Origin of the sequence: Paenibacillus tuaregi (genome assembly GCF_900086655.1) — a bacterium.
GTDB classification, from domain to species: Bacteria; Bacillota; Bacilli; order Paenibacillales; family Paenibacillaceae; genus Fontibacillus; species Fontibacillus tuaregi.
The window spans coordinates 4593290-4707765 of record NZ_LT575476.1 but is presented as its reverse complement, the minus strand read 5'-3'; the positions used below and the strand labels follow the sequence as shown (position 1 = coordinate 4707765).

Annotated in this window: 115 protein-coding genes, 1 pseudogene and 1 riboswitch (1 of these 117 cut by a window edge); of the genes and pseudogenes, 85 read left to right on the top strand and 31 right to left on the bottom strand. The window is 50.0% G+C overall.

What is annotated here, in order from left to right; translation table 11 throughout:
* The first annotated feature begins 8 nt into the window (after positions 1–8).
* Positions 9–1637 (top strand): GMC family oxidoreductase, encoded by a 1629-nt coding sequence (locus BN6628_RS21185; RefSeq protein ID WP_068620291.1) that lies wholly within the window; start codon positions 9–11, stop codon positions 1635–1637.
* Between the two features lie 116 nt (positions 1638–1753).
* Here the strand turns inward: BN6628_RS21185 and BN6628_RS21180 are convergent, their stop codons facing one another.
* The gene (locus BN6628_RS21180) at positions 1754–2158 is read right to left on the bottom strand and encodes a VOC family protein (protein ID WP_068620290.1); all 405 of its coding nucleotides are present in this window, start codon (positions 2156–2158) and stop codon (positions 1754–1756) included.
* A 179-nt stretch (positions 2159–2337) separates the two neighbouring features.
* Here BN6628_RS21180 and BN6628_RS21175 point away from each other — a divergent pair, with 179 nt between their 5' ends.
* The 9 genes and pseudogenes from BN6628_RS21175 to BN6628_RS21140 all read left to right on the top strand — a co-directional run bounded on the left by BN6628_RS21175 (position 2338) and on the right by BN6628_RS21140 (position 10878).
* On the top strand, positions 2338–3615 hold the full coding sequence (locus tag BN6628_RS21175; RefSeq protein WP_068620289.1) for a bifunctional DedA family/phosphatase PAP2 family protein: 1278 nt from the start codon (positions 2338–2340) through the stop codon (positions 3613–3615).
* A 201-nt stretch (positions 3616–3816) separates the two neighbouring features.
* Entirely contained in the window at positions 3817–4575 is a 759-nt protein-coding gene (locus tag BN6628_RS21170) for an alpha/beta fold hydrolase (protein ID WP_068620288.1), read from the top strand.
* Positions 4576–4578: 3 nt separating this feature from the next.
* Positions 4579–5178, top strand: coding sequence for a TetR/AcrR family transcriptional regulator (locus BN6628_RS21165; protein ID WP_068620287.1), 600 nt, complete (start codon positions 4579–4581; stop codon positions 5176–5178).
* 20 nt (positions 5179–5198) lie between these two features.
* Positions 5199–5903, top strand: coding sequence for an alpha/beta fold hydrolase (locus tag BN6628_RS21160; protein ID WP_187386182.1), 705 nt, complete (start codon positions 5199–5201; stop codon positions 5901–5903).
* 393 nt (positions 5904–6296) lie between these two features.
* Positions 6297–6449: pseudogene (locus tag BN6628_RS26730) on the top strand (AraC family transcriptional regulator); the annotation flags it as partial.
* Between the two features lie 159 nt (positions 6450–6608).
* Entirely contained in the window at positions 6609–6947 is a 339-nt protein-coding gene (locus BN6628_RS21155) for a DUF1801 domain-containing protein (protein WP_068620285.1), read from the top strand.
* Positions 6948–6972: 25 nt separating this feature from the next.
* Positions 6973–7290 (top strand): ArsR/SmtB family transcription factor, encoded by a 318-nt coding sequence (locus tag BN6628_RS21150; protein ID WP_068620284.1) that lies wholly within the window; start codon positions 6973–6975, stop codon positions 7288–7290.
* A 33-nt stretch (positions 7291–7323) separates the two neighbouring features.
* Positions 7324–7833 (top strand): SRPBCC family protein, encoded by a 510-nt coding sequence (locus tag BN6628_RS21145; RefSeq protein ID WP_068620283.1) that lies wholly within the window; start codon positions 7324–7326, stop codon positions 7831–7833.
* Positions 7834–8124: 291 nt separating this feature from the next.
* On the top strand, positions 8125–10878 hold the full coding sequence (locus BN6628_RS21140) for an endo-beta-N-acetylglucosaminidase (protein ID WP_068620282.1): 2754 nt from the start codon (positions 8125–8127) through the stop codon (positions 10876–10878).
* 127 nt (positions 10879–11005) lie between these two features.
* On the opposite strand, the gene BN6628_RS21135 is transcribed toward BN6628_RS21140, so the two are convergent.
* Complete coding sequence (locus BN6628_RS21135) at positions 11006–12565, bottom strand: histidine kinase N-terminal 7TM domain-containing diguanylate cyclase (protein ID WP_068620281.1); 1560 nt, start codon at positions 12563–12565, stop codon at positions 11006–11008.
* 164 nt (positions 12566–12729) lie between these two features.
* On the opposite strand from BN6628_RS21135, the gene BN6628_RS21130 reads away from it, so the two are divergent.
* Together BN6628_RS21130 and BN6628_RS21125 are read left to right on the top strand one after the other, a co-directional pair.
* Positions 12730–13494, top strand: coding sequence for an SDR family oxidoreductase (locus BN6628_RS21130; RefSeq protein WP_068620280.1), 765 nt, complete (start codon positions 12730–12732; stop codon positions 13492–13494).
* A 231-nt stretch (positions 13495–13725) separates the two neighbouring features.
* Positions 13726–14412 (top strand): DUF4097 domain-containing protein, encoded by a 687-nt coding sequence (locus BN6628_RS21125; protein ID WP_148449302.1) that lies wholly within the window; start codon positions 13726–13728, stop codon positions 14410–14412.
* A gap of 147 nt (positions 14413–14559) precedes the next feature.
* Here BN6628_RS21125 and BN6628_RS21120 read toward each other — a convergent pair whose 3' ends face one another.
* Positions 14560–15933, bottom strand: coding sequence for an alkaline phosphatase (locus BN6628_RS21120; RefSeq protein ID WP_068622530.1), 1374 nt, complete (start codon positions 15931–15933; stop codon positions 14560–14562).
* Positions 15934–16187: 254 nt separating this feature from the next.
* On the opposite strand from BN6628_RS21120, the gene BN6628_RS21115 reads away from it, so the two are divergent.
* The 6 genes from BN6628_RS21115 (at position 16188) to BN6628_RS21090 (ending at position 22821) form a co-directional block, all read left to right on the top strand.
* Positions 16188–16388: a copper ion binding protein gene (locus BN6628_RS21115; protein ID WP_068620278.1), complete on the top strand. Its 201-nt coding sequence runs from the start codon at positions 16188–16190 to the stop codon at positions 16386–16388.
* 27 nt (positions 16389–16415) lie between these two features.
* A complete protein-coding gene (locus tag BN6628_RS21110; RefSeq protein ID WP_068620277.1) occupies positions 16416–18848 on the top strand; it encodes a heavy metal translocating P-type ATPase in 2433 nt (810 codons plus the stop codon).
* Between the two features lie 87 nt (positions 18849–18935).
* Complete coding sequence (locus tag BN6628_RS21105) at positions 18936–19823, top strand: hypothetical protein (protein WP_235847679.1); 888 nt, start codon at positions 18936–18938, stop codon at positions 19821–19823.
* A 144-nt stretch (positions 19824–19967) separates the two neighbouring features.
* Entirely contained in the window at positions 19968–20564 is a 597-nt protein-coding gene (locus tag BN6628_RS21100) for an AAA family ATPase (protein WP_068620276.1), read from the top strand.
* A gap of 61 nt (positions 20565–20625) precedes the next feature.
* Positions 20626–21705, top strand: coding sequence for a hypothetical protein (locus BN6628_RS21095; RefSeq protein WP_068620275.1), 1080 nt, complete (start codon positions 20626–20628; stop codon positions 21703–21705).
* A gap of 138 nt (positions 21706–21843) precedes the next feature.
* On the top strand, positions 21844–22821 hold the full coding sequence (locus tag BN6628_RS21090; protein WP_068620274.1) for a ring-cleaving dioxygenase: 978 nt from the start codon (positions 21844–21846) through the stop codon (positions 22819–22821).
* A gap of 222 nt (positions 22822–23043) precedes the next feature.
* Here the strand turns inward: BN6628_RS21090 and BN6628_RS21085 are convergent, their stop codons facing one another.
* On the bottom strand, positions 23044–23577 hold the full coding sequence (locus tag BN6628_RS21085; protein ID WP_068622525.1) for a helix-turn-helix domain-containing protein: 534 nt from the start codon (positions 23575–23577) through the stop codon (positions 23044–23046).
* Positions 23578–23773: 196 nt separating this feature from the next.
* Here BN6628_RS21085 and BN6628_RS21080 point away from each other — a divergent pair, with 196 nt between their 5' ends.
* Both BN6628_RS21080 and BN6628_RS21075 read left to right on the top strand, forming a co-directional pair.
* On the top strand, positions 23774–24181 hold the full coding sequence (locus tag BN6628_RS21080) for a DoxX family protein (protein ID WP_068620273.1): 408 nt from the start codon (positions 23774–23776) through the stop codon (positions 24179–24181).
* Positions 24182–24215: 34 nt separating this feature from the next.
* Positions 24216–25076: a VOC family protein gene (locus BN6628_RS21075; RefSeq protein WP_068620272.1), complete on the top strand. Its 861-nt coding sequence runs from the start codon at positions 24216–24218 to the stop codon at positions 25074–25076.
* A gap of 94 nt (positions 25077–25170) precedes the next feature.
* Here BN6628_RS21075 and thrS read toward each other — a convergent pair whose 3' ends face one another.
* Positions 25171–27093 (bottom strand): threonine--tRNA ligase, encoded by a 1923-nt coding sequence (thrS, locus tag BN6628_RS21070; RefSeq protein WP_068620271.1) that lies wholly within the window; start codon positions 27091–27093, stop codon positions 25171–25173.
* 464 nt (positions 27094–27557) lie between these two features.
* Here thrS and BN6628_RS21065 point away from each other — a divergent pair, with 464 nt between their 5' ends.
* From BN6628_RS21065 to BN6628_RS21050, 4 genes are all read left to right on the top strand, one after another.
* Positions 27558–28079 (top strand): GNAT family N-acetyltransferase, encoded by a 522-nt coding sequence (locus BN6628_RS21065; RefSeq protein ID WP_235847678.1) that lies wholly within the window; start codon positions 27558–27560, stop codon positions 28077–28079.
* Positions 28080–28187: 108 nt separating this feature from the next.
* Positions 28188–29120 carry a manganese-dependent inorganic pyrophosphatase gene (locus BN6628_RS21060; protein ID WP_068620270.1) on the top strand — a complete coding sequence of 311 codons (933 nt, stop codon included), beginning with the start codon at positions 28188–28190 and terminating at the stop codon, positions 29118–29120.
* A gap of 143 nt (positions 29121–29263) precedes the next feature.
* Positions 29264–31147 (top strand): LTA synthase family protein, encoded by a 1884-nt coding sequence (locus tag BN6628_RS21055; protein WP_068620269.1) that lies wholly within the window; start codon positions 29264–29266, stop codon positions 31145–31147.
* Positions 31148–31293: 146 nt separating this feature from the next.
* Complete coding sequence (locus BN6628_RS21050; protein ID WP_068620268.1) at positions 31294–31626, top strand: antibiotic biosynthesis monooxygenase; 333 nt, start codon at positions 31294–31296, stop codon at positions 31624–31626.
* Positions 31627–31780: 154 nt separating this feature from the next.
* On the opposite strand, the gene ytxJ is transcribed toward BN6628_RS21050, so the two are convergent.
* Positions 31781–32119: a bacillithiol system redox-active protein YtxJ gene (gene ytxJ / locus BN6628_RS21045; protein ID WP_068620267.1), complete on the bottom strand. Its 339-nt coding sequence runs from the start codon at positions 32117–32119 to the stop codon at positions 31781–31783.
* A gap of 289 nt (positions 32120–32408) precedes the next feature.
* Here ytxJ and BN6628_RS21040 point away from each other — a divergent pair, with 289 nt between their 5' ends.
* The 3 genes from BN6628_RS21040 (at position 32409) to BN6628_RS21030 (ending at position 36495) form a co-directional block, all read left to right on the top strand.
* The gene (locus tag BN6628_RS21040; protein ID WP_068620266.1) at positions 32409–34694 is read left to right on the top strand and encodes a PAS domain S-box protein; all 2286 of its coding nucleotides are present in this window, start codon (positions 32409–32411) and stop codon (positions 34692–34694) included.
* A 130-nt stretch (positions 34695–34824) separates the two neighbouring features.
* A complete protein-coding gene (locus BN6628_RS21035) occupies positions 34825–35277 on the top strand; it encodes a MarR family winged helix-turn-helix transcriptional regulator (RefSeq protein ID WP_068620265.1) in 453 nt (150 codons plus the stop codon).
* 12 nt (positions 35278–35289) lie between these two features.
* Complete coding sequence (locus BN6628_RS21030) at positions 35290–36495, top strand: MFS transporter (RefSeq protein ID WP_068620264.1); 1206 nt, start codon at positions 35290–35292, stop codon at positions 36493–36495.
* A 37-nt stretch (positions 36496–36532) separates the two neighbouring features.
* Here BN6628_RS21030 and BN6628_RS21025 read toward each other — a convergent pair whose 3' ends face one another.
* The gene (locus BN6628_RS21025; RefSeq protein ID WP_068620263.1) at positions 36533–36961 is read right to left on the bottom strand and encodes an Lrp/AsnC family transcriptional regulator; all 429 of its coding nucleotides are present in this window, start codon (positions 36959–36961) and stop codon (positions 36533–36535) included.
* 146 nt (positions 36962–37107) lie between these two features.
* Between BN6628_RS21025 and BN6628_RS21020 the strand changes: the two genes are divergently transcribed.
* Positions 37108–37863: an MBL fold metallo-hydrolase gene (locus BN6628_RS21020; RefSeq protein WP_068620262.1), complete on the top strand. Its 756-nt coding sequence runs from the start codon at positions 37108–37110 to the stop codon at positions 37861–37863.
* Between the two features lie 6 nt (positions 37864–37869).
* Here the strand turns inward: BN6628_RS21020 and BN6628_RS21015 are convergent, their stop codons facing one another.
* On the bottom strand, positions 37870–38619 hold the full coding sequence (locus BN6628_RS21015) for a YwaF family protein (protein ID WP_068620261.1): 750 nt from the start codon (positions 38617–38619) through the stop codon (positions 37870–37872).
* A 137-nt stretch (positions 38620–38756) separates the two neighbouring features.
* Between BN6628_RS21015 and BN6628_RS21010 the strand changes: the two genes are divergently transcribed.
* From BN6628_RS21010 to BN6628_RS20990, 5 genes are all read left to right on the top strand, one after another.
* On the top strand, positions 38757–39014 hold the full coding sequence (locus BN6628_RS21010; RefSeq protein WP_068620260.1) for a YqkE family protein: 258 nt from the start codon (positions 38757–38759) through the stop codon (positions 39012–39014).
* 386 nt (positions 39015–39400) lie between these two features.
* Entirely contained in the window at positions 39401–40039 is a 639-nt protein-coding gene (locus BN6628_RS21005; protein WP_068620259.1) for an NAD(P)-dependent oxidoreductase, read from the top strand.
* 285 nt (positions 40040–40324) lie between these two features.
* Complete coding sequence (locus BN6628_RS21000) at positions 40325–41278, top strand: GGDEF domain-containing protein (RefSeq protein WP_162272664.1); 954 nt, start codon at positions 40325–40327, stop codon at positions 41276–41278.
* A gap of 135 nt (positions 41279–41413) precedes the next feature.
* Complete coding sequence (locus BN6628_RS20995) at positions 41414–42154, top strand: MBL fold metallo-hydrolase (protein ID WP_068620258.1); 741 nt, start codon at positions 41414–41416, stop codon at positions 42152–42154.
* Positions 42147–42713 (top strand): TetR/AcrR family transcriptional regulator, encoded by a 567-nt coding sequence (locus BN6628_RS20990; protein ID WP_068620257.1) that lies wholly within the window; start codon positions 42147–42149, stop codon positions 42711–42713. The genes BN6628_RS20995 and BN6628_RS20990 overlap by 8 nt, the downstream gene beginning before the upstream one ends.
* Before the next feature lie 387 nt (positions 42714–43100).
* Here BN6628_RS20990 and BN6628_RS20985 read toward each other — a convergent pair whose 3' ends face one another.
* Positions 43101–43664, bottom strand: coding sequence for a type II toxin-antitoxin system PemK/MazF family toxin (locus BN6628_RS20985; protein ID WP_068620256.1), 564 nt, complete (start codon positions 43662–43664; stop codon positions 43101–43103).
* Between the two features lie 297 nt (positions 43665–43961).
* On the opposite strand from BN6628_RS20985, the gene BN6628_RS20980 reads away from it, so the two are divergent.
* Complete coding sequence (locus tag BN6628_RS20980) at positions 43962–45332, top strand: amino acid permease (RefSeq protein WP_068620255.1); 1371 nt, start codon at positions 43962–43964, stop codon at positions 45330–45332.
* A gap of 312 nt (positions 45333–45644) precedes the next feature.
* On the opposite strand, the gene BN6628_RS20975 is transcribed toward BN6628_RS20980, so the two are convergent.
* Complete coding sequence (locus BN6628_RS20975) at positions 45645–46271, bottom strand: LysE family transporter (protein WP_068620254.1); 627 nt, start codon at positions 46269–46271, stop codon at positions 45645–45647.
* Between the two features lie 193 nt (positions 46272–46464).
* On the opposite strand from BN6628_RS20975, the gene ptsG reads away from it, so the two are divergent.
* Together ptsG and BN6628_RS20965 are read left to right on the top strand one after the other, a co-directional pair.
* Complete coding sequence (gene ptsG, locus BN6628_RS20970) at positions 46465–48015, top strand: glucose-specific PTS transporter subunit IIBC (protein ID WP_068620253.1); 1551 nt, start codon at positions 46465–46467, stop codon at positions 48013–48015.
* A gap of 1 nt (position 48016) precedes the next feature.
* A complete protein-coding gene (locus BN6628_RS20965; protein WP_068620252.1) occupies positions 48017–48721 on the top strand; it encodes an N-acetylmannosamine-6-phosphate 2-epimerase in 705 nt (234 codons plus the stop codon).
* A 420-nt stretch (positions 48722–49141) separates the two neighbouring features.
* Here BN6628_RS20965 and BN6628_RS20960 read toward each other — a convergent pair whose 3' ends face one another.
* Entirely contained in the window at positions 49142–49948 is an 807-nt protein-coding gene (locus tag BN6628_RS20960) for a MurR/RpiR family transcriptional regulator (protein WP_068620251.1), read from the bottom strand.
* A 246-nt stretch (positions 49949–50194) separates the two neighbouring features.
* On the opposite strand from BN6628_RS20960, the gene def reads away from it, so the two are divergent.
* On the top strand, positions 50195–50776 hold the full coding sequence (gene def, locus BN6628_RS20955; RefSeq protein ID WP_068622520.1) for a peptide deformylase: 582 nt from the start codon (positions 50195–50197) through the stop codon (positions 50774–50776).
* A 152-nt stretch (positions 50777–50928) separates the two neighbouring features.
* Here the strand turns inward: def and BN6628_RS20950 are convergent, their stop codons facing one another.
* The 5 genes from BN6628_RS20950 to BN6628_RS20930 form a co-directional block, all read right to left on the bottom strand.
* Positions 50929–51831 carry an NAD(P)/FAD-dependent oxidoreductase gene (locus BN6628_RS20950; protein ID WP_068620250.1) on the bottom strand — a complete coding sequence of 301 codons (903 nt, stop codon included), beginning with the start codon at positions 51829–51831 and terminating at the stop codon, positions 50929–50931.
* A 139-nt stretch (positions 51832–51970) separates the two neighbouring features.
* Positions 51971–52573 carry a response regulator transcription factor gene (locus BN6628_RS20945; RefSeq protein WP_082927001.1) on the bottom strand — a complete coding sequence of 201 codons (603 nt, stop codon included), beginning with the start codon at positions 52571–52573 and terminating at the stop codon, positions 51971–51973.
* A complete protein-coding gene (locus BN6628_RS20940) occupies positions 52570–53721 on the bottom strand; it encodes a sensor histidine kinase (protein WP_068620249.1) in 1152 nt (383 codons plus the stop codon). The genes BN6628_RS20945 and BN6628_RS20940 overlap by 4 nt, the downstream gene beginning before the upstream one ends.
* Entirely contained in the window at positions 53722–54462 is a 741-nt protein-coding gene (locus BN6628_RS20935) for an ABC transporter permease (RefSeq protein ID WP_235847677.1), read from the bottom strand.
* Entirely contained in the window at positions 54459–55355 is an 897-nt protein-coding gene (locus BN6628_RS20930; protein WP_068620248.1) for an ABC transporter ATP-binding protein, read from the bottom strand. Before BN6628_RS20930 ends, BN6628_RS20935 begins: the two co-directional genes overlap by 4 nt.
* Before the next feature lie 215 nt (positions 55356–55570).
* Between BN6628_RS20930 and BN6628_RS26870 the strand changes: the two genes are divergently transcribed.
* Complete coding sequence (locus tag BN6628_RS26870) at positions 55571–55699, top strand: hypothetical protein (RefSeq protein ID WP_262363160.1); 129 nt, start codon at positions 55571–55573, stop codon at positions 55697–55699.
* Between the two features lie 48 nt (positions 55700–55747).
* Here the strand turns inward: BN6628_RS26870 and BN6628_RS20920 are convergent, their stop codons facing one another.
* The 3 genes from BN6628_RS20920 to BN6628_RS20910 all read right to left on the bottom strand — a co-directional run bounded on the left by BN6628_RS20920 (position 55748) and on the right by BN6628_RS20910 (position 58061).
* Entirely contained in the window at positions 55748–56845 is a 1098-nt protein-coding gene (locus BN6628_RS20920; RefSeq protein WP_082927143.1) for a sensor histidine kinase, read from the bottom strand.
* Positions 56846–56873: 28 nt separating this feature from the next.
* The gene (locus tag BN6628_RS20915) at positions 56874–57527 is read right to left on the bottom strand and encodes a response regulator transcription factor (protein WP_068620245.1); all 654 of its coding nucleotides are present in this window, start codon (positions 57525–57527) and stop codon (positions 56874–56876) included.
* A gap of 72 nt (positions 57528–57599) precedes the next feature.
* Complete coding sequence (locus BN6628_RS20910; protein WP_068620244.1) at positions 57600–58061, bottom strand: GAF domain-containing protein; 462 nt, start codon at positions 58059–58061, stop codon at positions 57600–57602.
* A 483-nt stretch (positions 58062–58544) separates the two neighbouring features.
* Between BN6628_RS20910 and BN6628_RS20905 the strand changes: the two genes are divergently transcribed.
* From BN6628_RS20905 to BN6628_RS20870, 8 genes are read left to right on the top strand one after another with little or no spacing between them, the layout of a single operon-like run.
* A complete protein-coding gene (locus BN6628_RS20905) occupies positions 58545–59585 on the top strand; it encodes a hypothetical protein (RefSeq protein WP_068620243.1) in 1041 nt (346 codons plus the stop codon).
* A complete protein-coding gene (locus tag BN6628_RS20900; RefSeq protein ID WP_068620242.1) occupies positions 59572–61800 on the top strand; it encodes a molybdopterin oxidoreductase family protein in 2229 nt (742 codons plus the stop codon). The genes BN6628_RS20905 and BN6628_RS20900 overlap by 14 nt, the downstream gene beginning before the upstream one ends.
* Complete coding sequence (locus BN6628_RS20895) at positions 61800–62363, top strand: 4Fe-4S dicluster domain-containing protein (protein ID WP_068622513.1); 564 nt, start codon at positions 61800–61802, stop codon at positions 62361–62363. Before BN6628_RS20900 ends, BN6628_RS20895 begins: the two co-directional genes overlap by 1 nt.
* A gap of 48 nt (positions 62364–62411) precedes the next feature.
* The gene (locus BN6628_RS20890; protein ID WP_068622511.1) at positions 62412–62975 is read left to right on the top strand and encodes a Rieske 2Fe-2S domain-containing protein; all 564 of its coding nucleotides are present in this window, start codon (positions 62412–62414) and stop codon (positions 62973–62975) included.
* Positions 62965–63153, top strand: coding sequence for a hypothetical protein (locus BN6628_RS20885; protein ID WP_068620241.1), 189 nt, complete (start codon positions 62965–62967; stop codon positions 63151–63153). Before BN6628_RS20890 ends, BN6628_RS20885 begins: the two co-directional genes overlap by 11 nt.
* A complete protein-coding gene (locus BN6628_RS20880) occupies positions 63150–64664 on the top strand; it encodes a nitrate/nitrite transporter (protein WP_068620240.1) in 1515 nt (504 codons plus the stop codon). Before BN6628_RS20885 ends, BN6628_RS20880 begins: the two co-directional genes overlap by 4 nt.
* A gap of 27 nt (positions 64665–64691) precedes the next feature.
* A complete protein-coding gene (locus tag BN6628_RS20875) occupies positions 64692–65009 on the top strand; it encodes a hypothetical protein (protein ID WP_068620239.1) in 318 nt (105 codons plus the stop codon).
* 5 nt (positions 65010–65014) lie between these two features.
* Entirely contained in the window at positions 65015–65305 is a 291-nt protein-coding gene (locus tag BN6628_RS20870; protein WP_068620238.1) for a hypothetical protein, read from the top strand.
* Positions 65306–65559: 254 nt separating this feature from the next.
* On the opposite strand, the gene BN6628_RS20865 is transcribed toward BN6628_RS20870, so the two are convergent.
* Positions 65560–66243 carry a GGDEF domain-containing protein gene (locus BN6628_RS20865; protein WP_068620237.1) on the bottom strand — a complete coding sequence of 228 codons (684 nt, stop codon included), beginning with the start codon at positions 66241–66243 and terminating at the stop codon, positions 65560–65562.
* A gap of 174 nt (positions 66244–66417) precedes the next feature.
* Between BN6628_RS20865 and BN6628_RS20860 the strand changes: the two genes are divergently transcribed.
* The 14 genes from BN6628_RS20860 to BN6628_RS20795 all read left to right on the top strand — a co-directional run bounded on the left by BN6628_RS20860 (position 66418) and on the right by BN6628_RS20795 (position 81063).
* Positions 66418–67305 (top strand): ABC transporter ATP-binding protein, encoded by an 888-nt coding sequence (locus BN6628_RS20860; RefSeq protein WP_068620236.1) that lies wholly within the window; start codon positions 66418–66420, stop codon positions 67303–67305.
* Positions 67298–69517 (top strand): ABC transporter permease, encoded by a 2220-nt coding sequence (locus BN6628_RS20855; protein ID WP_068620235.1) that lies wholly within the window; start codon positions 67298–67300, stop codon positions 69515–69517. Before BN6628_RS20860 ends, BN6628_RS20855 begins: the two co-directional genes overlap by 8 nt.
* Positions 69510–70220 (top strand): hypothetical protein, encoded by a 711-nt coding sequence (locus BN6628_RS20850; RefSeq protein WP_068620234.1) that lies wholly within the window; start codon positions 69510–69512, stop codon positions 70218–70220. Before BN6628_RS20855 ends, BN6628_RS20850 begins: the two co-directional genes overlap by 8 nt.
* 64 nt (positions 70221–70284) lie before the next feature.
* Positions 70285–70923, top strand: coding sequence for an RNA polymerase sigma factor (locus BN6628_RS20845; protein ID WP_068620233.1), 639 nt, complete (start codon positions 70285–70287; stop codon positions 70921–70923).
* Positions 70904–71743: a hypothetical protein gene (locus tag BN6628_RS20840; RefSeq protein ID WP_068620232.1), complete on the top strand. Its 840-nt coding sequence runs from the start codon at positions 70904–70906 to the stop codon at positions 71741–71743. The genes BN6628_RS20845 and BN6628_RS20840 overlap by 20 nt, the downstream gene beginning before the upstream one ends.
* A gap of 2 nt (positions 71744–71745) precedes the next feature.
* On the top strand, positions 71746–72612 hold the full coding sequence (locus BN6628_RS20835) for an ABC transporter ATP-binding protein (protein ID WP_068620231.1): 867 nt from the start codon (positions 71746–71748) through the stop codon (positions 72610–72612).
* A 190-nt stretch (positions 72613–72802) separates the two neighbouring features.
* Positions 72803–73711 carry a LysR family transcriptional regulator gene (locus BN6628_RS20830; protein ID WP_068620230.1) on the top strand — a complete coding sequence of 303 codons (909 nt, stop codon included), beginning with the start codon at positions 72803–72805 and terminating at the stop codon, positions 73709–73711.
* Between the two features lie 138 nt (positions 73712–73849).
* Positions 73850–74122, top strand: a complete 273-nt coding sequence (locus BN6628_RS20825) for a glutaredoxin family protein (protein ID WP_068620229.1) — start codon at positions 73850–73852, stop codon at positions 74120–74122.
* Between the two features lie 20 nt (positions 74123–74142).
* Complete coding sequence (locus BN6628_RS20820) at positions 74143–75477, top strand: LLM class flavin-dependent oxidoreductase (RefSeq protein ID WP_068620228.1); 1335 nt, start codon at positions 74143–74145, stop codon at positions 75475–75477.
* Positions 75478–75517: 40 nt separating this feature from the next.
* A complete protein-coding gene (locus BN6628_RS20815) occupies positions 75518–75754 on the top strand; it encodes a hypothetical protein (RefSeq protein WP_068620227.1) in 237 nt (78 codons plus the stop codon).
* 211 nt (positions 75755–75965) lie between these two features.
* On the top strand, positions 75966–77258 hold the full coding sequence (locus BN6628_RS20810) for a homocysteine synthase (protein ID WP_068620226.1): 1293 nt from the start codon (positions 75966–75968) through the stop codon (positions 77256–77258).
* 398 nt (positions 77259–77656) lie between these two features.
* On the top strand, positions 77657–79594 hold the full coding sequence (locus BN6628_RS20805; RefSeq protein WP_068622509.1) for a heavy metal translocating P-type ATPase: 1938 nt from the start codon (positions 77657–77659) through the stop codon (positions 79592–79594).
* A 256-nt stretch (positions 79595–79850) separates the two neighbouring features.
* Entirely contained in the window at positions 79851–80792 is a 942-nt protein-coding gene (gene trxB / locus BN6628_RS20800) for a thioredoxin-disulfide reductase (protein ID WP_068620225.1), read from the top strand.
* A gap of 37 nt (positions 80793–80829) precedes the next feature.
* Positions 80830–81063, top strand: coding sequence for a glutaredoxin family protein (locus BN6628_RS20795; RefSeq protein ID WP_068620224.1), 234 nt, complete (start codon positions 80830–80832; stop codon positions 81061–81063).
* Between the two features lie 146 nt (positions 81064–81209).
* On the opposite strand, the gene BN6628_RS20790 is transcribed toward BN6628_RS20795, so the two are convergent.
* Positions 81210–81407: a hypothetical protein gene (locus BN6628_RS20790; protein ID WP_068620223.1), complete on the bottom strand. Its 198-nt coding sequence runs from the start codon at positions 81405–81407 to the stop codon at positions 81210–81212.
* Positions 81408–81705: 298 nt separating this feature from the next.
* On the opposite strand from BN6628_RS20790, the gene BN6628_RS20785 reads away from it, so the two are divergent.
* A complete protein-coding gene (locus BN6628_RS20785; RefSeq protein ID WP_068620222.1) occupies positions 81706–82833 on the top strand; it encodes a transglutaminase domain-containing protein in 1128 nt (375 codons plus the stop codon).
* Between the two features lie 313 nt (positions 82834–83146).
* On the opposite strand, the gene BN6628_RS20780 is transcribed toward BN6628_RS20785, so the two are convergent.
* Both BN6628_RS20780 and BN6628_RS20775 read right to left on the bottom strand, forming a co-directional pair.
* On the bottom strand, positions 83147–84610 hold the full coding sequence (locus BN6628_RS20780) for an amino acid permease (protein ID WP_068620221.1): 1464 nt from the start codon (positions 84608–84610) through the stop codon (positions 83147–83149).
* Between the two features lie 117 nt (positions 84611–84727).
* Positions 84728–84923: riboswitch (Lysine riboswitch) on the bottom strand.
* Between the two features lie 143 nt (positions 84924–85066).
* On the bottom strand, positions 85067–86200 hold the full coding sequence (locus tag BN6628_RS20775) for a virulence factor (protein ID WP_068620220.1): 1134 nt from the start codon (positions 86198–86200) through the stop codon (positions 85067–85069).
* A 467-nt stretch (positions 86201–86667) separates the two neighbouring features.
* Between BN6628_RS20775 and BN6628_RS20770 the strand changes: the two genes are divergently transcribed.
* From BN6628_RS20770 to BN6628_RS20755, 5 genes are all read left to right on the top strand, one after another.
* A complete protein-coding gene (locus BN6628_RS20770; protein ID WP_068620219.1) occupies positions 86668–88017 on the top strand; it encodes a cytochrome ubiquinol oxidase subunit I in 1350 nt (449 codons plus the stop codon).
* A complete protein-coding gene (locus tag BN6628_RS20765; RefSeq protein WP_068620218.1) occupies positions 88014–89048 on the top strand; it encodes a cytochrome d ubiquinol oxidase subunit II in 1035 nt (344 codons plus the stop codon). Before BN6628_RS20770 ends, BN6628_RS20765 begins: the two co-directional genes overlap by 4 nt.
* Before the next feature lie 4 nt (positions 89049–89052).
* Positions 89053–89157: a cytochrome bd oxidase small subunit CydS family protein gene (cydS, locus tag BN6628_RS26980; protein ID WP_374706309.1), complete on the top strand. Its 105-nt coding sequence runs from the start codon at positions 89053–89055 to the stop codon at positions 89155–89157.
* Positions 89158–89292: 135 nt separating this feature from the next.
* Entirely contained in the window at positions 89293–90267 is a 975-nt protein-coding gene (locus BN6628_RS20760) for an MBL fold metallo-hydrolase (protein WP_068620217.1), read from the top strand.
* Positions 90268–90349: 82 nt separating this feature from the next.
* Entirely contained in the window at positions 90350–91987 is a 1638-nt protein-coding gene (locus BN6628_RS20755) for an ABC-F family ATP-binding cassette domain-containing protein (protein WP_068620216.1), read from the top strand.
* A 52-nt stretch (positions 91988–92039) separates the two neighbouring features.
* Here BN6628_RS20755 and BN6628_RS20750 read toward each other — a convergent pair whose 3' ends face one another.
* A complete protein-coding gene (locus BN6628_RS20750; protein ID WP_068620215.1) occupies positions 92040–92228 on the bottom strand; it encodes a hypothetical protein in 189 nt (62 codons plus the stop codon).
* Between the two features lie 128 nt (positions 92229–92356).
* On the opposite strand from BN6628_RS20750, the gene BN6628_RS20745 reads away from it, so the two are divergent.
* Positions 92357–93262 (top strand): cation diffusion facilitator family transporter, encoded by a 906-nt coding sequence (locus BN6628_RS20745; protein WP_187386181.1) that lies wholly within the window; start codon positions 92357–92359, stop codon positions 93260–93262.
* A 108-nt stretch (positions 93263–93370) separates the two neighbouring features.
* On the opposite strand, the gene BN6628_RS20740 is transcribed toward BN6628_RS20745, so the two are convergent.
* Complete coding sequence (locus BN6628_RS20740; protein WP_068620214.1) at positions 93371–93763, bottom strand: RidA family protein; 393 nt, start codon at positions 93761–93763, stop codon at positions 93371–93373.
* 107 nt (positions 93764–93870) lie between these two features.
* Between BN6628_RS20740 and BN6628_RS20735 the strand changes: the two genes are divergently transcribed.
* Both BN6628_RS20735 and BN6628_RS20730 read left to right on the top strand, forming a co-directional pair.
* On the top strand, positions 93871–94212 hold the full coding sequence (locus tag BN6628_RS20735) for a winged helix-turn-helix transcriptional regulator (RefSeq protein WP_068620213.1): 342 nt from the start codon (positions 93871–93873) through the stop codon (positions 94210–94212).
* Positions 94213–94361: 149 nt separating this feature from the next.
* On the top strand, positions 94362–95375 hold the full coding sequence (locus BN6628_RS20730; RefSeq protein WP_068620212.1) for a C40 family peptidase: 1014 nt from the start codon (positions 94362–94364) through the stop codon (positions 95373–95375).
* Positions 95376–95525: 150 nt separating this feature from the next.
* Here BN6628_RS20730 and BN6628_RS20725 read toward each other — a convergent pair whose 3' ends face one another.
* Complete coding sequence (locus tag BN6628_RS20725; RefSeq protein ID WP_068620211.1) at positions 95526–95957, bottom strand: hypothetical protein; 432 nt, start codon at positions 95955–95957, stop codon at positions 95526–95528.
* A gap of 154 nt (positions 95958–96111) precedes the next feature.
* Here BN6628_RS20725 and BN6628_RS20720 point away from each other — a divergent pair, with 154 nt between their 5' ends.
* Positions 96112–96672, top strand: coding sequence for a hypothetical protein (locus BN6628_RS20720; RefSeq protein WP_068620210.1), 561 nt, complete (start codon positions 96112–96114; stop codon positions 96670–96672).
* A 101-nt stretch (positions 96673–96773) separates the two neighbouring features.
* Here BN6628_RS20720 and BN6628_RS25760 read toward each other — a convergent pair whose 3' ends face one another.
* Positions 96774–96944: a DUF1328 domain-containing protein gene (locus tag BN6628_RS25760; RefSeq protein WP_082927000.1), complete on the bottom strand. Its 171-nt coding sequence runs from the start codon at positions 96942–96944 to the stop codon at positions 96774–96776.
* Positions 96945–97204: 260 nt separating this feature from the next.
* Here BN6628_RS25760 and BN6628_RS20715 point away from each other — a divergent pair, with 260 nt between their 5' ends.
* The 11 genes from BN6628_RS20715 to BN6628_RS20665 all read left to right on the top strand — a co-directional run bounded on the left by BN6628_RS20715 (position 97205) and on the right by BN6628_RS20665 (position 109300).
* On the top strand, positions 97205–97699 hold the full coding sequence (locus BN6628_RS20715) for a DUF948 domain-containing protein (RefSeq protein WP_068622504.1): 495 nt from the start codon (positions 97205–97207) through the stop codon (positions 97697–97699).
* Positions 97700–97735: 36 nt separating this feature from the next.
* Positions 97736–98272 (top strand): hypothetical protein, encoded by a 537-nt coding sequence (locus BN6628_RS20710; protein ID WP_068620209.1) that lies wholly within the window; start codon positions 97736–97738, stop codon positions 98270–98272.
* Between the two features lie 215 nt (positions 98273–98487).
* The gene (locus BN6628_RS20705; protein ID WP_068620208.1) at positions 98488–98829 is read left to right on the top strand and encodes a YflT domain-containing protein; all 342 of its coding nucleotides are present in this window, start codon (positions 98488–98490) and stop codon (positions 98827–98829) included.
* 256 nt (positions 98830–99085) lie between these two features.
* Positions 99086–100255: a PP2C family protein-serine/threonine phosphatase gene (locus tag BN6628_RS20700; RefSeq protein WP_068620207.1), complete on the top strand. Its 1170-nt coding sequence runs from the start codon at positions 99086–99088 to the stop codon at positions 100253–100255.
* On the top strand, positions 100252–103917 hold the full coding sequence (locus BN6628_RS20695) for a response regulator (protein ID WP_068620206.1): 3666 nt from the start codon (positions 100252–100254) through the stop codon (positions 103915–103917). Before BN6628_RS20700 ends, BN6628_RS20695 begins: the two co-directional genes overlap by 4 nt.
* Positions 103918–103981: 64 nt before the next feature.
* The gene (locus tag BN6628_RS20690) at positions 103982–104854 is read left to right on the top strand and encodes a CheR family methyltransferase (protein WP_068620205.1); all 873 of its coding nucleotides are present in this window, start codon (positions 103982–103984) and stop codon (positions 104852–104854) included.
* 28 nt (positions 104855–104882) lie between these two features.
* A complete protein-coding gene (locus BN6628_RS20685; protein WP_068620204.1) occupies positions 104883–106550 on the top strand; it encodes a response regulator in 1668 nt (555 codons plus the stop codon).
* 98 nt (positions 106551–106648) lie between these two features.
* A complete protein-coding gene (locus BN6628_RS20680; RefSeq protein ID WP_068620203.1) occupies positions 106649–106987 on the top strand; it encodes an STAS domain-containing protein in 339 nt (112 codons plus the stop codon).
* Positions 106988–107005: 18 nt separating this feature from the next.
* A complete protein-coding gene (rsbW, locus tag BN6628_RS20675; RefSeq protein WP_068620202.1) occupies positions 107006–107458 on the top strand; it encodes an anti-sigma B factor RsbW in 453 nt (150 codons plus the stop codon).
* A complete protein-coding gene (locus BN6628_RS20670; protein WP_068620201.1) occupies positions 107455–108225 on the top strand; it encodes a sigma-70 family RNA polymerase sigma factor in 771 nt (256 codons plus the stop codon). Before rsbW ends, BN6628_RS20670 begins: the two co-directional genes overlap by 4 nt.
* Before the next feature lie 100 nt (positions 108226–108325).
* On the top strand, positions 108326–109300 hold the full coding sequence (locus BN6628_RS20665; protein ID WP_068620200.1) for a magnesium transporter CorA family protein: 975 nt from the start codon (positions 108326–108328) through the stop codon (positions 109298–109300).
* Between the two features lie 92 nt (positions 109301–109392).
* Here BN6628_RS20665 and BN6628_RS26975 read toward each other — a convergent pair whose 3' ends face one another.
* The 3 genes from BN6628_RS26975 to BN6628_RS20650 form a co-directional block, all read right to left on the bottom strand.
* Complete coding sequence (locus BN6628_RS26975; protein WP_068620199.1) at positions 109393–109614, bottom strand: hypothetical protein; 222 nt, start codon at positions 109612–109614, stop codon at positions 109393–109395.
* Between the two features lie 36 nt (positions 109615–109650).
* Positions 109651–109974, bottom strand: a complete 324-nt coding sequence (locus BN6628_RS20655) for a DUF5665 domain-containing protein (protein ID WP_068620198.1) — start codon at positions 109972–109974, stop codon at positions 109651–109653.
* Positions 109975–110065: 91 nt separating this feature from the next.
* Positions 110066–110548 (bottom strand): YtxH domain-containing protein, encoded by a 483-nt coding sequence (locus BN6628_RS20650; protein WP_068620197.1) that lies wholly within the window; start codon positions 110546–110548, stop codon positions 110066–110068.
* A 341-nt stretch (positions 110549–110889) separates the two neighbouring features.
* Here BN6628_RS20650 and BN6628_RS20645 point away from each other — a divergent pair, with 341 nt between their 5' ends.
* Together BN6628_RS20645 and BN6628_RS20640 are read left to right on the top strand one after the other, a co-directional pair.
* Positions 110890–111900: an asparaginase gene (locus BN6628_RS20645; protein WP_068622502.1), complete on the top strand. Its 1011-nt coding sequence runs from the start codon at positions 110890–110892 to the stop codon at positions 111898–111900.
* A gap of 230 nt (positions 111901–112130) precedes the next feature.
* Complete coding sequence (locus BN6628_RS20640; RefSeq protein WP_068620196.1) at positions 112131–112850, top strand: pirin family protein; 720 nt, start codon at positions 112131–112133, stop codon at positions 112848–112850.
* 149 nt (positions 112851–112999) lie between these two features.
* On the opposite strand, the gene BN6628_RS20635 is transcribed toward BN6628_RS20640, so the two are convergent.
* Positions 113000–113221, bottom strand: coding sequence for a DUF1128 domain-containing protein (locus tag BN6628_RS20635; protein WP_068620195.1), 222 nt, complete (start codon positions 113219–113221; stop codon positions 113000–113002).
* 142 nt (positions 113222–113363) lie between these two features.
* On the opposite strand from BN6628_RS20635, the gene yyaC reads away from it, so the two are divergent.
* Positions 113364–113912 carry a spore protease YyaC gene (yyaC, locus tag BN6628_RS20630; protein WP_068620194.1) on the top strand — a complete coding sequence of 183 codons (549 nt, stop codon included), beginning with the start codon at positions 113364–113366 and terminating at the stop codon, positions 113910–113912.
* 76 nt (positions 113913–113988) lie between these two features.
* Positions 113989–114476 carry the 5' portion of an alpha/beta fold hydrolase gene (locus BN6628_RS20625; protein ID WP_068620193.1) on the top strand. The gene runs 298 nt beyond the window's last position, so the window shows 488 of its 786 coding nt (coding positions 1–488); its start codon is at positions 113989–113991; the stop codon falls past the right edge of the window.

Genomic DNA, 114476 nt, shown 5'->3' with positions numbered 1-114476 from the left:
GAGCTTTGATGAATAGGAAATTGACCTTTGATTACATTGTCGTAGGAACAGGTCCGGCTGGTGCAGTCATCGCAAAATTACTTAGTGATAATAAACAATCATCGGTTCTTGTCTTGGAAGCCGGCGAGAACAACGATAAAGATAAACCGATTAGGGATTCTACATTTGCGCCTGAGTTGGAGGAACAATTTTTCCCCCAATACTTTTGGCAAGGGGAAGGCATTCCCCAAGAAGGACTGGATGAACGAGCATTTGAATGGACCACAGGACGGCTCTTAGGTGGGGGGTCTTCGATTAACGGGGAACAGTATGTACGGCCTACATCAGCTGTTTTTAGAGAATGGGAAAAGCTTTTGGGCCCGCTTTGGTCACCCAGACGGGCGATACGCCGGTTCAAGAGATTAGAAAAGTATAACGGTGAAACTAATAACCCAGGAGCACGGGGATTCCGTGGACGGATCGATATCAGGCAAGCTCCAGAACATCCAACGTCTATGGCTGAAAAGCTCACTGCGGCTATAGAGCAGGCAACAGGTTTTCCGGAGATTCTTGATTATAATGACCCTAAAACCTCTCTTGGTCCTTTTACCCGGTGGCAATTGTATCAAGATCCGAGCGGTCGCAGGGAGAATTCTTCAACGGCCTTTTTCTCCCCGGACATCATGACTCCTTCCGGTCGCGGTGTAAACGGCAGGCAGCTAAGAGTATTCTTTAAATCGACGGCTTTACGTGTGCTTTTTGCCAATAAGCGTGCTTCAGGAGTGGAATTCCTTAAGGAAGGGAAGCGCATGCGCGCCTACGCACGGAAAAAGGTCATTTTATCAGCAGGCATTAATAGCGCTCAACTGCTTATGCTGTCTGGAATCGGACCGGCTGCACTGCTGAAAAAAGCAGGTGTCCCTGTTATTTTTAATAATTCAAACGTAGGCCAGAGGTTGAGGAATCATACGCTTAACTTTGCGGTTTTCACAACCAATCCAAATGATAACGCCCTGCCTGCGAATGATCCGAATGCTCTTTATACAGGGGGCGCTTTTTTGCCTGATCCTACAGAGGCTAATGGAAACCGTCGGGCTGTTCAACTTATTGGCATTGGTTCTGGCAGCAATTTAACCTTGGCAATTCTGTACTTACGTCCCAAGAGCCGGGGCTTCATTAAAATCCAAAATAATGATCCACTAAAAATTGTGCTTGCTGATGAAGGATTTCTGGCCAACCCGGATGACATGGAGGCAGTAAAAAATATCTACAGAATTTATGTTAAAAACATAGCGGCAGAGCTCGCGTCCATCGACCCCTCGTACCAGCTTATTTCACCAACAACCGATACCATTGATGATGATTTGAAATTGGAGGAGTTTATTAAAGAGAACTTTGACCATAATCATCACCAGCAGGGTTCATTACGTATGGCCCCTTTAAATAGAGGAGGAGTTGTTGATCGAAGGGGGAACGTGCACGGGGTGAAGGATTTAATTGTTGCCGATGCTTCTATTATTCCATTTACGGTGGACGGTAATGTTTCAGCACCTGCATTCCTTATAGGTTATACAATTGCCAGGCAACTGCTATTATTGGATAAGAAAGATCCTAATCGCAATAGAAAAAGTCCCCGGCATGAGGGAAATGAAGAGTAAGCGAGTATTCCTATCCAAAAGAGTGCAAAAGCCCCGGCTTGGAATTCCTAATATTCCAAGTCGGGGCTTTTGCAGGGGCGAACACTATAGTCCGCTTAGTGCAGGGACACTGTCAGTCAAGGTCTGTCCTTGAATCGATCAAGCGCTTCCTTGGTGAACGGCGCGAAGAGGTTTACGAGGTTGCCGTCAGGGTCGCGTAACAGTGCAGAGCGATTTCCCCAGGGCATCGTGGTGGGTTCTTGCACCCACTCGTTTACAAATGGTTTCAGGCGTACATATTCGGCATCGACATCATTGACGCGAAACTCGATGATTACGCTGTGGTTGTCGGCGGCGCGTACGGAACCAGCGCCGAACAGCTGCACTGTCTGGGAGTGGCCGATCGCCAGAGTACAGGATGGCAGGACGAACTCAGCGAAGACTGGCGCGGGGCGCTCAGCCGAAACACCTGTGACTTGTTCATAGAACGTGACAAGTCGATCCAAGTCGTTAGTAATAATACGCACAGAAGCGAAATTCAAAAGAAATCATCCTTTCAATAATGACATGGTGAATACTTAAGGTTGATTCTGATTATACAAAGACACTCCTGACAACATTATGTCAGGAGTGTCTTTGTATCTTGTCGGCTTCCTCAAATCAAGGAAAGTGGATTTAATTTGGCAATAACGAACAAACTATTGGAAAAGGAGGGGAATTCATGGATATATTGACTTGGCTTGCACATTACGGATACGGACTGATCTTCATAGCCTTATTTCTTGAAATGCTTGCTTTACCCCTCCCAGGTGAAATGATGATGAGTTATACCGGACTGTTTGTTTTTGAAAGGAAATTAAACTGGCTGCTTAGTATCGTAACAGCGGGTGCCGGCGTATCAGCCGGCATAACCCTTTCTTACTGGGTCGGTTACCGGTTGGGTCAACCCTTCATAACGAAGTATGGTCATCGCATTCATATGAGTGAAGAGCAGCTGGCAAGGATGACGCTCTGGTTCGAAAAATTCGGAAACAAATTATTGTTTATCGCTTATTTCATTCCGGGGGTCCGGCATATCACCGGATATTTCTGTGGGATAACCCGCCTGCCATTTCGCAAATATGCCATGTATGCGTATCCCGGCGCAATCTTTTGGGTCAGTCTATTTATTTCGCTCGGTAGGGTGCTTGGGCCAAAATGGGAGATGTATCATAGTACGGTGAACCACTATATGCTCATCTTCGGGATTGCCTCTGCTTTGCTGACTATGGCGTTCTATATCTATAAGAGGTATAAGCAGCGGGTACTCGCATCCATTATGACGCTGCTTACCCAAGGGGTACAGCGTTTTCATTCGCTTGGTAAAGTCAGGTTTTTGGTTCTGGCTGCGTTTGCCGCGTTTGTTATGTTCGTTTCCCTGATGCTGGGACTCATTCAGGACTTTCTGGCCCATGAATTTAACCGATTTGATGAGGTTGCCACCTTTCTCGTTCTCACGGTATTTGGACCCCATTGGCAGGTTCCGATGATCTTTTTTGCCAAATTAGGCTCAATATATTTGTATGGACCTCTTATTGTTGTTTCAGCAGTATGGATTGCCCTTACAGCCCGCGAAAAACTGCTGGAGCTGTCATTTTTGCTTTGGGTGGTGATCGGAGGAGAGTTGCTTGATGAAGGGCTGCGTGTTCTATTTCACCGCCCAGGTCCGGTGGCAGCGGGGTATCAGTTATTTAATACCTTTCCCAGCAAAGAAACGCTCACATCGATTACCGTTTGCGGTTTTTCCGCTTTTTTGCTGCTGCGGCATTACGGCCAGAGGGTCATACGGTTCTTGGTTGCTGTTGTGGTTATTCTCATATGTCTGCTTGTTGGAGTAAGCCGGATTTATTTCCAGGTCCAATTTCCTAGCGATGTTGCTGCAGGATATGTATTTGGTGGAGTATGGGTCAGTTTGAACGTCATTTTACTCGAAATCCTGAGAAAACTCCAAGTAAGCTGAATGGTCAGGTAATTCGAAAACGGGCAATAAAGTTCCTGTTTTTTGTGAGACTGTTGACATCTGGGGACTTGAGGGTGCCCTTGGCAGCTTCCATCCAGTTTCCGCTTGTGGAGGGGGTCATTTTTGTATTGACTGTACGTTCAGTCATAAGTTAAACTACACTTGCAGATATTTAGTACGTAAAACGGGGAGGGACTTATCTTGGATCTTTTTTATGAAATTCAAGGAGAAGGCTTGCCGCTAGTCATGTTACACAGCCCTGGTGTTGATTCGAGGGAGTGGAAGTACGTAGCTCCAAGGTTAGCTCAAACCTACAAAGTAATTACGTTTGATGGCCGAGGAACCGGACACTCACCTGCTCCTCAGACACCGATAAATCTGGTGGAGGATCTGCGGATGCTGCTGGAGCACTTGGGATTAGAGCGGGTTACTCTTATCGGCCATTCTATGGGCGGTCAGGCGGTGACGGACTTTACGCTAACGTATCCTTCGATGGTGGAGCGGCTGGTTGTAGTAGCCCCTTGGTTAACGGGTTTTGTACCGTCCCCGGAATATACCGGGTGGATGGAGTCGGTGAATTCGGCTGCTCCAGATGTATCCCGGTTGGTGGAGCTATCCCTGGCTGGTCCCAATTACCGTATCACAATGGCTGGACCTCACCGGGATTTCCTTCGCGAAATGACCACCCAATACATGACAAGAGTATTTACCGAATGGAAGAGTTTTGAGGTCATCTGGCCTGAGCCGCCGGCAATTGAAAGGCTCGAGTCGATTGCAGTCAGGACGATGTTTATTCATGGTACCGTTGAATGGCCGGAAATGTTCAAGATTGCGGAGCAATTCAAGCGGATTCCTGCCATCCGGTTTGTTGAAATGGATAGGGCAGATCACATGCTTACTTTGACCCATGCAGATGAGCTCGCCAGGCATATTGATGATTTTATAGAAGGGAAAATTTGATTAATGCCAAGAACACGGGAAGAGAACGACCGAATTCGGCAAACCACCAAAGAGAATATTCGAAATGCGGCAATGGAGGTTTTTATCGAGCGGGGGTACCATGATGCTTCGATTGATGATATAGCCAAAAGAGCCGGTGTTTCCAAAGGATTGCTTTACAATTACTACAAGGGAAAAGAGGAGCTCTTAAACGAGATGGTTCTCTGCCGGGTCGATGAAATCACCCAAGTGATGCAGACAGCTGCCGCCCTAAGTTCCCCAGCTGAACAGTTGAAACACATCATTGAGGGTGCTCTTGATAATGTTGGGCAGCGGCCCAAGGTGTACCGGTTTTATTTACATTTACAGACACAGCCTGAAGAAGATCAAGTTCTGTCCAAATACAGCCAAATGCTCAATGAAGCGATGGCCGAACAATTTGAGGTGCAGTGCGGGATGTTTGCGGAGCTGGAGGGTGCGAATGCGCCATTAAAATCACTATACTTCTCGTCCACTCTGCACGGTACGATGCTAATGATGTCCATATATCCCGAGAAGTACCCTGTTGAGGAAATGAAAAAGCAAATCATTGAGCAGTTCTGTGTCCTATCATCTGAACGATAAGGAAGGGGAGAAGACGAATGCTGAAAATACAAGCAAAGCAAGTTATGCTGAATGGTCAGCTATTTCAATATCGGGAGACTGGAGAGGTGTCCGCACCACCGCTGATTTGTCTTCACGCTTTAAGCCGGAATGCCGCATCCTGGGATGAGGTTGCTGCTGTATTAGGTCAAAAATACAGGGTGCTGAGTCTGGATCAACGCGGGCACGGCGGCAGTGCAAGAGCAGGGTTGTACTCTTTTGAGCTCATGTGTGAGGATCTTCTCCTATTTACAGATGCCTTAGGGATAGAACAGTTTACATTGCTAGGACATTCTATGGGGGGAACCGTATCTTATCTCTTTGCGGAGAGGTATCCATCGAGAATAGAACGCTTGATCGTCGAGGATACACCGCCACCATATTTGGATACAAAGATTGAAATCCCTCCTGAGCCCTCTGAGCCTCTAACCTTTGATTGGACTGTGGTCCCTTCAATTCTGCAGCAGCTCAATGAACCTAATCCCAAATGGTGGGAGGATCTCCCTGAAATACTTGCACCCACACTCATTATTGGGGGCGGGGCTACCAGTCATGTACCCCAGGATAAATTGAGAGAGGTTTGTGATTTAATTCCGGCTTGTGAACTAGTGACCATAGAGGGTGCCGGACACGATGTTCATAGTTCTAAATTAGAGGCATTTTTGGAGGTCGTCAAAAAGTTTTTGAAGTTTGATGAAGCTATATAAAATGAACTTTAGAATTAACCGATCTCAGCAGAGAGACCGAGTGATTCTGAAGAAGCGGAGCGTCCGCCTTTGTCTCCCAAATGCTCCTACTTGGTTATCTATTTCAAGGATTTCGGAGACAACAGGGGTCGTAAGAACACTCGGCATCGCAGCGCTCAAGAAGTATAACCTTCATAAGTTCATTTGGTATAGATGACCTTATGAAGTGAAACCAATTAAAACACCTCCAAGAGAATGCAGCCATGTCATAAGATATGGAGACAACCTTGGAGGTGTTTTTCGCATGGGTAACAAGGGTTAGCTATCCGCAGATGTGAAGATTATTATATATCACAAGAAATATCATAAGAAAGATATGAATACCTCTTATAATTCCATCTAGGGGTGAGATTCATGAGTGAACAGGCACAGCGTATGGTTGATTGGATTGAAGACCATTTAAAGAATCATTTCTCATTAGACGAGTTGTCTAATTACATGGGATACTCGCCGTATTATTGTTCGTTTAAATTTCACCAAGTCACAGGCATAAGTATTAGGCGATACTAAAAAGTACTTCTGTATAGATTCCAGGTGAATAGACTGAGAATTTGCGGTGGACTTTCCGTGGATATTTTTGAAAATTCCCTTGAAGGAATATTCCTCGTGTGGTATATTATGGGCAGGAAGTAGATTGGTTTATTCTTACAATATTGGAGGGTGTATATGAGCCAAGAGGTTGTTTCTTTTATCGAGAACCTTAGTCAGCCGTGGCAGGTCGAAATGGGCAATAAGCTTCGGAATCTGGTTCACGAAGTGATTCCAGAGGTTGAAGAACGGATTCAGTATAAGAAGCCGCATTTCCTGAAGAATGGACATTATGCAGCTGTAATTTCACCATCAAAGGATGCGCTCGCCTTTATGATTATGAACGCTACCGGTCTGGAAGTTCCTAAAGAATTCGATGGCCCGCCGGAGAGGAAATGGCTGAAAATCCGGGAGGGGGACACGCCGGACTATGCCCTGCTGGCTAGTCTGTTAGAACAGGCTTCAAGTACGCTGTAAGTGTCATGAATCGGGGGAAGGGTAAATGAAACAGACAACTTTGAGTGCGCTCGCCGAACCCAGCCGACTGCAGATTGTTGAACTGCTAGGGCAGGGCCCCTTAACCGTAGGAGAAATTTCGGATTGCCTTAAGATCCGGCAGCCGCAGACGTCCAAGCATTTGAAGGTCCTGCATGAGGCCGGAATGGTAGAAGTTCAAGCAGAGGCGAACCGCCGTATTTATCATCTGCGACCGGAGCCGTTTCAAGAAATGGACGAATGGCTGGAGTCGTTCCGGTCTATGTGGGAAGAACGTTTTGACCGGCTTGCCGATTACTTGGAAGAATTGCAAAAGAAACCGTAGGATGAGTCTACCCTAATTCGAGGAGGATATGTTATGAGTGAGAACAAAGAGCAGCAAGGATTACTGTTGAGCCGTGTTTTTAAGGCGCCCCGGGAGCTGGTTTTTAAAGTTTGGACAGACCCTGCGCATTTCGGACAATGGTGGGGACCGAAGGGCTTTTCGCTTGAAGTGGTCAAAATGGAGGTACGCCCGGGAGGTATGTTTCTGGGCTGTCAGAAGTCTCCTGATGGAAGTCAAGTCATGTGGGGCAAGTTCGTTTATCAGGAAGTAACCGTTCCAGAGAAGCTTGTCTTCATTCAATCGTTCTCCGATGAACAGGGGAACACCGTACGAGCTCCGTTCAACCCTAACTGGCCGCTTGAAATTATAAATATCCTTACACTCGAAGAACACGACGGGCAGACTACGCTTACACTTCAAGGGGGTCCGCTGAACGCGTCCGATGAAGAACAGGCCGCATTCGATGGCATGGCTCCTATGGTTAAACAAGGATTTGGAGGAACGTTCGATCAGCTCGCAGAATACCTTGCAAGTCAGCTGTAATTGATCTATTAACTGCTGAGCTGCGAATCGTTAACAAACTTAGGATTAAGAAACAGCGCTTCCCGTTTAGGGTAAGCGCTGTTTTGGTCTATGAATTCTAGCAGTGGTTTTAGATTTTTCTATATTTTAAACAGGATATCTTTAATTTCGCCCTATTTGAAAATGCTTACATAAATTATCTTATTCATAACTGCTGGGGCTGCTCCAGAAGCACGGCAGATTTACCAAAGAGAAAAGGGGGCCGGACATAGGGTTAAGTAAATATTTGTGAAACCAGAAAGGAGACAGATTATGAAACTGCGCAGCGTTCATAGGCTCATCGCGGCAAGATCTACCGTCTTTGCTCTAACTTCAGCTATGCTTAGCTTCTCCTTCGCCCCAATGGCTCTCGCCGGAGATACCCTGCCTTATCAAGGGGAAAGTGCCAAGGGAGCCAATCAGCCGTATCAGCACGGGTATACCAGCTCTAATATTATGGAATGGACCCCGGAAAGCGATGTGTACGGGGATATGCTCCGTGCCCGGGTCCCACTCCAGAAACGGATTGGTGCATTCCCGGCCACACAGGCTAAGCCTGCATTGAGCCCGAAGACACAGAACTTTACCTTGAGCGGTGACTACGGCAATGCGTTTTTTGATAGCTATTCTTATACGAATGAATTTAGTGAGTACTTGTTCAACTTCTGGCAGTATACGGACTACTACGGATCTTGGCACGGGATGCCTACCGCAGAGGTGCCGGAGGAATTATATGATCCGAATAAGGACTGGACGGAGAAATGGTTTGAATTCGGGGTACTGAATATCCCTAACCCCGGGTACACGAATGCGGCTCACAAGAATGGCGTGCGTTCCATCGCCTGTATCTTTTTCTCGGATAACGACCGTGGGCCACAAACCTATAAGCAGCTGCTGGTGCAAGACAGTAAAGGAGAGTTCCTAGCCGCCAAAAAACTGGTGGAGATGGCGCGATACTACGGGTATGACGGTTACTTCTTCAACCAGGAGGAAGCCGCCAAAGGCGTTGCTCCCGAGGATATTTCAAGGTATAAGCAGTTTATGAAGTACTTGACCGACCAAGGGATGTATGTTCAGTGGTACGACTCTATCTTGGACTCCACTGGAAAAATTGCATATCAGAATGAGTTCAATGCAAACAACAGCCCATTTGTAAAAGATCCAAAGTTTGGTCAGGTATCCGACTCCATATTCCTGAATTACTGGTGGAACAAGAGCAAGCTCCAACAGTCCAGCGAGCACGCCAAGAGCCTGGGACTTGATTCGCTTAAGACTGTCTTTGCTGGAGTTGAGGGCGGTAACGGGGATTTTGGGCGATGGAAGCAGAAATATGATCTCCGCCTGAATCTGGATGATCAGGGCCAGCCGATGAACAGTATTGCGACTCTGGGGGCGGATTTCACCCACCATGCTCTGGATGAGGATATGGGCGGAACCGACATGAACCGCAGAGCTGATGACAACTACCAATGGATGACCTTTGTCCGGGACCGTGCCTGGTGGTCAGGGCCTAACCAGGACCCTTCCCGTGCGGAGCGCAATGCGAACGTCGATCTTTCGGATGTTAAAGCCTCCGGAGCGAACTGGGATGGCATAGCCGCGTACATAACGGAACGCTCGGTTATCCAGGGCAGCCAGTTCGGCACTAATTTCAATACTGGTCATGGACTGGAGTACTACGTGAATGGCTCTGTCTCGAATGGCAAGGAATGGTCCAATATTAATATCCAGGATGTTCCGGTCACCTGGCAGTGGTGGTGGGATAACAAGGGCGGCAAGCTGACCGCTGATTTTGACTATGGCAGCAAATACAACAAAGGGGAACGTTATACCTATCAGCCTGTCGGAGGGTATAACGGTGGCAGTTCTTTGGTCGTCAACGGCAAGCTGGACGCGGATAACTTCCTGCGCCTATATAAAACTGAGCTGTCCGTCGCCAAAGATTCCAAGCTGTCCATCACCTATAACAAGAGTTCAGCCAGTGACAAATCGTCTATGAACGTGGGGCTTATCTTTAAGGATCACCCTGACAAGATCGTGAAAGTGAAAATTCCAAATTCAGGCGACAAAACAAAGGGCTGGACCACCCAGTTGCTTGATTTGAAGCCGTATAAAGACAGAACCATTGCAGCCATTGGCCTGAGCTTTGAGAAGGGGCCTAAAATCGTGGACAACTACCAAATGAACATTGGGCAGATCAAGCTTACAGATGGCTCCGAAGACCGGCCAGAGACGCCGACTGGCTTCAAGCTGACCAAGGTGCTTACGGATACCAAGGAAATGATGGTTTCCTGGGATATCCAGGATTACTCCAAGGTGAAGCAGTATAATCTTTATGAGAATGGTTCCTATATTGGCGGGATCTATGATTCTGTATTTTATATCAAGTCTCTGAACAAACCTGCGGGCGAGCTCACACTTACGGCGGTTGGAGCGGACGGAACGGAAAGTGCGCCGGCTAAGCTGAACTATGATCTAAACAGCACCGTCAGTCATATTTCTGTCAAACCTAACAGCAATGGGGAAGCCACCGTATCCTGGAGCAACCCTGCTGCGGCTCCGTCTGTACCTTTAGCGATAACATTGACTACAGAGTATACAGACAATCCATTTACGAAGACAATAACGGCGGCGAGCGGGGACGGATCTGTCTTGCTGACCGGACTTCCTGTGAATGGGGACCGGTATACTCTTACCCTTTCTGCGAGCGGGAAGACTCCTGTGACTTATCGTGGCCGCCTGGCCGACAAACAGGTGGAGGCTTACCCCAAAGAGATGGTGACTGTAAAAGGCAACACTTATACGCTGGCTCTTCCAACTCTGAAGGATTGGCATTACCTCTATGTCTATGAGGATAATGTTCCATTGGAATTTGGTGTCACCTACGTGCCGAAGAAATTCCCTTACATTTTAAGAGGAAGAACCAAGCTGGGAGAACTCACGTTTACCCCGTCTTCCACTACAAGCAAGCTTAAGCTTGTGATTGAGGATTACGCAGGTAACCAGGCAGCTACTTACCTGAGATAGCACCGTTTAAGAGAGCACGGCCAATGGCTGTGCTCTCTTGTTTCAGTAAGCTGCATTTCTGACCGCCTTCTCAGGGCGGAATCTCGCTGAGGCGGAAGCTGTAAATATAAATCCTCCCGGCACAAGCTCACGGCTGAGCCAGGCTGAACAGGCTCACCGCATTGCGGCCGGCTCTTTTCGAGGTGTACAGGGCCTCATCCGCGTCCCGCAACAGGGCTTCCAGCGGTTGATCCGCTCGGGCTGACTGAGCCACACCAAAGCTGGCGCTGAGCCTGATGCAGGTGCCGCCCGCCATGAAGGGGGCCGCTTCTAGAGCAGACCTGATGCTCTCTGCGAGTGCTCCGGCTTGGTCCGTTCCTGCTCCCGGGAGGCTCAGAACAAACTCCTCTCCACCATACCTTGCGAACAGGATGTCAGCAGACAGCTGCTGGGTGCATACGTTTACGACATGACGCAGGGCTTCATCCCCAGTATCGTGACCGTACGTATCATTGATCTGTTTGAAGTGATCGATGTCGAACAGGATCAGTGACAGCGGCGTGCCCTCGGCCTGGGCGCTCTGAAGCTGCCCTTTGCATTGATAGATGAAATGCGTCCTATTGAAAATGCCAGTCAAGCCATCGTAAAAGGCAAGCCGCTTCAGCTGCTCCTCAAGCTGCTTCTGGGGGGTGATATCCACCAGCATCAGCAGCTTGCCGGCTTCTTCCTTGTCCCGCCGCCGGATGACGGAGCAGCGGATCTGGAAGTAGTGGGCGGCACCGGCCGTGTCCCACTTCATTTCCTCCTCCGCACCATCCATCCGGCAGCTGACCGGGAAGGGTTCCCCGGTCAGTTGCTGCCAGACGGTGTCCAGGGATTGCCCCAGCATGGAGGGATGAATTCCAGGCACCATCTTACCAATGACCTGGTTATATTCGATGAGCCTGTCCGAGGCGTCGAGGACAATGACACCGTCGCGCATGCTCTCAAAGATTCTTTCTTTGGCAATGGGGATGATGGTCAGCATTCGGGCTGAAATCATGGCCCAGATATATAGACCTGAAGTGACACACATAATGATCGGCACGGGGTCCATTCCATCAGGTGTAACCCCAATCAAATACAGAAATGCGCCCGTCATCGGCAGCAGTTGGCCGCATATCAGAATGAGAAGCTGTTTGCGGTAGACCTTGCCGGTACCGTTCCACTGGCTCATCAGCAGCAGTGTCCCGGCAAGCAGGCTGCCGAACGTATAGGCTCCATGTACGATGTACCATCTGCCGATGACCACATCCGCCATAGGCGTAGGCGTGTCGGCACGCAAATAGATGGATTTATAGAACCAATGGTGAAGATCATTGGTGGCGACCATAATCAGGGTTATGACCGGAATGACAAACATAAGCGCGGCAGTAGCCCTTGGCACCCTTCGGCCGATGTAACGGAAGATCAGCAGCAGATTAAGAACAGGCACAAAAGGCATACCGATATACTCTACCGTCGTCCAGCCCTTGATTTCTGCAAGCGAGCTGCTGGCCAGCTCAAAGGCAAACGCAAAGATATATATCGCGGAAGCGATGGTGGACCAGATGAACGTGCGTGAACCGGGAATTTCATTCCGTTTGGTGAACGTATACAGCGTGAGGAAGACACTGAGTACGCCTGAAGTAGTTACCAGCGTGATATAAGTTGTAATTTGAGAATTCATAGTATAGGGAGCATCCGCCTTATCCGGTAGAATGATGACTTCATTTTACCTCAAGGTGCAGGGAATGAGTACGGGAAGTTTTCACCCGAATTAGACAGCAACATTACGAAGTTTAACCCATGCTATATTTCTAGTGATTAAATCACTATAAGGAGATGGAATACATGGGAAAACTTCAGAATAAAGTTGCGCTCGTTACCGGGGCAAGCCGGGGGATCGGACGCGCTGTGGCGTCGCGGCTGGCACAGGAAGGGGCCCTTGTGGCTGTGCATTTTGGCAGGAATCGGGAAGCGGCAGATGAGGTGGTCCGCAGCATTGAACAAAGCGGGGGAAGGGCGTTCTCGCTCGGTGTGGAATTCCGCACACTGGCAAGCATACATGAGCTGTACGAGAAGCTTGATGCGGTTTTGAAGGAGAGGACAGGGGACAACCGGCTGGATATTCTGGTGAATAACGCAGGGATTGCCCGGCCGGGAACGATTCAGAATACGGTGGAGGAAGACTTTGATACACTCATGAATATTAATGTGAAAATGCCCTACTTCCTCGTTCAGCAGGCTCTGCCCAGGCTGCGGGATGACGGCCGCATCATTAACATGTCTTCGGCTGTAACCAGAATCTCTCTGCCGGAGATTCCTGCCTATACGATGACCAAAGGCGCCATTAATGCGCTGACCTTGAGTTTATCCTCTGAACTGGGTGCACGGGGAATCACGATCAACGCTATACAGCCCGGCTTTGTGGCTACGGAAATGAATGCTCCAACACTGAATGACCCGGTTGGCCATGAGACCGTAGCTGGTCTCTCTGTCTTCCGCAGATGGGGCCAGCCGGAGGATATTGCGGACATCGCTGCTTTCCTGGCCTCGCCAGACAGCCGCTGGGTAACCGGGCAGCTGCTTGACGCGAGCGGAGGTACCCATCTGTAGTCATCAGCCGCTTTATACCCGGAGCACCCGGCGGAATGCAGGCCGCACAGATGATTCAATATAACGAGTTTCCAATATTTTGAAATTAAATCCCTCATTGTGGACAGAGAAGAAACGCTCTACTCTGTTTGTTATGAGGTTTTTTTGACTGCATAATATGGATCTCTTTTGATGCTTTTCCTTGGGAAAAGTGATGATTTAGGATGATTAACGAAGGGAGTTATACATAAAGTGACACGGATCAGACGGTATCTAGGTTTTGCATTATTTGGAGTGATTTCTGTGACCAGTGTGCTGTCAATGGCTGGCAGAACAGACGCGCAGGATGTGGGCAGACGGACGCCAGGGTCTGGTGGGATTAACGAGATTAAGCTGGTGGCTAACCATTGTAATGTGAACTTTGAAAGTTCGAAAAACGGCAAGCTCGAATATGACTATGACGGTTCCAAATTTCAGGTAACATCCAAGGTCAACGGGTCTGTAATAACAATCAGCACCAAGGGCAAAGACCAGACCGAAAACAGCAGTCTGAAGGATAGAATTATTATTAGGCTGCCGAAAGATACTTACAAGACGATATCGGTTAACGCCAATCATGCTGGCGTAAGTCTGCCTAAGATGAATGTGAATTATAATCTAGAGAGCAAAGAGGGAGCCTTATCGGTATCTGTGCCTAACGGATATAGTAAAACTCTCAACTATAAATTAACTAACAGTGCAGGCTCGATTGACTTTAATTCGAAGGCCAATCATTTCAAACTGCAGCTGACAGCTGATGGAAGTGCAGTTTCTGTTCCCAAAGGCTGGCCAAGCTTCCACTTCGGCTCAACGTATAAATATAAAAAGGGCAAAGGGACCGGGACTATTAACATTCAAGCAAAAGACAGCTCTTTTGCTATTACTCAGGCTAACAAATAACTGAAACAGCGTTCGCAGCAGTACTAGAATCAACCCATTGATGGACCGGAATTATGCAGCCGGTTTACTTATATGACTTACAGCTAGGAACAAGCAAGAGCACCCTCAGTTCATCTGACTGGGGGTGCTCCCGCTTGTAGTGGCTAATTATTTTTTGCCGTTCTTAAGAATTTGGAAGATAATTTTTGCATTGTCCGTATTATCAATCAGTCCAGCGAATTTCTCCTTGCCTGGCCCGTATGCATAGACCGGCACGTCCTCGCCGGTATGTCCTCCAGTGGTCCAGCCTGTATTCGTACGAACATCAAAAATCTTCTCAATCGCGTTGTCGATTGCAGTAGCATCCTTCTCCTTCTTGGCTTCCGCGTCCTTCACGGACTGAATTTCCTCAGGAGTCAGGGTTAAGGTAATATACTTCTTCAGGGTGGCTTCCACATCGGCGCCACCGAAAATTTCCGTAGCGATGAAATCCGGCGTCCGCTTGGCGGCTTTGATCGGGGCTGGATCGAAGTTGTATTTGCCGTTAGCCGCAACCGAGAGACCGCCTGTGGAATGGTCAGCGGTTGCTACAACGAGAGTGTGCCCGTCCTTCTTGGCAAAATCGATGGCAGCCTTGAAGGCTTTCTCGAAATCCGCCATTTCGCTCATGGAGCCTACAATATCATTGTCGTGGCCAGCCCAGTCAATCTGGCTGCCTTCCACCATAAGGAAGAAACCGTTCTTGTTCGTGTTTAAGCGGGAAATCGCCGTATTGGTCATCTCTTCAAGTGAAGGAGTCTGGTTGGTGCGGTCAATCGCTTTGTCCAGACCGCCGGACGCGAACAGGCCGAGAATCTGCTTGTTTTTGTCTTTAAGCAGATCATCGCGGTTCGTGACATAGCTGTAGCCGTCTTTTTTGAACAGGTCAGTCAGGTTCTTGTCTTTGCGTACGAAGTTGCTCATCCCGCCGCCAAGCAGAACATCGACCTTGTGCTTGCCGTTAATTTTCTCGTTGTAATAATCATCCGCAATAGCGTCCATATTCTTGCGGCTGATATCGTGAGCACCAAAAGCGGCAGGTGTCGCGTGAGTAATCTCCGAGGTTGCCACAAGTCCTGTAGATTTGCCCGCTCGCTTGGCTTCTTCCAGAACGGTCTTCACCTCAGTATGGTCATTGTCTACAGCGATCGCGGCATTGTAGGTCTTGACCCCAGCTGACATGGCCGTAGCAGCAGAGGCAGAATCCGTTACGTTCTCTTTCTCATCCTCCGGATAAGTCATTTGGTTGCCAACCAGATATTTGTCAAATTCGGTTCTCTCCATAATAGGAGTAGCCGGGTTGTCTTTCAAATAACGGTAAGCGGTTGTATAGGAGACGCCCATGCCGTCCCCGATAAGGAAGATCACATTGCGGATTTCATTGTTGTCCTTCTTAGGTGTGGCTGCTGGAGCTGAGCTGACAACTCCTCCTGATAACGCTGCAGTCACTGCCAGAGAAGTGAGGAGTGCAGTAGGGATGATTTTCTTGGATAGTTTGTTAATCATTATTGACCTCCTTAGAATAAGTGCTTATGAGACTTCCACCCGAATACTGGTCGTCACACCCATAAGGGTAGTCTTCAAATATAAGAGGAAGGTCATCTTTTCGTAAAAGTATTGTAAAGTTTGGGCTTGGTGGGAAATGAAGAGAGGGAAGCTGATGAAAAAATTGGGATTTGTCTGTTGACTTTTATACCATAGGGGGGTATAGTATAAATGAAATCAAGAGATAACCCATTCTGAAGGAGGAACTATAAATGAATAAAGTTACGTTACAAGTTGAGGGCATGTCCTGTGGACATTGCGTAAATTCGGTTGAGAAGGCTCTGCGTGAGGCGGGGGCATCAGGCAAGGTGAATCTGGCCGCGAAGTCGGTTGAAGTGGAATATAATGAGGCTGAAATTTCATTGGAAACGTTGAAGGAAGCTATTGAGGATCAGGGGTACGAGGTTAAATAATCGCCTAGGAGACAGGAGTGGATCGGCATGGACGGGACGAAGGAATTGGGACAGGAGCAGGCTGTTCTTCAGATCACCGGAATGACCTGTGCGGCGTGTGCCAACCGGATTGAGAAAGGACTTGGCAAGTTGGAGGGGGTCTCTGAAGCGAATGTGAATTTTGCTTTGGAAAAGGCTTCTGTGACCTATAATCCAGCTGTAGTAGACGCGGCGAAGCTTGAGCAGAAGATTGAAGCTCTTGGTTATGGAACGGTTAAGGAGACGGTTGATTTCCAAATTACCGGAATGACCTGCGCCGCGTGTGCAACACGGATTGAGAAGGGCTTGAGCAAGATGAGCGGTGTGAAGAGGGCTTCAGTGAATTTAGCACTTGAGACCGCTCAGGTTGAATTCTCGCCCGGGGAGGTTTCAGTCCAGGACTTGATCAATAAGGTGGAGAAGATCGGTTACAACGCTTCGCTGAAGACAGAGAAGAAGGATGAAGGGGATCACCGTCAGAAAGAGATTGTCAGACAGAAGCGAAAGCTGATTGCCTCGGCAATCCTGTCGTTCCCGCTTCTCTGGGCGATGGTAAGCCACTTCTCGTTTACTTCCTTCATCTGGCTGCCTGAGCTGTTCATGAATCCTTGGTTCCAGCTTGTTCTTGCCGCACCGGTTCAGTTCATTATAGGGGCCCAGTTCTATAAGGGAGCTTATAAGGCGCTGCGCAATGGCAGCGCCAATATGGATGTGCTTGTGGCTCTGGGAACTTCAGCGGCATTCTTCTACAGCTTGTACCTGTCAATTCAAAGCTTAAATGCTCATGGACATTCCGAAGTGCAGCTGTACTACGAAACCAGCAGTGTACTGATTACTTTGATTCTGCTCGGCAAGCTGTTTGAGGCGCTTGCCAAGGGAAGGTCTTCAGAAGCCATTAAGACCCTGATGGGTCTTCAGGCCAAGACCGCTCTGGTTGTACGAGGGGAACAAGAGCTTTCTGTTCCGATTGAGGAAGTTGTGGTTGGAGATATTGTTATTGTAAAGCCGGGAGAGAAAGTACCTGTGGACGGCGTGGTTACAGAAGGGGTATCTTCGGTTGATGAATCCATGCTGACCGGTGAGAGTCTTCCGGTGGAGAAGCGTGCGGACAGCCCGGTATTCGGGGCAACCATCAATAAGAACGGGGTGCTCAGAGTCCGTGCGACCAAGGTCGGCCGCGAGACGGCACTATCCCAGATTATCCGGGTTGTAGAAGAGGCACAGGGGTCAAAAGCTCCGATTCAGCGTGTAGCAGATGTCATCTCGGGAATTTTTGTCCCTATTGTGGTGGGAATTGCCGTGGTCACCTTCCTGGTATGGTATTTTGCCGTGGAACCAGGCAACTTCTCAAGCGCCCTTGAGAAAGCTATCGCCGTGCTCGTTATCGCCTGCCCTTGTGCCCTCGGGTTGGCTACGCCTACCTCCATTATGGCAGGTTCGGGGCGCGCCGCAGAGCTAGGCATTCTGTTCAAAGGCGGGGAGCATCTGGAGGCTACCCACCAGATTCAGACCATTGTACTGGATAAAACCGGCACAGTGACCAAAGGTACGCCAGAGCTTACCGATGTGATTGTTGCAGCTGGCAGGTATACCGGGCAGCAGCTGCTGCCATGGGTAGGCGCTGCGGAGAAGAATTCGGAGCATCCGCTGGCGGAAGCGATCGTGCAAGGCATCCGTGCCAAGGGTATAGAGCTGCCTGCAGCAGAAGAATTTGAAGCCATCCCAGGGTACGGCATCCGTGCTGTCGTTCAGGGCCAAGAGCTGCTGATTGGTACACGGAAGCTGCTGGCTAAGTATGACATTGCCGCACAGATGGCCTATGAGGAAATGAGCAGGCTGGAAGCAGCGGGCAAGACCGCAATGCTAGTGGCGGTGAACGGGGAGTATGCCGGGATTGTAGCCGTAGCCGATACGATTAAGGAGACGTCCAAAGAAGCCGTTGCGCGGATGAAGGCTCTTGGCCTTGAGGTCGTTATGATCACGGGAGACAACGAGCGTACCGCTCAGGCGATTGCTGCTCAAGTCGGAATTGACCGTGTGCTGGCTGAAGTACTTCCGGAGGGCAAAGCTGCCGAAGTGAAGGCACTTCAGGAGAGCGGCCGCAAGGTGGCTATGGTTGGAGACGGTATTAATGACGCACCCGCCTTGGCCACAGCTGATATCGGAATGGCCATTGGCACAGGGACCGATGTGGCGATGGAAGCGGCGGATGTGACCCTGATGCGGGGAGACCTTAACAGCATTCCAGATGCGGTATACATGAGTAAGAAGACCATGCTGAACATCAAGCAAAATCTGTTCTGGGCACTGGCCTATAATGTTATCGGCATTCCGGTAGCCGCACTTGGCTTCCTGGCTCCATGGCTAGCTGGGGCAGCTATGGCACTGAGCTCGGTATCGGTCGTCCTCAATGCGCTTCGTCTGCAAAAGGTGAAATTGTAAGTTTCCCTAAATCGTCATAAATGGAATGTAAAGGAGTGTGGTGTTGAACTGAACGCCTTAACCGTTAGGGCGTTCAGTTCCTATATTATGAACATGAACAAGCTAATCATTGTAATGCTCTCGGCCGCTCTCCTATTGGCTGCCTGCGGGAAAGCGGAGAGCCGGCAGCATGATGGGCAGCAGGCAACACCGGCAGGAAGCCATGCGGATGATAGCCAGAAGGCAGAGGGGGGACATGATATGGAGCACGGAGAACACAAGGAGTCCGGTATTGGGGAACAGTCTGCTAACATCGAAGTGGATTGGAGGTTCTCCCCGGAGCAGCCTCAAGCCAGCACCAATGCCGTGGTTTCTCTTAAGGTTATGGATGGACAGGGCAAGCCTATCCAAAGCTTTGATCTGAATCATGAGAAGAAGATGCATCTGATTATGGTAAGCAAAGATTTGTCTTACTTCGACCACATTCATCCTGAGTACAAGGGCGACGGCCAGTTCGAAGTAGAGACCTCCTTCCCGGCAGGGGGAGATTACAAGCTGGTTGCAGATTTTATCCCGACAGGCCAGTCTGCTGCAACCATAACTACATGGGTTAAAGTACAGGGTAAAGCGTTCCCGCAGGCCGCCATAACGCCTGATTCCAAGCTGGAGAAGACCGTGGACGGCTATACCGCAGTTCTCTCGGCTGATTCCCTGAAAGCGGGCTCGGAGTCGATGCTGACTTTCCGGATCTCAGACGCTGCCTCGGCCAAACCGGTGGATGATCTGGAACCGTACTTGGGAGCAGTAGGACATGTGGTCATCATGAGTGAGGATACGGAGCAGTATTTTCATGTGCATCCGATGAACGAATCGTCGACCGGACCAGCTGCCCAGTTCATGACTACCTTCCCGAAGGCAGGAGTATATAAAATATGGGGACAGTTCCAGCATCAAGGTAAAGTGTTCGTGGTTCCTTTTGTAGTAAAGGTATCCTAACAAGTAAACCAACAACTCAAGCCCGAAGCAGAACACTGCTTCGGGCTTTGCTGTGCATGGCGCAGCAGGGCGGAGGATGGCCGGGCAGAACATTTGACGGGGGAATGCGTCTAGAATATAGAACTGAACTTAGGGAGTGACGATATGATCATATGGCTGAACGGCGCTTTTGGGGCAGGCAAGACACAGACCGCTTATGAGCTGCACCGGAGAATCCCGCGGTCCTTTGTATTCGATCCCGAGAACGCGGGTTACTATATCCGGACCAATATCCCGCAGGAGATGGCACGACCGGATTTTCAGGAGCACCCGGTGTGGAGAGGGATTAACTACGAGATGTTAACCTATATCGCTTCGGGTTACGACGGAACACTGATCGTACCCATGACCGTGACTGATCCCGGATACTGGGATGAACTTGTCGGCAGGCTGAAGAGAAGCGGGCTCGATGTTCATCACTTTACTTTAACCGTGTCCAGAGAGGTGCTGCTGAAGAGATTGCGAAGCCGGTTCGAGGGCCAGGGTTCCTGGGCTGCGCAGCAGATCGACAGATGTGTGAAGAGCCTGGCAGATGAGACTTTTGCCTGTCATCTGAACACGGATAATCTTACGATTGCGGAGGCTGCTGAGCGTATTGCAGCACATCTTCATATAGAGCTTGAGCCGGATTCAAGGGGCGGGCTGAAGAAGACGATGGATCGGATCACTACACAGCTTAAGCATATCCGGTGGTTCGGGTAACTTTTATAAGTTCATTTTATGTAGACTCATATTAATCATACATATATACAGGAGTGTAGCGATGATACCAAACACAGAAAAGCTTATCCAGCTGTTGAAATCCGGTCAAAAGACAGATGCAAGCGTTCTTGCATCCTATTGCCGCATAACCTCCAAGTATGGAGACCGGGAGGATGCAGCGGCTTTATTTGAAATGTTCACGGAGCATGCTTCCGATTACAAGTATACGCTGCTGCTTGACCCTGTTATGAGATGCGGAGACCTCGCCCTAGCGGAGGAAATCGATCGTTTTTGCTTTGAACAGGGACAGCTTAAGGAAGGAATGCCTGACGAGGTTCTTCATGTAATGGGATATATGGGGTATGAGAAATATATCGATTACATGGTGGATTGCATCGTTGCTGACGAATGGCATTTGTGTACAAGTGCTTGTCTAGGACTGCTGCATCTTCCTTGTGAATCGCATGGAGAGCGGTTGGCGAATGAGTTGGACAAGGCATACGGGCAGCCGCTTTTCCCTGAGCTTTTGCCCGCTTTGAGCTTTAAATTCGCTAACGAACAAATCGTTCCCAGGCTGCTTGCATGGGGGGAGCAGGCTTCAACGGATTGTAATGCGGGGCTGGTCCTCGGCATTTCCATGTTTGGCAGTACCCAGAAGAATCAAGTTAAATCTATATTAATGGAACCGTTTTGGGAAATGTACAGCAGTGGAACAGGGAGCCATTGGTGGGGGTATATGTCCATGCAAATGGCCCAGCTGACGTTCAAGGAACTCATCTCGGATATCAAAGCCCGGATGCCTGTTGAACAGAAGCATGCAGACCAGGTCCCTGATAAACGAACGATGGAACATTGGCTTCATGTTTTGCACGACCTGTTGGAATTGAAGCTGGCTGATATTCCGCACCCGGTAAGGTTTTCCCCGCTCAATCAAGAGTCAGTAATCGATCTTTTCCAGGAGCTGTTTCAATGGAGTAACGAGCATAAGGATGATGCGCTGACAGGCAGAATCAGCACTTTCTTTGGATATAATCATCCGCTGATGGATAAATATATGCAATTAAGAGCAAGAATGGAAATGGGTATAAAGCGAGAATTAGAATTGCAGGTCTGGGCAAGCGGTGGTAAATATCTTATCTGAGATGGAAAGTGACTTACTTTTTGTAAATTAGTGAATTTTATTATATAATGTACTTAATTAAATAAACTGTAAAAGTGGGAAGGGAACTGCGCGATCTCCGTCTCAACTTATACAGCAGGTGAACAGGAGGAAGCAGGTATGGAATTAAAAGGGATTCACCACGTGTCGGCGATTACTGCGAATGCATCACAGAACTATGAGTTCTACACCAAGGTGCTGGGCCTCCGGTTGATCAAGAAGACGGTCAATCAGGATGATACCGGTGTCTACCACTTGTTTTATGGCGATGAAGAGGGTAATCCGGGTACCGAGCTTACTTTCTTTGAAATCCCAATGGCTGGGCAGAACCGTGAGGGAGTGAGCAGCATTTCCGCCTTGTCCCTGCGGGTACCCAGTGACCAGGCATTGTCTTATTGGAAAGAGCGGCTTGCCAAGCATGGTGTCGACCAGGATGAGTTGACCCGGATTGGGGGAAGGGCCGCACTACCATTCAGAGATCGGGAGGGAGGGCGTTTCATCCTCGTCTCCGATGAGAATAATACAGGCGTGGCGGGCGGCCGTCCTTGGCCGAAGAGCCCGGTTCCGCAGGAATTCGGTATTGTTGGTCTTGGCCCTGTACGGCTGACGGTACAGGATCCGAAGCCGACAACGGCTGTGCTTGAGGAACTGCTGGGCTTCCGGAGAAAAGGCCAGTATCCTTCTCTGGTGAGCGGGCAGCCGGACATCCTCGTCTTCGAGACCGGTGAAGGGGGAAGTGGAACCGAAGTCCATGTAGAGGAGCGGAATGACCTGTCTCGTGAACGGCTTGGCCGTGGCGGGGTGCACCATGTGGCCTTCCGGGTCGACAACGATGAGGAGCTCCATGCGTGGATCAGCAAAATTAGCGAGGTCCAGTTTCCGAACTCGGGTTATGTGGACCGTTTCTATTTCCATTCGCTTTATTTCCGCGAGCCAAATGGCATCCTCTTTGAGTTTGCTACCGATGGTCCAGGCTTTGCAACGGATGAGGAGATGGAGCATTTAGGTGAGTCTCTGGCGCTTCCGCCGTTCCTTGAGCCCCGCAGGGCCGAGATTGAGGCGAAGCTGAAGCCACTGAACACCACACCGGAGGTGTAAGCAGCAAAAGGGCTGGCCCGTTTGGGTCAGCCCTTAATTTTATTGTCACAAAGAAGAGGATGTCCCTCCCTCAGTCATTTGGGGTGACATTTGAGACAGCCTCTTTGATTTCAATTCGAGGTCCGCCATGACCTTTGAGGGCTTAAGCCCGAAGACATCCTTTGGAAGACGGATATGGGCTTTTTCCCGGCCTTGGCCTTGTCTATTGAGGCAATCCTTGAATTAGACGCTCGCTTCGCGGTGCATTGAGATCAGGACAATGGCGGGTTCGTCCCCAACATTCTTCGCAAAATGGGGAAAGCATGCTTTCCAGCTGAACGCATCTCCCGCATGCAGGGTTGCCGAGACGTCACCTTGTTCCACATAAACGGTTCCTTGAATGACATAATGAATTTCTTCTCCAGCATGGGCATGAGCCTCTTCGGTTGAGGCCCCGGGAGGCATCTCGACGAGCATCATCTTGACGTTGCCCCGGTCGCTTAAGTGCTCCACCTGGAAATTTTCTTTACCATAAATAGTTTTGCGGCGTTCGTCCTTGCGGATAATATGCATACGTTCGTCTTTCTTCAATAGAAGGAAGGCCAGCGGAACTTGAAGAGCATCAGCGATACTGTCAAGCGTAGCGATGGAAGGAGAAGTTTTATTGTTCTCGACTTGGCTCATAAAACCTTGGGAAAGTCCTGTTTTCTCACAGATTTGCCCTATCGACAAGTTCTTGCTTTTTCTAATTGCCCGAATGTTGGAGCCGATATCCATGCTGTCCATAATAACATCTCCTTATATTACTCATACCAAACATATATTTATTATATCAAATAAATGATTGACAGCAACACGACTGCATGATAAATTGTTCGTACAAAATAATTATTTGTATTAGTAATATCATTTTGGATTGTATATTAGTAATACAAACTTATTATTTTTATAAATTAAATTATAAAGGAGCGAAATGTTTGCCATGAGCAGAGGAATTTCCACATTCATTCGTATCGTGTTAGGTATACTATTTGCAGCCCACGCCATTGACAAATTTCAGACTGGACTCTCTAATATATCAGGCTGGTTTCAAACGTTGGGGCTTCCCGGTTTCCTTGGGTACGTTGTGGCTTATACAGAATTGATTATCGGTATAGCCCTGATTATCGGCTTGTTCACCCGTTATGTGTCCGCGGTTGTTATTGTGATTATGGTAGGGGCTATTCTTACGGCCAAGCTATCGGTAGGACTTCTGGGGAACGGGCAGATGGCAGGGTATGAGCTGGATATAGCGTATGCTTTGATCGCTTTGCATTTAATTTTCACTGAAACTACGCCTTTATCCCTGGACTCTTTATTTACGAGAAAAGCGCGGGATTAAACATCATCAAGATCCAGATGAAAGGAAGATCAGGATGACACATCAATTACACCCAGGTACAGAGATTGGCATTGTCCAATTGAAAGTAAGCGGGCTAGAGCGCTCTATAGCTTTCTACCAAGATATTGTGGGTTTGAAAATATTAAGCCAGCAGGGAGACACTGCCCAGCTGACGGCGGATGGTGTGCATCCACTTGTAATATTGCGCCAGCTGGAGCAGGCGGATGTCCTGCCAAGAAGAACCGGTGCGGGTCTGTACCATTTTGCAATTCTTGTCCCTGATCGGGCCTCGCTTGGACTGGCTGTGCGGAATCTGATCAAACATCAGATTCCGGTTGGCCAGGGGGACCACCTTGTCAGTGAAGCTTTGTACATCAATGATCCGGATAACAACGGAATTGAAATCTACGCAGATCGTCCGCGGGAGACCTGGCAGAAGGATGCCCAGGGCCACTACGTTATGACTACAGATCCGGTTGATATTGACGGTTTGTTGGCAGCTTCGGAAGGGATGGCCTGGGAGGGTCTTCCGGCCGGAACCCGGATCGGTCATGTCCATTTTCATGTATCTGATCTGAAGAAGGCTGAAGAGTTCTATACCCGGGTGCTTGGATTTGATAGTGTGGCCAACTACGGGGATTCGGCCTTGTTCGTCTCAGCCGGCGGCTATCATCATCATATCGGTTTGAATACCTGGGCCGGTGTGGGAGCTCCGCCGGTGCCGGAACAGGCGGCCGGGATTGACTACTATGAGCTGGTGCTCCCGGATGAGGTGGAGCTGGATAGGGTGGTTCAGCGGCTTAAGGAAGCGGGAACCGAGGTTCAGCAGGTGGAAGGCACCTGGTTCGCTAGGGACCCGTTCCGCATTCAGGTCAAGCTGATTCGTAAAGCGTAATTGGATAAATGGCCTTCGGCAGATGAGTGCTGAAGCCTATATAAAATCAGGGGGCCGTCTTTTGGGACGGCCCCCTTGTTTATGCTTCCTGAACTTACCGCTTTGAAGCAATTTCCTCTTTCATCTGCTGGATGAAATCGTCAAGCGGAGTCTCGCCAATCGTACAGGCAGCCCGCTGTCTAACGGATACGGAGCCGGAGGATTGTTCCTTCTCGCCCAGCACGAGGGTGTAAGGCACCTTCTTCATGCCGGCTTCGCGGATTTTATAGCCCAGCTTCTCTCCCCGGATATCCACGTCGGCCCGAATGCCAGCCGCGGTAAGGGCTTCTTTCACTTGCAGGGCATAATCAATGAAATGATCGGACACTGGGACGAGCTTGGCTTGAACCGGTGCGAGCCAGAGGGGAAAGGCCCCGGCATAATGCTCGGTCAGAATTCCCATGAAGCGGTCAATGGAACCGAAGATGGCCCGGTGAATGACCACAGGCCGGTGCTTCTGGTTATCTTCCCCGATATAAGTTAGGTCAAACTTCTCCGGCATCTGGAAATCCAGTTGAATCGTGCCGCACTGCCAGCTCCGCTTCAGGGCGTCGAGAATGTGAAAGTCGATTTTCGGCCCATAAAAAGCCCCATCCCCTTCATTAATACGGTACGTTGCACCCCGCCGGTCCAGCACATTCTTCAGGGATTGCTCGGCCTGATTCCACAGCTCTTCGGACCCCATGGAATCCTCCGGACGGGTGGAGAGCTCGAGGTGGTACTCGAAGCCGAACACTTCATAAATCTGGTCAATCAGGGCAATCGCCCGGTTGATCTCGGCTTCGATCTGGTCCGGCCGGGCGAAGATGTGTGCATCATCCTGACAGAAGGTGCGCACGCGCATCATTCCATTAAGGGCGCCCGAGAATTCGTGGCGGTGAACCTGCCCGAACTCCGACAGGCGGATGGGAAGCTCGCGGTAAGAATGCAGGCTGTTCTTATACATCAGCATGTGGCCGGGACAGTTCATCGGCTTCAGGGCGAATTCGGCCTCATCCACCTTGCTGAAATACATGTTGTCTTTATAATGATCCCAGTGACCGGATTGCTCCCATAACTGCTTGTTCATCATGAAGGGTGTCCGTACCTCCTGGTACTCCATCTTGTTCTGCATCTCGCGGGAGAACTGTTCCAGCTCGTTGCGGATTACCATGCCCTTGGGCAGGTAGAACGGCATGCCGGGAGCCTCCTCCGAGAACATGAACAGATCCAGTTCCTTGCCAAGTTTGCGGTGATCCCGCTTGCGGGCTTCCTCCAGCCAGTTTAAATGCTCTTCGAGTTGGCTTGCCTTTGGAAAAGAAGTGCCGTAGATCCGCTGAAGCATCTTGTTGTCTGAATTCCCGCGCCAGTAAGCTCCAGCCACACTTAACAGCTTGAAGGCTTTAATCCGGCCTGTGGAAGGAAGATGGGGTCCACGGCACAGGTCCACGAACTCACCCTGCTCATACAAGGTAATCTCTGCATCCTGGGGCAGATCCCGGATCAGTTCCAGCTTAAGCGGGTCGTTAAGCTCTGTGAATACCCGGACGGCTTCCTCGCGGCTGACCACCTTCCGCACGATGGGAAGGTCTTCACGGATAATCGATTCCATCTCCTCTTCAATGCGTGCGAGATCATGAATGGAGAGGGGCAGGTCCAGATCGATATCATAGTAGAACCCGTCTTCAATCACTGGGCCTATACCAAGTTTCACCGCCTCTGAGCCATAGACACGCTTGATCGCTTGGGCCATAAGATGGGCTGTGCTGTGACGGTAGACCTCAAGCCCCTCCGGCTGGTCAAGTGTCAGAATTTCTACCGCACAGTCGTCTTGAAGCTCGCGGGACAGATCGACGGCAGCACCGTCTACTTTTCCGGCAATGGCCGCTTTCTTAAGGCCGGGACTGATGGAGGCGGCGATGTTCAAGATCGATGTTCCAATGGGGTATGTTCTGATAGATCCGTCCGGCAGGGAGATTTGAATTTCTTGTTGCTGCATGGGGGTAACCTCCGTTTGATTTGAATTTTACGAGAATTTGAACGCAAAAAAACGCATCTCTTCCCAAAGGGACGAGTGCGTTCAGCTCGTGGTTCCACCCTAATTCAATCTGCTCCCGGCACCAGAAATAACATTCCGTGGTCCATAAAGGCAGCAGATCCTTATTGGTATCCGGTAACGGGGATAATTCGGTAACCAGTAATTCCGCTGCATACCCATCAGCAGGTTCCCGGCCACAGCTACAAAGGGGTAATCCACATTCCGGTCTCAGGAGAAGCTTACACCACACACTTCTCTCTCTGGGCAGTCCTTGAATGGAATCATGTCTTTGATACTCGCTTCTTCCTGTATATGGTTAGTTATTATAATCAGATCTACCCGAGGTCGTCAAGGGGTGATCTATCCCGACTTAACCGATATAATAATAACCAAAAACAGGGAACCCCTGGAGGGAGCAGATTGTTATGAAGGATTACAAAATGGAGGATAGGCCGGTCTGGCTTGAACCTTACGATAAGCGTCATCTCCCGGGACTGGAGCGCTATGAGCTGCCGAGGGAACAGCTGCAGTTCACAGGAATGCCGATTGAAATGTTAGCCCTGGCCGAAACGGACTCCCATCGTCATCCGGTCATTATTATGAGCCCGAAAGGCCCGGTAGGCTTCTTCATCCTGTATGATGGACATGAGGTCGCTGAATATACCGATCATCCAGCCGCGCTGATTTTGCGGGCTTTCTCGGTGAATTATGCCCTTCAAGGCAAGGGTTATGCCAAGCAGGGACTGCTTCAGCTGGAGGATTATATCCGGCAGCATTTCCCCGGTATTGCCAAGGTGGTTCTGGCTGTGAACGAACAGAACGGTCCCGCGCAAGCGCTGTACGCAGGCGTCGGTTTTGAGGATGAAGGTAGAATCCGAACTGGGCCGATAGGCCGCCAGTTTATTTTGTCCAAACTGGTTACCGGGGAAAGCAGACTTCAGGACTAATGTGGGTAAAGGCATTGGAATAAGGCGGAATTACCGCTATAATCTATTTAGATAATTTTGAACACAGGCCGTATAGCTGCCTAATAACTGAAAAGGGGTATTTAAGAAATGGGAAAAACGTTAATCTTTGGTCATAAAAATCCGGATACGGACACAATTTGTTCCGCAATCGCCTACGCGGACCTGAAGAAGCAGCTTGGCCTGGAGGTTGAAGCCGTGCGTCTGGGTGCAGTCAGCTCCGAAACGCAGTACGCGCTCGATTACTTCAAGGTGGAAGCCCCTCGTCTCGTGGAGACCGTAGCGAACGAAGCGGCTGAAGTAATTCTCGTTGACCATAACGAGCGCCAGCAAAGCGCAAGCGATATTGACCAGGTGCGTGTGGTTGAGGTAATTGACCACCACCGTATCGCCAATTTTGAGACAAGCGGGCCTCTCTACTATCGTGCGGAGCCGGTTGGCTGTACAGCAACGATTCTGAACAAGCTGTACAAGGAGAACGGAGTCACCATTAAGAAGGAAATTGCCGGATTGATGCTGTCTGCCATCATTTCCGATTCACTTTTGTTCAAATCCCCTACCTGCACCGAGCAGGATGTGGCAGCTGCACGTGAGCTTGCGGAAATCGCAGGCGTGGATGCGGAGAAGTATGGCCTTGAGATGCTGAAAGCCGGAGCGGATCTCAGCGACAAAACCGTGGATCAGCTGATCACCATTGACTCCAAGGAATTCCAGATGGGAAGCTCCAAAGTTGAGATTGCTCAAGTGAACGCGGTAGACACAAATGATGTCCTGTCCCGCCAGGCGGAAGTGGAAGCGGCACTAAATGGGATCATCGAGCAGAAAGGACTTGATCTGTTCCTCTTCGTCGTTACGGATATTCTGAACAATGATTCCGTCGGGATTGCGCTCGGAAAGCAGGCTGCTGCAGTCGAGAAGGCCTACAATGTGAAGCTGGATGATAACAAAGCGGTTCTTAAGGGTGTAGTGTCCCGCAAATCGCAAATTGTACCGGTTCTCACCGACGTTCTTAGCAAAAACTAATAGAAGCTATATTGAAAAAGGCTCCTGCCTCCCATGACTTCATGTCATTGGGCAGGGGCTATTTGGCATGCAATGGATTACCCTATCCATTCTGTTTAGTGGTATACTAGGTTTTATCAACAAGAGAGAGGTTAGGTAGTACCATGGAAAACAACCGGGGCGCTTACCATAAAACGCCTTTTTTTGTCGTTTTTATTCTTTTGTTTCTTAAGCTTGTACTTTTGCGTTATTTCTTCTTTGCCGGTGTTGAGCTGACCCAGCTGGCGGCGGATGCGCTTGCGGTTCTGGCGCTGCTGTCCATTTTGGAATTGCTTACTCCTTCTAAGGTTAAAGGGCCTGCGTATTGGGTCTTCAATCTGATTTTCTCGTTGCTGTTGTTCTCGGCTACGTTATACTTCGAGCATTTTAATTCGGTTCCTACGTATACGGCTCTAAATGAGCTTCATCAAGTGACCCAGATCCAGTCCAGCATTAAGTCCACCATCCGGACTGTGGATTTCGCTTATTTTGTGGACGTGCTTGTCATCGCGGTGGTTTGGGTCATTAACCGGGTAAGGGGAGTCCGTGTTGCCGGAAGAAAGCGGGTGTGGAGAACCGGAATGATCGTCACAGCCATTGTAAGTCTGCTGTTGTCGGCAAGATTTATCCAGCAGGGACAATCGATCACCAATGAACTGGTACAGGCGGAAAGCCTCGGCTTCTTCGATTATCAGGTTGCCGCCGCGCTGAAGGCCCGGGAGGAGAATATGGCGATTGCAAGCGGGAATATCGATAATACGATCGGTAAAATTAATCAGCTGCAGTCTTCCTATCCTTATCAATCTCCGGCCCGCAAGCTTTCAAGCAAACAGCCGGATTTATTTGGAGTGGCAAAAGGGAAGAACTTGATCGTCGTGCAGATGGAGGCGTTTCAGAATTTCCCGATTCATCTGAAGATTGGCGGACAGGAATTAACACCAAATCTTAACAAGCTGGCGGATCAGGGACTCTACTTCCCGAATGTCTTTCAGGAAATCGGTCAGGGCAACACCTCTGATGCTGAGTTCATGTCCAATACGTCGATCTATCCTACAGGAACCGTAGCCATGTCGACAGGCTTCGGTGACCGGGCGCTGCCCAGCCTGCCGCGGCTGCTGCAACAGCATAACTATGAGGCCGATACCTTCCATGTGAACGCAGTGGAGTTCTGGGATCGAATTAAGCTGTATCCGGCTTTGAATTTTGATCATTATTACGATAAGCCCTACTATAACAATGATCATTTCAATGAATTTGGAGCTTCTGACGAGGAATTGTACAGGGTAGGGGTAGACAAGCTGAGTGAGGTTAGCCAATCCGGCAAGCCATTCTATGGTCAATTCGTAACCGCGTCCAGCCATTTTCCGTTCAAGATTCCACAGGACAAAATACGTATTCAAGTTCCCGAGACTATGAAGGGGACTCAGCTTGGCAATTATTTAGAGGCTATTAATTATACGGATTACGCCATTGGTACTTTGATTGAGGATTTGAAAGCGAAGGGATTGTGGGACAACACGGTATTAGTCTTCTACGGAGACCATTTCGGCCTTCAGCCTCAAGATAATGATCCTGCGGTAGTCTCCCAGCAGCTTGGCATCACCTATGATCCGCGGATCACCCGGTTCAATATTCCGCTGATTATCCACGTCCCAGGCCAGGCTCATGGCAGGGTTGTGAATCAGGTAGGCGGTCAGCTTGATATTATGCCTACGGTATCGAATCTGCTGGGTATATCCTTAACCAAGGAGAAGTTCACCGCATTTGGCCATGACCTGCTGAACATTGACAATAATGTGGTGGGAATGCGGTATTACCTTCCTACAGGCTCTTTCTTCAATAACAAGATCCTGTTTGTTCCAGGGAAGGGATTTGAGGACGGTACCGCGATCTCCTTGGAGACCAAGCAGCCCGTCAGCGACATTACGCCTTACCGGACGGATTACGATTATATCCTCAATCTTATGCGCTTGTCCGATGAGTATGTGAAATTGCTGCCCAAAAGATAAATGTGATACTAGCTAAGGCCCGGCTCCGCAGATGCGGAAGCTGGGCTATTTAGCGTTGCAAGAGATGAGGTCTACCTTAATTGACAATGATAATCGTTTTCATTTAAAGTGAATATAAGAACATTTCGCCTAAGGAGGCAGCAATCATGTTAATACAGACAAGAACAATACTGGTTGAGAAGGGGCAAGTCGATCAAGTGGTGGAGCGCTTCAGCAAGGAAGGAGTAGTTGATGAGCGTGAGGGCCTTATCGATATTAGCGTTATGGTCAACCGGGGCAAGAAGGAGCACGACGAGGTTGTCGTGCTCATTCGCTGGGAATCCGAAGACGCCTGGAAGGCATGGGAGAAGAGTCCAGAGCATATCCAGGGCCACCGGAACAGCCGGGGACAGCAGCCACCGGCTTTTGTGATCAGTACAATCGTAAATATGTATGATGTGAAGAAGGTACGTCCAGGAAAAGCAAGCCAGCAGGCATGAATATCATCAGATCATCGGATTGACAAAAGAAAAGAACCAAAGACCGGCATGAGATGCAGCCCGTCTCTGGTTCTTGTTTGCGTTTGGATTTTAATTACTAGGATGTAAGATTAGATTAACGCTTTATTTAAAGCTTAGCTTCCGCCTAAGGTCTTTAGTCAAGTACAGCGGAAATATGCGCGTTCGTTACCGACCAATGTGTAGCTGACCAGTATTTGGCTCTATCCTTGATATAAATAACCTGCGGGGATTCATGCTTAACCCCGAGGTCTTCCGCAATTTGGTTAGAGACCGGACGGGATTCAATAACTTTTACAAGGTAGTAGTCCACATCCTGATCCGGGTGGGCATCCACATACCCGTTGAATTCTTTCAGGGCATTGGCGCTAACCGGGCATGTCGTACTATGCTTCAACACCAGTTTGCCGCGTTTATCCGATTGTTCCAGAACATGATTCCATTCTTCTATAGTAGTAATTTCAGTCCAGCTCATCCGTATCCACTCCTTTATATTTCCTATATCCAGCTGCCATAAGTTACTTTCCTTTCTATAGTACATCTCTTCAACACCGGATTCAAGCTATTGCATGTTATATGAAACCGTTGATCGCCATGGATAACGTGTTCCGTGCCGTTAAGCAAAAGAAAATTGACAATTTAGTGAATGTTTGATATCACTTAGTAAAAAGTGTTCCTTACTGTTGCCATTCTCTTCTTAGCATAGGGATGTATAAACTGAACTGTTATCATCCCATATCATCTTCAGGGGTTGGAGGCGCGTTATGCATAATGATCAGATGCAGCCCTATAATTACGAACAAGTCTATGCTTTGTCGCCTACAGGTATTGCATTCATCTCACAAGATGGGCAGTGGCTCCAGGTAAATGCTTCGCTTTGCAGAATTCTCGGTTATACAGAGGAAGAGCTGTTGAGATTAAGTTTGAATGAAATTACTTACAGGGATGAGCTAACGAGCAGTTATGAACAGATTGTCAGATCACTGACCCGGGATGGCGCATCTCTAACGCTGAATCAGAAGCTGATCCGCAAGGATAGCATTATTCTGATGGTTCAGATTTCAGTCACCTTGGTGGACGAAGGCGGTGAAGATCGCTCTCCCTATTATATTGTGTATGTAACGCCGGACAATCAGGTGGGGAAAGATATTTTGCAGCAGGAGGAGCTGCTGGCCCAGGCTATGAGGATTTCCTCTATCGGTACCTGGGAGTGGAACATTGAGCGGAATACGATTATCTGTTCGGACCAGGTATATCTAATATGCGGCATCCCCCGGACGAAAGACCAGCTGAAAGTGTATGAAGTGCTGGACATGCTCCCTGAATATGAAAGAGAGCGGTTTAAGGGGATTCTTCATCATGCCGTCCAGAACAGGGAATTTAAATTTGAATTCAGTCTGAAGCGGCCGGATGGCGGTATTCAATATTTGGACCTTAGAGGAATTGTAACCTATGACAACAGCGGGACCTCTCCGGTTAAGATCATTGGGACTGTCCAGGATATTACGGAGCAGAAGCTGGATCAGCTTAAGCTGCAGGAGAGCGTGGAACGCTATAATTCACTGAAGAAGTATAATCATGATGCGGTCATTTCCCTCGATCTGGAGGGGAACATTATCAACTGCAACGCAGTAGCTGAACAGCTGACGGGTTACCGGATCAGCGAGATCGCCGGGACTAATTTCTCCAGGTTCATCGGCCATAAACATATGCGGGATATTCTTGAGCATTCGCTTCAGGATTTGTCCGTGGAAAAGAACATCACCACCATCTCGCATCGCGATGGGCATTTGACCGACGTGCTGACGACCATTGCGCCTATTGTTATTAATAACAAGAACGTCGGATTTTATATCATTGCCAAAGATATGACCGAGCAAAAGAAGCTCATCGCCGCGAAGGAGGCTGCGGAGAACACGAATAAGGCCAAGAGCGAGTTCCTGGCCATGATGAGCCACGAAATCCGGACCCCGATGAATGGGGTCATCGGCATGACAGATTTGCTCCTAGAGACGACTGAGCTGGACGAAACCCAACGTGAATTCGTTGAGATTATCCGTAAGAGTGGCGATTCCTTGCTGGCCATTATTAATGATATTCTTGATTTTGCCAAGATTGAATCCGGAACAACCGTGCTCCACCTATCGGAATTCGGGCTTCGCATGGCTATCGCGGAGACTCTGGATATGCTGAAAGCCCGGGCCGACAAGAAGCACCTGCAGCTGGCCTATACCGTGGCTTCGGATGTTCCGGATCTGCTGATCGGGGACTCTGACCGGCTGAAGCAGATTCTGATCAATCTCGTGGGAAATGCCATTAAATTCACCTACACCGGTGGTGTAGCTGTGAACGTGAATCTGCTCTCTCATTGTGAAAGTTATACCTACCTTGAGTTTAAGGTGAAGGATACCGGAATTGGGATTCCTTCGGACAAGATTGACTTTTTGTTTGAGCCCTTCCATCAGCTTGATAATTTCATGAGCCGCGAATATGAGGGTACAGGCCTTGGACTCGCTATAACGAAGAAGCTGGTGGAACTGCTCGGAGGGGAAATATATGTGGAGCCTAGCGAGGGACCCGGGGCCACGTTTGTGTTCACGATCCGCTTTAACCGGGTCCAGGAGGCACATCCGGATGAGGCATCCGGACAGTTGGATCATTCCAGCCATCCGCAGGGTCTGAAGCTGCAAATTCTGGTTGCTGAAGATAATGAGATCAACCAGCTGGTGCTGCGGAAGATGCTTGAGAAGATGGGGCATACCGTATTTATTGCTAACAACGGTCATGAGGTGGTCCAAGCGGCTGCTTATGGGACTTTTGATCTTATATTTATGGATATGCATATGCCTGGGATGAACGGCCTTGAGGCTTCAAGAATCCTGCATGAGACGCTTCCGGCGGAGAGAGTGCCTGTAATTATTGCTGTTACGGCCAACGTGCTTAAGGGGGATCGCGAGATGTGCTTGGCGGCAGGAATGGACGATTACGTCAGCAAGCCGATAAAAAGCCAGATCATCTCCGAAATGATTGATAAGTATTTCCTTAAATAAAAGATGCTTAAGGCCGCACCTTATAAAGGTGTGGTCTTCTTTGTTAAGAGGAAGAAGCCATGGACGATTGACATGACCTGAATATTTTAATATAGTTGTTATGACAACTATTTAGGATGGAGAGAAAATAATGAACAGTCCGCTGGATGAATCTGTCGGTTTTCATATGGGGGTTGCTTATAGAAAGCTCTCCCAGCTTCTGCAGCACCGCTTGCGGGATTATCATATAACACCCGAGCAGTGGTCTGTCCTGTACCGTATTTGGGAGAAGGAGGGACAAATCCAGAAGGAGATTGGAGAGCGTTCGGGGAAGGACAAACCTACAACGACACGGATTCTAGCTGCACTTGAAGAGAAGGGGTTCATCCGCAGGGAGAGCGGAGAGAAAGACCGCAGGTCCTACTCGATCTTCATTACAGATGAGGGCAAGAGAGTGATTGAACAGACGGAGCCCATAGAGCACCAATTGCACTCAGATGTAACGGTGGGCTTGTCAGAAGAAGAGAAGGCTTCCCTGTTAAGGATGCTCCGGCGGCTAACCTCCAATGCGGACGAGTTGATGAAGAGAGAGAAGAAGGAGTGAGCCGCTATTCATATGAATTTACATCAAAATAAGCTGTGGACGAAATCGTTCATTATGCTGACTTTAAGTTACCTGTTACTGTTCTTATGTCTACAAATGCTGCTTTCCCCTTTTCCGACTTATGCGAAGGAGAAATTTCATCCTGGTGACTTCACAGTCAGCCTGGTAACGAGTCTGTTTGCCCTTGCGGCCATTGTTACCCGGTTCATCATGATTCCGGTCATGCGGAAAGTGCACCGGAATGTGATTCTGATAGCCGGCGTTGTTATCGCCGGGGTGGCTACCGCCCTCTATTCGTTTGCGGGCTCCATGCTTGGACTGCTTCTGTTACGAATCGCATTCGGAGTAGGATTCGGGATGGCGAGCACCGTCATGCCTACTTTGGTATCCCAGATCATTCCTAAACACCGGATTGGGGAAGGCATTGGCTATTTCGGACTCTCCACAAGCCTAGCCATGTCGATTGGACCTATGATCGGCTTGTCTGTTCTTGCTGGTTACGGGTTCCCCAACCTGACCCTGCTGGGGACAATTTCCGTTGGCTTGATCATTCCTCTGCTGCTGGTAACCCGCAGCATCCCACCACAGCCGTTGGCTCAGTCGGCGGCGGATAAGACCAGCTCCAGGGCTGCCAAAGAGCCGTTCCCCAAGGCCATCCTGCTTCCCGCCGGACTTAATATACTGATGTCGGTTACGTATGGAGGCATTCTTGGATTTCTGGCGCTGTACGGGCAGGAAATTCATTTAGCCCAAATCGGGTTGTTCTTTTTATTTAACGCGTTTACCGTGCTTGTCATTCGCCCCATATCTGGCCGACTGTTCGACAGCAAGGGACCTGCGGCTGTGCTGATCCCGGCGGCGCTGATTGTATTCGCCAGCTTGCTGCTGCTATCTTTCACACACTCGCTGCCTCTGCTGATCGTATCCGCTTTGCTGTATGGACTTGGCTTTGGAGCTATTCAGCCCACGACACAGGCTTGGATGCTGCGCGAGACATCCCCGAAACAGCACGGCATGGTAAACAGCCTGTACTATAATACAATTGACTTTGGGGTTGCCATCGGCTCCATGCTGCTGGGTGTTCTCGCTTCGGCAACGAGCTATTCCGAAATGTATAGATGCTCCTCATTTGTAATGCTGTTATTTCTATGTGTCTTTATCGTATTTCGTGCGCTGGGCTCAAGAGGCAATAAACCTGCCAACGCCCATCTTAAATAATCAAAGTCCGGAGTCCCCAAGGGATTGCCGGGCTTTTCTATTTCACTTGTCCTATGGACAGGCTCAGCTTGTAATTCCCGAACTTCAGCAGTTCATCGAGCAGCGTGTTGAGCTCAACGGCCGATACGGTTCGCACCCTGAGCCAGTAACAGCCCTCTCCGCTGACCCGGTGCATTTCCACAATCTCGTTCTTATTTTTCACAAAGTCCTGAAAGCCTTGGTGAGCTTGGCCTGAATTCATAAATACGGTCACAAAGGCCTCCACGGCGAGCCCGATCTTAGCCGGGTTCCAGAGCAATGTGTAGCCTTCAATAATACCGTGGTCCATCATCTTGCGGATTCTTGCCCCGACCGCTTGTCCTGTCAGATGCACAGCAATACCGATCTCCCGGTGGGAGAGGGTGGAATCCTTAAGAAGGAGGTCCAGGATTTGACGATCCGTATCATCAATGGAGCCGAGTGGCATATAACAAACTCCTTTCATTTTGAAAAAATACAACGTTAACCCGTTTCAGCCCTCTGTATTCGGACTAAAGGGCTCCCCTTTATAATTGAACTACGGCAGTAAGTTAAAAACTTGTAGAACAATATACCTGAATAGGAGTGGATAAAATGAAGATTCAGTTAATACGAAATGCAACGTTATGGATTGAATATGGAGGCCTGCATTTTCTGGTGGATCCCATGTTCAGTGAAGCGGGGGCTAACCCTCCGGTGATGAATTCACCGAACCCAAGGAATAACCCACTGGTCCCGCTGCCCCTGTTCGCCAGACAGCTGGCTGACCCGGATGCCGTCCTGGTAACCCATCTCCACCCCGATCACTGGGATAAGGCGGCCGAAGATACGATTATGAAGTCAGCGCCTATATACTGTCAGCCTGGAGAAGAGGAGGTCTTCAGAGCAGCCGGTTTCGTCTCCGTTCAGGCAATCCATACTGAACACACCCATCAGGGGGTGAAGATATACCGCACCGGAGGGCAGCATGGGAGCGGTGAAATTGGCAAGATGATGGGCCAAGTGTCCGGTTATGTGCTTCAGGCGGAAGGGGAACCGGTGCTTTATTTGGCTGGAGACACAATTTGGTGCAAGGAAGTACAGGAGGCTCTGGCCCGTTATAATCCGGATACGGTTGTGGTTAATGCTGGAGGCGCCCGGTTTCTGACAGGAGATCCGATCATCATGGATGAGAAGGATGTGGCCCAGGTATGCCGCCAGCTTCCCGATGCTTTGGTCATTGCGGTTCACATGGAAGCCATTAATCACTGTCTGGTGACCCGTGAAGATTTGAGACGGCATCTTGCCGGGTCCAGCCTGTCTGACCGTGTACGAATCCCGGCGGACGGGGAGTGGACCGAGCACTTCTGACTTGCATTAGATTTCATAACTCCTGCTGTTGTGGTTTTTGCTGCCTTTTTTGCGATTCTTAAATGCAAATGGAAGATACAGCAGGAGGAATATGACACATGCGACAGTCTCCAGGGAGACGATATACCAAGGATAAGGTCCAAGATAGTCCATCAGCGATGCGGTCTGGGGCTTGTGCGATAAGAACATATAGTTGCCGCCGGTCAGACGGTTAATGAACAGAATAAGAACCAGCAATATATTTAGAAAAATCATGGTGATCCCCACATCCCTAAGTCTTGGCCGGAATCCCTGCACCCAGAGCATATATAAGACGGACAGAATAATAGCCATATGAGCGGCAAAAAATTCGATGAACCGGAAATGGGGAAACGGATAGGACAATGCCGGGGTAAGGATGGCCTGCAGCGCTCCTCCTATACCTGTGAAATAGACAATCCGGAAGATGACCAGACTTTGGAACAGCAGCATGAACACGCACAGGTATAGGGAGATACTGCACAGCTCCAGCGGCAGTGTATCTCTTACATCAAACCGGTTACCCCATACATACCAAATATTCAGCGACAATTCGCATAAGATCAGGATGCCGGCCAAGCTGTATCTCACAGTCCGGCTTCTTGCAGGCTGCCTAAGAGGGCCGCGCCCAAGATAGAGCAGCAGGACGAGGATCAGGAACAGACCAAGAACAAGGAGATGGGAGATCGAGAAGACTTGAAATAAGCCGGGTTCTTCCACACTAAAATAATGCTGCAAGCGAGCGCTCCTTTCTGTTGCGATGATGGCTTTGTAATGATTTTACTTTATTTAGGTGAAATCGGAATACCTCTTTGTAAAAAACATGCCGATATGGGACAATGTAAAGTAACATTGCTTAATGAGGTGAATGATTCATGGCCAAAAAGAATAACCGGCAGGCGCCGCCGGCGCGGACGGAAGACAAGCCGGCAACACTCAAGGATCTGTTGAGCAAGGATGTCCTTGGGAAGCTTCAGGCTCAAGCGGCAGAGCTCAAGGCCGATGAGCAGAAGCGGCTTGAGGACAGCAGAAGGCAGGCGGAAGAGGCCCGCAAAGCGGAACAGAAACGCCTGGATAATGATTTCGAGCATCTGCTGAATAACACCAGCATGGACTGGAAGAAATTTAAATAAAGTTATAGAAATGGCTGTCTTTCGCAAACTACTGCGAAGGACAGCCTTTCGTATGATCAGGTCAGCCAGAATCCTCTGGTTGGCCTTTTTTTGGTCGTTTTTACAATGAGGGAGCCAGGAGAACTCGCGGCTTTAGGGGCAATGATCCCAAAATAGAAACTGTTCTCTTACGCCCTCCAATGGATCATATTTGAGCTGTTAGTTGCAGCTCCTGACAACAGCAAGTGAGGCTCCTGACAACAGCAAGTGAGGCTCCTTTCAATAGCAAGTGTGTGGCTCTGGGCAAGAAAGGAAAGAAAGGGCCTTGACTTTATAACCAAATGTAACTATTATAGTTACAAGATTGATTTGTAATTAACTTACTACCATAACAAGGAGGATTTAATATGGCTAAAATTGCAGTTGTAGGAGCAAGCGGCAAGGCAGGCAGCCGGATATTGAAAGAGGCCTCGGACAGAGGGCATGAAGTAACCGCGATTGTCAGAGATAAGGGCAAGCTGGGGGAGCACGCAGCGAAGTCCGTTCTTGAGAAGGATGTTTTCGACCTGAAGAAAGTTGATTTGGCAACGTTTGATGTGGTTGTGAACGCATTTGGGGCACCTATGGGGCAGGAGCACCTTCATGTGGATGCGGGCAATGTGTTGATTGAGGCGCTAAAGGGAACCGAGGTCCGGCTAATTGTAGTCGGAGGCGCCGGCAGCTTGTTTGTGGATGAAGCGAAAACGGTGAGGGTTGTGGATACCCCAGGCTTCCCGGATTTTGTGAAGCCAACGGCGAGTAATCAGGCTAAGAACCTCGATATTCTGAAGCAGACAGAAGGCCTAAATTGGACGTTCATCAGCCCGTCCGCAGAATTCGCGCTCGGGAGAAGAACCGGTGCCTACCAGACTGGTAAGGATCATCTTCTGACCAATTCCGCCGGGGACAGCTATGTATCTTACGAGGATTATGCGGTCGCTGTGGTAGATGAAATCGAGCAGCCGCGCCATATTCGCGAACGTTTTACTGTAGTTTCGGAACGCTAACATACGACGCTTTTCAAATTAAAGGTTATCTTCAGCATCCTTAGGGGGCTGGGATAACCTTTTTTTGCGTTGTGTAAGCTGGACAAGAGTAATTCCTTGCACCATAACAGCGGTAAATTCCAGATAAATTAAAAAAATTTGCTAACTGTATATTAAGGACGAGGATTTCTGGGGATATAGGTCGAATATAGTACTAAAGAAACAGAATATAGTTCTAAAGTAAGACAACATAACTGGTTAAGCAGCTTAATTATAGTTGGAAAACCGATGCAGAAGGTGAAGTCAATGTGGTGGGTATTCTTTTTATCAGGTATGTTCGCTAGTGCTCTACTGATCATTATTGGCATTAGAGTACGTTCAGCCAGAGCCCGTGCCCGAACCGATAAGTTGAGGTCGTTGGAATGGATTGAGGGCTCTAAAGATATCGTGTATTACTTGGAGCTTGAGCCTGTTCGCAGATATAGATATGTCTATGCTCCTCTGGACCGGATTATGGAACCGGAACACCAAATTTCCGGGCTGGACAACCCGGAACTGGTATTCGTAAGGATACACCCCGAGGACACGGGGCGGCTTTATCAGATGATGAACGGGGAGCTTGATTTCGAACAGCCCATTCTATACCGGATCAAGGATTCACGCGGGCAGTATGTCTGGTATGAGGATCTGGCGACACCTATCTACAGCAGCAGAGGCACACTTATGGCGATCCAGGGGGTTGTAAGACAGGTACAGGAGCGTGTGGAAGCCCAACAATATTTGGAGTACCGCATTGCGCATGATTCCATGACGGGTTTATACAACCGGGAGCATTTCGAGATTCTGGTCTCACATTATGATGTCAAGGAGGATGTTCCGGCAGCAATCATTGTGTGTGATATGGATAATCTGAAGCAAGTAAATGATAACTTTGGCCATATTATGGGAGATCTTTATATTAAGGAAGCAGCCGTTCTACTTAGCGGCATGGTATCGGACAACGTGATGGTATGCAGGGTAGGTGGTGATGAATTTGCTATTCTGGTGGTAGGAATGTCCCATTATGAGGTGAATCATCTGGTGCTTGAGCTAAAGCACCGCGTGTCCCACTTCAAGATGGAGCGACCTGATCTGAATATGGATATCTCGCTGGGCTATGCCTACAGTGAACACTCGCTGCAGCAGATGGATTATTTATTTCTGGAGGCGGACCGTGAGATGTATAGATCCAAGAACACTAAGAAGCTCGCGAGAGCATGATGGACGCGGGTTTCTTTGACGTTCTGGGAAGAGAGACAGTATCATGTGTGAAAAAAAGATAACCGGCTATTGCAAAACTAATGATCTTAGTTATAATAAAACTAATGATATTAGTTTTGGGATGGAGTGATTCAAATGCGGATTCGTCAAGATCAATATTTAACTCAATTAACGTTCCTGCCCCGGTTATTTCCGGTGAACTGTTACCTGGTGGAAGAGGATAACGGGCTTACCCTTGTTGATGCGGCTTTGCCTTATAGTGCAGCAGGCATTCTAAAGGCTGCACAGCGGATGGGCAAGCCGATCACCCGGATTGTGCTTACCCACGCCCATGATGATCATGTCGGGGCCTTGGATAAGCTGAAGATGGCCCTTCCGGAAGCGGAGATCTCCATCTCCGCCAGAGATGCGCGGCTTATGGCAGGCGACCGCAGCCTGGATCCCGGCGAGGATACCGCCAAGATCCGGGGCGGCGTACCGGCTTCGCTGAAGGCCCGCCCGGACCGGCTGCTGCAGGAGGGCGACCTTGTCGGCTCCCTCCGGGTTATCGCCGCGCCCGGGCATACGCCGGGATCGATCGCGCTGCTGGATACGCGCAGCGGGGCGCTCATCGTCGGCGACGCGTTCCAGGTGCGGGGCGGGATGGCGGTCAGCGGGCAGCTCCGCCCGCTGTTCCCTTTCCCCGCCTGGGGCACCTGGAGCCCCGCCACGGCGCTTCGCTCCGCGCAGAAGCTGCGCGATCTTGAGCCCGCGCTGCTCGCCGCGGGCCACGGCGCCATGCGCCGCAGCCCGGTCCAGGCTATGGACCGGGCGATCGAAGCCGCCGCCAGGAATCTGGCTGTCGGCGCGGGAGAGGGGGCCGGCCGTCATGCCTAGGGCCGGCCTGGATACAGCGGCCGTGATTCAGGCGGCCGCGGAGATTGCCGATGCCCAGGGGCTTGACGCCGTGACCCTGGCATCGGTCGCCCAGAAGCTGGGCATCCGCTCCCCGTCTCTGTACAACCATGTGAGCGGGCTGCCGGGCCTGAAGGCGAAGCTCGCGGCCCATGGCCTTCGCATGCTTCATGCCCGGCTTGAGGCGGCTGACCGGGGCTTAACCGGAGATGAGGCGCTGCTCAATCTCAGCCGGGCTTACATCCGGTTCGCCCGGGAGCATCCGGGACTTTATGAGGGGACTCTTCGGGCCCCGGATGCGCAGGACTATGAGCTCCAGCTGGTTGGCGGCGAGATGGTTCAGTTTCTTGTGGACCGGCTTGATGGGAGAGGACTTAGTCCGGAGCAGCAGACTCATGCTGTGCGGGGAATCCGAAGCATTCTTCACGGCTTCTGCTCATTGGAGCAGAAGGGAGGCTTCGGGATTCCAGTTTCCTTGGAAGAGAGCCTGGAGTTCATTGTTAGGACTTATTTGGAAGGGCTGAGCCAAAAAACTGATTAATTTTGCGCCCAGCGGGTAAAAGAATTGCAACAGCGAATGTGTCTGCATACCTGGCAGCATAGCCATAACAACAAAAATAATCCCCGGCCGGCATCCGGACGGGGTGAATTTGCCCACGACGCGGTGGGCGACATATTATTATCCTATCTTTGGAATCGAAATTTATGCCAGTTATCTCTTTAGAACTCCGAAACCTATAGGTCTAAGATCATGCAAAAGGGAAAGAGGAGCGCGTAAGGCTCCTCTTTCAGACTCAAGACACGTAAAACGTGTGAATTTATCCACGACGCGGTGGATGACATAATTTACTTCGGTCACGACTTAACTCTCTGAAATAATAGTAACCTATAGCGTAAGTTATTGTCAATACAATTTTCACGTTTTTTTTTAAAGTCCGAGTGTCCATTTCATTCGGGTTTCCAGCCGGTTAATGTCCTCTTCATCCAAATTTCCGAGATGTTCCTTCAATCTGACCTTGCTGACCGAGGTGGTTTCTTCGGTCTTGGCGGCCGAGTCAAAGGCGAGAAAGTCGTATTTACTGGCGAATAAGAAATAATGACTTTGGAAACGGGGGACCGGTTTGCCGTCACGGGTAAGAACCGGCTGCTTCGTTTTAAAGTTGGTTTTGGCTTTCAGGTTCTTGGTCAACGGTACGACAATGACATTGCCGGAAGTCGAATTAACAGTGTTATTGGAAATGATGACTACAGGACGTTCCTCATTCTGCTCACATCCTACATTTTCCCCGAAATGACAGAAATGTATAGCTCCCCGAACCATTTTACGGTTTAGCTGTTTCTTCTCGTTTTCTATCCAATGGTGGGCCATCTTGATTTTGACAGGCATCCAGGCCATGATCTGCTGCTCTTTTAACGCTTTTTCAGCCAGGATCCGGTTCTCTGCAGACTTGGACAATACGTGGGTCGTCTTTTTCTCCCGTTCTGTGCTCATTTAAATCCTCTCCTGGTACGATCTAGTTATGTCTTTTTTCATTTGCTTTACTTTATGTTTTACACTTATTTATGGGGCTATTAAACAAGTAATCTGTAAATTGTTTCTTTTCTCATCTTAATCTGGCGACTTAAGGAACTAAATAGGATAAAAGTACACCAGGTTAAAGGGCTTTTGGCTCAGGTTGGCCCGGGTTGCTGCCCGGGTACCCCAAGATGATTATTTTACATAAAAAAGATCAGGCTTCACAAACTACATAAAGAAAGGGTTGCTAAATCACATAACTGAGAGGTAATTATGACTAGACAAGAGGGAAAGGCCGAAGAAGGCCAACTAAAATGGTGGCAGCTGTCTCTGCTTGGTGTCGCCTGCACGATCGGCACAGGTTATTTCCTGGGCTCCAGTCTGGCGCTGCATATGGGTGGTCCGTCCGTCCTGATTGTGTTCATTCTGGCGGCAATCGGCACGTACACGGTGTTTGATGTGCTGGCCAAGATGACAGCGGACCACCCGGAGAAGGGATCGTTTCGTTCGTATGCCAAAAGAGCCTTTGGACGTTGGGCCGGCTTCAGCAGCGGCTGGGTCTATTGGGGCTCCGAACTGCTGATTATGGGCAGCCAGCTAACCGCGCTCTCCATATTCACTAGGTTCTGGTTCCCCTCCGTGCCGATGTGGGTATTTGCCTCAGTATACGCAGTTCTTGGTCTTATCGTAATTATGCTGGGGAACAAAGGATTTGATTCCGTGGAGAATGTCTTGTCTGTCATCAAAATCGCTGCCATTCTGATGTTCATTGTCATTGCGGTTATTGCTCTGATGGGATGGATCAAAGGAAGTGACGGCAAGCCCGAATTCCCACATACGATGCAAAGCTTGTTTCCGCACGGCATCATGGGGCTGTGGTCGGCGTTTATTTTTGCGTTCTATGCCTATGGCGGGATTGAAGTACTTGGACTTATGGCGATTCGTCTGAAGAATCTGGATGAAGCTCCTAAAGCGGGCAGGGTTATGCTCCTGCTGCTGACTATCATGTATGTGATCTCGCTTGGACTAGCCGTGACCATAGTCTCCTGGGAAGCGTTCACACCTAAGAAGAGTCCCTTTATCACCGCACTTGCGAATTATCCGCTGCCCTTCATTCCGCATGTGTTCAATGCTGTGCTGATTATTGCGGGATTCTCGACGATGGTTGCTTCGCTGTTTGCCGTTACGACCATGCTCGTAACCCTGGCTGAAGACAAGGATGCGCCGCCTTTGTTCGCCCGTAAGGTAAAGAACAAGCACCCGCTATATGCAATTTCATTAACCGTGCTGGGGCTTGTTGCTTCAATTATACTGGCTCTGGTAATGCCTGGCAAAATTTATGAATACGTAACAACAGCAGCAGGGCTTCTGCTGCTGTACAATTGGCTGTTTATTCTTATCACTGCCGGCAAGCTGCTTAAACTAACGGTCTTTGGGCAGGTGAAACGGTTTTTGGGTATGGCCCTGATCGGGCTCGCCGTGTGCGGAACCCTGTTTCATGAAACAAGCCGTCCCGGTTTCTGGGGCAGCCTGGCATTTATTGCGCTGATCGGTGTAGTGACACTTGTTATGAAGGTGACCGCCTGGAAGAAGAAGAGATATTCCCGCAGTGTAAGTCTCAAGCGCAGACGGAGCCCGGTTTGATCCCAGGCAGCATCTGGCTAGATAAAACGAACTTTAAAAATTAACCTCTCTTAGCTTCGATCCCGAGTGATTCAGAAGAAGCGGAGCGTCCGCCTTTGTCTCCGAAATGCCCTAAGGGATATCAAGTTCAAGCATTTCGGAGACAACAGCGGCCTTAAAGAACACTCGGCTCGCAGCGCCCAATAAGGGTAACTTTCATAAGTTCATTTTATATAGCAGAGGTTTATGTTGGCTTAGGATCATCTTCCGATTGGGGGAATGGCAGGTAATCTCTCGCTTTTCAGGAATTGCTTATAGAGCCGGTTCACAAAGTTAATTCAGGAACAGGACCTTAGCGGCTTCAAACCCGAAGTACAGACCGAACCCGATCAAGCTAAGGCCTGAAGTGATGGATATCGCTTTGAGCAGCGGCACAGTCAGCCATTTCCGGAAGCCGCTGGCGAGTCCCGCCATGGAGATATCCCAGAGAAGCACGCCGGACAAGACGGCGGCACTGAAGATCAGCAGATCCTTGGGACCGTATGTGGCGGCGGTTTCGGCGAGCAGGGAGCCATAAATGCCCAGCCAGAACAAGATGGATACCGGGTTGGACAGGGACATGAAGAACCCGGCCACAAATGATTTGGATAATGACTCAGCGCTTCGGTTCTCCTGAAGCGTTATTTTTTGTGCTGTAATCAGACTTTCAATCCCAATGTAGAGCAGCACGAAGAATCCGAACAGCCACAGAAACGACTTCATAAACGGGGTGTTAACGAAATGCACCACTCCGAAGTAGACCAGAAGGATGTAGATGATATCAGCGATAACCGCCCCAAGCCCAAGCAGCCAGGCAGGCCAGAAGCCTCCGCGGATTCCCCGGTCAAGCTGGGCGGCATTAATAGGACCGATTGGTGCGGAGAGGGAGAGACCTAACATCAAACAGCTGAAAATATCCATGTACCTATATTCCTCCTGCCATGAACAATGACTTTTACTTGCTTGTACAGCTTATTCCGGATCGGTGGCGATTAGGACAAGGCAGGTAATATTTTGCTAATGAAAAAGCTTACAAAGATTATTGACGAAAATGAATTTCATATTGTATATTTAATTTGAAATTAATTTTCTAAGCGTTTTAGGGGGCCACTTTATGAACAACTTCTTTGAGAAAGCACAGCGGTTCGGTAAATCCTTCATGCTTCCGATTGCCGTTCTTCCCGCTGCAGGTTTGCTCCTTGGCGTAGGGGGCGCCTTATCGAATCCGAATACGGTAAATACGTATCCTTTTCTTAAGGTAGCCTGGCTTCAGGCGATCTTTACCGTAATGAGCAGTGCGGGCTCCATCATTTTTGCCAACCTCGCGCTGATCTTTGCCATCGGGGTGGCTGTAGGGTTGGCCCGTTCTGATAAAGGCACAGCCGGTCTGGCCGCAGCGCTCGCTTATCTTGTTATGAACGCAACGATCAACGCGATGCTGGCCATCTCTGGCAAGCTGGTCACAGATAATCTGGCTGCAGCCGGACAGGGGACCATTCTAGGGATTCAATCTTTAGAGACTGGGGTCTTCGGAGGTGTCGTCATTGGCCTGATCACGTCGATACTGCATAACCGGTTCAACAAGATTGAGCTTCCACAGTTCCTGGGATTCTTCGGCGGTTCCAGATTTGTGCCGATTATCTCTTCTATGGTTGCTATTCTGATCGGGGCTTTAATGTTTGTCATCTGGCCGACGATTCAATCCGGCATTTTTAAGCTTGGCGGGCTGGTGGATCAGACCGGATACATTGGAACACTGCTGTACGGATTTATTTTGCGGATGTTAGGACCGCTTGGACTTCACCATATTTTCTACATGCCTTTCTGGACAACAGGAATTGGCGGCTCGCTTGTGGTAGACGGCAAGCTTGTGGAGGGAACGCAGAAGATCTTCTTCGCCCAGCTGGCCGATCCAACAACGACACAATTCTTCATTGGAACCTCACGGTTTATGTCCGGCCGTTTCATTACGATGATGTTCGGTCTGCTGGGGGCGGCGCTGGCGATTTATCATACAGCCAAGCCAAAGCATAAGAAAGTTGTGTTTGGACTTATGCTGTCCGCTGCACTGACTTCATTCCTGACAGGGATTACAGAACCGCTTGAATTCTCGTTCCTGTTCATTGCACCGTTTCTGTATGTAATTCATGCTGTGTTTGACGGCCTGGCTTTCATGATGGCGCATATATTTCAGATCACTATCGGCCAGACCTTCTCGGGCGGATTGATTGACTTCATTCTATTCGGCGTGCTGCAGGGCAATGCCAAGACGAACTGGGTTCTTGTTCCGGTCATCGGTGCGGTCTGGTTCTGTCTCTACTACTTCACGTTCCGCTTCCTGATTGTGAAGTTTGATTTGAAGACGCCGGGTCGGGAGGATGAGAATACTGCGGCGGATGCTCCCGCAGAAGGTGGGGCTGGAACTGGCAGTCGTGCTGGGGATATACTGGCTGCGCTTGGCGGTAAGGAGAACATCAAGGATTTGGATTGCTGTGCCACCCGGCTTCGTGTCTCGGTTAATGATCCGGAGCTTGTGAAGCAGCCGGAGCTTAAGAATACCGGCGCGCGGGCAGTGATTGTTAAAGGCAGCGGAGTACAAGTCATTTATGGCCCTCAAGTGACCGTCATCAAGAATGAAATCGAAGAATATTTGGGAGTGTCTTAACATGAACGAACTACTGACATCATTGAAGCAGGGTCTGATTGTGTCCTGTCAGGCTCTGCAGGATGAGCCGCTGCACAGCTCTTTCATTATGGGGAGGATGGCAGTTGCCGCGGAATTAGGCGGCGCGGTCGGAATACGCGCCAATACCGCTGAGGATATAAAGGAGATCAAAAGCCAAGTCGATCTTCCAGTGATCGGTATCGTAAAAAGGAACTATGGCGAATGCCCGGTGTTTATTACACCGACTATGAAAGAAATCGATGAGCTTGTTAAGGTCGGATCAGAGATCATTGCTCTGGATGCCACGCTGCGCGAGCGCCCGGATGGCAAGCATCTCGATGAGGTTGTAGCTGAAATCCGGAGCAAGTATCCAGATCAGCTGCTTATGGCGGATGTATCGAATCTTGAAGAAGGCCTGAATGCGGAGCGGCTCGGGTTTGATATGGTCTCCACCACTTTGATCGGATACACGGACTATACACAGGGACATCAAGTTTATGCAGATGACTTTGCGCTGGTGAAGGAGTTTGTCAGCAAGCTTACGGTACCCGTGATTGCGGAAGGGAATATTCTGACTCCTGAAGCGGCCCGCAGATGTCTTGAGATTGGCGTTCACGCCGTGGTGGTAGGTGGAGCGATTACCCGTCCCCAGCTGATCACACAGCGGTTCGTGAACGAAATCGGGAAGGTCGGCACATCTGTCTAATACCAGGCGAGCTAACAAGCAGGAGAGAGATCTAACTTTAATGCAGGTTTCTCATTGCTTAAAAGATCAGATCGTAAATCAAAATGAAGATTTCTCTGTGAAGCCTGCGGAGAGACGAACGATTGCGGACAAGCGCTAGCGGTCGCCTTTGGTTCTGGAATTCATCCATCGAAAAATAATTCGAGAAATCCAAAACCAACAGCGATGGGAGCAACGTTCGTTCTCGGAGCCTTTCGAACACAAACCGAACTCTTAAACAAAATCAGGGGACCGTCTTTCGGGACGGCCCCCTATTTTTGCCCGTGAACAAGTTACGCACTTGCTCTTGCTCGTTCATCCGTTTCATTAGTTTAGTTCAGTCTAAATAATATCCGATGCTTAAGCCTATTTAATCTGCTCATGTGGAAATCGATGGTGCTGTTATTCCCTGTTCTTATATAAAGCCTTCAGTGTATTCCGGCGGGCCTGCAGCATCGATTGATCCTCCAGAAGCAGCATAGAGATAATATCGAGCACATAAATTATAGACAGCTGGCTGTTGATGAAGTGTTCATCATTGTTCCGGTGGATGCTTGGAGTGAACAGGACAATATCCGAGACGTCAGTAAGCCCGGTATGATCAAAGTTCGTAATGCCGACTACGGATGCCCCTTGTTCGCGGCCAACTTTAAGCGCATCAATGACTTCCTGGGTAGTTCCTGAATTGGACAGCCCGATGATCAGATCGTTCTTCCTCAGAAGTGACGCATTCATCAGCATCATGTGTGAGTCGGTAATCGCGTCAATGATAATGTTCATCCGCATCAGCCGGTATTTGAATTCCAGGGCGGAGAGGCCGGAGCTTCCTAGCCCGAAGACAAGCAGCCGGCGGCTAGTCTTGATCAGCTGGACCACCTCTTCAACCTGCTCTTGCTTGACCATCTCGGCCGTTGACTGCACAACATGGGTGTACAGCTTCTGTACTTTGGTAAATACGCTTGCTTCTTCTTCAGGAGGTTCGGCTTCCCGGCTGAGCTTGATCTTAAAGTCTACGAAGCTGTCACAGTTGATTTTTTTGCAGAACCGGGTGATGGTTGAGGTGGATGAACCCGTCTTGAGGGCGAGTTCACGGATATTGATGTTAAGAATCGTATTCTTATTCTGGATAATATACTCCGCAATTTCCTTTTCCTTGGCGGAGAGCATGTGCCGATTAAGCTGAAGCTGGTCCAGCACACTGATAAGCATGGCAGTTCCACCACCTTAATTGATATGTATGGGCCGGATGTGCCGCGGCAATTCCTCTACTCTTCATAGTAACGCAAGCCAGGGCAATAAGCCAACGTGCGCGGGGAATCCGCATATTTTGACAGGAACAGCATGAAGTGATAGGTTAAGAATGCTGAGGTAATCTGGTTATTGATGCGGCTTCGTGCGGAGATAGCGCGAAGGATGCACACAAATAGTAGGAAAAGGTGGATGAAGGTCGACTTTATGAGTAAATTTACCCGCGATTATGTAATTATGATGGATGATATTGTACGTGAAGGAGATCCGATTCTCCGTGTGAAGACTGAACCGGTAAGCATCCCGCCTACAGAGGAAGACAAGGCTGAGATGGCTGCTATGATGCAATTTTTGAAGAACAGCCAGGACGAGGAACTGGCCCGGAAATATAAGCTTCGTGCGGGGGTCGGGCTTTCTGCCAATCAGATCGGCCTGAACAAGCGGATGTTTGCAGCCTATATCACGGATGAGAAGGGCCAGTCCAGGGAGATTGCCCTGTTCAATCCCAAGGTGATCAGCCACTCGGCGGCCATGACTTATCTGCCGGAGAGCGAAGGGTGCCTGTCAGTGGATCGTCCGGTACAGGGTTTTGTTCCTAGATATGAGAAGGTTCAGATCAAGGCTTATGATGAGGATGGCAATGAGCTTAAGCTTCGCTTCAAGGGTTTTGCAGCTATCGTCATGCAGCATGAGCTGGATCATCTCGACGGCATTATGTTCTATGACCGGATCAATCCTGACAACCCGTTCAAGCTGCCGGACAATGTGCAGATCTCAAGCTTGTATTGAGCCAAGGGCAATCTCTAAGGGTGCAAATTGATTTATTTATAATAAAAAGGGTTATCCGGGCAGGCGTTGGCTTGTCAGGGTAACCCTTTTAATTAATGATGGAAAGCGTGCCTACTTGTCACAATAACATGGCCCTATGCGGTTTCCCGTGTTCAGAATTCCTCATGGGCCAAGTCCGTATTCACTCCGATCGCTGCACGGCTGCCCTCACCGGCGGCAATAATGACCTGGGAGGGGGCAATCACAGCAGTGTCCCCAGCTGCATAAATTCCGGGTATGCCCGTTCTGCCGAATTCGTCTGTCCTCAAACCGCCGGCTGGATTCATCATGCAGCCCAAGCTTTTGGCCAGATCAGAGGCCTGGAATGTTTCGGGACTAATAAATCCGCCCGATACAGCGGCCTCCTCACCGCCGCTGAATAGAACCCGTGAGAGCCTCCCATTGTGTCCAGCTAAGGACACGATTCTTTGCTCATGGCAGCGGATATGTTTGCGGCGGAGAATTTCCTTGTGTTCTCCCGTCAGGACGCTGGCCCCGTTGGTGCAGATGATCAGATCACGGCTCCAGTTCCACAGAATTTGGGTCAGATGCAGCAGGCGCGGCACGTCTTCCGAGATCACAGCGAGCGGCTGGTCCCTGAGCTCCCAGCCGTCACAATAAGGACAGCTGAACAGGCTTTGGCCGTAATAGTCATGAATTCCGGGAATATCGGGAAGAACCTCTTTGAGGCCTGTTGCCAGAATCAGCTTTTTCGTATGATAGACGGCGCCCTGAGCCGTGGTAACCTCCAAGAAGCCTGTGTGTCTTGCGGCTTCCGTGATCCTTTCGGTACGGTATTCCACCGAAGGATATTTGCGGATATCCTGATGGGCAAGCCGCCTGAACTCCGAAGGAGCCGTGCCATCCCGGGTAATAAAGCCGTGAGATTCCCGGGTTACGGCATTTCTCGGTTTGCCCTCGTCGAACAAGATGACCTTTCGGCGGGCCCTTCCCAGGACAAGGGCTGCGTTCAGACCGGCAGGTCCGCCTCCAATAATGATACAATCCAGCAGCATGAATTCACCTCCACTTCATCGTTTCCCATTAGGTTCCTATCTTTATGTAAGCTTATGGAAAAAGATGACTGGGTTCATGGAATGTTCGTTCTCACGTTCGCCAAAGAGGGTGGTGCATTAAGAAAAAGAGCCGGCCGGATTAATCCAGCCAGCCCATCTTCTCGGCAATGCTTATGGCATCGATGCGGTTCTTCGCTTCGAGCTTCTGTATAATCTCCGATACATAGTTCCGTACAGTTCCATACGAAAGGAACAGCTCGGAGGCAATCTCTTTAACGGAATGGCCTTGGGCAAGGCGGCCAAGCACCTCCTGTTCCCGGTCTGTCAGGGGATTCTCCGTCTGCCAGAAGGTCATGGACAGCTCTGGGCTGATCACCTTGCCGCCAGCGTGAATGCGGCGGAGGGCCGCGCCGAGTTCATCGACGGGAGCATCCTTCAGCAGGTAACCGCTGGCTCCGGCGCGAATGGCTCTCTGAAAGTATCCGGCTCTTGAGAAGGTGGTAAGGATCATAACCCGGCAGGGATGGCGGAGCTCTTGGAGCTTCTCGGCCACGTCCAGACCGGTCATGTCCGGCATCTCGATATCGAGCAGACAGATATCGGGGGAGAGCTGCAGTATTAACTCAAGGGCTCTCGCTCCATTCTCCGCCTGTCCGATCACCTCGATATCCTCCTCCAGATCGAGCAGTGCGCTTAAGGCGCCCCGCAGCATGCTTTGATCCTCCGCAATGATGATTTTCATGACACACCTCTTGATTGTTGATTTTTGACGACCTTCGGAATTCGCACACAAAGTGTCGTTCCGTCTCCAGGGGCTGAGTTGTATGACAAGGTGCCTTGAATCAGCTCCAACCTCTCTTTCATACCCAGCAGGCCTCTGCCGGATGAAGGACCCGCCGAAGCTTGTACTCCCGGGGAGATCCCCGCGCCGTTATCCCGGATGCTTAAGACAAACTCCAGATTATTTTCGCTTAAAGAAATCGTACACTTATCCGCTCCGCTGTGCTTCACCACGTTGTTTACGGCCTCCCTTAGGATCAGGCCAAGAATGTTCTGTACAAGGGGGGAAGCGCTAAGCGGCTGGGGCAGGGCAGATAGCTCCAGCCGGATTCCCGCCGCTTCAAGAATCGAAGAGGTATTGGTAAGCTCATCTTGAACGGAAAGGGCGTTCATACCGGAGACCAGCTCCCGCACCTGTTTAAGGGCTGCGCGTGAGGTAGCCTGTATGTCTTTAACTTCCTGTATGGCCAGCTCCGGCTTCTTCGGAATCAGCTTCTCGGCCAGCTCGCTCTTCAGGGTAATCAGGGAGAGCGTATGCCCCAGCGTATCATGAAGATCCCTGGCAATGCGCTGGCGTTCTTCAATTTTGCTCAGACGGGCGATCTCATCCTGGGCAAGGTTCAGCTCGGTTTTCAGACTCCGGGCATTCTGCATCATCCGGAGGATGAAGGGGAAGACAAACAGCACAATCAGGGGAGGAGCAACGTTGACCCAAGCCGACATGCTGGTATGGCTTCCGCTAATCCACAGCGTAAGGGCGGAGATGGTCAGCAGCGTCCCAATGCCGGTCCAGAACTGCCGGGTTGAAGGGATCATGCTGAGCATCGCCGTTGTGAAGAAATTCATGGTCAGGAAGCCGGGATCATCAAAGGTGATGCAGAAATATCCGGCAATGAGCATATTGATGATGGCCGGCAGCAGCCTCCATTGTGAGGACCAGAAGCTTCTTAGATAACTGATAGCGAACAGACCTATCAGAATATAGCCGGTCACCATCATGCTGACCGGCTTCTGGGCCAGGGTGATAACCGGATAGATCAGATAGACCAGCCAGAGAAAAGGGAACAGACTATAACGTTTGGGGACCGGATTTCCCCACCATTTCGGCATTTATACCGCTTCCTGTCTTTTTAGAATATAGGTTGATAATATCACAAAGACCAGGGCGTAAGCAGCCAGAATCAGGATTCCCGTCCAATCGGGACCGATCCCTCCCAGAACGTTCCATGCGCCTTGGCCAAAACGGTAGGAAGGCAGATACTCTGCAATTGTCTGCATCAGCTTAGGCATGGTGGTTATCGGCATCCACAAGCCCCCGAGAACCGAGAGGGACATGTATAGAATATTTGCAGCTACCTGAACAACCTCCACGCTCTTTAGCGTTCCCAGCAGAAGACCCAGTGCCATAAACGGCAGCACACCGATCCAGATCCACAGTCCGCAGGCCACCCATTGGCCCAGACTTAAATCGATCCCTTTGGCAAAATGCCCGATCAGGAACATCAGGAGGATGGTCCCGAGATTGACAATGGATTGGGATAACATTTTGGACAGCACATAAGCGCTGTTTGGCAGCGGAGTGATCCGGATGAGTCTTACCCAACCCTGGGTTCTCTCCTGGGCGAATCTTACGCTCAGCGTATTGATGCTCGCGCCGATTACCCCGAATGCGGTCATCGACATAAGGTAGTAGGCTTTCCAGTCAATTCCGCCGACTTTGATATCTCCCATGGTGCCTGTGAAGATAAAGTAGAACATCACGGGCATGACCACAGAGAACACAACGAATCTGCGATTACGGAGGGTACGAAGGATTTCGGCTTTACATTGGGCGATCATCGATTTCATCATAGGGATGCATCTCCTTGGATTAGGGTTTGGAAGGCGTCTTCGAGTCCGCCGGCGGAAATTTCGATATCCCGGATATCCAGGTCACGGCTGAGAAGGGTGCGGATCAGCTGATCTGTGTCCGGGCTGCTCAGCTTGACTTTGCGCCCGCTCCAGACCGTCTCAAGTATGCCGGGAATTCCGCTTAACGCATCCGGCTTGAGCCGCTCTCCGGCCGTGAAGGTAATGACCCGGCGCCCTTGTGCCGACTTAATCTGGGCAGGTGTTCCGTCCGCGATCAGCTTCCCTTGATTGATGACGACAATCCGGTCGGCGATGCTGTCCGCCTCATCCAGATAATGAGTTGTGAGGATGATGGTGCGTCCCTTGCCGGCCATCGCCCGGACGCTCTCCCAGAAGAGCTGTCTGGAGCCGACATCCATACCCACGGTGGGCTCATCCAGGTATAGAATTTTGGGATCGCCAGCCATCGCAAGCGCGAAGTCCAGCCGGCGCTTCTGTCCACCCGACAGTGAAGTGGCGAATTTGTTCTGCTCCTTCTCAAGGCCGGCCATGGCCAGCAGACTGCTTAGCGCAAGCGGCTTTGCGTAATAGCTGCGGAACAGCTCGATCGTCTCACGTACAGTCAGGCGGTCGATCACGCTGATGTCCTGAAGCATGGCGCCGACGGACTGGCGTGCCTGGGGCTGGTCAGGAGCTCCCCCAAGAATGCGGATTTGTCCGCGTGTCGGCTTCTGCAGTCCAAGCAGCATGGAGACGGTCGTCGTTTTGCCTGCACCGTTCGGTCCCAGAAGAGCTGTTACTGTGCCTTCCTGAATGGTTAGCGACAAATCCTTGACGGCAGGGGTGCCTTTATATTCTTTATCTACATGATCCATAGTAATGACAGTTTGCATTAGTTGTTTACCTCCCGAGTATTTCTTGGATAGTCTTATCATACCGGGGATTCTCGTCCTTCCATATTCATGAATGTCAGGACCTTCACATGACAATTGTCATGATTGTGGAGAGCAGGTGAGAGGAATAGGGAGGGCAGGGTGGAGAGGGAAGATCAAGGGAGAAAGGGAGAGCAGGGTGGAGAGGGAGGATCAAGGGAGAAAGGGAGAGCAGGGTGGAGAGGGAGATCATGGGAGAAAGGGGGAGCATGGTGGAGAGGGAGATCAACAGAGAGAAAGTGAGAGTAGAGTATGGAAGGGAAATGAAAAAAAACCGGAGGCCGTGGGCCTCCGGGAATAGATAAATGAGTTCTGGTCCCGCAGGATTCACGGGGTTGCTGAAACACTCCATTCTAAGGTGTGTCCGCCTTGCCGGACTGCTTAGGAATCTGCAGCTGGATTACTGTGCCTTGATCGGGCTTGGATTCTATAGTTAAAGTGCCCCCTGCACTGCGGGCCCGTTCCTCCATGCTGAGCAGGCCTACGCCGCTGCCGGCATGGCGGTTGGCCAGGCCGGTCCCTTCGTCACGGATCGTGACAAGCACCTCGCTGCCTTCATCCATCACCGTTACAGCTGCTTCGGAGACATCAGCGTATTTGGCAATATTCGTTAGCGCCTCTTGAATGACGCGGTAGATCGTTGTCTCCTTGTTCACATCGAGGCGCTGCTGCAATGTACACTCGAATCGGATGTCCATTCCATAGTGCTTCGAGTAGTTCTCAATATAAGTCCGCAGGGCAGGAACCACGCCCAGGTCATCAAGCACTGAAGGCCGCATTTCCCAGGCCAGGCCGCGTACCTCTTCCATAATTCCGGTCACGGTTTTGCGGAGCGATTCCAGCTCTGCCGGAGATTGATCCTGGGCAATGAGCTGATCGAGCTGAATGACCAGGGAGAAGAGACTCTGCCCGATTCCGTCGTGAAGCTCGCGGGAGAATCTTTTGCGCTCATTCTCCTGAATCTCCATGACCTGGGTAACCATGAACTGCAGCGCTTCCTCCGTATCCTTCTGCTTGGTAATTTCGTTGCGGATTGCGAGAAACTGGTAGGGACGTCCATCATCCCCGAGAAACGGCACAATCGTGGTATCGACCCAGTAATAGCTCCCGTCCTTGGCCCGGTTCTTGATTTCTCCGCGCCAGACCTGTCCCCGGTTAATGGTCCGCCAGAGATCCCGCATGAAGGTCTTGTCATGATAGCCCCCATTGATGATGCGGTGATCCTGGCCGATCAGTTCGCTTCGGGAGTACTTGGAGATGTCGCAGAACTTGTCATTTACATAAGTAATCTTGCCCAGGCTGTCCGTCATGGCAACGATGGAGGACTCATCCAGTGCGAATTTCAGATCGGAAAGCATCTTCAGCGATTCCCTCAGCTCAGCTTCAAAGCTTTGCTCCATGTGATGGTCTCCAAGCTCCTCAAGCAGCTTGGAGACACTTTTGCCCAGCATGTCCCCGGTATCACGATAGGTGCGGTCTTTATTCAAAGTTCAGCATTCCCTTCTTCATGGCGTACTTCACCAGATCCGGCCTTGTTTTGAGGCCCAGCTTCTCCATCAGATTGCTCTTATGGGTCTCCACCGTCTTGACGCTGATAATCAGGTGCTCGGCAATCTCTTTGTTGGAGTACCCCTTGGCGACCCAGGACAGAATTTCCCGCTCACGCTCAGACAGGGTATCGAAGGTCCCTTGGGATTCGCCGTTCTTCATGGCATCCAGATATTCATTCATAAGGCGTTTGGTAGCGGTTGGATATAAGTAGGCACTGCCCCCGGCAACCGAGAGAATAGCCGTGACCAGCTCATCATGGGGAGCACTCTTCAAAATATAACCCGATGCGCCCGATTGAATGGCGCGGAACAGGTACTCTTCGTCATCATGCATGGTTAGGATAAGCACGGAAACCTCCGGCATCTGCTTCTTAAGCTCAGCCGTAGCGCTAAGACCGTCCATTCCCTGCGGCATGCTGAGGTCCATCAGCACCACATCGGGCTCAAGCTCCGCCGCTTTCTGAATAGCCTCGCGTCCGTCTGCCGCATCCCCGATCACTTCCATGCCATTCTTGCCGTTCAAAAGCGCCATAAGTCCGGAACGGACTACAATATGGTCGTCTACCACCATAATTCGAATCATCAGTATGAGCCAACCCCCTTGTATCTGTATCATAGCAAAAAAAAATGAACCCCAGCAATAAGCTAAAAGGGTTCATCTCACTTTGGCGGTTCCGGTTTTCCATTCATATAGAAGCGGGGTTAAGGACTGGGCCTCCTGTTCAACAAGCTCGATTATCTGAGGTGTATACAGATGGGGAGTCCGGCTGCCGATCATAAGCAGTCCCAGAATATCCCGCTCGTGGAGGATCGGAATAACTGCCACGGCCTGCAGATGCTCAGCCAGCATAATCGGATTGTCGAAGCGGAGCTTGTTTATGTCCGGGACGGACTGATCAAGAATGACACGCCGTCCAAGCCGCATGACGAGCCCAGGTAAACCTTGTCCGGGGCGCAGGACGATTTGCTTGCAGCGGTTGTTCCGGTTGCCGGAGACAAAGTTCCAGCGAAGTCCCGCTTCCGGGTTCTCCATCAGAAGCAGACCCGAGAAATCACTGGCTGTCCGTATGCGCAGGGTGTCCAGGCCCTGCTCGATATGATCCTTCATTGTGGCCATGGGCTGGTGCCTCCTTAGGATTATATAAGGAACATGATTAAGATCCAAACCTGTTAAACAGGTGATGTTGAAGATGTAATCCTGCTATTTGTAAGTCTGCTATTATTGTACTCCCTCCATACCCGTCTGTAAGTCAGGGAATACCCCTATTTATCAGACTCTTCCCCTGCGGAGGGCTCCGCTTGATATGGCTCCGTTGCGGCGATTCTTTGAAATTCCTCAAGCATAACAGGCTAGGAAGGTGTATTTCCGCGGAGACTTCCTTATTTTACAAGGCCCGGAGCAGGGTGAGGTTACGGGCATGGGGGATCACCCTGGCTGAAATGACAGGGAATTTCCCCCTCAAATATCAGGTGTTCCCCTGATAACCGGACGACAGGATTCGAGCTATGATGAATAGGAAAGAACCATGGTACGTGATGGAGACGGCCTTTAAGAGAGCTTAGTGCTCTCGGCTATGGATCGCGAAAGGGGATATGGAAGATGGATCGGGCATTTGCTTCCAAATTTGCAAAATCTGTATTTTTAACGGTGTTGGGTCTGCTGGTGCTGATCTATATCGGCTCAAGATTTTTCACTCATGTGGATCTGGCCTTGTACGGCTATATGGTAGGGACGCTGGTATTTATCGGCGGCTTCTTCTACCGCTTTATCGCCTGGGGGGAACGGCCTCCTACCAAAATTATTATCAAGAAGGGGATTAAGCTTTTATTCCGGAAAAGCACACCGAAGACTACCGTCAATCATCTGGTTGCTTACAAATTTATCTGGAACCGCGGATGGTACCGGTGGACCCAGCACGTGCTGCTCGGCTGGGGATGCATCATCTCCTGCCTGGTCACTTTCCCGCTTGTATTCGGGTGGATGTACTTCACGATGGCGGAGAACGGATACTACTGGGTTGTATTCTTCGGAATCGACGTTATGCACATCAAGGCTGACGGCATTCTTGGCTACCTATTCTACAACGCGCTGAACATTTCCGCCTTCATGGTCATCGGCGGGGTATGCATGGCCTTGTACCGCCGGGTGAAGAACATGCAGGCAAGAGCCGAGCAGTCCTTCGTCTATGACTTCCTGCCGCTCTATCTGCTGCTGTTCGTCTGCATTACCGGTCTGGCGCTGACCTGCTCGAATATGTTCTTTCACGGCTATGGCCATCCGGTAATCACCATGATTCATCAATGGTCTGTAATTATTACAATGATCTATGTGCCGTTTGGCAAGCTCGCGCACATTCCGTTCCGGCCGCTCAGCGTATTTGCGAGAAATTACCGTGAGCATTATGCCGAGAAGGAGACCAAGAAATGTGCGGTCTGCGGCACCGGATTTGTCTCGGCCGAGCAGTCGAACGACGTGATTCAGGTACTGGGACAGAACGATATTAACTTTAAGACAGAAGAAGGGTTCCATCTTGCCGAGCTGTGTCTGCCGTGCCGGCGCAAATACCGGATGTCCCGGTTTACAGGCATCCAGACCCATCATATCCCGGTGAAGGAGGCTAATCAGAATGCCAGAGGATAAGTTTTTCAAAGTCATAGAGAACAAGGTGCATCCAGGTGAAAAACTGGTCCCGACTCACTGCTCCTACTGCGGAATGCAGTGCGGGATGAACCTTCGAGTGGATACATCCACTAATAAGATTATCGGGGTGGAGCCCCGCTATGAATGGCCGGTAACGCTTGGCAAAATGTGCCCGAAAGGCGTAACCGCTTATCAGCAGACCAACCATCCGGACCGGCTGCTGAAGCCGCTGATCAGGGACAACGCCGCTCTGAAGGGAACGAAGGAAGGCTTCCGGGAAGCAAGCTGGGATGAAGCTTATGACCTGATCGCCCGCCGGTTCAAGGAGTTGCAGACTGAGTATGGCAAAGACAGCCTATCCGTCTTCAGCGGAGTATCCATGACGAACGAGAAATGTTACCTGACCGGGAAATTTGCCCGGGTGGCGCTGCAGACGAGATACATCGATTACAATGGGCGATTCTGTATGTCGAGTGCCGCGGCGGGCTTCCTGCGCTCCTTCGGTGTAGACCGTGGCTCAACACTGCCGTGGACGGATCTGCACCAGACAGACTGCCTCTTTATCGCTGGCAGCAATACGGCGGAATGCCACCCTACCTCAATGTTCCGGGTATGGGAAGTGCAAAGCCGCGGGGGCTATCTGATCGTCGCAGATCCGCGGGAGACGCCGATCGCCAGAAGAGCGGATGTGCATCTGGACCTGCGTCCAGGCACAGACCTTGCCTTGGCGAACTGCATGGTTAATCTGCTGATTGAAGGCGGTTATGCGGACGAGGAATTTATCCGCGAACACACCGGCGGCTTTGAAGAAATGAGAGAAGTTGTGAAGGAATTCACGCCTGAATATACAAGCCAGATCACTGGCGTGGCGCCGGAGAAGCTGATCCGGGCCGCTGAAATCTACGGCAAGGCACCGGAAGCGGTTGTGCTCTTCGCCCGGGGAATCGAGCAGCAGCACAAGGGGGCTGACAACGTGTCCGCCTATACGAATATGCCGCTCGTTACCGGCAAGATCGGCCGGCCGAAATCCGGTGTGGCTACCTTTACGGGCCAGGGCAACGGCCAGGGCGGCCGGGAGCACGGACAGAAGTCGGACCTGCTGCCGGGCTACCGGAAGATCACCAATCCGAAGCACGTTGAAGAAGTGTGCAGCGTATGGGGCATCACTCCGGACGAGATGCCTCAGCCTGGGGTATCGGCTTATGAGATGTTCGAGCTGATGCAGCAGAAGACGATCCGCGGACTGTATCTGCTGTGCTCGAACCCGGCCGTATCGGCGCCGAACCTGAATTTTGTCAGGGAAGCGATGAAAAGCCTCGACTTCATGGTCTGCTCGGATATGTATTTGTCCGAATCGGCCGAATTCGCCGATGTGGTGCTTCCATCGGTAACCTGGTCGGAAGACGAGGGGACCGTAACCAATCTGGAGGGTCGTATCATCAAGATCAACAAGGCCCAGGAGCCGCTTGGCGAGAGCAAGCCTGACTGGCAGATTGAGGTAGAGCTTGCGGAGCGGATGGGCCGGGGCCAATACTTCAGCCATCTGAAGACGGCAAGAGATGTGGCGGACGAATTCCGTCTGGCCTCCAAAGGCGGGTATGCTGACTATTACGGGGCGACTTGGGAGAAGATTGAGAAGCAAAATGGCGTATTCTGGCCATGCAAGGATGAGAGTGATCCTGGTACCCCGCATATGTTCCTGGATAAGAAATTCTATCATCCGGACGGAAAAGCAAAGCTGTGTGCGCTGCCATACCGCCCACCGGCGGAGGAGCCGGATGAGGAATATCCGCTCAGATTGACCACAGGCCGGGTTGTGTATCACTACCTGTCAGGCAACCAGACCCGCCGGATTCCATTCCTGAAGGATATGTGTCCGGAGCCTTATGTGGAGGTTCATCCACAGACTGCAGCCAAATACGAAATCGAGCATGAAGAGCGTGTCCGGTTAAGAACCCGGCGCGGGGAGTGTATATATAAGGTAAAGATTACGGAAGCCATTCGTCCGGATACCGTATTTGTGCCGTACCATTTCGGACATGAGGATTCCGTCAATCTGCTGACGATCCCGGCGCTTGATCCGATGTCACGTATGCCTGAGTTCAAGGCCTGCGCGGCAGAGATTGATAAGCTTGGGGCTGCAGGCAGCAAGCGGGAGGTTCGGGACGCAGGCAACCAGAACAATCAGGCAGAGAAGGAGGCCGTACACCAATGATGAAGCAGCTGCTGTATATCGAAATGGACAATTGTATCGGCTGCCGGAGCTGCCTGGCTGCCTGCACCCAGTGCGGCGGACATGACGAGCGCAACCGGAACTACGTATACGATGTCAATCCGCTGGTGAACCGGCAGACGATTCCGCTGATGTGCCTGCACTGTGTGAATCCGGCATGTGCCCGCAGCTGTCCGGCCCAGGCGATTCAAGTCACCGAAGAAGGGGCCGTGCTGTCGGCACTCGTGGAGAAATGTATCGGGTGCCAGAACTGCACGATTGCCTGCCCGTACGGTATTCCAAAGTTTGATGAAGAACAGAATCTGATGTACAAGTGTGATCTGTGTTATGACCGCACGAAAGACGGGATTCCACCTATGTGCGCTTCGGTCTGCCCGACGAATACCCTGCAGTGGATCACACAGGAGGAATACGCCGCGAAGCAGGAGAAGCACCGGCTGGGCAAATGGATGTCCTCCCGGCTGCCGGAGAACCCGCTCGAAGGGGAGACTCATGTGAAGATCAACCTTCCGGGCATTTTGCAGGGGACAGTGAAATTATTCTAGGATACATGTACCGCTGAAGAAGGAGGGATTTCCATGAGTGGGGACAACATGAACCAGAGAAGCACAGATAGCAAGGACACGAAGGCGTCTAAGCACAACAATAATAAAATTCCATTCCCAGAAAACAACTATACCCACAACATCCGCAAGGCCGGTGAACGGAAGCTCGACCGCCGCGGATTTATGAAGACGATGGTGGGCGCCGCAGGTTTGTTCGCGGTATCCACCCTGCCTTGGGGGGCCATCGCGGTGAAGGAGCTTAGCGGGCTTGGTGCCAAGTCACACCCGAAGCGGAAGGTTGTAAATATCTCTGATCTCAAGGTTGGGGAAGCCACCGAGTTCGCTTATCCAGGCGAGCATGACGCCGCACTGCTGGTGCGGCTGGGGGAAAATGAGTTCAAGGCCTATCAGAATGCCTGCACGCATCTGAAGTGCCCAGTGTTCTGGAGCAAGGAGGAGGGCAGACTCGTATGTCCCTGCCACCACGGATTCTTTGATGTGAAGACAGGCAAACCTACGGCTGGGCCGCCACAGCGTCCGCTGCCGGAAGTGATGCTGTCCAAGGAACAGGGAGCTATCTTTGCGACGGGAGTGAAACGATATGAAACGTAGCTACCGGGGAGTGATTCTGCTCTGCTTCGTGCTGCTGCTGAATATTATCTGCACCCAGCAGGTCGTGAACGCCTTTTTTTACGAGAAATATGAACGGGTACTTTGGTTCGCTGCAGCCAATATCATTCTATTTCCAATAGCTTTATGGATATATAGACGGGAGCGTGATGTCGAATGAACATTAAAAAATTTCAACTGCCGCTGCAAACAGTCAGCCTGATTACCGGGTTTATGACCTGGGTTATCCTCTCCTCTTTAATGCCGTTCATTAAAGAGGACATTCATCTTACCGCGACCCAGCTGACCTGGGTCACCGCAGTGCCGGTTCTGATGGGTTCGATCATGCGGATCCCATTTGGCTACTGGACCAATGTTATTGGAGCGCGCCGCATGTTCGCTTACAGCTTCGTGCTGCTGCTCATCCCGCTGTATTGGACCAGCCAGGCCGACTCCTTCTGGGATCTGATTATCGGCGGCTTCTTCCTTGGAACATCGGGAGCCGTGTTCTCGGTAGGGGTAACCTCACTGCCTAAATACTATGGCAAAGAGAAGCATGGTTTTGTTAACGGGATTTACGGCGTAGGAAATATCGGTACCGCATTCTCGACATTCGGAGCTCCGCTCCTGGCCAACCAGATTGGCTGGTCGAAGACCGTGCTGGCGTACGGTATTCTGCTGATCGCCATGGCTGTCCTGAACTTTTCGCTTGGGGATCGCAAGGAACCGCAGCCTGCGGTAAAAAGCTCTCTGACCAAGCAGGTTAAAGAAGTATCCAAGAGCCAGAAGCTGTGGCTGTTATGTCTGTTTTATTTCATCACCTTCGGTTCGTTCGTGGCCTTCACCGTGTATCTGCCTAACTTCTTGGTAAGTTATTTCCATCTCTCGAAAGTGGATGCGGGTCTGCGAACAGCTGGCTTCATCGCGCTGGCTACGGTCATGCGTCCAATCGGAGGTAAGCTTGGTGATATCATGAACCCATTCAAGGTTCTGATTATGGTGTTTGCAGGACTTACCGCTTCGTCAGTATTGCTGTCTTTTGCACCAAACATTGGCTGGTATTCAGTGGGCTGTCTGACGGTTGCATTCTGTGCGGGTACTGGTAACGGAGCGATCTTTAAGCTTGTACCGCTGTATTTCACCAAGCAGGCCGGGATTGCCAACGGTATCATATCGGCCATGGGTGGCCTAGGCGGGTTCTTCCCACCGCTGCTGCTGACACTGTTATTCAAAGCTACGGGGCATTATGCCATTGGCTTTATGGCTCTGTCCGAGTTCGCACTCGCAAGCTTAATTCTGGTTATTTGGATGTTCTATCAAGAGAAGCTGGGACTATCGGCTTCCATTATTGAGAATACGGTTGAGGGAATTATGGTCACTGATGAGAAAGGCACCATTACTTCCGTTAATGCCTCCTTCACCAAATTAACCGGTTATACCGCCGCAGAGGTTATTGGTAAGAATCCAAGTTTGCTTAAATCCGGCAAGCAGTCCAAAGAATTCTATAATAATATGTGGGAAAGCATCCGCACGAAAGGCCATTGGCAGGGTGAAATCTGGAACCGTAAGAAGAACGGTGAGGTTTACCTGGAGTGGTTAACTATTAGTGCCGTGAAGAATGATGCAGGTGAAGTTGTTCATTATTCCGGAATGTTCAGCGATATTACAAGCAGCAGGGCAAAGCCTGCTTAAGGATGTATAGGAGAGGGGGAATCAGCTGTGAGGATCAGCCAGTTGAATTGGGATTTATGCTTTATTGCCCCAAAGGACACAGCTTCAGATTTGAAATGTGAAGTGGATGCTGAGCTTGCCGGACTGGATGAGAGGATCAGCTGGTTCACCGAGGCTAAGGAGCAGGATGGTTTATGTATCGTTATAGCGGAGGGCAAGGGACTGACCTGCTGCACTTCGGAAGACGAATTTCTATCGTCGATTGACCCCTGGTTGACCGCTCCGTGCTGGGATTGGCTCAGCGGTTATCAGCTGCAGGTGATTCCCCAAGTGGATGCGGGAAGCTGTAAACTTAAGGGGGTGTAGATGAGATGAATCCGAATTTATCCTCCAGACTGCTTGAATGGAACGGACGCCCGATTGAGGTTAGAATTAGCGACCGGCTCGGGCTCGATCCGGTGGCTCCGCCCCAAAGCTATCAGCTGGTCCGGACGGAGATGGAACAGGAAGGGAACTATATCCGATTTTACATCAGTGATTGGCAGTTCGTTGCTGTCCCGGTGTTTCCGGACTCTACCCTACTGACCGAAGAGGACGGTCAGGCGGTGTTCACCTCCACCGATGCAGAAGGCAAGCTCGTTTACAGTGTTAAATGTTTATAGCCTATATAAAATGAACTTTAGAATTAACCTCTCTCAGCTTCGATCCCGAGTGATTCTGAAGAAGCGGAGTGCCCGCCTTTGTCTCCGAAATGCCCTGCTTGGATATCTAGTTCAAGCATTGTGGAGACAACAGGGGTCGTAAGACACTCGGCATCGCAGCGCTCCTAAAGGGTAACCTTCATAAGTTCATTTTATATAACAAAGAAGACGCTCTTACACGGAGCGTCTTTTTCTTATAATATCATGTAACTCTATTAGATTTGCTCGCTGAGACTGCGCGCTCCAAGCAAAGCTTCTTCTTCTTTGGTACGGGGCTTGTAGGAATACATTTCCCTATCGGCAATCTTGATCAGTTCATTGATTTGGTGATGATCGTCCGGATACACAGCTGAACCGATAGTTGCGGAAATTGGGATTCCCATTTCGAGAGAGAGGCCCTCCAGTTCACGGGCTATCCTCTTCAGCATGGCGGTCAGCGCTTCTGAACCGTTGTATTCACCGATCACGAGGAATTCATCGCCGCCCCACCGGGAGACGATATCGGTAGAGCGGGTATGAGCCTTAAGAAGCTCCGCGATTTTCTGAAGGACGAGGTCACCCTTTTCATGGGTTAGCTTATCATTTATTATTTTAAAATTATCGCAGTCAATCATTAACACGAACAGCTTGCCAAGCTGCCTGCTTGCACGCAGGGTAAGCTTAGGATACGACTCCAGCACATACCTCCGATTAAACAGACGGGTAAGGGGATCTTTCTCCGATTCAGATTTGATCCGGTCAAACTGCAGCCCGCCCCAATACGCGGCGGAGAGAGTAACTGCATAACCTGCCATTTCCACTGCATCGAGGCGCCCATACTTCCACGTATTGTAAAGAACAATTAACGTATACAAGCCGAATGAAATTATAACTGCGGCAATCCTTCCTTTGAATCCCACAGCAGACACCTCTTTTGGATTTGGACTTAAGACCTAATTATATCATAGTATGAGAGAGAATTCCCAGCAAGATTTATAGAACAAGATTAGGATATGCTCAACTATTTGGCAGGGTGGTCCGTTATAGGAACAAGCCGCGCGGCTCCAACTATTTTGTTCCAAAGAGAGGTCTATATGATTCATATTGAGAACTTGTCCAAAAGATACCGTAAGGATACTTGGGTCCTCCGGGACATTGATTTGAATCTTAACGAAGGAATGGTCGGCCTGCTTGGCCCTAACGGGGCAGGCAAGACGACACTGATGCGTATTCTAGCCACACTGGTCCCGCCAACATCCGGGGAAGCCGTTATAGCCGGAATCCCGCTCAATCAGCCAGATGAGCTCCGCAGGATCATCGGCTACCTGCCTCAGCAGTTCCAGGTGTATCCGCAGCTGACAGGACTTGAGTTCCTGGATTATGTTGGTGTGATGAAAGGCCTGACTGATGCGAAGATCCGTCGTGCCGAGATTGACCGGGTTATTGAAGAAGTCAACTTACAAGACAAGGCTGCCAAGCGGGTAAAAACGTACTCGGGCGGGATGCGAAGACGTTTGGGGATCGCCCAGGCCCTGCTTGGTTCCCCTCGGGTTCTTATTGTGGATGAACCAACCGTAGGGCTCGATCCACAGGAGCGGGTGCGCTTCCGCAATCTGCTGACGAGGTTCAGCATGGGAAGAATTGTGCTGCTGTCTACGCACATTGTGGCGGACATTGAGAGCAACTGCCGCCAGATCGCCGTGCTTGACCGCGGAGCGGTAAAGCTGGCTGGAGATCTGGCCGATCTTCAGCGGTGCGGTGAGAACCGGGTATGGGAAGCCCGCTTGAGCGAGATGGAATTCGCCAGACTGGACCCCGCAAGCATTGTGACCACCCACCGTGAGGAGGAAGGAGTCCTGTGCCGGATTATCGGGGAGAAGCAGCCGGTATCATCAGCGGTTACGGTAAGCCCGTCCCTTGAAGAAGGGTACTTATCCCTTCTCTGGTTGGAGAGCAAGGAGGGTGAGCCAGAACATGAGTAGGTCATCCTCTGATTTACAGAGCCGCCAAGCGGCATCAAGAACGCTTGTATTTCTGCGTAGCCAGCTTTGTTTGGAGTTTAAGCTGCTAAATCACAGTCTGCTGCTTAAGGTCTTACCCATTCTATTCATGATCTACATGGCATGGTATCTCTTCAGGCCACTATCCAATCCACCGTATCTCACGATCTACGAAGCTTTCTCGTACGGTAATATGATGACCGTTGGAATCGCCGCTACGCTTGGGATCGTGTTAGTAAGAAGAGATCTTATGCGGACAGGCTACGAGTGGAGCCAGAGCTTGCCACTGACGATGGCAACGAGAATAGGAGCCAAATTTATAGCAGGTGTAGTGTATATGACCCTGCTTACCGCCGCCGCTCTATTCATATTCATCATATTCTCGTTAAAGCATGGGGTCAGTGGTGGAGTGATTGCCGACCGTGCGCTGTATTTTGTCTGTGGTTATGAAATCTCCCATATGATCAGTTTGGCGCTAGCCATGCTGTTAGCCGTCTGCATTCCGAATCGGGTGGTGTTTATGGGCGGATTTATAGTCTGGATATTTGGCACATTTTTCATAGAGCGGTTTGTAATCCGGGAGACCCGTCTCATCTATTTAAAGATATTCAGCCTTAATCCGTTCTTTCAATACAGCGGAGCCGTAAATGATCTATGGGGTTTAACTCTTGGAACCAGGGAATGGATGATGTCATTGACCTTGTTATTCCCGCTTGCGCTTGGTATGCTTGCCATTTCAATTTTTCTGCTCAACAGAGGAAGGCCGAGCTTCCGAAGGAACCCATCTGGTTGGGCTATAGTTATCTGCATCGTGGCGGGTTTAACCGCAGCAGTTCCTTATAGGGGGTACTGGACTGAACAATACGACACCTATCAAGAACGGATGGAGGACGTTTCCAAAACTCATCCAAGTTCATTGAACGGACACAGAGATGTCAAGGACATCTACCCTATTCAGGATACCCGGATAAGGCTGACCCGTCACAAGGATGACTCCTTGACTGCTGCTGCCAATCTGACTATAAACGGCAGTGTGCTGAATCCTGCCAAAGAAATATCTTTAACCCTCAACCGGACATTCACAGTTGAAGGAGTTAAGGTTGATGGAAAGACGGTTTCTTTTACTAGACAGGGGGATTCCCTCAGGATACATCCAGTGCAGCATGCAGGTAAGGAACTCCATATAAATATCGTGTACAAGGGGAAGGTATTGGAGTTTAATCCGGGCACCACGAATCTCTATGAGGCGTTCGTTCAAGGGTCTAACGTACTCCTTCCACAATATATGGCTTGGTACCCGCTGCCGGGAAATCAAACAATATATGAATCAAACTCGAGCTTATCATTGGTGTCGCTAATAGGCTTACCGATGGAGCTTCCCTTCACAAACTTCCAGCTAACAGCAGAAGGATTCACCCAGCCTTTGTATACGGGGCTAAATGCAGTCAAGCAGGATGGAGGGGTCCAGATATTTGAGATGCGCAAAAGCCGGGGTGTCAGCCTGTTCAGCGGTGAGTTGGCGGAGATGTCCAACAAGGATAAGGCGCTTCATGTGGTATCAGCTCCTTACGAGCATCAATCGGCTCAAGCCATATTGAACTCAGCCGATACAGTCTACCGGTATTTCTCCAGTTGGCTTCCCAACTTAAAGTTGAACCACAACCGTCTCATTATCCTCGGTAATGATATGTATAAATTCAGCAGTGAATTTAATTCGGAGAGCAATTATGACTATCTGCTGGGATCCATGTATCCTTATCAACAGTATGGTTTTGTTGCAGAAAAATGGCTGAATTATGCAATGTTTGGGACCGAGAAAGGAAGATTTTTCTCCGAAGAGGAGCACGAGGATGTCCGTCCTCAAATCAGGTCGATGTTCTGGTACTTGTATTACCGTGACCAGCAGAAATGGACGGATCGGCAAATTCGGGAGAAGGTCAATCTTTATCAAATTTCGCCATTGGTGAATCTCGAGGGGACTAGCCGGAATCCCGGCTTCCTCAAAATGCGAAAACAGGTGGCCAAGGCAATTGATAATGATCAGTCTACCAAAGTTAAAAAAGTGCTGAGTCACTTCTATACTCAAGGTCTGGAAATTCCCTTAAGTATTGAAGCCAAACATTCCGATTTCAGCAAACCCATCTCCTATGCGGATTGGGAGAAAGAATGGAAGCGGGTGATGGAAGGTGAGTAAGACGCAAATAGCCAGGCTCCAGATTGAGCTTAGGCTTGTGCGGCAGCCGCTGGCTTGGATGATAACACTGCTGTACCTGCTTCTCCTGTTCACCATGGTTACGGGGAGTCCTGATGCTCCCCGCCCAGTGTACTATTATAATGAGATGGCAATGTTTGTATTTGCAGTTATGACAACGGTTCTCCTGTTTCACAACGAAATTGGCGGCAATGGTATGGAGGTAATTGCCTCATACCCGATCTCCCTGGCAAGGCTGACGATGCGCAAATGGCTGCTGTGCCTAGTTGCTCTCGGGCTGGCAGAGGTCGGATGGACCACGGTATATTGTCTGAAGTATGGTACGGTTACAACCTTAATGTACACTTGGAAGGACACCTCGTCGCTTGTCGGCACCCATGCGGCAGCATTATTTATACAAGCCCTGCCGTCGTATATGCTTATGTCTGCTTTAACCCTTGCAGGCATCATAGTGACCCGTACCCTGTACGGGGGAATGGCGGCGGGATTCGGTTATTGGATGCTGGATTCGATAAGCTCGGGAGATTTGTTAAAAGACTACACCTTGTACACGGCGTATTTGCCTGAACAGGCTTCATTTTCTTGGAACCGTACAGTTTACGTTACAGCCTCGCTGATTCTTCTAGCTGGTTCAGCCTGGCTGGCTTCGCGAAGACACCGGTGGATATCCAGGGAAGAGGAGTAGGACTCTCAGTAGCAGAGCAATCTAAATCACCTTAGCTAAAGACAGAGAGGAGGGAGTGAAGCGGATGATCCCGGATGAGGAATTATGCAGGCGCATGGCTGAAGGGGATCAGGAAGCCTTTGAAATGCTGGTCACCAGATATCACGGTCCTCTGCTGAGCTATACAACGCATTGGCTGCGTGACCGGGAGAAGGCCCAGGATATTGTGCAGGAAACCTTCATCCGGTTGATCCGCCAGCTTCAGACCGGCCAGCTTGATTATGTGAAGGCCTGGCTGTACCGGGTTGCTATGAATCTGTGCAGGGATTATTGGCGGAGCGCAGCTTATAAATTGGAGCAAGCGGGTATAGGAGAGCTTCCCGAGCAGGAGGACATCTCGCCAAGCGCCGAGCGGATTGCGGAGATGAAGGAGACCGGAAGGGAGTTGGCAGCTTCTCTGGAACAGCTGCCTGATCCGCAGCAGACGGTAATCCGGCTTCGTTTCTATCAGGATATGAAGCTGCAGGAGATAGCCGATCTGCTTGAGATTCCTCTTAGCACGATCAAATCGTATTTATACAAGGGACTAAAAAAGCTGGAGAATGTCCTGAACCGCTCCAAGGAAGACCCTGGCTGCCCTAAGACGCTTAGAACATCTATCCCGTCCAATTCATCTAAACTGAAGGAAAGTGAGGCACGCATTCATGAGTCATCCATCCGATAAAGAGCTTGAAATACTGGAGAATAAGCTGCGTGGGCCGCTGCTTGAGGCCGTTCAGCCACCACCCTCCGCCTCGGAGACAGCGTGGTTAATCGGCTCCCTGCAGGGCGAATTCGACCAGCTCAAAGAGCGTTCCCGGCAGGCAAGGCTTGACTTCAACCCCGCGGTAGAGCCGCCTTCCCTCCGCCGACTGCTGATCGGCCAGTTCAGGTTAAACCGGAAATGGCTGATGATTTCCGGGGCGGCTGTATTCCTGATGCTGATCCTGGTTGTAGATCCGGAGCATCCTCTCGGCGGGGCCTTTAGCGGCTTAAAGCTGGATGTATTTCCCTTGTTTACCCCGCTTCTGCTGCTCGTGTCCATGCTATACAGTTTCAGAAGCCGTGACCGGGGAATGCGGGCGATTGAGACGATAACCCCTTATCCGCCGGCGCTGCTGATCTACAGCCGGATGATGATCGTCACGGGGCTTGTGCTAGGATGGGCGCTGCTCAGCACGCTGATTATCGCGGGGAGAGCAGCCCTGTCAGGACATGGCACATTCCCGGCAGGTCCATTTCTACTGGAGTGGCTGGGGATTTCACTTCTTACCGGAGGGACGGCTATGTTCTTCCTGTTCTACAAAGGGCAAAAGAGCGCCATGGCAGCCTCGTTCGCTGTATACCTTCTTTGGACCGGCTATGTCCAAGGGCTGAATGCACGCACTCCCGATCCTGTGTGGGTTCAACCGGCAAATCTGATGATGATGGGGCTTGGCCTCCTGCTGATCGGCCTGTCCTATGCTAAGAGCAGGCGTCTTGGGCATCTGCAGAGTGGAGATTGACCATGATCCGTATCGACAATCTGGAGCATACCGTGGGCCGGTTCGTTTTGGAAATTAGCCGTACAGAGCTGTATGGAGGCATAACGTTAATAGTGGGAGCGAATGGAGCAGGGAAGACAACTCTGATGGAGCTTCTCGCTACTGTGAAGCTGGCAAGAAGTGGAGCCATTCATTATCTCGGCCGGGATCCCGCCCGGAGTCTTCCGCTGATTCGAAGCCAAATTGGCTATGTTCCGTCTGAGATTACACTTCATGAGAACATGACTCCGCGGGCCGTGCTGCTTTATCTGGCAGAGCTTAAAGGAACGGCCCATACGGGCGCAGTAGATGAAATCCTGCGCGATTTCCGGCTGGTGGATTGCCAGGATATCCGAATCAAGAAGCTGTCTCAAGGCGTACAACGAAGACTTGCCATTGCGCAGTCCCTGCTGGCCAGGCCGAGATTTCTGTTCCTCGATGAACCCTTGAACGGTCTGGATGTGGATGAACGCCGCTGGCTGCTGTCCTATTTGGCCAAGCTTGCTGGAGACAATCTAATTGCAGCCTCTGCCCATGAGTTGAACGAGTGGGAGGGCATTGCGGATTATATTATTTGGCTGGATGGGGGAAAAATCAGATATCAGGGGAATACTCAGACATGGAAGACAAGCCTGCCATGGGAGGTCTGGGAAGGAGAGGTGAGCCGGACGGAGCTCGAGCGTATTCCAGTGGAACGGCTGATCCATTCCCGGCTGCTGCCGGATGGGGGGATATGGATTCGGCTTACAGGGGAAAGCCGGCTGTTCGATTCACTGCACAGCAGTGAACCGACCTTGGAGGATGCTTACTTCATTCGTAAGAGCTATACGCTGCAGAGGTTAGCCAGGTGAGCAAGCTTGATTAGCGCTAATAAGTAAATTGGCTCATAGCCAAAAGACGAAAATCATACGTCTTTTGGCTATTTTTGTTAAATTTGTAATTGACGACTGCCTATACCTTGCCGTATACTCATCCCAAATATTAATCCAAGTTAATTAATGAGATAAATCGGAATAAATATCAAGGGAGGAAAAATGGCCAATGAATATCGACAATATCGAAGCTTTTGTCTATGTAGTCCACTTCGGGAGTTTCAATAAAGCCGCCGATGCGCTGTTTCTGTCACAACCCTCAGTGACAGCCCGAATCCAGTCGCTGGAGCGGGATTTGGACTGCCTGCTTTTTGACAGAAATGGCAAGCGGATTAACCTCACGGAGAAGGGGCAGCGGTTTCTGATGGACGCCCAGGAGATACTTCGTATTTATCAGAGATCTAAACTTCAGCTCCATCACAGGGAAGAGCTGCCTGGCGAGCTGAGGATGGATTGTACGATTTCCGTTTCCAACTACATTATCCCGGAGGTTCTGCCGCGGATTAAAGAGGATTTCCCTGGGCTGCAGATCAAGCTGACGACCACGACAAGTGATCTTATTCTACAGAGAGTTCTTCGCAGGGAAACGGATCTGGGCCTTGTCAGGCATGTTGTGCATCCACACATCCATTCTGTGAAGCTGCTCGATGACCCGATCCGGCTGTTTGTATATGAAGGCCATCCCTTTACAAGATTTGCAAGTGTTTCCGCAGAGCAGCTGGGGGTGGAATCGTTTATCTTTTTTGAGTGCGGCTCTCTGGACTGGGTGAAGATTCAGCGTTCATTTGAAAGTCTGCGCCATCCGCCCCGTATCGAGTATCAGGTGGACAACCTGGAGGCGGCCAAGAAGCTTGTGATGAACCGGGCCGGAATTTGCTTTCTGCCGGAGCTGTGTGCCAGGAAGGAAGTTCAGGAAGGAAGGCTGATACCTGTTGAGGTGCCGGAGATCTCGGGCAATTCGCTGCACACGCATATTATCTCTCTTCAAGGGGAGAATGCCGGACTGTGTGAGGCGATCTTAAGAGCGGGCCGGGATGCACTTCTTAGAAGGGAATCCGATATCAAAGTTCTCTATTAATGAATAGAAACTGTTGATTAGGTAATCGATTGACGTCGGGAAAAACCGGGTGGTATATTTATCGCCATAAATACGATTTAATCTATCGGAATTATAGTTTTATTGTTTCGAAAATTTAATCTCTGGAGGTAAAATATCATGTCCGTGAACCGGAAAATCGTCCTGTGGAGCAAAACAGGCTGCCATTACTGCGGGGAGATAAAAGCATTCCTTGAGGCCAACCATTATGCTTATGACAACATCGAAGTGGCCGGTAACGATATTCTTCGCGACGTACTGGAAGTTAAGTACGGCGTAAGACACGTCCCTGTGGTTGAAGTGGGCGGCGATGGGAAGTATGAAGCCCTGCTCGAGGCCGATATTGAGAAGCTGAAAGCTCTTCTGACCGCGAGTGAAGTTGTAAGTTCTTAAGATCAGAGAGGAGGAACAGTATGGCGCCCAGTAAAAAAATTAAATTTGGAGCCCTCGTTCACGGTGTTGGAGGCTCGGTATCCTCTTGGCGGCATCCGGATGCGATCCCAGACGCCAGTGTGAACTTTGAATTCTACAAGCGGCAGACCCTGAAGGCGGAGGAGGGGAAGTTTGACCTAGTCTTCATTGCTGATGGCCTCTACATTAATGAGAAGTCCATTCCGCACTTTCTAAACCGGTTTGAGCCTATCACTATCCTGTCCGCGCTGGCTGCGGCCACCTCCCGGATCGGTCTGGTCGGCACTCTATCCACCTCATATAGCGAACCCTTTACGGTGTCCAGGCAGTTCGCTTCCCTGGATCATATCAGCGGGGGCCGTGCGGGCTGGAATGTGGTTACTTCCCCGCTTGAGGGCTCTGCACTGAATTACGGGAGGGCGGAGCATCCCACGCACCCAACCCGGTATAAAATTGCCGAGGAGTATCTGCAAGTAGCTAAGGGCTTATGGGATTCCTGGGAGGACGATGCTTTTGTCCGGGACAAAGCATCTGGCGTCTTCTTCGATCCGCAGAAGCTCCATACGCTGAACCACCAAGGGGAATTTTTCTCTGTGAAGGGGCCTTTGAATATTGCCCGCTCCAGACAGGGGCAGCCGGTGATCTTCCAGGCGGGGTCTTCTGAAGATGGGAAGAACTTGGCCGCGAAGGAAGCGGATGCGGTGTTTACCGGCCATGACACTTTGGAGGAGGCGCAGGCTTTCTACAAAGATGTGAAGGAACGGACTGCTGCTTTCGGCCGTTCCCCGGACGATATCATAATCCTTCCAGGCATCGGTCCGATTGTAGGCAGAACGGAAGAGGAGGCAGAGCGCAAGTATCAGGAGCTGGCGGGACTGGTGACGATTGAGAATGCCCTTAACTATCTGGGCCGTTTCTTCGAGCATCACGACTTCTCCCAGTACCCGCTGGATGAGCCCTTCCCGGACCTAGGGGACTTTGGCTCGAACAGCTTCCGCAGCGGCACGGAGAAGATTAAGCAGAAGGCGAAGGAACAGAATTTGACCCTCCGCGAGGTTGCACTGCAGTCTGCGACGCCAAGATCGGGCTTCATCGGAACCCCGGAACAGATCGCGGACAAAATTCAGACTTGGTATGAACAAGGAGGGGCAGACGGGTTCATCATCCACTCCGAGCTGCCAAGCGGTCTTAGTGATTTTGTGGATCTGGTTGTTCCGATCCTTCAGGAGCGCGGGCTATACAGGCTGGAGTATGAAGCGGATACGCTGCGCGGCAACCTGGAGGTGCCGATTCCAGAGAACCGGTATGCCAAGCATAAGCAGGAAGTGGGCAGCTGACAGGTTCAGGGTGATCTAATTTGATCTAGACTGAAGCCGATTGAAACCTCGTATACCTGATGGGCTGATTGGCGGAGAGGAACTCGCTTCTCATTCATCCTGCCGTGCAGCCTGGCTGGTCCGGCGTGATCCGCTGATTCAGCATGCTGGAGGAGGGGATGGTCAATTTCAGAGTCTGATCCAAAGCCCAGCAGCCGCCAACAGACAAGAGCTGGCTCTGACCGTGATTACGGACGGAACGGTCCACTCAGAGAGCATAATGGCTGGAGGGACTTAAAGCTGTCAAGCGAGCTGGCCAGAAGATTGGCGTTTAAAGTGGAATATGGGATTCCCGTTCTGTCGGCAGAATCAGCAGGCTGCTGATGAATTATAATAAAACTCATCAAATTTATCGGAATAGTCTTTTCAAATTAGCTGATGTGTGAGAGAATATGGAAAATGCATTCATACAAAGCGGCAGTTGTATTTGAAAAGGAGGATTTATATTCATGACAGAAGAACGCAAACTCGCTTTTGAAACTTTGGCCATTCACGGCGGGCAGGAGATCGATCCGACCACGCAATCCCGTGCGGTACCGATCTATCAGACCACTTCCTACGGTTTCCGCGACACCGAGCATGCAGCCAACCTGTTCGGACTCAAAGAGTTCGGCAATATATATTCCCGGATTATGAATCCGACGAATGATGTGTTCGAGAAAAGAATTGCGGAGCTTGAAGGCGGAGTAGGAGCACTTGCGACTTCTTCCGGTCAGGCGGCAATCACGTTCGCCATACTGAACATTGCCGGAGCCGGTGATGAAATAGTATCCTCTTCAACACTATATGGCGGCACATATAACCTGTTCTCAACTACGCTGGCCAAGCTGGGGATTAAAGTTACTTTTGTTGACGCCTCGAATCCTGAGAATTTCCGAGCAGCGATTACCGATAAGACAAAGGCTCTCTATGCAGAGACGCTGGGGAACCCGAAAGGCGATGTATTGGATATCGAAGCTGTTGCCAAAATCGCTCATGAGAATGGAATCCCGCTTATCGTGGACAACACATTCCCAAGCCCATACTTACTCCGGCCAATTGAATTTGGAGCGGACGTCGTTGTTCACTCGGCCACCAAGTTCATCGGCGGTCACGGAACAACAATCGGCGGAGTTATCGTAGACGGCGGGAAATTCGATTGGAAAGCCAGCGGCAAATTCCCTGGACTGACCGAGCCGGACCCAAGCTATAACGGTGTAGTGTATACCGATGCGGTAGGACCGCTTGCTTATATTATTAAAGCCCGTGTTCAACTGCAGCGGGATCTGGGCGCGGCCTTATCCCCATTCAACTCCTGGCTGCTGCTTCAAGGCTTGGAGACGCTGCACCTGCGTGTCGAGCGCCACAGTCAGAATGCGCTCAAGGTGGCACAGTATCTGGAGGCTCATGAGGATGTGGAATGGGTCAGCTATGCAGGGCTGCCAAGCCATGAATCTTATGAGCTGGCGAAGAAGTATCTCCCGAAAGGGCAGGGGGCTATCCTGACTTTTGGTATTAAGGGCGGGATTGAAGCCGGACGCAAGCTGATACACAGCGTCAAGCTGTTCTCCCATTTGGCGAATGTCGGCGATTCGAAATCGTTGATTATCCACCCGGCAAGCACTACGCATCTGCAGCTTACCGAGGAAGAGCAGGCAAGCGCTGGCGTAACGCCAGGATTAATCCGGTTGTCCATCGGCACGGAGTCGATTGATGATATTTTGTATGATCTGGAGCAGGCGATCAAGGCCAGCCAGAATTAGTTAAGTGAAGTAAGCTAAGTTAAGTTATGTGAAGTGAAGTTCCGATCTCACATCGTTCATCTCTCTTATTGCGTCGTTCCCCATAATTGGGAACGGCGCGTTTTTTATTATGACGTAGAAGTAGCGGTTTGAAAAAAGCCTCAAATTTGTACCGGATGCTTCAAAAAAAATAGATAAATTGCTGTTTACAAGACAGGAGCAAAGGGTTAATATACAAGTAAAGTTTCTTTCAGGAAACAAAATTGTATTAGTACAAAAATGATTATCATTCTCAATGAACATGCTGCTTCGGGGGTACCCGGAGCAGCATGAGCTGTTTTAAGGGGATTAATAACGGCTCTCATTCTCAATTAGACGGTCAGGAGCAGTCCGGCCGCAAAGAAAGGAAAGTGATAAACATGCAAGCTATTCATAAATCCATCCCGGCTGCCAAAAAGGCGGCTAATCAACCGAATCCGCGGCGCAACAAGCGTCAGACACTCTTAAATCTGCTTCAGCATAAGGAGATGCTTCAAGCTCTGGGAAGCGGAGTATTGATGCTCGCCGCCTGGGGCATCCATGAGTGGGCACCGCTGCTGTCCGTCGTTGTCTATGTGATCTCCTATGCTGTAGGCGGCTGGAATAAAGCAAAGGAAGGGATCGAGACCCTGGTCAAGGAACGAGATCTGGATGTCAATCTGCTCATGATTGCGGCTGCCATGGGGGCAGCGGCGATTGGCTATTGGAATGAGGGAGCGATGCTGATTTTTATTTTTGCGCTCAGCGGTGCGCTTGAGTCGTTCGCTTCGGAACGGAGCCGCAAGGATATCTCGGCGCTGATCTCCTTGAAGCCGCAGACAGCTCTGCGAATTGAAGCTGACGGTATGAGAGTGGTGCCTGCTTCCGAGCTCCAGGTGGGCGATCTGCTGCTCGTCAAGCCGGGGGAAGTTATTCCGGCGGATGGGATCATCCAGAGCGGAAGCTCAGCGGTGAATCAAGCTTCGATTACCGGGGAATCCATACCCGTGGATAAGATTGCTGGAGAGGGTGTATACGCAGGCACATTGAACGGGGAAGGAGCTTTGTATGTGGAGGTGACAAGTCCCTCCGAGGGCTCTTTATTCTCGAAGATCATTGCTCTTGTAGAAGAAGCCCAGGGCGAAGTGCCTAAATCTCAAAGGTTCATTCAAAAGTTCGAGGGCATATATGCCCGTGCGGTTGTAGGCATTACGTTGTTCTTGATTGTACTGGCACCGTTTCTGTTTGGATGGTCGTGGGAAGTGACCTTCTACAAATCCATGGTGTTTCTGGTGGTTGCCTCGCCATGTGCGCTGGTTTCCTCCATTATGCCCGCCATGCTCTCCGCGATGTCGAACGGTGCCCGTAAAGGGGTGCTGTTCAAAGGCGGCGCCCACCTGGAGAACCTAGGCTATGCCTCAATCGTCGCCTTCGATAAGACGGGTACGCTGACGGCAGGAAGCCCAGAGGTGACGGATCTTCTGGCTGCCGATAGCTATGACCGGGATGACGTTCTTCGCCACTGCGCTTCTGCTGAGAACCTGTCCGATCACCCGCTGGCTAAGGCCATTGTGAGAGAGGCTGGAGTGCGCGGGCTTGAACTGCTGCCGGCCTCCGAGATGAAGTCTATTGCCGGTTGGGGGATTGAGGCGCGTGTTGGCGGCGGAATCTGGAAGATTGGCAAGCCGTCGGCGCTGGACGGTCAGCTCCCGCAGTGGTGTAAGGAGGCGGTGAAGCAGCTTGAGTCGGAAGGCAAGACAGTCTCGGTTATCCTGCACGGGGAGATCACTGTCGGTCTGATCGCACTCCGCGATAATATCCGCCCGCAGTCTCAGGCTGCGGTGGCAAGGCTGCAGAAGTTGGGCGTGAAAGCTGCAATGCTTACCGGTGACCACCATGTCACAGCAGAGGCGATTGGCCGGGAGGCCGGCGTGGACCAGATTTATGGCGATCTGCTTCCGGTAGATAAAGTGGAGCATGTCAAAGCCCTGCGTGAACAATACGGCCATGTCGTCATGATCGGCGACGGGGTTAATGATGCCCCCGCTCTGGCAACGGCTTCGGTCGGGGTGGCCATGGGCGCAAGCGGAAGCGCTACGGCACTTGAGGTAGCGGACGTCGTGCTGATGAACGACGATCTGGAGCGAATCGCGGAAGCGATCAGCTTATCCCGGCGGGCGCGGCGGATTGTGAAGCAGAATATCGTGTTTGCGGTTAGCGTCATCCTGCTTCTGATCGCCGGGAACTTTATCGAAGGTATTGCGCTCCCACTAGGGGTGATCGGTCATGAAGGAAGCACGATCCTGGTTATTCTGAACGGCCTGCGCCTGCTCCGATAGGCCCTTCATCAATCCTTCATTTAACCTTCACTGAACCTGTCCGCTACGAATATTGACGGTTCATGAGTGATTTAAGATAATTAAGACATAGGAAATGAGCCGCTTTCGGCAGCTCATCATAAGGCGATTACAACACTGAGATGTGCTATGTGTCGGGAGATTATGTTTAAGAGGCAGCAAGTTTATGGAATACAACCTCTGAATCCCCACTGGTTCAATTCACACAGTCTTAAGGATCATGATAGGAGACGATGTTATGTATAAATCAATTATTGTCGGAACAGGCCCTGCCGGTCTGACCGCTGCAATCTATTTGGCCCGTGCCAATCTGAACCCACTTATTATTGAAGGCCCACAACCGGGTGGTCAGCTGACAACGACTACAGAAGTCGAGAATTTCCCTGGCTTCCCTGACGGTATCATGGGACCTGAACTGATGGACAACATGCGCAAGCAGGCTGAACGCTTCGGAGCGGAGTTCCGTACAGGCTGGGTGAACAGCGTGGACACAAGCAGCCGGCCGTTCAAGCTGCAGGTTGAAGGGCTCGGCGAGCTTGTAACAGAGACCTTGATCATTTCCACAGGCGCGACGGCTAAGTATCTGGGCATTCCTGGAGAACAGGACAACGTGGGCCGTGGAGTGAGCACATGTGCAACCTGTGACGGCTTCTTCTTCCGCGGCAAAGAAATTATTGTTGTGGGTGGCGGGGATTCCGCGCTTGAAGAAGCAGGCTTCCTGACCCGGTTCGCTTCCAAAGTAACCTTGGTTCACCGCCGTGACGAACTGCGCGCATCGAAGATTATGCAGGATCGTGTTCGCGCGAATGAGAAAGTGGAATGGGCACTTAACCGTACTCCGCTTGAGGTGGTAGCGGGAGAGAATGGAGTAACCGGCTTGAAAGTGCGGAACAACGCTACAGGCGAAGAGGAATTGATCGAAGCCAGCGGCGTGTTCGTGGCAATCGGACATCATCCGAACACAGGATTCCTTGGCGGCCAGATTACTACAGATGAGAATGGGTATATTGTAGTTAACCCGGGTACTTCTGAGACTAACGTTGAGGGAATTTTCGCCTGTGGGGATGTTCAAGATACCCGTTACCGTCAGGCTATTACAGCAGCTGGAAGCGGATGTATGGCGGCTATGGATGCGGAGAAATACATTGAAAGCCTGGAGCATCCAGCCGCAGTATTGTAAGATCAGCTAAATTTATATACAGGAGTGATAGAGAACCATGGAACAAGCAATTGTGTACACAAGCACCAACTGCCCGCACTGCAAGCAGGTGAAGAGCTTTTTGACCGAGAAAGGTGTAGCTTTTGAAGAGCGCAATATTGAGACTAATGATGAATATGCCCAGCAGGTATGGGATATGGGACTGCGTGCGGTTCCGGTTACGCTCATCGGCGAATTTAAAATTGTGGGCATGAACAAGCTTCAGTTCGACAAAGCACTGGCAGCTAATTAATATAAAAGGGCACGTTCCGCCGTATTCTCCAGTTCGGCAGAACGTGCCTTTTTTTGATATAACGGCCATAAAAAGCAGGGGGACCTCCAGCCTCTAAACAGAGCGGGGCCCCCTTGGTCATAGATGTATCCGGTTCGAAGGCCGGATCAGGTTATCAGATTGATCACAAACATAAAAATCAAGTAGCCCACTACTCCGGCTCCGATTAACGTGAAACCGGCTTTCTTCCTGGATTGAAACAGACGAAGGGCCCCCAGGCTGAAGAGCGGCGCAATTATCAGCAGAAAGAAAAATACGGTAACGAACATCTGCACGGAAATATCGGAAATATTCGGGATGGTCATGGCTCTCTTCTCTCCGTTTCTACAAAAATCAGGTTTGCGCAATGATCTACATCACACATTCGTAACTTTATTATAACGAAAAACGGTTTTGTTGGGACATTTTTTCATACGGAATTTATGCTGAAATACGTCTATTATATGAACAAACCCTCCCATGTTAACCGTTTTCAATCGACAAAACTAGAAGGCCTTCGCTCTGGCAAGCTATGGTACAATATTGCCGAAAGCATGTACTTAGTTATTTCCGGTTACTTCGGATATTCAGGACACCAGCAGTTTGTAGAAGGGCGGGAGATTCATGAAGGAACGCCGTTTAGAATGGGTCATGATTGTATTAATCGGATCGCTTCTACTGGGAATTATCCCATCCGCAGCCAGTTGGGGGACCGTATATGCAGGCTCTGATCAAGGTGTGGTCACGACCGCCGAGCAGATACAAAGCAAGCTTGTAAACGCCATGAAGTCCCGAATCGAATCATTCACATTCAATTACAAAGGAAGGACCGCCTTGCTCCGAGGTATGCTGAATAAGGCAGTGACGGCTGCTTTGGAAGTGGATGTGTACACCAAGTATGTCGTTGACAGTTATTCGTTCACCTGGCGGGGGACTGAGAACGCTGCGGCCGTAGCTGTGCGCCTGATATACCGGGAGACCCCGGCACAGACCAGCTATGTGAATGCCCGTGTGAAGCAAATTGCCAAAGAGCTTATCAAACCCGGCATGGATGACCATGCCAAGATCAAGGTAATTCATGACTGGATTGTGCTTAATCTTAAATATGACACCGCGCTGCGTAAATATACAGCATATGAAGGTTTGAAATCGGGAGAGGCGGTATGTCAGGGATACTCGCTGTTGACTTATAAGCTGCTTAAGGAGGTCGGCATTGCCAATTTGATCGTTGAAGGCACTGCAGGCGGCCAGCTCCATGCCTGGAATCTGATCAAGCTGCAAGGCAATTGGTATCACCTGGATGCGACTTGGGATGATCCCACGCCTGATCAGGCGGGGCAGATTCATTATAATTATTACCTTCGCACGGATAAGCAAATGGCAAAAGACCACACCTGGACCCGCAAAAAGTATCCGGCGGCCACCGTATCCTACAGGGATAACCTGACGAAGCTGCAAGCGGCTTCCACCAGCCCGGCAGCCCGCTTTTATCAGTCCCTTATGGATGATTTGGGATATAATTTGTATTTAGCAGGCAGTACGGTAAGCTCGATTGAGGGAATCAAGAGCAAGGTGCAGGAAGCGATTAAGATGGGCCGTAATTCAGTAAGCCTTCGTTATTCAGGTTCCGTTGATCAGCTCACGGAGGATCTTCCTCACCTGTATGATTTGAATATCCGTCATATCACTTACTTTAACGAACCCCTGGAGGATACTCCGGATCTGAAGGTCCGGCTTAACTGGGAGAGTTAAGACTCGGTAAAGGCTCAAGCGGAACGTATAGCTAATATAATAAAAGGGAATGTTCTCAGCTTGGTTAAGCCGGGAACATTCCCTTTTTGATAGAAGAGATCTAAAGCTATATAAAATGAACTTTAGAATTTACCGATCTCAGCGAAGAGAACGAGTGATTCTGAAAGAAGCGGAGCGTCCGCCTTTGTCTCCGAAATACCTCACTGGATATTTATTTCAAGCATTTCGGAGACAACAACGGTCGTAGGAACACTCGTTATCGCAGCGCCCGTGAAGTGTAATCTTCATAAGTTCATTTTATATACTCGCTTGATTAGTCGATATGGGCGCCGGTAGTCAGGTCGCACTGTTCCAGCGGAACAAGCTTCGTGCGTTTCGTCCACTTATAGCCAAGCCATACGATCAGGAACAGCGGAACGCTGACATAGGAGACCAGGATGCCGTACCAGTCGATCCCATTTTCAGAGATGGCGCTAAGGCTCTGGCCAAGAATAACGATAAAGCACAGAATGAAAGCGAACAGCGGACCGAACGGGAACCAGCGGGCCTTGTAAGGCAGCTTGTTCAGGTCAAGGCCCTGAGCCACGTACGCCCGACGGAACCGGTAGTGACATATGGCAATGCCCAGCCAAGTGATGAAGCCGCACATGCCCGAAGCGTTCAGCAGCCAGTTGTAGACTACCCCATCCTGGTAGATGGAGGCAAGAAATGCCGCCATGCCTACTACGGTGGTCAGCAGCAGCGCGTTCATTGGAATGCCGCGTTTGTTCAGCTTGGCGAACAGCTTAGGTGCTTTGCCTTCTTTGGCGAGACCGTAAAGCACCCGTGATGAGGCATACATGCCAGAGTTGCCTGCTGACAGCACAGAGGACAAGATTACAGCGTTCATGACTGAAGCCGCGAAGGCAAGACCGGCCTTCTCAAAGACAAGTGTAAACGGACTTACACCAATATTGTCGACTCCGCTCTTCAATAGATCAGGGTTGGTATAAGGAATGATCAAACTAATAACGGTGATCGCCAGAATATAAAAGATCAGAATACGCCAGAATACTTGGCGGATCGCTCTAGGCACGTTTTTGCGCGGGTTCTCACTCTCGCCCGCAGCTACGCCGATCAGCTCGGTTCCCTGGAAGGAGAAGCCGGCAGCCATGAACACACCAAGGAAAGCAAAGAACCCGCCATGGAATGGCGCATCTCCAATCGTAAAGTTCTTGAAGCCAACGGTCTCTCCACCGAAAATTCCTATGATCATGAGTACTCCGACAACTAGGAAAATAATAACGACCGCGATCTTGATGATTGCGAACCAATATTCGGATTCTCCATAACCTTTAACAGACAGGACATTCAGTCCAAAAATAACGGCCAGGAACAGAAGGCTCCACCAAAACGAGTTAGTCTCGGGAAACCAGTATTTAATAATCATCGTAGCCGCTGACAGCTCGGCGGCGATCGTAATGGCCCAGTTGTACCAGAAGTTCCAGCCCAGCGCAAACCCCAGGGAAGGGTCCACAAACCGGGTGGCATAGGTGCCGAAAGAACCGGAGTCAGGCAGATAGGTGGCCAATTCCCCCAGACTTGTCATCAGGAAGTACACCATGATGCCGACTGCGGCATAGGCGAGCAGGGCGCCTCCTGGACCGGCGGAAGCAATGGCGCCGCCACTGGCCAGGAACAATCCCGTACCGATAGACCCGCCAAGTGCGATCATGGTCATATGACGGGCTCTCAGCCCGGCTTTGAGAGATGCAGGTTCTAATTTGCTGTTGCTCATACAAATTCTCCTTTTGTTCCAATCTGCGAATGTATATCATCCAAGCTGTGAGGAAGTACAAAAAAGCCGCGGAAGAGATTCCGCGGCTTGTGTAACCTTAACCCCGCATCATACCTTCATTAAGATAGCTCAACACGCACATTCCCGTGGTATCGGAATGGCGTGACAGTTCTGTCCCTTTCGGCAACAGCCCCAGCAGATTGCAATAAGGTGGCAATCCACTTCGGCGGCAGTGCCTTTCGGCCGGAATCATGGGCGTCCTTATACGCCTCCTCCGGTCTACTCTTCACTTGCCGCGACCTCTACCTCATCTGAACATAGTTATGATGAGGTGATATTCAGTTATAGCTTCCATCTGATGTTTCAACGCATGAAATATACCTCAGTATAATTCAACAAAATTTGATGTGCAATAGACAATTTATGCAAATAAGCGGGAGCCGCTTAAGATGCGCCTTAATCATTGCGGCGGGCCATCTGCTGCCAGACGGTTCCGGCGGCCTGCTCCCCGGATTCGATCCGCTCCAGCGCCATGCGCGCCTGGAGGCTGACTTCGAATTCGGGATCATCCGCGGCCGCCTCAAGCGCTTCCTTGGCCTCGTCGGTGCCGACTTCGTAGAGGAAGCGCGCCGCCCGCCAGCGCACAAGCTTGCTGCGGTCGGACAGCGCCTCGGTCATCGGCCCGGTTGCCGCCGGGTCGCCGATGTCCGAGAGCGTATCGCCCGCGGTGCGCCGCACGGCGGCCGAACTGTCGCGCAGCGCTTCGAAGAGCAGCGCCATGGCCTCCGGCGTCCTCAGGTCGCCGAGATAAACCACGGCGAGCCGCCGCAGCTGCATCTGCGGGTCGCGGAGCGCCTCCGCGAGCAGCGGCAGCGCCTCTTCGCTTGGCTGGAGCGCATCCAGCGCGGCGTAGCGTACGCGCCAGTCCTCGCTTGCCATGCGCTCCTGCACCTCAGCCAGGCTGAGCTCGCGGCGCTCCTCAACGAATTCGCTCTCGTTGCGGCCGTGAGCAATGGCTTGGCTGATTACACTTGCCAGACGCTCGGGCGGGAAGGCCGCTTCGATCTCCTGTTCGATCTCGCGGGCAATATCTTCAAGCTCGCCATAACGGACGCCGTAATCCACGAGCTTGCGCTCTTTGATCAGGGTGGCGCTGGCGACCTCGGTTACGGCCTGCACGAAGCGGTCAGACAGCGAGATCCGTTCTTCACGGGAGCCGGACTTCACGCGGATCTGCATCGGAATGCCGCGGAAGAACTGCACGAACACTTGAGCCTCGCCAAAGGCCGCGTCCGGGGCCGCCTCATCCGGCTTCCAGGCGGATTCTACGCCTTCCTGGCCGAACTGCTCCTGCACGCTGGCCAGAATGGCGGACCAGTCGGCGCTGCCTTTGCGGTCAAGAGCAACAAAGTCGGCGGTATGGAAGACGCTCTTCACACCCGGGATTCGCAGCATCTGCTGAATCCATGACGGAGCGGAGCGTTCATTGTCGGACGTATATGTCTTGCGCTGACCGGGGGCCAGAGTCTCATCCAGATGCAGCTTCATCGTGTTAGGACTCGGGGTCGGTTCAATAAATACTATCTTCATAGATGAATCACATCTCCTTTAGCACCATTTTACAACAATCTCTGTCGTATTCCCAAGTTCAAGACGCCGAAATTCGCCAATTGCGGCGAAGGAGGTGGAATAAAAAGGAGAGCAGGGCGGAAAACTTATACAAGCGCAAGCTGACTGGAAATGAACGGCACTTCCTGGAGATTGCGGGGAGGGAGCAATGGGATTGAGAGCCATCCTGCCATGCCACACGCGTGCTGGGAGCTGCATGCCAACCCTTGCATCGCGTGCTGGGAGCATCGCAGGGTGCAAGGGTTGGCACGCATTTCCTGGCAGCGACACCTTGGGAAAAGGGAGAAGTAACTTATGTTCTTAACCAAACAGGAGAGAAGGCTGTTGCTGGTCATTCTGATTGTCTCTCTGATTATGCTGGCGGGCACCATCCGCAGCTTCATTCGTTACATGCACTATCATTAAGTCAACAGGAGATGAGAATACCGATGTCACTAAGCGATCCGATCCTGATGAGCCGGATTCTGACAGGGCTTACCTTGTTCGTTCACATTAATCTTGCCGCTATTGGTGTCGGCCTGCCCGTCATGATGGCGTTGGCCGAGTGGAGAGGCATTCGTACAGGCGATCCGCATTATATTCTTCTCGCTAGGTGCTGGGCGCGGGGGTTCGTCATCTCGGTTGCGGTTGGTGTCGTGACAGGAACCGCTATCGGGCTGCAGCTTAGCCTGCTGTGGCCTAATTTCATGCGGATTGCTGGCCGGGCTATTGCGCTGCCTATGTTTATGGAGACCTTTGCCTTTTTTATAGAAGCTATCTTTCTAGGCATTTATCTGTATACCTGGGACCGCTTCAAAAACAAATATTTGCATCTCATGCTGCTGATACCTACAGCCATTGGCTCAACATCCTCGGCCTATTTCATCACGTCGATGAACGCATTTATGAATATGCCGCAGGGCTTTACGCTTAAGGACGGGATCTTCACGGATGTCAAACCGCTGGTGGCGATGTTCAACCCGGCAACACCTACGAAGGTGTCCCATGTCATCGCCTCATCCTATACGGTGAGCGCCTGCCTGCTCGTGGCCATCGCCGCTTTCAGCTTACTTAAGGGCGGGGGGCATGTTTATTTCAAGAAGGCGCTTAAGCTGACCGTGGTGTCTTCCTTCGTGTTCGCTGTGGCCACCGCCGTAATTGGTGATTTCTCCGGTAAATTTCTGGCCAAATACCAGCCGGAGAAGCTGGCCGCGGCCGAGTGGCACTTTGATACCAGGGAGAAAGCGCCGCTGATCTATGGCGGAATTCTGGATAAGAACAATGAAGTGAAGTATGCGATTAAAATCCCTTATGCCCTCAGCATTCTGGCAGGCAGCTCCCCGAATACGAAGGTGATCGGCCTGAATGAGTTTCCGAAGGAGAACATCCCGCCGCTCAGCATTCATTACATGTTCGACCTGAAGGTGACTAACGGTGTGATGCTGATTCTAATTCCATTTATCTATATGCTCCGCAAACGGATTCCGGGAATGCGGGGAGCGGTACCGAAGTGGCTGCTGGTATTGCTTGTTGCTCTCGCTCCGCTTGCCTTCGTAGCGGTGGAACTGGGCTGGTTCTTCGCGGAGATCGGCCGGCAGCCATGGATTGTACGCGGGTATATGAGAGTGTCGGAGGGGGCCACCACCTCGCCGAATGTGTCTTGGATGCTGCTGCTTTTTGTTCTACTGTATCTGGTGCTTTGTGTATCCTGCCTGAAGGTGCTTGGCAAAATGTTTCGTAACAAAAGCGTGGAGGAGGAGCTTCAAGAGCTTTATCCGGGAGGGGAGCGTACATCATGAGTTATGAGATTATCGGAATCACCGTGTTATGGACCTTTCTATACGGATATTTGATTGTCGCCTCCATTGATTTTGGAGCTGGGTTCTTCAGCTTCTACAGCGTACTGACCGGCCACAAGAACAAGGTGCACTGGGTTATTCAGAGATACCTGTCGCCGGTGTGGGAAGTGACCAACGTGTTTTTGATATTTTTTGAAATCGGGCTGATCGGGTTCTTTCCGGATTCGGCTTATTACTACGGCACGGCCCTGCTGGTACCGGGCAGCATTGTCATTATTCTGCTGGCGGTCCGGGCGGTGTATTACGCGTATAACACCTACGGCATTTCGAATAACGGCAACCTGGTCTATATGGCGCTGTACGGGGCAACGGGACTGCTGATTCCCGCAGCTCTTTCCACGGTACTTGCCCTGTCCGAAGGCGGAATTATTGAAGAGCGGGCGGGTCATGTCGTGCTGAAGTGGGCGATTTTTTTCTCCAATCCCTATACCTGGTCCGTGATCCTGCTTGCGCTGGTCTCGGTTCTTTATATATCCGCGATGTTCCTCAGTTATTACGCCCATAAAGCAGGGGATAAGACAGCGTTTGAGATCCTGCGGGGATATGCGCTGATCTGGAGTGGTCCGACCATTCTCGCCAGCGTCTTCGCCTTCTTCCAGATTAATCGGCAGAACCCGGAGCATTTCCAGAACATGCTTCACAGCGCCTGGATGTTCATCGCCTCTCTAATCTGTTATCTGGGTGCCGTTTATCTGGTATGGAGGAAGCGGCATCTCGGCTGGTCTTTCATCCTGGTCATGCTGCAATTTGCTTTCGCCTGGTACGGCTATGGCCGTTCTCACCTGCCTTATGTGTTGTACAAGTATGTGAATATTTACCAGAATTTCACGAATGAATCGATGGCTACGGCGCTTCTTGCCGCTTTCCTGGCGGGGTTCCTGCTGCTTGTCCCGTCTTTGGTGCTGCTGATGCGCTTATTTTTGTTCAACGCCCGGTACATTCGTGGAAATTCGCCGAAGAGAGGATCATAATTGTATGATTGAGTATTTTATGATGATGTATGCTCCGCAAATTGTTGTGGCCGCATCCGTTCTTTTTCTATTTGTGTATGCGGTGAAATATGAGGAACCCCAGGATTAGAGCTGCACGGATGGACTGCTAGCAAGTTTGGAATTCAGGGTAATAGTAGGTTAAGATTAGTTAAAGGCGATTGAATAGGGGAACCTTTAAATAGATATTGGACATTGGGAAATTAGGAAGGGAGGAGCCCTCTTCATGCCCAGACACCGCCTTAATAACATGGATAATGTCAGTACTGACAAGACACTGAAGCAGTTCAGCCAGTGGCGGGAAGAACGCCGCCACAAGAAGAAGGATTATTCTTATGTGATTCCGCACTCGGAGCCAGAGATTGAATATCTGCACCATAATAGGGAGGACACGACGATCACCTGGATCGGTCACTCCACGTTTCTGATTCAATATCATGGCTTAAATATTGTTACGGACCCGGTATGGGCCCCCCGGATGGGATTTCAGCGGAGGCTTGGTTCGCCGGGCATTCCGATCGAACAGGTACCGGAAGTGGATATTATTCTGATCTCCCATTCCCACTATGATCATATGCACGTCTCTTCCATCCGCAAGCTGTACGGACCAAACACAACAGTTCTGGTGCCGGAGGGGCTTAAACGTAAGATAGTGCGCAAAGGCTTCAGCCGATGCCGGGAAATGAAATGGTGGGAAGACCTGAGCCTTCGCGGGGTTAAGTTCTCGTTCGTGCCGACCCAGCATTGGACCCGGCGGACACCGTTTGATACGAACACCTCCCATTGGGGAGGGTTCATCATGGAGATCGATCCCCCGGAGAAGAAGGGGAAGGGGGACCCGGTTATTTATTTTGCCGGAGACAGCGGATATTTCCAAGGATTCAAAGAAATCGGGGAGCGTTACAACATTGATATTGCACTTATGCCCATCGGGGCTTATGAACCCGAGTGGTTCATGACTTCCCAGCATGTGAACCCTGAGGAAGCCATTCAGGCTTTCGAGGATGTCAAGGCCAAAACAATGATTCCCATGCATTACGGCACCTTCAAGCTGGCTGACGATACTGCCAGAGAGGCACTGGACCGGATGGAGGCGGAACGCAAGAGAAGAGGCATTCCTGAGGAGGCAATCCGGGTGCTGCTCTATGGAGAGACCCTTCGTTATCCTAAGCTTAAGCCGTCTGATTCCACCACTCACTGAGGGGTGTTCCCTTTCAGGTGATCTTTTATGCTATAATGTCATGTTAGAAGCGTGATTATAGATAAAAGGATGGTAATGATAAATGATCAGCACAAGTGGTGTAACGCTCCGGTATGGAAAACGAGCACTTTTCGAAGATGTAAATATAAAATTTACGCCAGGTAACTGTTACGGTCTCATTGGTGCAAACGGAGCAGGGAAATCAACTTTTCTGAAGATTCTGTCTGGGGAGATTGAGCCGAACACTGGTGAAGTCCACATGACTCCGGGTGAGCGTATGGCCGTTCTGAAGCAGAACCATTATGAGTACGATGAGTATCCGGTTCTCGAAACGGTAATTATGGGCCATGCCCGCCTGTACAGTATTATGAAAGAGAAAGACGCGCTTTATGCTAAGGCTGATTTCTCCGAGGAAGACGGCCTGCGTGCCGGGGAGCTCGAAGGGGAGTTCGCGGAAATGGACGGCTGGAATGCCGAATCCGATGCGGCGTCTCTATTGATTGGTCTGGGTATCGACAAAGACCTTCATGACAAGAAAATGAGTGAGCTCAGCGGTAATGAGAAGGTCCGTGTATTGCTTGCCCAAGCGCTGTTCGGCAATCCGAACAATCTGCTGCTCGATGAGCCTACGAACCATTTGGACATCGATTCTATCGGCTGGCTGGAGAACTTCCTGCTTGACTATGAAGGTACCGTTATTGTCGTATCCCATGACCGTCACTTCCTGAACAAAGTATGTACGCACATTGCGGATATTGATTTTGGCAAAATCCAGCTGTATGTGGGCAACTATGATTTCTGGTATGAGTCCAGCCAGCTTGCTCTTAAGCTGACCCGGGATGCGAACAAGAAGAAAGAAGAGAAGATCAAAGAACTTCAAGCGTTCATTCAGCGCTTCTCCGCCAACGCTTCCAAGTCGAAGCAGGCTACTTCCCGTAAGAAGCAGCTCGACAAGATTACACTGGAGGATATCCGTCCGTCCAACCGGAAATATCCGTTCCTGCACTTTAAGGCAGAACGCGAAGCCGGGAAGCAGCTGCTTACGGTGGATAGCCTGACCAAAACAGTTGAAGGCGAAACTGTGCTGAACAATGTCAGCTTTGTGGTGAACAAGGGTGACAAGATTGCTTTTGTAGGACCAGACGGGTTGGCGAAGACGACTCTGTACCAAGTGATTATGGGCGAGACGGAGGCCGATTCCGGTGAATACAGCTGGGGGATTACAACGTCCCAGGCTTATTTCCCTAAGGATAACTCCGCTTATTTCGACGGGGTGGACCTGAACCTGGTAGAGTGGCTGCGCCAGTACTCCAATGATCAAGATGAGACGTTCCTGCGCGGTTTCCTTGGACGCATGCTCTTCTCCGGTGAAGAAGCCCTGAAGAAGGCAAGTGTGCTGTCCGGGGGCGAGAAGGTCCGCTGCATGCTGGCCAAGATGATGCTGAACGGGGCTAACGTGCTGATCTTTGACGAGCCGACGAACCACTTGGACCTGGAATCCATCACGGCGCTGAATAATGGTCTGATTGATTTCGATGGAACGATTCTGTTTGATTCTCATGACCATCAGTTCATCCAGACGATTGCGAACCGGATTATCGAGATCACTCCAAATGGGGTAATCGACCGTCAGATGTCTTATGACGAGTATCTTGAGAATGAAGAGATTCAAGCTCTCCGCAAGGAAATGTATCCTGCTGGAGCACTGAATTCCAAATAAACAAAAATGCTGTCCTGTAATTTACAGGACAGCATTTTTTTTAACTTAAAGCTTATGATCCGCCTGTGCGGCGGCGTTGGTTGTTTGGCTTTTTGACATTCTGGCTTTTCAAGGCCTTCGGGTTGTTAGGGTTACCTGGATTCTGCTTATTGGCAGCCTGGTTCTGCTTCTTCTGCTGCAGCTTAAGCCTCATAGCTTCAGCCAAATCGATTTTTTTGGGCTCTTTATTCTCTTCCGTCATCGTCTTCATCTCCTTTGCTTGATGGGAGCGCTGATCTTATTTTATACGTTTTTAAAAGGTGGGACAACGGGAATAATGGATATAATGGTTTTTGCATTGTTATTACAGCAGGTGCGGAGGTGGCTCTGATCGATACCTATCAAGAAATCAAGCAGGGGGAGCGTGGAGCTTGGATCAGCATAGCTGCTTACCTGCTGTTATCCGCTTTGAAGCTGATCAGTGGTTATTTGTTTCATTCCAGTGCGCTGCTTGCTGATGGCTTCAACAACGTAACGGACATTATTGCGTCGACCGCCATATTGGTCGGCCTCCGGATATCCCGTAAACCGCCAGATTCAGATCATGCTTATGGTCACTTCCGGGCTGAGACTGTAGCTGTGCTGGTGGCTTCTTTTATTATGGCTACGGTGGGCATTCAGGTACTCATTGAAACAGGGCGGGGCTTGTTCGAAGGGAAAAAGACTGCTCCTGATCCGCTGTCCGCGGTGGTGGCCCTGGTAAGTGCCGCGGGCATGCTTGGCGTCTATCTGTACAACCGCAGGCTGGCCAAGCGGATTAACAATCAGGCGCTGATGGCAACAGCGAAGGACAGTCTGTCTGATGCCTTCGTAAGCATTGGAGCTGCGGTGGGAATATTCGGAGCTCAGTTCGGTCTTCCGTGGCTGGATACGGTAGCGGCTATCGGAGTAGGGCTTTTGATATGCTGGACAGCCTGGGGGATCTTCAAGGACGCCACCCACCGCTTAACGGACGGCTTTGATGAGAATGAGCTGCATGACTTCCGGAGCTCAATTGCACGTATTCCCGGTGTGGAGGCATTAAAGGATGTAAAGGCGAGAGTACATGGGAATCATGTGCTGGTAGATGTGGTCATTGAAGTTGATCCTGAATTGAGCGTGGCGGAAAGTCACGAAATCAGCGACCGGATTGAGGAGCGGATGAGCGAGCGCCACAATGTCATGAGCGTGCATGTCCATGTGGAGCCGAAGCAGGAGGAGGCTGTGCCGCTGGTGACAGCCAGAAAGGACAGATGATCATAGGAACAGACCAAGATTGTTGCTCGGACCATCTGCTCCACATTAATGGGCGGTCGGCTCTTTTGAAGCTGACCGCCCTGTGCTGTTTTTTTAACTGCATCCGTATTAATTGGTGTGTGCGACGGCGCGGATTTCAATCAATTGATGAGGGAATGCCAGGCCTGATACGCCGATGAGGGTCCCGGCAGGCCGATGGTCGCCTACATACTCTTTAAACAGAACGACAGCAGGCTCGAAGTGCTGTTGTGGATTGGTCAGAAAGATTTCCATCTCTGCGATGTTAGACCTTGTGACCCCGAATCCCGCCAGCACACGATCCAGATTCTCCAGCGTCTGCCGGGCCTGTGCCTCGAAATCACCCTCTCCGACAAACGTGCCCTCCATATCGTGGGAAAATTGTCCAGAAATATAGATAGTACCGTTAACACTGTAACCTTGAGTGACGCCAAAAGCTTCTTCCCATGCAACACCGTGATTATAAATTTTTGTAGTTGTCATTTTGCTCTCTCCTTTACTCTTAAAGTATGGCTAGTATAAACTGAGCATAATAAAAAAAGTAGTACGCACTTTTATGATAGGTACTACCCGAAAGGATAGTGTAAAGGATGAGCATGGCTGAATATAAAGGTAAAGTTAAATCTATTCAGGATACCCCATTTGGGTATACAGTGGCAGTAATCGGTGGTAAATGGAAGATGGTTATTCTTTACCTTCTAGCAGAAAACCAACCTGTTCGCTTTAATGATTTGAAAAGACAAATAGGGGCCATTACTTATAAAACTTTGAGCTCACAACTTAAGGAATTGGAGGCGGATGGCTTGGTGAGACGGAAAGAGTATCCCCAAGTTCCTCCTAAAGTCGAGTATAGCCTCACAGATAAAGGAGAAACTCTATTGCCGGTTATGGAGAGTTTGTGTGAGTGGGGAGTGAAAAACCAAAATAGTTAAGAGGGTAGTAGGTCTTTTGGTCTATTCAGCAAGCGCATAATCGAGATAAAGATGTGAACTTCGGCATATGCAATCTTCCCTGAGGATTACCGATAAATTGGACAGAGTTTATTTATCAGACATCCAAGACCACTCAGGGAGGACTTATCATGAAGAAAAGCTTGGCCGTAGGAGTACTTAGCACTGCATTATTATGTTCCTCGGGGTTTATGTCAGTATCACATATTCAAGCGGCATCCGCAGCTGTGCAAAAAACGTCCTTAACGGGAATCATCCAGTACGGTGTCAATTTTAGATCAGGTCCTTCTACATCCTTCAAAATTATCAGACTGCTGAAGACTGGGGAAACCGTAACTATTCTGGATCAATCCAATGCCTATTTCTATAAGGTAAAGACCTCAGACGGGAAGACGGGGTATGTCAGCAGTTCAGAGAAGTACATAAAGCTGAACAAGGAGACTACGGTGAAGCCGGGTAATTCAGGCGGCAGCGGGAATAAGGCGAATGCAGGCAGTAATACAGGGAATATCGGAAATAATGGAAGTTCCGGCAGCAGCAAATCAGGGAATGCCGAGAATAGTGGAAATCCAGGTAGCAACAATACAGGAAATGCTGGCGGCTCTGGGGGCTCCGGTGGCTCTGTGAACCCCGGGGGTTCCACGAATCCCGGCGGAGTTGGAAACGCGGACAATTCCAATGCTTCCAATGCCCAGGATGAACGCGATGCCAAATTGGCGGCTCTATTCGATACAGGCAGGAAGTATCTGGGCACTCCGTACGAGTACGGATCTGACCGGAACACTACGGAGACCTTTGACTGTTCGGACTTTGCCAGAACCATTTACCGCGAAGCGCTTGGCATCATTCTGCCTGCCGACTCCAGATCGCAAGGCCAGTGGATCAAGGATAACAGCCAGGCCGTTTATGATATTAAGGATCTTCGGCCAGGAGACCTGTTATTCTTCATGAGTAATCAAGGATCTTCTGACACGGCCTATCAGGATATAGACAAGAGTACGGAGCGCATCACCCATGTGGCTGTGTATATGGGGAACGGTCAGATGATTCAAACCTATTCCGTTGCTTCAGGCGGCGTCCGCATAGATACACTGTCCGGCACTTGGGTGAAGAGATTCCTTTTCGGAGGAAGTGTGCTTCAATAAAATACAGATCATAACAAAACGCTTCACCCGTTTAGAGGAGTATTTCCTCAAAGGGTGAAGCGTTTCAATTTTGTGTGGTTGCCATCCGGTTGGTTTGCAGTTATGTAAACTCCGGGGCTATTTTTTGGCCAGAAGATGCTTTATGTTATATTATTTAGTATATTCTGGTGCCCAAACCCAGCCTTTGCCGAGCCAAGTGTAGATTTCAACCCAATTGCCAATGATTTGGCCTGTTGGTTCGAGAACTTGCGGATCGAGCTTGCCCCATGCTTGGCCGTTAGGATCTTTATAGAAAGTAGTAATTTTGGTGATTTCCCACTTTTTCGGAGGGTTTACAACAACCAGATCAGGAACAATAACCGGTTTGGACACTACAGGTGTAGACGTAGATGTCGAGGTATTGGTTGTAGTTGTAGTTCCGGTTGTAGGTGTAGTGCCAGTTGTGGTTGTGCCGTCAGCAGTTGTCGTAGTAGTTGTTGTAGGTGTAGTAGTTCCTGTAACAGGAGCAGTGTCGGCAGAAGCTGCTGTCGCGAATGCTGCAGATAAAGCCAAGGAAGCTGTGATTGCTGCGATTTTTTTCATGGTATTTCCTCCCTAGGATAAGTTTGGTGTATATCTTATATATTTTTAAATAACCCGCCAAGCGACCTAAGAATCAAATTTGTGTAAATTTTTTTGTGCCTGCTGTTTTTTGTTATGATTATGTAAACAAGTTCATAGAGAGAGAGTGGAGAACATGCGGAAAAGATGGTTTGTCCTTATCCCGTTGGTCCTCATTATTATTGCGGTGACCGCCGTGATCCTATACATCCGGCCAACGAAGGAACTGGACCTGAAGTATACGGATCTCAACTGGAAGACCAAGATCACTAAAATGATAGATACCCGTGAGCCGGTAATCCGGATTAATGAGGAGGAGTTTAACCAGTTGGCGAAGCAAAAGCTCGTGAAGTACCTCTCGAAGGGGGAACTGCCGGTTGAGGTTACCGGGGCGGAGTTCAAGCAGCGGGGGAACCGGCTCGAAGCAGACCTTAACGGGAAGTGGGGCTGGATCCCTTTTGGAGCCAAAGCGGTCTATACGATGGAATTCACCGGAGGCCAGGTTGTCTTGACCCCGGTATCCGTTCAGATTAGAGGAATCACCTTGAGCCCTGACCAGCTGGGACTCAAACAAGTGAGCGCTCCGCCTGGCAAGGAGCTGCCAGACGTAATTAAAGTGAAGGATTTAATATTTCACGAGGATTCCATTGAAGCGAGATTATCTTTGAATTGGCTGGAAATCATGCGGATTTTATAATAAAGGAGCACAACAAAGCGGTTATCCCAAAGAGCCAGATGAGGCTTGAGGATAACCGCTTTTTGCTGTCTATTTTTAAACTAATACAAAGGGTGTTAGGTCTACATCGATCGTCCCCGGCGTCCAGTAAAGAGCGAGATGATGAACAGGACAAGGAAAATGAAGAACAGAATTTTCGCTATAGAAGCTGCTGCTGCCACAACCAGATTGAAGAATCCGAATATCCCCGCGATTAGGGCAACGACCAGAAAAATAACTGACCATTTTAACATGAAGATCATCCTTCTTTCATAGAAGATTAATAACCCAGCGCTTCGTGAATATCCGGTGTATAACCGGTTATTTACGAAATGCTCCGGTGCGGGGTATCCCGCCTCGTACTGTTCTTTAACCGGACCTTTTTTGATTGAAACAAATATGGTTTCCTGCCTGGATCAGGTAACTTTTCCCTTTGTTTCGCCGAAAACGGCTCGGGGTAACTATGGGGTAACACAGCATAAAGAGGAATGAAAGAGAGGTAATGTCGATGTCACTGATCTGGCAGATAAGTGTGGCCGTAATTGCACTGGCGTTTGTCGCCTTGGTGATTTTCCTGATCAAAACGCTTAAGGCCGCTGAAAATTCTCTGAACAAAACTTCTCAAACGCTTCAGGAAGTGCAGAAGACGATTGATGAGCTAACTTACGAGGTCAAGCAGGTGCTCAGACACGCTAATGGGATTACAGAAGATGTGGAGCATAAGATGAGGCAAATTGATCCGGTGATTGAAACAGTTAAAAATGTAGGCGAAATTCTGAATGAGGTTACCCTCAGCGCCAAACAGGTGTCTTCAGCCCTGATCGAACGCTTTAAAAGGCCCGCAGAGGACAGAATTTCAACTAAAGCGGCCGTGAAGGCTGCCGTTCAGACGCCTCATGAGAAGACGGTACAAAGCTACGATGCCACGTATTCGGATAAGAAGTCATCCGGCAGCTGGATGAAATGGATTGATATCGCTGCAAATGTCTGGCATAAATACCGGAATTAACGCCACAGACAGCAGCCTGAGGAAAGGGTGAGCTCCATGTTGAATGCACTGCTGCTGCTATTAGGATTACTGTCATCTCTTAACGGATCAACACCGACAGCTTACGACAAGGCCCTAAACCCGGACGTAAAGCTGGCAATGGGTCACGCCCAGATTCATGATAGTTCTGTAGGAAAGCGGACAGCCGCCTCACCGGTCGATGAAATCAACACGCTGAATGACGTCTCGCTTGCGGATACGCGCAAGGATGTGATCAGCAAGAAAGGGAAGCCTGTAAAAATTACGAAGGACTCCCTCACCGGATGTACAGAATATCATTATAAGGATGTAACTGTCGGATTGTTTGAGGACCAGGTGTATTATGTGCATCTTGGTGCTGGCTCCAAGGAGATGAAAGTAAACGAGCAGTGGGTAGAGCTTCAGCCTGCTTCCCTGACCCGGATATTTGGACCTGCAGATTACATAGCTGAGGACGGTGTTGTGTATACCCGTGGTTACAGTGCCATTAAAATTTATAAAAGCCCTAATGGAGGAATTCAAGGGATCGATCTGTTTGATTCCGCATCAGAGTGAATACTCACCGCCTGGCTGGGGAATTCTGTAAACCTGTTTCAATAGGCTAGGATTTGGGTTAATGGCTATGTATATGGAGCAGATTAGACATCAAGCTGAATTTACCGGATGAATATCCCTTTTATAGAAGTTGAACTAAAGAAAGATCAGGCAAAAGGGTGAAAGGTTCAACTTATATATAATCTCACAAAATTCGAAGAAGGAGTTGGCTTACGATGAGTTTGGAAAGTACTAAATCCTATGCGAAGGTTGTGCAAAACGGAGTTCAGGCGGTTGAAACCGTGAAAGAGCTCAGTTCAACAGGTTATACCGCAGAACATATTTATGTACTTGCCCACGATCAGGAACGAACAGACCGGATCGTTGACGCATCAGACGCCGAGGAAATTGGCATAAAGGAAGAGGGCGTATTTAACTCAATTGCAAATCTGTTCCGTTCAAGAGGGGATGAACTTCGTGCGAAGATCGTCTCTTTGGGATTCACCGAGACGGAGGCGGAGTTTTATGAGAAGGAATTGGATTTGGGCAAGGTGCTCGTTATTGCTGTGCGCAGCTAAATAAATACGAGTGATATATACAAATATAGATAAGGAATGGGGAAATGCCCTCATTCCTTATCTATATTTATGGATATGTATCTAAAAGAATGAAAAACTATATAAAATGAACTTTAGAATTTATATCGGGATTATTTATAGGGTGTTTACGAAGAAAATGATATAGTAAGAGGGAATGCGGACTAACTATAAACGCTTTTATTTCCATGTTCAATTTCCGCTTTGCGCAAATCTTCATCGAAGTAAGGAGTGCGTTATGAAAATTCTAATTGTGGATGATAATCCGACAAATATCATCATTGTCCGGGAAATACTCAAAAAAGAAAACTACCGGGATACGGTTGCTGTTTCCTCCGCGTTCGAGATGTTCCAGAAGCTGGGACTTGATCACGCCGGGGAGGGAGAAGTAGTCGCCCCTACTGATATAGATCTGATTTTACTTGATATGATGATGCCTGAGATGGACGGGATCGAAGCCTGCCGAATTGTGCAGCAGTACGAACAATTAAAGGACATTCCTATTATTATGGTCACAGCCGTAGGGGATTCCAAAAAGCTGGCGGAGGCGCTGGATGTCGGGGCGGTAGACTATGTCACCAAGCCGATTAACAAGGTTGAACTTATGGCGCGCATCCGGCTGGCCCTTCGCCTCAAGCAGGAGAAGGACTGGCACAAAGAGCGTGATCAGCGGCTTCAAGAGGAGCTCAGATTGGCAGGGCTTGTTCAGAATGCGGTGCTTAGCGCTCCGATTGAAGATGAATATTTTGAAGTGAACGCTTTGTACAAGCCATCTTATGAGCTGGCGGGTGATCTGTATGCCTGGTATCCGCTTGGCGAGGGGAGATATGGCATTATTCTGCTCGACATGATGGGACACGGAATCTCATCATCATTGTTCTGCATGTTCATCGCTTCCGTGCTTAAGGATACGGTAAGCACATATGTTGAGCCTGAGAAGGTGATTCAGGAGCTCAACCGGAGATTCAGCCAGCTTCATATTGAAAGCCAGCTTATTCAGTATTATTTTACAGCGATCTATCTTGTTGTAGACACGAAGTTCAAACGGATCGATTACGTCAATGCCGGTCATCCTCCAGGAATGCTGTATACCGATGAGGGTGAGCTTATCCTGCTTGATACCGGGTGCCCTCCGGTTGGGCTCTTTGACAAGATCGAAGCCCAAACCCACTCGATCTCCTATGAGGGGGAGGGACATATCGTGTTATATACGGACGGGCTTATGGAAGCCGTAGAGGGGACCCAGGATGAGCAGCTCGATTTCCTGGCCCAAAGTTTGGCCGGCTCTCACGCCTTGGATGTATCCAGAATGGAGCAGATGTTCTTTAGCGATAACGTGCCTCAGGAGCGCGAAGATGATAAATGCCTGGTGTGGATTACACTAAAAGAAGGGGAAGGCACGGAATGAGAATCCGAAGTAAACTGCTGATTGGCTTCAGCTCGCTTATGGCTATTCTGCTGATCCTTACGTTCATCGGATATGACCGGATGGACTTGATGAACAAGCAGATTGATCAGATCTATCAGCAGAGATATATGAAAATCAGAAGCTCGGGGGATATGCGGGCACAGGTTAATGAAGTTACGAAGAGAATGGCGAACCTGCTGCTTAATCCGTCGATTTCATTGGGCAGTACAGAGAAAGAGCTATTAGGGAATGTAAGCAAGGCGGATACGCACCTGGAGGCTTTAAAGAAGAGTAAGGTCAGTCCAGAGGAGCAGTTGATTATTTCCAATGTCGAGAAGGCCTGGGATGCATACAAGGCTTATCTGGATGATCAGCTTGCTTTACTGAACAAGCAAGACATGACCAAGGCTATTGAATACCGGAATGCTTATGGAGTTGATCTTCAGAGCAAGATTCTGGACAGTATTAATTCCTTAGGGACGTATCAGGACCTGCAAATTAATGAAGAAGTCCAAGTGGCTAAGTCCGCATACGAGCAGTCCATTCAGTTGACCGTAACTGTGATGGCTGCAGGGCTTCTGCTTGCACTGGGGATCATGTTATGGGTTCTGCCAAGCATAACACGGGGACTCAATACGGTGTCCATGATGATGAACAGCTTCAGCAAGGGCAAGCTTAAGGCAATCCGGCGGATCAACGTCACAACTGCCGACGAGATTGGCGATGTAGCCAGGGTATTTCAGAAGCTGTCAGAGGATCTGGATCAGAAGCAGGAGCTGGAGATGAAGTATCTGCAGTCCCAGCAGGATCAGACCTGGATTAACTCCAACCTTGCGCGTATAACAGAGCTGCTGCACGGGGTCAACTCACTGGAACAAGTGTCCCAGGTGTTTATTAACGAGTTTACCCCTATATTGGGGGGACGCTATGGCGCGATATATATCAGTAATGATGAATCCAGCCCGGATGAGCTTATGCTTACAGGGGCGTATGCTATGGATGAAGCCGTACGTCCGAAACAGTCGATCAAATTTGGCGAAGGTCTTGTCGGTCAGGTTGCAATTTCCAAAGAGCCTATTAACTTAACGCAGCTTCCGGCAGGTTATATCACGGTCCGCTCCGGGCTTGGTGAAGCGGAGCCAGCGGAAGTGCTGATTCATCCTGTATTGTTCGAGAATCAGCTGCTTGGTGTTATTGAGGTCGCGAATTTCCTCAAGTTCTCAGATGTTCAGAAGCATCTGCTCAAGGAACTGGCCAACAGTCTGGGAATTATTCTTAATAACATTATGGGCCGGCTCCGGGTAGAGGAGCTGCTGAGAGAATCCCAGACCCTGGCGGAAGAGCTTCAATGCCAGTCCGAAGAGCTGCAGAGCCAGCAGGAGGAACTCCGCCGCTCCAATGAGAATCTTGAGGAGCAGACGCTTGCTCTGAAACGCTCCGAAGAGCAGCTTCAACGCCAGCAGGAGGAACTCGAGCATTTTAATACTGAATTGATAGCCAAGACCCATGCCCTGCAGGAGCAGGTGCAGGAGGTTGAGGAGAAGAATAACGAAATCGAGAAGACGAAGATTCAGCTGGAAGAGCAGGCCAGCCAGCTTGCGCTTACCAGCAAATATAAATCAGAGTTTCTGGCCAATATGTCGCATGAGCTGCGGACCCCTCTGAACAGTCTTCTTATCCTCTCCCAGCTCTTGTCGGAGAATAAAGAAGAGAATTTGACCCAGAAGCAGAAGGAATATGCCCAAACGATCTATATGTCGGGTGCCGATCTTTTGAAGATGATTGATGAGATCCTGGATCTGTCCAAGGTGGATGCGGGCAAGATGGAAATCAATGAAGAGTCTGTCAGTCTGGAGGAGCTTGGAAAGTTCGTGGAGAGCAACTTCAAGGAAGTGGCGGCTAAGAAACAGCTGGGGCTCCAGATTGAAGTAGAGAAGGGACTGCCTGAAGCTGTGACCACGGACGGGTATCGTGTGAAGCAAATTCTCCGAAATCTGCTGTCCAATGCATTCAAATTCACTTCAGAAGGCGGCGTCAGCTTTCACATCACCCGTCCCAAGGCTGAAGAACTTCCGTTATATCTGGACCATGAAGCGCAATATCTTGCATTCACGGTGAAGGACACGGGTATTGGTATTCCAAAGGACAAAACCAAATTGATCTTTGAAGCGTTCCAGCAGGCCGATGGAACGACCAGCCGGCGCTATGGGGGCACTGGGCTTGGGCTGTCGATCAGCAGGGGACTCGCTGCTCTGCTGGGCGGGGGAATAGATCTAAAGTCTGAGGAGGGCAAGGGAAGCGAATTTACTTTGTATCTCCCGATGGCTGGCCTTAGCCAACTGAAGGACGGACTGAAAAGTGCGGCTGCCGCCGTTCAGACGATCGAACCGGCTGCAGTTCAAGAGGACTCTCCGCGTAGACATACGCAGCACTTAGCTGGCGGCATGAACGAGGTTCTTTCCGATGACCGTGACCTGATTACTCCGCAGGATAAGGTCATGCTGATCGTGGAGGATGATTTTCATTTTGCCAAAATTCTGGTGGACATGGCCAAAGCTTACGGCTTCAAGACGCTGAATGCGTTCCAAGGGGATGAGGGTCTTAAGCTTGCCAGAACCTATCTGCCGGACGCGATTATTCTCGATATTCAGCTTCCGGTTATGGATGGCTGGTCTATTCTCGGTGAGCTAAAAGGGAATCCGGACACCCGTCATATTCCAGTCCATGTGATTTCCGTTGTGGATGACGTGAAGCAGGGAATGAAGATGGGGGCTATTGCCTATCTCCAGAAGCCTTCATCCCGTCAAGAGCTGGAGCGTGCTTTTGCTCATATTGAGTCTTATATGGATAACGATCTCAAGCACCTCTTGGTGGTAGAGGATGACCAGGTTCAACGCGGCGCAATCATTGAACTGGTAGGGCATGATGATGTGGCTATTACCGCTGTCTCCACAGGTGCCGAAGCTTTGGCGGAGCTGCATAAGCAGCGTTACGACTGCATGATCCTGGACCTGATGCTGACCGATATGACCGGGTTCATGCTTCTGGATCAGATACGTGATGATGAGAACCTGCATGATCTTCCGATCATTATTTATACTGGCAAGGAGCTTGACAGCAAGGAGGAGACCCGGCTGCGCAAGTATGCGGAATCGATCATTATTAAGGATGTGAAGTCTCCTGAGCGGCTCTTGGATGAGACTACCCTGTTCCTTCACAGAGTGGAAGCCAATCTGCCGGAGGAAAAACGGAAAATCCTGCAAAAGCTGCATAACAAGGAAGAACTGTTTGAGGGCAAGAAGATCCTTCTCGTGGATGACGATGTGCGAAATGTATTCGCTCTGTCCAGCGTGCTTGAAGGGTACCAGATGGATGTTGTTTTTGCGGAGAACGGAAGAGAGGCCTTGGAACTGCTTGAGCAGCACGGGGATTTTGACCTGGTATTAATGGATATGATGATGCCGGAAATGGATGGCTACGAGGCGATGCGCCGAATCCGTGAGATCCCGCAGTTCGAGAAGCTGCCTATTATTGCCCTGACAGCTAAGGCGATGAAGGATGATCGGTTCAAGTGTATTGAAGCCGGGGCCTCCGATTATATGAAGAAACCTATTCAGACCGATCAGCTTCTGTCCTTGATGCGAGTGTGGTTGTATTCGTAAGGGCGTTTTGAGGGTAATAATAATTTAATAACTAGTATCAAGACGAACAAAGGGGATAAATTTCATGACATCAGGCAATTCCTCTGAAAATGACGTTCCTTCTCCCAGAAGCATTGATGAGAGCGAGCGTGAGACAATTGAGATAGAGCTATTGCTTGAAGGGATTCACCGGTTGTACGGCTATGATTTCCGCAATTATGCCCTGCCTTCGCTCAGAAGGCGCATCTGGCATTCCGTGCATGCCGAGAACGTGAACACCATCTCTGGTCTGCTGGAGAAAGTCATGCATGACAGAGACTGCTTCGAGCGGCTTGTCTACAATTTATCAATACCTGTAACTGAAATGTTCCGGGATCCTGAGCTGTTCCGGACATTTCGCCAGAAGGTGATTCCGATCCTCAGAACGTATCCTTATATCCGGATTTGGCATGCCGGCTGTTCAACCGGCGAAGAGGTGTACTCCATGGCGATTATACTGCATGAGGAGGGCCTTTATGAGAAGTCCAGAATCTATGCGACGGATATGAATGATCGTTCGCTCGCTCAGGCGAAAGAGGGGATTTTCAATATTCAGCGAATGCAGCTTTATACGAAGAACTATCTGGAATCGGGAGGCACCCGTTCCTTCTCGGAATATTATACAGCGAAATATAATTCGGTCCTCTTCCATCCGTTCCTTCGGAAAAATATGATTTTTGCGGAGCACAATCTGGCCACAGACCGCTCCTTTAATGAGTTTAACGTGATCTTCTGCCGTAATGTCATGATTTATTTCAATGACACGCTGCGGAACCGGGTTCACGAATTGTTTTATGAAAGCTTAAGCCGTTTTGGCGTACTTGTATTGGGCTCTAAAGAATCGATTCAATTTACAGCGTTTGCCGACAGCTATGAGCCCTTGGATACGACAGAGAAAATCTATCGTAAGATAAAATAAATTTGTCACCACAATTGAGGAGGATTCCATGGGGTATCACGAACCAATTCACATATTGCTGGTAGATGACCGCCCCGAGAATTTGCTGGCTCTGGAGGCGGTGCTCGATAGCGAGGAGTACAATCTGGTCAAAGCAACCTCGGGGGAAGAGGCTCTTAGACATTTGCTGAAGGATGAATTCGCTGTGATCGTGCTGGATGTGCAGATGCCTGGCATGGACGGGATCGAGACGGCTAAGCTGATCAAGGCCCGCGACAAGACCAAGGACATTCCGATCATATTTATTTCGGCCAACAGCAAAGAAGCGGACCAATTGTTCGCGGGATACTCGGCGGGTGCTATTGACTATATGGTGAAGCCGTTCATTCCCCAGATTTTGCGCTCCAAGATTGAGGGCTTTGTCAGCATGTATTTGACGAACAAAAAGCATAAAACCCAGTCCATGCTCCTTCATCAGAAGACACTGGAGCTTGAGCGGATTAACGAGGAACTGGTGAAGGCTAAGGAGGCAGCGGAGATTGCGGCCAAGGCCAAAACGGAGTTCCTTGCCATGATGAGCCACGAGATCCGGACTCCAATGAACGGGGTAATCGGCATGATCGATTTGCTGATGGAAACGGATCTTCAAGAGGAGCAGAAAGAGTATACGGACATTATCCGCAAAAGCGCGGATGCGTTAGTGACCGTCATTAATGATATCCTCGATTTCACCAAGATGGAGTCGGGCAAAATGGAGCTTGAGGAGACGCCATTTGAGCTACAGAGCGGAATTCAAGAGGTGTTTAACCTGTTCTCGGTGGATGCGGGGCGCAAGAACCTGGAGCTGGTGTATTTTATTGATGAACAGATACCTTCCGTCGTCTATGGGGATCAAGGCCGGATGCGGCAGATTCTGATCAATCTGATCTCCAACTCTATCAAATTTACAGACCATGGCGGGATTTATCTTGTGGTAACCCCGAAGCATGAAGAAGATGACCGGATGACTCTGGAATTTACAGTAAAAGATACCGGTATCGGTATTCCAGCTGATAAGATCGATAAATTATTCAAGCCATTCTCCCAGCTCGATTCTTCAATGACCCGTAAATATGGGGGGACCGGATTGGGGCTGGCCATATGCCGTACGCTCGTACAGCTGATGGGCGGAGATATCTGCGTCGAATCAATGGAGGAGAAAGGGGCCACCTTTACCTTCACAATCAACGTGGGGAAGTATGAGGAAGACCCGCAGGATTATACACACAAGAACGAGGAACTGGCTGAAGTGGTCCAGCTTCCGTTCTCCAAGCGGGTGCTGGTTGTGGATGACCATCCGATCAATCAGAAACTGATGCTCAGCATGCTCCGCAAGCTTGGTTACCGGGCGGACGTGGCTGAAGATGGAAGACAGGCCATTGAGATGGCCCGTCAACCGGGTGGATATGATTATATCTTTATGGATCTCCAAATGCCCGTGATGGATGGCCTGGAGGCAACCCGCCGCATTTGTGAAAATGCGGGCAAGGGCAAACGTCCTGTCATTATCGCTATGACCGCCAATGTGATGGAGGGAACCAGGAACCGCTGCCTGGAAGTCGGGATGGTTGATTATGTCAGCAAACCGGTTAAGCTCGGCAGTATCAAAAAAATATTAACTGAGTATCCAGAACCGGAATATGGGATGAACTCGCTGGAACAGGTGAAAGGAAGTTAATTCCTTGATTGCTGGCTGTTTCATAATCCGGTTTAAAGGTTATAAATTATAGAATGGCCTAGTTGATACAGAAAAACATAATTCAGGAGAGAGTGTCTATGAATACAAATAAAAATGATAAGTTCAATGCTACGACCCAAGTAGAAGGTGGTACCTGCACGGTGTACCTTAGAGGAGAATTGGATTTGTCCGTGGCGCCGGATTTCAGACAGGTGATGGAACCTCTGGTTGGGGATGGGGAACTTGACTTAGTGATGAACCTCAAAGACCTGAAATACATCGATAGCACGGGCATTGGTATTTTGTTATCTATCCTGAAGGCAAGACATGGCATGGATGCGCAGTTTTATGTTCGGGAAGTTCCCCCGCAGATCCAGAAGCTGTTTGACATGACCGGTATCGCCAAGTTTTTTGCGTCCCAGGAGAATCCCCAATAGGAAAGGATCGAAGTTAGAATGAAAGACGAAGTTCAAAGAGTTATATTACACTTACCGGCCACTGCGGATTATGTCGATATAGTCAGATTAAATTTATATGGTATAGCTTCTAAAATGGGTTTTTCCTATGAGGACATCGAAGACATGAAGGTCGCGGTTTCGGAGGCGTGTAACAATTCGGTACTTTATGCATACAAGCAGGAAGATGGTACTGTTGAAGTTACGTTTGAAATCAAGCCGGATTCATTGTCAATTACGGTCAAAGATGAAGGGGAGAGCTTTGATGCGTGGGACAAAAAAGACGATCGGGCAACACTTCATGATAAAGATCTGGAGGATGCCCAAATCGGCGGTCTCGGCTTCTATCTGATGCAGGCGCTTATGGACGATGTGAGCGTTGTGAGCGAGGCAGGGAAAGGAACCAAGGTCGTTCTGATCCGAAATCTTGCTCGCAGTGAGGAGAAAGTATGACGGATCGGCTGACTCCCCCAGAGTCTATGAACGAATCCATCGGTCTGATTTGGGAGTACCAGCAGACGAAGGACAATGAAATTGCCACCGAGCTCATCAAGAAATACGAGCCCATGGTGAAGATGGCGGCCGGGAAGATCGCCCGCAACCGTCCGGACTTATACGAAGATCTGTATCAGGTAGGCCAGATGGCATTGATTCGGCTGCTGCAGCAGTATGATATTAATCTGGGAATTCCTTTTGAACCCTACGCGATGAAGAGCATGATCGGTCACATGAAGAACTTTCTGAGGGATAAGTCTTGGTATATTCAGGTCCCACGCCGCATCAAGGAGAAGGGGGCGCTTGTACAGCAAGCCATTGACGAGCTTACAGTTAAGCTCGAGCGCTCTCCGGATGTGAAGGAGATTGCGGAGTACCTTGATCTCTCGGTCGAGGAGACGGTTGAGGTGTTGGCAGGGCGCGAATGCTACCATTACGTGTCACTGGATTCCCCGCTATCCCAAGATGAGAGTACAGCAACCCTTGGAGAATTGATCAGCTCAGATGCGAATGATTATGATACCGTGGAGAAAAGAATGGATCTGCAGCAGGCGCTTAGCCAGCTGAAGGAGCAGGAACAGAGTGTCCTCCTGCTTGCCTTCCAGGACGGTCAATCCCAGCGGGCAATAGCTCAAAAGCTGGGAGTTTCACAAATGAGCGTGTCCCGGATTCAGAAGCGGGCGACCGAGAAGCTGAAGCAGATCATGTCCAACTCAGGCTCCTGATAGATTCGTCATAGAATAGATAATGAGGAAGACACGCCTAATTCCTGTGGGAATGGCGTGTCTTTTTTGGGAATAATAAATTGGGAAAGGAGTGGGGCCGATGAATAGTCAGGAGAGCAGCTACCGGGAATGGTCCATGAGCGGGGGCTGGAAATGGATCGACCTGAGCATTGAAGACTGGAACGAGCCTTTGGTTAGCGAGCTTGAACAGAAGTATCCGCTTACAGAGGAATGGATTAAGGAGATTCCCAAAGTGGAGACGAGTTACTTGTCCGTAAGATTTCCAGAGGGGGAGAGACCTATGATCTTTGGGTCGCTGCTGTACTCTGTGAAGGTGGAGATCGATACCTCCAGATCATGCAACAAGTTCCACTTCTTCCTGAGTGATGATCTGTTTATAACGATCAATTTGGATGAACATACCCGTAGCATCATGACAACCGAGGAAAGAATCAGGTTATTAAATTCATGTACCCATCCTAGAGACGGATTATTTATTTTAGTAAGGAGCATCCTCCATTATTTCCACGCCGGTATGGATAACTTTGAAGCCAATCTGCGAAGAGTCGAAGACATTATGAGAAAGTCGAACCAAAAGCATATCATGGACCGGATTCTCAATGCGCGTTTTGAGCTTTTGTACTGGCACAATCTGTTTATCTCATTCCAGGAGCTGCTCACAGCGGCAAGGGAAGCTTATCTGGAAGAAGTGGACAGCAGTGTTTATTTCAAAAGATATGTTTACCGGGTGGAGCGGGCGGATAAGCTGTTTCTTCATTATGAGAAGGAAATTGATACCCTGATCTCGATTGATGATGCCATTTCGGCTTTTCGCGGGAACGAAATTAGCAAGACCTTAACGATCATTGCTTCAATATTCACACCTGCCACCGTAATCGGGGCGATATGGGGAATGAATTTTGATTACTTGCCTTGGATCAAGACAGGGGTATGGGGATTTGTCCTGATCAGCGGTTTGATTGCCCTAAGCACGATTGGCCTATGGATATGGCTTAAGGCCAAGGGCTGGACCGGGGATTTGCTTGAGGTAGAGGAGGAAGATGCCAATTTGTAAAAGGGTTGATGAATATACATAAGAAAAGGGAGTACGGACGGTGTTGTACACCGGGCTGTACTCCCTTTTAGCTGAACAGCTGTAATAAAAGATCATTGTTTCGGGTCGTTCTCAAGGCCCTTTTCTTTATCCTCTGTCGTGCTGTTCATTTCGTCCATTTCCTTGCCCAGCCGTTTCAGGTCTTCCATATCATTGACCATCGAACCATTCTCGGCCTCGTCGATATCCTTGTGCTTGGGTGCATTTCCAAAGGCTGGGTCCAAAATTTGATCGCGGGTATATTTCTCCTGTTCATCCTTGGGACTAGAACTCATGGCATACTGCTCCTTTCAAATTGGACTATAGAGCTATTATTTCTTATAGGCATCCATGTAATGCTGAATATTGGCCAGAAATTCGCCAATGAGCGGCATAGACACGAAGAAGCTGGTGATCCATCCAAATAAAGCGAGAACGAGAGCGGTCCCGATGGTTAAACCGAGCCCTCTGGCCAAGCCGGATGTGAAGTTGGAGATCAGCCGTTTCTTCGGAGAGGTATAATTTTCTATTATATCCTTGAAATCAGATCTCTCCAGGGCATCGGCGATATCGTCTAAACGGGAATTCAACCGTTTGACTTCATGCCTGAGCTCGAATGGATGGTCTTTGGTGTCGTACTGTTTCAGTTCTCCCATATGTAGTCTCACGCCCTTTCCGCTTAAAAGTGGGGATAAGAAATAGCCAGCTGAAGAAGGCTGGCTATTTTACAAGGTCATCAGCGAATGATTAGTAAGACGCGCTTGTTTTGTTTTGAACCTCTTTGGCGGTTTCTTGGGAAGCCTTGCGAATGTCCTTGGACAGCTCGCTTGAAGTGTCCTTGGCTTCACTTGCTACTTCATCTGCGGAATTTTTGGCATCCTCGGTTACATTGGAAGCGGCTTGTTTCATTTCGTCGCCTACCATGGAAGAAGCTGTCTTCACACTCGATACCAGGGTGCTTGCACTTGAGCCAACGGTTTGTGCAAGATCTGTGGTTTTGTTGGTTACACTTTTGGCAAGATCTGTTGCCTTCTCAGCGACTACAGAAGCAACATCCTTGGATTTATCACATACTGTGCCCCATTTTTCTGACAGGTCACTGCGCATCTCGCGGCCTGTTTTTGGAGCGTAGAGCAATGCTGCAGCTGCGCCGAGAAGTCCGCCGATGATCAGCCCTTTGGTGAATGTCGAACCGCTTTGTACCGGATATTCTGTTTCTGCTTTATTCATTCTAATCACTCCTTAATGGATTTATGTTATACAGTCCGGAGCCCTTTAGGGGGACCGAGTCTGTATCCTGAAGAGTCCTTCGTTTAAGGCTCAGAAGCCTGGCGGGGGTTCCGCCAAGACAGCTGCCCCGAAAGGACCTGGGTCCTGATATCTGATGTATGTTCAGCTTACTTTGTATATAAACTACATCCAATTCCCTGAAACAAATAAACCGGGGTTTACAGGTGCCCCGTCATGACGAAAATTGGATAGGATAAGGATGATGGCGATACAAGACGTTTCTATAATATACTGTATAAGTTGGAAATGAAGAGGCCCACATGACAAAGGGAGAGATAGAGATGAAAGAGGTCACGCTTGTTAAGGAATTTCGGTCAGATATTCTGGAATGTGCCCATAGTGGTCATATCAGCATAGTTAATGAACAAGGGGAAGTTGTCTTTTCCGCGGGAGACCCTGAGTATAGAGCCTTCACCCGGTCTTCGGCTAAGCCCTTCCAAGCCATCCCTGCCGTTCGGGCAGGCATTATAGAACATTATCATTTATCCAAAGAAGAGGTGGCCGTCATGGTGTCCTCCCACCGTTCGCGGGAGGAGCACGTCCGGACACTTGAACGGTTCAGCCAAAAAATAGACATAACCGAGCATTGCCTCGTGTGTGAGTCAAGCCTTCCGCTGGATGAGTCAGCCAAAGAAGAGCTGCTGCGCGATAACGGACAGCGGCGGAGGTTATACCATAATTGCTCTGGTAAGCATTTCGGCGTGCTGGCGTACTGCAAAATGCAGGGTTATCCGCTTCAAGGCTATGAGGAGCCGGCACACCCTGTCCAGCAGGAGATTCTGACCACATTGGCTGCCTTTACAGAGATGAGACGCGAAGAGATCGGCCTTGGGACAGACGGCTGCGGCTTCCCGGTGTTCGCCCTGCCGCTCTCATCACTGGCTAAAGGATATCTAAAGCTGGCATGCCCGGATCTGATCGCAGACGAAGCTACACGTGAGGCGGTTGTAAAAATCACAGAGGCGATGAATGCGCACCCCAATCTGGTCGGGGGGCTTGACCGGGTCGATTCTGTGCTGCTGCACGATACCAATATTGTTACGAAGGGCGGATTCAAGGGGGTGTTCTGCCTCAGCCTGAAGAAGGAAAGGCTCGGTATTGCCCTTAAAATTCTGGATGGCTCTGAAGAGGAATGGGGGCTTGTGGTGCTGCGTATGCTGGAGCAGCTGAACTATGACAATCCGGCCACAATGGATAGGCTGAGAGCCGCTTACCGCCCGGAAATTTATAACGACGCCGGGAAGAAAGTTGGTCATGCTGAAGCTGTTTTCGAACTTAAACCGGTCCAATAATAACGTTTGTTCTCGGAGTCTTTAGAACACAAACCGAAATCCTAAACAAAATGAGAGGCCGCCTTCTGGGACGGCCTCTTTCTGCGTGATCCCGCACTTTTGGGCACTCGGAAAACAGGGCAGGTCCTATGATTAAGGCTTTGGGCTTACGGGTAAGGATTAAACAAGATAGAGCAAGTGATTCCTTTTCCATAGATAAGGTCTTGATAAGATTACGGAGGTCGATAACTATGATTAAAGTGATAACTTCGGATCAGCGCCACACGTCAGATCATGGGTGGATACACAGTGAATTCAGCTTCTCCTTCTCCGACTACGAGGACCCAAGCAACGCTCATTTCGGTTGCCTGTTGGCCCACAATGAGAATATTCTCAAGCCGAAGATGGGCTTCAAGCGGCATCCGCACCATGATCTGGAAATTGTTAGCTATGTGGTGTCCGGCACACTGAGCCACAGCGACAGTCTGGGGAACACGCATAAGCTTAAAGCCGGACATGTGCAGGTGATGAGTGCAGGCACAGGCGTGGAGCATGAGGAGAGAAACCCCTCTGACTGGGAGGATGTACACTTTATCCAGATGTGGTTTCTGCCGGATCAAAAAGGGGAGGCGCCAGCCTGGAAGGCCCATGATTTCACGAAGGAGGATCAGCTTAATAAGCTGCTCCCAGTAGTATCAGGGAACGGGTTGGAAGGCAGCCTTCCGATCAACCAGGAGGTTAACGTGTATCTGTCTACCTTGGAAACGGGCCGTGAAGTCAGCTTGCCTCACCGGAATGAACGCAGGACACATGTGTTTCTGATTGAAGGGAATGCGGACTTAACCTGCGGGGACGAGGAGCTATCCCTGCGGCCGGGGGATTGCACGCGGATCAAGAAGAGCTGTGATATTGTGTTTCGTGGAACCGGAAGTGACAAGCCGGCGGAACTGCTAATTGTAGATATGCCATAGGGATCACCGCTGTTAAATTTAAGAAACTAGGCAGGAATCGCGATAACGGCACTAAAGTCTAAATCTATACATTCCAAAATCAAAGAGTCCGATCCTGCAAGCTTCAGGGCTTGCAGGATCGGACTCTATTCGCATGTTCAGTGAAGGCGTCAGCCTCTCAGGTTCCCAAGCTCAGATGCCAGGGCTTCGACCTCTGAGATGCTAAGGCGCTCCTTACTCATAACGATCTCATAGACCTCATAGATATCGTCATATCGGTCGGTGGAGAAAGCGGAGGCTTGCATGGCGGCGCCTGTGGCCATTCTCAATTTATTTTTGATCGCTTCAATCATATATTCGACATTTTCTTGTGTCTTCTGAGTTAAATCCAAACCTCTCATCCTCTCGGGTTGCATAATACGGGTATTGTATCATTTTTGCGGCAGGGAGAGAAGATGAGGTACAATAAAGCCGTTGGTTAATACAGCGATTCATGTGCAATCAGAAGAAAATACAGTGAGGGGGTCCTGGAAGTTGGGATCAAAATCAGGCAGACGCCGGATCGTGGCTGAAGCGGTCGACCGGGGAAAAGGGGTCGATGCAGCTGGGTTGACCCCGTTCTTTAGGGATATCCGAAGGCGGCATCCGCTGGAGAGCCTTACCTTCCTATGCATTGGCACAGACTGCTCTTCGGGGGATGCGCTCGGCCCCTTGGTCGGGACCAGGCTGTTATATCTTGGGTTCCCCCATGTTATAGGCACGCTTGCGCATCCGTGTGATTCATCGAATTTTGCGGAACGGGTGCGGCAAATTCCAGAGGGTCATGCTGTAATAGCCATTGATGCCTGCCTGGGGACTCCATCCTCAGTGGGACGCTATATTCTAGGCGCAGGGCCGCTCACACCAGCGGAGTCCGTGGGTGGAGGTCTGGCTGCCGCGGGAGACTACAGTATAGCAGCTGTCGTGAATGTCAGAGGGCTTAGGCCATACTCCTCCCTCCAGATGACATCGCTGCACAGGGTTATGAATATGGTTGATGAGATTGCCGGTGCGGCCGCAGATGCGTTTGGCATGCCCGTATAGCATGGTTCAGACCGGGTGCTTTTAGCTTAATAATAAGAATATCCATACTACATATAAGGGAAAGAAGGAATATATAATGGACAAAGCTACTATAAACGGTACAGTCATTGCCTATGATGATCGTGGTGAAGGGGATGTGCTGGTTCTGCTCCATGGGTTCTGCGGGAGCTCCGCCTACTTTGAACGAATCGTGCCTGATCTCAGCAAGGAATTTCGTGTGATAACCCCGGATTTGAGAGGCCATGGCCTGTCCGATGCTCCGATGGGTGCATATACTATCGAGCAGATGGCCGACGATATTAATGGGCTCTTGGATACACTTGGGGTTAGCCAATATACACTGATTGGCCACTCTCTTGGCGGATATGTCACCCTTTCGCTGGTTCAGCGTTATGCCTCACAACTGAAAGGTTTTGGTCTTCTGCATTCTACCGGATACCCGGACAGCGAGGAAGCAAAGGAGAAGAGGCTGAAAGCCGTATCAACCATTCAGGCTGAAGGAATCACCACCTTTGTTGACGGGCTGGTACCTGGTTTGTTTGCGAAGGATAATCTGGAGAAGCT

Excerpts from the sequence above, each read along its gene's own strand:
- BN6628_RS20735 (WP_068620213.1), top strand. The coding sequence starts at position 93,871 with ATGAGCATGGCTGAATATAAAGGTAAAGTTAAATCTATTCAGGATACC.
- BN6628_RS21000 (WP_162272664.1), top strand. The coding sequence starts at position 40,325 with ATGTGGTGGGTATTCTTTTTATCAGGTATGTTCGCTAGTGCTCTACTG.
- BN6628_RS26975 (WP_068620199.1), bottom strand. The coding sequence starts at position 109,614 with ATGAGTTCTAGTCCCAAGGATGAACAGGAGAAATATACCCGCGATCAA.
- BN6628_RS20940 (WP_068620249.1), bottom strand. The coding sequence starts at position 53,721 with ATGCCGAAATGGTGGGGAAATCCGGTCCCCAAACGTTATAGTCTGTTC.
- BN6628_RS20935 (WP_235847677.1), bottom strand. The coding sequence starts at position 54,462 with ATGATGAAATCGATGATCGCCCAATGTAAAGCCGAAATCCTTCGTACC.
- BN6628_RS21135 (WP_068620281.1), bottom strand. The coding sequence starts at position 12,565 with ATGAATTCTCAAATTACAACTTATATCACGCTGGTAACTACTTCAGGC.
- BN6628_RS20790 (WP_068620223.1), bottom strand. The coding sequence starts at position 81,407 with ATGACCATCCCGAATATTTCCGATATTTCCGTGCAGATGTTCGTTACC.
- BN6628_RS20665 (WP_068620200.1), top strand. The coding sequence starts at position 108,326 with ATGAATAGTCAGGAGAGCAGCTACCGGGAATGGTCCATGAGCGGGGGC.
- BN6628_RS20740 (WP_068620214.1), bottom strand. The coding sequence starts at position 93,763 with ATGACAACTACAAAAATTTATAATCACGGTGTTGCATGGGAAGAAGCT.
- BN6628_RS21035 (WP_068620265.1), top strand. The coding sequence starts at position 34,825 with ATGAACAGTCCGCTGGATGAATCTGTCGGTTTTCATATGGGGGTTGCT.
- BN6628_RS20755 (WP_068620216.1), top strand. The coding sequence starts at position 90,350 with ATGATCAGCACAAGTGGTGTAACGCTCCGGTATGGAAAACGAGCACTT.
- BN6628_RS20980 (WP_068620255.1), top strand. The coding sequence starts at position 43,962 with ATGACTAGACAAGAGGGAAAGGCCGAAGAAGGCCAACTAAAATGGTGG.
- BN6628_RS20730 (WP_068620212.1), top strand. The coding sequence starts at position 94,362 with ATGAAGAAAAGCTTGGCCGTAGGAGTACTTAGCACTGCATTATTATGT.
- thrS (WP_068620271.1), bottom strand. The coding sequence starts at position 27,093 with ATGCAGCAACAAGAAATTCAAATCTCCCTGCCGGACGGATCTATCAGA.
- BN6628_RS20680 (WP_068620203.1), top strand. The coding sequence starts at position 106,649 with ATGAATACAAATAAAAATGATAAGTTCAATGCTACGACCCAAGTAGAA.
- BN6628_RS20805 (WP_068622509.1), top strand. The coding sequence starts at position 77,657 with ATGCAAGCTATTCATAAATCCATCCCGGCTGCCAAAAAGGCGGCTAAT.
- rsbW (WP_068620202.1), top strand. The coding sequence starts at position 107,006 with ATGAAAGACGAAGTTCAAAGAGTTATATTACACTTACCGGCCACTGCG.
- BN6628_RS25760 (WP_082927000.1), bottom strand. The coding sequence starts at position 96,944 with ATGTTAAAATGGTCAGTTATTTTTCTGGTCGTTGCCCTAATCGCGGGG.
- BN6628_RS20895 (WP_068622513.1), top strand. The coding sequence starts at position 61,800 with ATGAAGCAGCTGCTGTATATCGAAATGGACAATTGTATCGGCTGCCGG.
- BN6628_RS21085 (WP_068622525.1), bottom strand. The coding sequence starts at position 23,577 with ATGGATATCGGCTCCAACATTCGGGCAATTAGAAAAAGCAAGAACTTG.
- BN6628_RS20820 (WP_068620228.1), top strand. The coding sequence starts at position 74,143 with ATGGCGCCCAGTAAAAAAATTAAATTTGGAGCCCTCGTTCACGGTGTT.
- BN6628_RS20920 (WP_082927143.1), bottom strand. The coding sequence starts at position 56,845 with ATGCTGGGCAAAAGTGTCTCCAAGCTGCTTGAGGAGCTTGGAGACCAT.
- BN6628_RS21140 (WP_068620282.1), top strand. The coding sequence starts at position 8,125 with ATGAAACTGCGCAGCGTTCATAGGCTCATCGCGGCAAGATCTACCGTC.
- BN6628_RS20655 (WP_068620198.1), bottom strand. The coding sequence starts at position 109,974 with ATGGGAGAACTGAAACAGTACGACACCAAAGACCATCCATTCGAGCTC.
- BN6628_RS20900 (WP_068620242.1), top strand. The coding sequence starts at position 59,572 with ATGCCAGAGGATAAGTTTTTCAAAGTCATAGAGAACAAGGTGCATCCA.
- BN6628_RS21005 (WP_068620259.1), top strand. The coding sequence starts at position 39,401 with ATGGCTAAAATTGCAGTTGTAGGAGCAAGCGGCAAGGCAGGCAGCCGG.
- BN6628_RS20960 (WP_068620251.1), bottom strand. The coding sequence starts at position 49,948 with ATGCTTATCAGTGTGCTGGACCAGCTTCAGCTTAATCGGCACATGCTC.
- BN6628_RS21130 (WP_068620280.1), top strand. The coding sequence starts at position 12,730 with ATGGGAAAACTTCAGAATAAAGTTGCGCTCGTTACCGGGGCAAGCCGG.
- BN6628_RS20705 (WP_068620208.1), top strand. The coding sequence starts at position 98,488 with ATGAGTTTGGAAAGTACTAAATCCTATGCGAAGGTTGTGCAAAACGGA.
- BN6628_RS20765 (WP_068620218.1), top strand. The coding sequence starts at position 88,014 with ATGAGTTATGAGATTATCGGAATCACCGTGTTATGGACCTTTCTATAC.
- cydS (WP_374706309.1), top strand. The coding sequence starts at position 89,053 with ATGATTGAGTATTTTATGATGATGTATGCTCCGCAAATTGTTGTGGCC.
- BN6628_RS20780 (WP_068620221.1), bottom strand. The coding sequence starts at position 84,610 with ATGAGCAACAGCAAATTAGAACCTGCATCTCTCAAAGCCGGGCTGAGA.
- BN6628_RS20795 (WP_068620224.1), top strand. The coding sequence starts at position 80,830 with ATGGAACAAGCAATTGTGTACACAAGCACCAACTGCCCGCACTGCAAG.
- BN6628_RS21025 (WP_068620263.1), bottom strand. The coding sequence starts at position 36,961 with ATGCCACTCGGCTCCATTGATGATACGGATCGTCAAATCCTGGACCTC.
- BN6628_RS21165 (WP_068620287.1), top strand. The coding sequence starts at position 4,579 with ATGCCAAGAACACGGGAAGAGAACGACCGAATTCGGCAAACCACCAAA.
- trxB (WP_068620225.1), top strand. The coding sequence starts at position 79,851 with ATGTATAAATCAATTATTGTCGGAACAGGCCCTGCCGGTCTGACCGCT.
- def (WP_068622520.1), top strand. The coding sequence starts at position 50,195 with ATGAGTAAATTTACCCGCGATTATGTAATTATGATGGATGATATTGTA.
- BN6628_RS21020 (WP_068620262.1), top strand. The coding sequence starts at position 37,108 with ATGAAGATTCAGTTAATACGAAATGCAACGTTATGGATTGAATATGGA.
- BN6628_RS20725 (WP_068620211.1), bottom strand. The coding sequence starts at position 95,957 with ATGAAAAAAATCGCAGCAATCACAGCTTCCTTGGCTTTATCTGCAGCA.
- BN6628_RS20890 (WP_068622511.1), top strand. The coding sequence starts at position 62,412 with ATGAACCAGAGAAGCACAGATAGCAAGGACACGAAGGCGTCTAAGCAC.
- BN6628_RS21065 (WP_235847678.1), top strand. The coding sequence starts at position 27,558 with ATGAAGGATTACAAAATGGAGGATAGGCCGGTCTGGCTTGAACCTTAC.
- BN6628_RS21030 (WP_068620264.1), top strand. The coding sequence starts at position 35,290 with ATGAATTTACATCAAAATAAGCTGTGGACGAAATCGTTCATTATGCTG.
- BN6628_RS20975 (WP_068620254.1), bottom strand. The coding sequence starts at position 46,271 with ATGGATATTTTCAGCTGTTTGATGTTAGGTCTCTCCCTCTCCGCACCA.
- BN6628_RS21095 (WP_068620275.1), top strand. The coding sequence starts at position 20,626 with ATGATACCAAACACAGAAAAGCTTATCCAGCTGTTGAAATCCGGTCAA.
- BN6628_RS20915 (WP_068620245.1), bottom strand. The coding sequence starts at position 57,527 with ATGATTCGAATTATGGTGGTAGACGACCATATTGTAGTCCGTTCCGGA.
- BN6628_RS21080 (WP_068620273.1), top strand. The coding sequence starts at position 23,774 with ATGTTTGCCATGAGCAGAGGAATTTCCACATTCATTCGTATCGTGTTA.
- ytxJ (WP_068620267.1), bottom strand. The coding sequence starts at position 32,119 with ATGAGCTGGACTGAAATTACTACTATAGAAGAATGGAATCATGTTCTG.
- BN6628_RS21175 (WP_068620289.1), top strand. The coding sequence starts at position 2,338 with ATGGATATATTGACTTGGCTTGCACATTACGGATACGGACTGATCTTC.
- BN6628_RS20700 (WP_068620207.1), top strand. The coding sequence starts at position 99,086 with ATGAAAATTCTAATTGTGGATGATAATCCGACAAATATCATCATTGTC.
- BN6628_RS20945 (WP_082927001.1), bottom strand. The coding sequence starts at position 52,573 with ATGAAAATCATCATTGCGGAGGATCAAAGCATGCTGCGGGGCGCCTTA.
- BN6628_RS21060 (WP_068620270.1), top strand. The coding sequence starts at position 28,188 with ATGGGAAAAACGTTAATCTTTGGTCATAAAAATCCGGATACGGACACA.
- BN6628_RS20760 (WP_068620217.1), top strand. The coding sequence starts at position 89,293 with ATGCCCAGACACCGCCTTAATAACATGGATAATGTCAGTACTGACAAG.
- BN6628_RS20650 (WP_068620197.1), bottom strand. The coding sequence starts at position 110,548 with ATGAATAAAGCAGAAACAGAATATCCGGTACAAAGCGGTTCGACATTC.
- BN6628_RS20825 (WP_068620229.1), top strand. The coding sequence starts at position 73,850 with ATGTCCGTGAACCGGAAAATCGTCCTGTGGAGCAAAACAGGCTGCCAT.
- BN6628_RS20685 (WP_068620204.1), top strand. The coding sequence starts at position 104,883 with ATGGGGTATCACGAACCAATTCACATATTGCTGGTAGATGACCGCCCC.
- BN6628_RS21055 (WP_068620269.1), top strand. The coding sequence starts at position 29,264 with ATGGAAAACAACCGGGGCGCTTACCATAAAACGCCTTTTTTTGTCGTT.
- BN6628_RS20995 (WP_068620258.1), top strand. The coding sequence starts at position 41,414 with ATGCGGATTCGTCAAGATCAATATTTAACTCAATTAACGTTCCTGCCC.
- BN6628_RS20840 (WP_068620232.1), top strand. The coding sequence starts at position 70,904 with ATGAGTCATCCATCCGATAAAGAGCTTGAAATACTGGAGAATAAGCTG.
- BN6628_RS20950 (WP_068620250.1), bottom strand. The coding sequence starts at position 51,831 with ATGCTGCTGGATTGTATCATTATTGGAGGCGGACCTGCCGGTCTGAAC.
- BN6628_RS20640 (WP_068620196.1), top strand. The coding sequence starts at position 112,131 with ATGATTAAAGTGATAACTTCGGATCAGCGCCACACGTCAGATCATGGG.
- BN6628_RS20845 (WP_068620233.1), top strand. The coding sequence starts at position 70,285 with ATGATCCCGGATGAGGAATTATGCAGGCGCATGGCTGAAGGGGATCAG.
- BN6628_RS20870 (WP_068620238.1), top strand. The coding sequence starts at position 65,015 with ATGAATCCGAATTTATCCTCCAGACTGCTTGAATGGAACGGACGCCCG.
- BN6628_RS21040 (WP_068620266.1), top strand. The coding sequence starts at position 32,409 with ATGCATAATGATCAGATGCAGCCCTATAATTACGAACAAGTCTATGCT.
- BN6628_RS20695 (WP_068620206.1), top strand. The coding sequence starts at position 100,252 with ATGAGAATCCGAAGTAAACTGCTGATTGGCTTCAGCTCGCTTATGGCT.
- BN6628_RS20985 (WP_068620256.1), bottom strand. The coding sequence starts at position 43,664 with ATGAGCACAGAACGGGAGAAAAAGACGACCCACGTATTGTCCAAGTCT.
- BN6628_RS21145 (WP_068620283.1), top strand. The coding sequence starts at position 7,324 with ATGAGTGAGAACAAAGAGCAGCAAGGATTACTGTTGAGCCGTGTTTTT.
- BN6628_RS20835 (WP_068620231.1), top strand. The coding sequence starts at position 71,746 with ATGATCCGTATCGACAATCTGGAGCATACCGTGGGCCGGTTCGTTTTG.
- BN6628_RS21115 (WP_068620278.1), top strand. The coding sequence starts at position 16,188 with ATGAATAAAGTTACGTTACAAGTTGAGGGCATGTCCTGTGGACATTGC.
- BN6628_RS20810 (WP_068620226.1), top strand. The coding sequence starts at position 75,966 with ATGACAGAAGAACGCAAACTCGCTTTTGAAACTTTGGCCATTCACGGC.
- BN6628_RS20770 (WP_068620219.1), top strand. The coding sequence starts at position 86,668 with ATGTCACTAAGCGATCCGATCCTGATGAGCCGGATTCTGACAGGGCTT.
- BN6628_RS20750 (WP_068620215.1), bottom strand. The coding sequence starts at position 92,228 with ATGACGGAAGAGAATAAAGAGCCCAAAAAAATCGATTTGGCTGAAGCT.
- BN6628_RS21185 (WP_068620291.1), top strand. The coding sequence starts at position 9 with ATGAATAGGAAATTGACCTTTGATTACATTGTCGTAGGAACAGGTCCG.
- BN6628_RS20910 (WP_068620244.1), bottom strand. The coding sequence starts at position 58,061 with ATGGCCACAATGAAGGATCATATCGAGCAGGGCCTGGACACCCTGCGC.
- BN6628_RS20645 (WP_068622502.1), top strand. The coding sequence starts at position 110,890 with ATGAAAGAGGTCACGCTTGTTAAGGAATTTCGGTCAGATATTCTGGAA.
- BN6628_RS21075 (WP_068620272.1), top strand. The coding sequence starts at position 24,216 with ATGACACATCAATTACACCCAGGTACAGAGATTGGCATTGTCCAATTG.
- BN6628_RS20690 (WP_068620205.1), top strand. The coding sequence starts at position 103,982 with ATGACATCAGGCAATTCCTCTGAAAATGACGTTCCTTCTCCCAGAAGC.
- BN6628_RS20880 (WP_068620240.1), top strand. The coding sequence starts at position 63,150 with ATGAACATTAAAAAATTTCAACTGCCGCTGCAAACAGTCAGCCTGATT.
- BN6628_RS20885 (WP_068620241.1), top strand. The coding sequence starts at position 62,965 with ATGAAACGTAGCTACCGGGGAGTGATTCTGCTCTGCTTCGTGCTGCTG.
- BN6628_RS21110 (WP_068620277.1), top strand. The coding sequence starts at position 16,416 with ATGGACGGGACGAAGGAATTGGGACAGGAGCAGGCTGTTCTTCAGATC.
- BN6628_RS20670 (WP_068620201.1), top strand. The coding sequence starts at position 107,455 with ATGACGGATCGGCTGACTCCCCCAGAGTCTATGAACGAATCCATCGGT.
- BN6628_RS21010 (WP_068620260.1), top strand. The coding sequence starts at position 38,757 with ATGGCCAAAAAGAATAACCGGCAGGCGCCGCCGGCGCGGACGGAAGAC.
- BN6628_RS20855 (WP_068620235.1), top strand. The coding sequence starts at position 67,298 with ATGAGTAGGTCATCCTCTGATTTACAGAGCCGCCAAGCGGCATCAAGA.
- BN6628_RS20965 (WP_068620252.1), top strand. The coding sequence starts at position 48,017 with ATGAACGAACTACTGACATCATTGAAGCAGGGTCTGATTGTGTCCTGT.
- BN6628_RS20930 (WP_068620248.1), bottom strand. The coding sequence starts at position 55,355 with ATGCAAACTGTCATTACTATGGATCATGTAGATAAAGAATATAAAGGC.
- BN6628_RS20905 (WP_068620243.1), top strand. The coding sequence starts at position 58,545 with ATGGATCGGGCATTTGCTTCCAAATTTGCAAAATCTGTATTTTTAACG.
- BN6628_RS20830 (WP_068620230.1), top strand. The coding sequence starts at position 72,803 with ATGAATATCGACAATATCGAAGCTTTTGTCTATGTAGTCCACTTCGGG.
- BN6628_RS20860 (WP_068620236.1), top strand. The coding sequence starts at position 66,418 with ATGATTCATATTGAGAACTTGTCCAAAAGATACCGTAAGGATACTTGG.
- BN6628_RS20775 (WP_068620220.1), bottom strand. The coding sequence starts at position 86,200 with ATGAAGATAGTATTTATTGAACCGACCCCGAGTCCTAACACGATGAAG.
- BN6628_RS20785 (WP_068620222.1), top strand. The coding sequence starts at position 81,706 with ATGAAGGAACGCCGTTTAGAATGGGTCATGATTGTATTAATCGGATCG.
- BN6628_RS21090 (WP_068620274.1), top strand. The coding sequence starts at position 21,844 with ATGGAATTAAAAGGGATTCACCACGTGTCGGCGATTACTGCGAATGCA.
- BN6628_RS21050 (WP_068620268.1), top strand. The coding sequence starts at position 31,294 with ATGTTAATACAGACAAGAACAATACTGGTTGAGAAGGGGCAAGTCGAT.
- BN6628_RS21105 (WP_235847679.1), top strand. The coding sequence starts at position 18,936 with ATGAACATGAACAAGCTAATCATTGTAATGCTCTCGGCCGCTCTCCTA.
- BN6628_RS20990 (WP_068620257.1), top strand. The coding sequence starts at position 42,147 with ATGCCTAGGGCCGGCCTGGATACAGCGGCCGTGATTCAGGCGGCCGCG.
- BN6628_RS21150 (WP_068620284.1), top strand. The coding sequence starts at position 6,973 with ATGAAACAGACAACTTTGAGTGCGCTCGCCGAACCCAGCCGACTGCAG.
- BN6628_RS21100 (WP_068620276.1), top strand. The coding sequence starts at position 19,968 with ATGATCATATGGCTGAACGGCGCTTTTGGGGCAGGCAAGACACAGACC.
- ptsG (WP_068620253.1), top strand. The coding sequence starts at position 46,465 with ATGAACAACTTCTTTGAGAAAGCACAGCGGTTCGGTAAATCCTTCATG.
- BN6628_RS20720 (WP_068620210.1), top strand. The coding sequence starts at position 96,112 with ATGCGGAAAAGATGGTTTGTCCTTATCCCGTTGGTCCTCATTATTATT.
- BN6628_RS21155 (WP_068620285.1), top strand. The coding sequence starts at position 6,609 with ATGAGCCAAGAGGTTGTTTCTTTTATCGAGAACCTTAGTCAGCCGTGG.
- BN6628_RS20710 (WP_068620209.1), top strand. The coding sequence starts at position 97,736 with ATGTTGAATGCACTGCTGCTGCTATTAGGATTACTGTCATCTCTTAAC.